This window comes from Actinotignum sp. UMB0459, assembly GCF_051905915.1.
Lineage (GTDB): Bacteria > Actinomycetota > Actinomycetes > Actinomycetales > Actinomycetaceae > Actinotignum > Actinotignum sanguinis.
Genome location: NZ_JBQAIK010000020.1, coordinates 1 through 104,277 on the forward strand (window position 1 = coordinate 1; position 104,277 = coordinate 104,277).

The window sequence follows — 104,277 nt, forward strand, 5'->3', positions numbered from 1 at the left end:
GTGAACAACCTTCTCAGACTCATCGGGCGCCGTCTGCTGGTGCTTCCGATCATGGTTCTGGGCGTTGCTTTCCTCGTCTTCTTCCTGATGTCCTTCTCTAAGATCGATCCGGCCTACTCGGCCCTCGGTGAAGGAGCATCGCAGGAAGCGCTGGAAGCATACCGCAACACCATGGGACTCAATGACCCCTGGCTCGCTCAGTTCTGGAACTTCCTCGTCAATTTCGTGCAGGGTGACCTCGGCACGTACGGCGCCAACCAAGCTTCGGTGGCCGAACGTGTGGGTGAGGCTTTCCCCATCACCATGCAATTGACCTTCCTCGGCCTTATTATCGCCGTCGTTCTCGCTTTCGTTTTCGGTGTCCTCGCCGCGCTCTACCGCGACAAGTGGCCCGACAAGATCATCCGTGTCTTCTCCATCGCCTTCATCGCGACGCCGTCCTTCTGGCTGGCCGTCCTCATGATCCTGGCGTTCTCCGTCAATATGCCTCTGCTTCCGGCATCCGGCGCACTCCCCGCCTTCGGTGAAGACCCGGCCGGTTGGCTGGCGCGTATGGCGCTGCCGGCAATCGCCCTGGGTGTCCCGGTGGCCGGTTCCCTCACCCGTGTTATTCGTACCTCGATGGTGGAGGAACTCGATAAGGACTACGTGCGTACCGCTATCGGTGCTGGTATTCCCAAGCGCGTGGTGGTCTCCCGCAACGTGCTGCGTAACGCTCTTATTTCCCCGGTAACCGTGCTCGGTCTGCGTATCGGCTACCTCATGGGTGGCGCTGTGGTTATTGAAGTTATCTTCAACCTGCGCGGCATGGGTATGGCCATCCTCGAAGGCGTCCAGCAGAACTACCCCCTCCTGGTGCAGGGCGTGGTTCTTGTGGTGGCCTTGGCCTTCATCGTCGTCAATATTGTGGTTGACATGCTTTACGTGCTCATCAACCCGCGTATCCGGGAGGTGTAAATCATGAGGCGTAAACTCACGGAAAAGATGGAACGCCCCGGTGTCCGGTTCAAGCGTTTCCGCAATATGACTCGCGGCGCCCAGCTGTGCGTCGTCGTTCTGGTGCTCATCGCCCTCGCGGCAATCTTCGCACCCCTTATTTCCCCGCACGACCCGCAGGCAATTGAAGTTGCCCGTCAGGCACCCAACGGTGATTTCCTCTTCGGTACTGACGAAAAGGGCCGTGACATTCTCTCCCGCATGATCTACGGTGCCCGCTACTCGCTGGTTATCGGCTTCGCCGCCACCGCCTTCGCGCTCTTCTTCGGTGCGATCTTCGGTGCGCTGGCCGCGGTCTCCCGCAAGTGGATCTCCGAAGTGATCATGCGCTGCATGGACATCATCATGTCCTTCCCCGGCATCGCGCTCGCCGCGGTGTTCGTCTCCGTGTTCGGCAATACTCTGCCCGTCATCATCATGGCGATCGGCTTCCTCTACATTCCGCAGATCACCCGCGTGGTGCGCGCGAATGTGATGAGCGAATACGGTGAAGACTACGTGCGCGCGGTTATCGTTTCCGGCGCGCGGGCCCCGTGGATTCTTATCAAGCACGTGGCGCGCAACTGTATCGCCCCGGTCATGGTGTTCACCACCGTGCTCGTGGCCGATGCGATTGTTTTCGAAGCCTCGCTGTCCTTCATCCAGGCCGGTATTGCTGAACCCACTCCTACCTGGGGTAATATCCTCGCCGACGCTCGCGGCGGCGTGCTCCTGGGCCGGTGGTGGCAGGCGCTCTTCCCGGGCCTGGCCATTATGATCACGGTGCTCTGCCTCAATATCCTCTCCGAAGGTCTGACCGACGCCATGGTGGCGGCCCCGAAGGCCGCGGCCGTTCCCGATAACGTGGATGTCAATGCCAAGCGCGAAGAGGATCGCCTCCTCGTGGATCCGGTGGCCGCTTACGCCGCCCAGCATGATGCGCTGGTCCAGCGCCTGGAGGAACTGCGCCAAGCAGAAGAACGCCGCACCGACCGCTTCGAACCCACCTCGCAGGAGGCTCCGGTTATCGAAGTGCGCGACCTGTGCATCAAGTTCCCGCGCCACGGCGATGTCAACGTGGTGGACCACGTGTCCTTCAACGTGCGCGCCGGTGAAACCATGGGCCTCGTGGGTGAATCCGGATGCGGTAAGTCCATTACCTCCCTGGCGATCATGGGTCTGCTCGATAAGTCCGCCGATATTAGCGGTGAGATTATGTTCAACGGGCAGAACCTCCTCGAACTCACCCCCAAGCAGCACAATGAGCTGCGCGGGCATGAGATCGCGATGATCTACCAGGACGCCCTGTCCTCCCTCAACCCCTCCATGCTCATCAAGGCACAGATGAAGCAGCTGACCAGCCGCGGGGGCACCCGCACCGCCGAAGAGCTTCTCGAGTTGGTGGACCTGGATCCCAAGCGGACCCTGGAGTCCTACCCGCACGAACTTTCCGGTGGCCAGCGCCAGCGCGTGCTTATCGCCATGGCGCTCACCCGCGACCCGAAGCTGGTGATCGCGGACGAACCGACCACCGCGCTTGACGTGACGGTGCAGGCCCAGGTGGTCGAGCTTCTCAACCGCCTGCGCAAGGAACTCGGCTTCGCGATGGTCTTCGTGTCCCACGATCTGGCACTCGTTGCCGAAGTGGCCCACTCGATCACCGTTATGTACGCCGGTCAGGTTGTGGAGCAGGCATCCACTAAGGAACTGCTCACCGACCCGCACCACGAATACACCCGCGGTCTGCTCGGTTCCGTGCTGTCTATCGAAGCGGGCGCCGGCCGGCTCCACCAGGTGCCCGGCACGGTTCCCTCGCCGCGCGACTTCCCCAAGGGCGATCGTTTCGCCCCGCGGTCCTCGCACCCGACGGTGGGCCTCGATACCCGCCCGATTATGAAACGTGTGGGCGAGACGTGGCACTTCTACGCCGCCCAGCCCGATGCTCCGGATCCGGCCACCACCAACCTGGTGCCCAAGGAATCGCTGCGCGCTGCCAGCGCCCCCGAATCCGCTACCGGCCCCGCAGATCACGCTGCTGGTGATGCCGCTGGCGTAGCCGGCCCGGATGCCCAGAAGTGACGAAGGAGGAAAGATCATGACTACTCTGGATACCGAAGCTCGTCACGCTGCCGGCGCGTCCGTCGCGGACCGGCCTACCCTTTCCGATGTGCCGATTATCGAGTTGCGCGACGTGGACGTCACCTTCCGCACCCGTACCGGTTCCATCTTCAATCCGAATAAGGTGCGCGCCGTGCGCGGCGTCAACCTTTCCCTGATGCCCGGCCAGACCATCGGTCTTGTTGGCGAATCCGGTTCCGGTAAGTCGACGACGGCGAACGTGATGTGCGGACTCCAGTCCCCCACCGGCGGCCAGGTATTTTTCAAGGGCGAAGAAGTCACGAAACGTACCGCTGCCCAGCGCCGCCACATCGGCCGCGTGGTCTCGGTGGTGTTCCAGGATCCGGCCACGGCGCTCAACTCGCGTATGACCGTGCGTGACCAGCTCCTCGACCCGATGACGGTCCACAAGATCGGCACCCGCGAGGAGCGCTACGGTCGCGTGGAAGACCTCATCGGCATGGTGGGTCTGCCCCAATCGGCGCTCGATGCGCTGCCCGGGCAGCTCTCCGGTGGACAGCGTCAGCGCGTGGCCATTGCCCGTGCGCTGGCTGTGGGCCCCGACGCGATTATCGCGGACGAACCCACCTCGGCCTTGGACGTGTCCGTGCGCGCCCAGATCCTCAACCTGCTCACTGATCTCAAGCGGGATCTGGGGCTGGCGATGGTTTTCATCACCCACGATATTCAGACGGTGCGCTACGTATCGGACAAGATCGCGGTGATGAATCACGGAGAGATCGTGGAATGGGGAGACGCCAAGGACGTGCTCCACAATCCGCAAAATGACTACACGAGAACCCTATTGGCAGCGGCGCCCTCGCTGCTTCACCCGAAATTGGAGGCATAGTCCCATGTCAGATCCTCGTTTCCGCGGCGTTATTCCCCCGACAGTCACGCCGCTGACCGAAGAACGCGAACTCGATAAGGAATCCTTCGCGCGTTCGCTCAACCGGATGCTCGACGCCGGAGTGCACGGCCTGTTCGTGCTCGGCTCCACCTCCGAAGTGGTGTTCAGCACCGATGCGCGGCGTCGTGAAATCCTCGAAACCGCGGTGGAAGTTGCTAACGGGCGTGTCCCGGTGCTCGCCGGCATTATCGATATGCAAACCGAGCGCATGATCGAACACGCGCGCGATGCCCAGGCCATCGGGGTGGACGGCATCGTCGCAACCGCGCCCTTCTACGCGCTGGGCGGGGAAGCGGAAATCGAAGCGAACTTCCGTTACATCCGCGACGCCGTGGACCTGCCGCTTTTCGCCTACGACATCCCGGTGTGCGTGCACAAGAAGCTCTCCATTGATCTGCTGATGCGGTTGGGGCGCGAAGGCGTGCTGACCGGCGTCAAGGATTCTTCTGGCGACGACGTTAACTTCCGCTTCCTGCTGGAGGAGAACAAGGCCGCCGGTAACCCGCTCAATATCCTCACGGGTCACGAAGTGGTTGTGGATGGCGCCTACATGGGCGGGGCGGACGGATCCGTTCCGGGCCTGGCCAATGTGGCACCGCGTCCCTACGTGGAGCAGTGGGATGCCGCGCAGGCCGGGGATTGGAAGCGCGTTGCTGAATTGCAGAACGAGCTCGCCCACCTCATGCGCATCGTCATGGTGACCAAGGGTGTGCAGGGCTTCGCGGCTGGCGTGGGCGCCTTCAAGGCGGCCATGAAGGAACTGGGGGTTATCGCCTCCAACCAGATGCCGCGGCCCGTCAAGGCCCTCGAAGGTGAGAACGTCGAAGCTATTCGCGGCGTGCTCGCCAGCTGCGGGCTGCTCTAAGGAGCACTCATGAAGGTAGCACCGTTCCAGCCCGGCTCCGAGTTCTCGCTGCTCGGGCTGGATATCGGGGGAACCAAAATCGCGGGGGCGGTGGTGACCTTTGCGGCCACCGCCCCGGGCGGTGATGCCCCGCGCATCTCCCTCGAGGCCAGTATTCCAACCGAAGCGCGGCGCGGTGGGGCTCGCGTACTGGCGGATATCGCGGATTTCGCGGAACGCCAGATCGCGGCAGCCAGCGCCGCCGGAACGCCGGTGCGCGGAATCGCCATTGCCAGCGCCGGGGTGGTGGACGTGGAGACCGGGTGCATTACCTCCGCCACGGACACCATGCCCGGTTGGGGCGGTCAGCCCCTCGGCCCGCATCTTGCCGAACGCTGCGGCCTGCCGGTGCGCGTCCTCAATGACGTGCACGGCCACGCCCTCGGGGAAGCAACCTACGGGGCGGGTGCCGGCGCGCATACCGCCCTCGTTATCGCTGTGGGAACCGGGCTGGGTGGCGCGGCCGTTATTGACGGGCGTATCCTTTTCGGTTCGCACGGGGTGGCCGGCCACTTCGGCCATATTCACCATCCCTACGCCGCCGGACTGGTGTGCTCCTGCGGGCGCGACGGCCACGTGGAATCGGTGGCCTCGGGGAGCGGGGCGGCCCGCCTCTATGCCAAACGCCAGGCCGAAGCGCACGTGGAGGGGGCGAGTTACGCCGCCGCGGCAGCGGCTTCCCTCACCGGGATTGCCGATGTTCCCGAAAGTGCCTACGTGCGGGCCCCGGGCGCGCAGCGCCCCGTCGTCGTGCGGGGAGGCCGAGAACTGAAAGCCCTCGTGGACGCGGGCGATATGTTCGCGCGCGAGGTATTCACCGACGGTGCTTTCGCGCTCGGGCAGACCCTGGGCGGGCTGGCCAATTCCTTCGACCCGGACGTTATTATCCTGTCCGGCTCGCTCATTCACGTGGGTGAGTTCTGGATGGACGCGCTGCGGGAAGGCTACCGGCGCGATGCCATGGTGGGCACCGTTGCCACCCCGATTGTGGAGGGTAGCCTGGGATCGCAGGCCCCGCTGATCGGCGCGGCTGTCCATTTCCTGCACACCGAGGTTTAGCGCCGGTTCGCGCATCAATTCGCGCATCAATTCGCGCATCAATTCGCGCACTGGGCGCGCTGGCACACCGGCGCGTACCGTTAGCCAATCCGGCCCGCGCCGCGGCACCGCATAACTACAACTCTGCATTTCTCGTTATAACTTAGGAGTTACCGTGCATCCGATGATCGAATCTCTCCGCGGGCACCTTGTCGTGTCCTGCCAGGCGTACGTGGGCGAACCGCTACGCCACCCCGAAACGATGGCGCAGATGGCCCTCGCCGCCGAGCGCGGGGGAGCGGCGGCGATTCGCTGCCAGGGCCTGGCGGATATTTCCGCGATTAAAGGCCAGGTGGAAGTGCCTGTCATCGGCCTGTGGAAAGAGGGCCACGAAGGCGTTTTCATCACTCCGACCCTGCGTCACGCCCGCGCCTGCATCAGCGCCGGCGCCGATATTGTGGCGCTCGATGCCACGTCCCGCCCGCGTCCGGATGGTTTGAGCTTCGCGGAAACCGTGGCTGCTCTTCTCGACGACGGCGCCCTTGTCATGGCGGACTGCGGCTCGATTGATGATGCCCGGGCCGCGGCGAAGGCCGGCTGCCACATCCTCGGAACCACCCTGGCGGGCTACTCCGGGGACCGCCCGAAGACCGACGGCCCGGATATTGAACTGCTTGCCCAGATGGTCGCAGAATTCCCGGAGATCCCGGTGGTTTGCGAAGGGCGTATCCACACTCCGGAGCAGGCACGCGCTGTTATGGAAGCCGGTGCCTGGGCGGCCGTCGTCGGAACTGCTATTACGCACCCGACCACGATCACCACGTGGTTCCGCGACGCCGTCGAAAACACAAACTAACAGCGGGTTCCCGCGCGTAACCGAAGCGCGGGTTTCCGCAAGCACTGACCACTGCCGCGTTTCATGTGAAACGCGCCCGGGAAAGGACGAACTCATGCATATCGGAATTTTCGCCACCGCGGACGAAGCCTCCCGCGAGGGCGCACGCATTATCCAGGATCTTTTCGCGCACAACGCGAGCGCGACTCTCGGGGTGGCCACCGGTTCCACGCCGGATCTCCTCTACGCGGCGCTGCGCGAAGCACACGCGGCCGGCGAATTTGACCTTTCTGGCGCCAAGGCTTTCGCGCTGGACGAATACGTGGGCCTGGATCCGGAGCACCCGGAGTCTTACCGCAATGTGCTGCGCCGCAACCTGGTGGGAGAGGATAAGACCGGCCTGACCGAAGAGGGGCTCAATACCCCCGACGCGCAGAACCCGGATCCGCAGGCCGCGGCCGCCGAATACGATGCCAAGATCGGCGCGGCCGGCGTGGACTTGCAGATCCTCGGTATCGGTGCGGACGGGCATATCGGCTTCAATGAGCCGGGTGGTTCGCTGGTGTCGCGCACCCACGTGGAGGCACTGGCCCCGCAAACGATTAAGGATAATGCACGGTTCTTCGACGGCGACGAAGCAGCCGTTCCCACCCGCTGCATCACCCAGGGTCTGGGCACCATTATGGAGGCGAAGAAGCTGGTGCTCTTCGCCTTCGGTGCGAATAAGGCGGACGCGGTGCGCGAGCTGTGCGAAGGCCCGATCAGCGCCTTTTGGCCCGCCACGATTATTCAGATGCACCCGGATGTCACCGTGCTCCTGGACGAGGCCGCGGCCGCGCAGCTCAAGCTCACGGACCTGTACCGCGCGCGTTGGGAGATGATCTAAGTGTTTTATCTGGGGCGCGTTCTCAACGGGTACGGCCGCGAGGTTGGGTACGGTATTGAGACCGACGACGCCGGTACGCTGGCCCGGGTTCTCACCGCTGAGGAGGCCGCCGCGGTAACCGCGGGGCTGGCTGCGGAGCGGGACTCGCGCGGAATCGAAGCTCGGGCCGCGGAGGCTTTCGGGCTGGGCGCGGATAACCCGCGGGTGCGCCGGGCGCATGTCATTACTCCCGGCCTCGTGGATATTCACTGCCACGGCGGCGGTGGTTTCGCGTTCCCGGATAACTACGCGGACGAGGAAATCGCTACCGCGATCCGCACCCACCAGCGCGGGGGAACCACGGCGATGTTCGCTTCCCTGGTTTCGCTGGCGGATCCGCTGCCGCAGATTGAGGCCCTTGTGCCTTTCTGCGAACGCGGGGAGTTGGCCGGTATTCACCTGGAGGGCCCGTATATTTCGCGGGAAAAGTGCGGGGCGCAAAACCCTGAGGTGATCCGCCCGGTGGATGAGGCGGAGCTGCGTTCCTGGCTGGAAGCCGGGCGCGGGTGGATTAAGACGATGACCGTCGCTCCGGAAGCGGAGGGCGCTCAGCGGGCCGCCGAGCTGCTGCTCGAATACGGTGGCAAGCCGTCCTGGGGGCATTCCCACGGGGATGGCGCGATCACCCGGGCGGAAATTGCGCGCACCCTGGAAGTGGCGCGACGGCACGGGTACGTGCCCTTGGCTGCTTGCGGTGAAGCTGGCGGGGGCGCCGTCGGGCAGGAAGCTGCGCAAACGGTAACCCACCTCTTCAATGCCATGACGGCTTTCACGCACCGGGCGCCCGGGCCTATCCGCGAGTACATTCAGGCAGCGCGGCGCGGTTTCATCAGCGCCGAAGTGATTGCCGACGGCTACCACGTGCATCCCGACCTTGTCGAAGATGTGGTGGCCTACCTCGATGAGCCGGAGCTCGGGGCTGCGGGCGGGTTCGGAAGTTCGCACGGTTCCGGAAGTTCGCACGGTGCCGGAAGTTCGCACGGTGCCGGAAGCTTGTCGGGCTCCGCGGGCGCAGGTGCCGGTGTTGGCGCGGGCCAGCTGGGTATTCCCGGTGCCTTCTTCGTTACCGATTCTTTGGCCGCGGCCGGGATGCCTCCCGGGAAATACACCCTGGGCGGGCTCGCGGTAGAAGTGCGCGACGGCGCCTGCTACCTGGAAGGTACCAATACTCTGGCCGGAGGTGCTTCGGTGCTGGCCGATCAGGTGGCCCTCTTTGCGGGGCGCGGGAAGCTGACGCTCCCGCAGTTGGTGCGGGCCACGGTGGCCGGGCCTGTCTACGCCGGTGGCGCCTGGGATGCTCCCGGTGTCACGGTGGAGTTCACCCCGGGCAAGCCGGTCAATCTTGTCGCCTGGAATGAGGCGATGACCCCGCTGGCGGTTGTCCGCGAGGGAGTGGAGATTTCCCACTCCTAGCCATTGGGTTTCTCCGGAAACTCTTCGCGGGCACGGCAGTACCACAAGCCGGGAAGCGTTCACTGCCTCCCTCGGGCAGGATCGGGCGTGTCGATCCTGCCCCTCTCCACGGGGCGCGGGCTCAGGCCCGCGCCCCGCTTTCTTTGCTCGCTGGAGCCTAGAAACAAAGTGGTACTGGAGCTACAACCAACGCCCGGTTTTCGGTCGTGGAGTACCACTTTGTTCTTTCCACTGCCGTGGAGGTGCTGCACTGGTCCTTTGCACCGGTCCTCTGCACCTACACTCCGCGCGGGTCCTCCGCGCGGCCCCTTCGCGCAGGCCCACCGCGCCGGTGTGGGGGAGAGAGGGTGACTTTTTCCGGGGTGTACTTCGCATGTATGACAGATGCAGTACAGCTCTGAAAACACCTAGTGCCCCGGCAGGGACTCGTATGATTATTGAAGCCCGTGAGGCCCGTGAGGCCCGTGAGGTCCATGGGAGTTATGCGAGCCGCCAGCGCACCACCCGGAATCAAAATGCAACACCAACTACATTAAGAAATTGTTTTGCTGTCGTGGGGTTGCATCCTGTGGGGTTTGCTGTCGTGGGGTTGCATCCTGTGGGGTCTGCTGTCAGGGAGTTGCATTTCGTGGACGGGCAGAGGGTGCAGAAAGGGGCACGTAAGCAGATCTCGGAAAGGCACGGAAAAGGGGCACGGACAATACAGTCCGTGCCCCTTTGCCATCTTGAGAGCACTTGGGTGCCGCGCGGCGAGGTCGCACCGGCTGGCTCCGCTTAGCTGAGCTGGAGCATGACCTTGGAAGACCCCGTGGACCGGTCATCCGCGGTAGCGAAAGCAGCCGCGGCGTCGTCGATCTTAAATTCGTGCGTGAGCACGGGCGAAACGTCTAGTCCGCGCGCCATCGCGTCAATCGCGGCGTCCATGGACTCCGGATTGAAACGATACGAACCCTTGTAAGTGATTTCGCGAGTAACTAGCTGCCCAAGCACCACGGAAACTTCACCGGCGGGCAGGTTGCCCACCTGAACCATGGTGCCCCCGCGAACGGTCGCCATGAGGCAATCGCCGATAGCAACGGCGGCACCGGAGGCTTCGATGGTAACGTCCACGTCGGCGGGGAGGGTTTCGCCGGTGGCGCGGTTGACGGTGCTGGTGGCGCCCATCGCGCTGGCAACGCGCAGGGATTCCGCGGCGACGTCGGAGGCGATGACCTCACGCGCGCCGGCGAATTTCACGGCGGCCACGGCCAGTGCCCCAATCGGGCCCACCCCATTCACGAGCACGCGCTTGCCGGAAAGATCTCCGGCTAAGCTCACGGCATGCATCGCTACCGCGAGCGGTTCGGCGACGGCGCCTTCCTTGGTCGAAACGTTCTCCGGCAAGATACGCAGCTGATCGGGGCGCACCACCCGGTAGGTGGAAAAACCGCCCTGCTCGTGCGGGAAGAAAGCGGCGGAGCCAAAGTAGCGGACTTCCGGCCAGAGATTATCTTTGCCACGGGTGCTTTCCGGAATATCATGCTCACCCACCAGGGTCGGCGGGTAGATTGCCACTCGCTGGCCGGCCTCAACGCCGGCAACGCCCTCGCCTACCTGGTCCACAACCCCGGCAACTTCGTGGCCAAGGATCAGAGGCTCGCGCATAATCGCAGTCCCGGAGGCGCCGTTCTTCCAGTAGGACAGATCAGAGCCGCAAATGCCGCCCCATTCCATGCGCACCCGTACTTCGCCAGCGCCGGCAACCGGATCGGGAACGTCAGTGATGTGAATCTGCTTGGGGGTATCCGTACGAACTTGTACAGCTTTCATTAGAATGCATCCTCCTTGATGGTGAGGTCGCGCCCGGTGATTTCGGGCATGAGCCACGCGGTGATATGGGTGACTCCGGTGTAAACAAACATGAGAATTGCGCAGGCAATCCAGGAGCCGCCGAAGAGTTGCACCAGGCCGGCGGCAATGAGCGGGCCGAAACCGGCGGTGACCATATTCGGGATTTCCTTGGCAAGTGCCAGTTGCTCGTAGCGGTGGGCGGAGCCGAAGCATTCCGCCATGGTGATGTTTTCCAGGGAGAACATGGCCAGCACGGTGATGTTGTGCAGCACGATGTACCCGATGAAGAAGAGCATGGTGGGGGTTCCGTAATGGTCCACCATCTGCCCGTCCACCAGTTCCGGAGCATTGAGTTCGCCGAGGAACTGCGGGGAGACCATGAGCAAGAAGCACGGAATGATAAGGAGGATTCCGAGGCCGGTGACCAGGCGGTAGGTGCGCTCGCGGCCGATGCGATCACCGATCCAACCGATAATCGGCACGGTGATGAATCCGGCCAGCGAGGAGTACACCACCACGGCGGAGGCCACATCCTTGGCCACCAGAATCTGGGCGGTCAGGAACGTGATGAGGTAGGTCTGCACCATGCCGGAGTTGCCGGACTGGCCGAAGCGCAGGGCGAAGGCCGCCATGAAGGCTTTGAAAGACTTCGGGGTCTTGGCCAGTTCATCCACGGCTGCTTCACGCTGGGCGGCTGCGGCTGCGCGGGCTTCGGCCGCGGCGGCAGTGGCGGCTTGCTTGCGTTCGGCGCGCGAAGGGAGCGGCTGGTCGTAGGTGGCCACGAGTGCGGCGTCGTCCAAAATTTCTCCGCTGGTTGCAGCCTCGAAAACGGGCGATTCCTTGAGGTGAAGCCGGATAAATACGGCCAGGCCCATGAGCACAACCGAGGCGATGAAGGGGATACGCCAGCCCCACGCGACCACGGTATCCGTGCCCATGGTGGCGAGCATGATCGCCCAGATCGCGCCGGCGCCCAGGGTGCCGGTATTGGTGCCGAGGGCAACCAGCGAGGAAATAATGCCGCGGCGTTCCCGCGGGGCGTATTCGGCCAGCATCACGGAGGCACCGGCGATTTCCGCGCCGGCTCCGAAGCCTTGGATGAGCCGCAGGATCACCAGCATGATCGGTGCCCAAATGCCCACAACCTGGTAGGTGGGGAGGAATCCAATGAGGGTGGTGGCCACGCCCATCATGGCGATGGTGATAAAGAGGACTTTGGTACGGCCGATGCGATCACCGAGTCGTCCGAAGTACCAGGCGCCGAGCGGGCGGGCTACGTAGCCCACGCCGTAAATGGCCATGGCCCCGAGGATGGCCATGGACTGGTGGCCGGCGGGGAAGAAAATGTCTTTAAAGACGAGCGCGGCGGCCAGGGAGTACAGCTGGAAGTCCATGAATTCGAGAGCTGTTCCGAGCCAACCGGAGACCGCGGCTTTGACGAGGTCGGAGGTTGAGCGCGTGGGCACCGGGGCGGTTACTGTTCCCGGCGGGTGTTGTTTGGACATGACGGGTGCCTTCCACATCTTTCACTTCGTTGTGTTAACTGATAAGAAGCTGCTTTCCGTCGGGCTAAGCCAGGCGGGGTAAGCGAGCTCCGTTGGCTTCAGTATGCGGGCCGGAATACGCCGAAATCACGCGCGAGAGGCGGCGATATTTCGATATGTCATATGCGGTTTTCGAATAGTGATACGCGGGTGGGGTGTCATCGAGGTGCGGGCGGTGGCTTCGGTGGTACTGCGACGCGGGGCTGCAGCCGCTGCATATCGCGGAAAAGTGCGGGTATCGGGGTGGGTGCGGGTGCGGTGGAACGACGACGCCGCCCCGGTGGCGCGCCCCCGCGCGCCCCCGGGGGAGCCGACTCGCCGCGCGGGGAACTTGTTGAAAGGCATGTACATTGTCGGAGACCGCGTTGGTGCCACACAGTCGTGGAGGGTTTTATGCGCATCGACCGACTTGAATGGTTGGAGTCTTTCGTTGCTGTTGCGAAATTATCGTCTTTTTCGCGGGCGGCTCGTTTGCTCCACAGCAGTCAGTCGCGGGTCTCGCTCCACGTTGCGAATTTGGAGCGCGCAACGGGCCATACCCTGGTGGATCGTAGCCACGTGCCCTGTACTCTCACTGCAAAAGGGGAAACTTTCCTGCCGCGGGCCGAAGAAATCCTGGTGAAATTGCGCGATGCGGTGGAGGAACTCCATACCGAATCGGGGCGCCTGGTTGGCTCGGTGACCCTGGGGGTGATTCCCTCGGTGTCGGCGGTGCTCTGCCCCGGTTTGCTGGCGCAATTGCAATTGGAAGAACCCGGTATCTCGGTTAATTTGCTGGAGCGTACGTCCGCGGAATTATTGGACAAGGTGACCTCTGGAAGCACGCAGCTCGCCATCGTTTCGCAATTTAGCTCCCTTCCCTCTATCCCGGAGTCGCAGCGGTTGTGGTGGGAGCCCTATGTTGCGGTGGTTCGTCAGAATTCGCCGGATTTTCAGGGTGTTGAGGTTGTGAACCCCGGCGATCTTGCGGAGATCACTCTGGGATTGACCGGGGCGCCGGGCCTGACTATCGATCCGGAAATGCGCGTTGCTTTTGATGTGTGGCAGCTGGAGCCGCGCATCGCGGAATTCCGTACCGAACAGCCGCAGACTCTCCTTAATATGTGCAAGGCCGGGCTCCTCACCCCGGTTATTAATCTGTTGGCTTTCCGGAGTTGTGATCACGAGGGGCTGCGCGCTATTCCCATTGCGGGAGATTACGGGCGGGAGGTCGCCGTGGTGGCGAATACCGCGGTGCCGGTGACTCCCATTGGGCAGTATCTACGCGATCTCATTCTGGCTATTCCGCTACCCGCGGGGGTGCATTCCCTGCAGCCGCAGCGGGGTGACGCTGGAGATACCAGCTAAGGCCGAACCCGGGAAAATCCTGGAAGCTTTGCGCAAAAAATGGCAGCAGAGCTGGAAATCCGCGCTGGCTCCTGGCAAAATTGAGTATGTCGCACAGGGCGACTGTGTCAGAGTGGACACTCTGAAGTCACAGCATTTGTATATGGGCCCGGGCATTCCGGGCGCGGGGGCATCGCGGCCTGTTAACGGCTTCGTCCGCACCGTATCTGCTGGAACTTCGGGTGCCCATCACGGCACTCTTCACTCGGATCGTCCGGCACGTACCTGCCGGTGAAGGGACCAGTAATGGCATCTGTTACATTTGAGAACGCATCGCGTATCTACCCGGGGTCGGATACCCCGGCGGTAAATCAACTCAACCTCGAAATTGCTGACGGGGAATTCCTTGTTCTTGTTGGCCCGTCCGGCTGCGGTAAATCAACGTCGCTGCGCATGCTGGCCGGTCTGGAAGATATTAATGACGGGCGTATCTACATTGGGGACCGCGATGTGACCAATGTTTCGCCTAAGGACCGCGATATCGCGATGGTGTTCCAGAATTACGCTCTCTACCCGCATATGTCGGTGGCGGAAAATATGGGCTTCGCGCTGAAGATTGCGCGCACCCCGAAGGAAGAAATTGATAAGCGCGTCAAGGAAGCCGCCCAGATTCTTGACTTGACCGAGTACCTGGATCGCAAGCCGAAGGCGCTTTCCGGTGGGCAGCGCCAGCGCGTGGCGATGGGCCGCGCGATTGTGCGGAACCCGCAGGTCTTCCTCATGGACGAACCGCTCTCCAATCTGGACGCGAAGCTCCGCGTGCAAACTCGTACCCAGATCGCTACCTTGCAGCGCCGGCTGGGCACCACCACGGTGTACGTCACTCACGACCAAACCGAAGCGCTGACCATGGGCGACCGCATCGCCGTCCTGAACTTCGGGGTCTTGCAGCAGGTGGGCAGCCCGGATGAGCTGTACAACCGGCCGCAAAACGCTTTCGTGGCGGGCTTCATTGGCTCGCCGGCCATGAACCTCGGCACCTTTAATATTGAGGGCGACGCCGCAGTTCTCGGCCAAGCGCGCATCCGCCTCCCCCGCGCGGTGATCGACGCGATCACCCCGGATGATAAGGGGAAGGTAATCCTGGGCGTGCGCCCCGAGTCCTTCACGGAGCTGACGCGTGAGCCCGGGGAAAGCTCGGTGCCGATCGTGGTGGATATGGTGGAGAACCTGGGGTCGGATAACTACGTCTACGGTGAGATCGCCGGGGTGGAGAAGTCCGGCTTCGGATCGGGCGATGGCTCCTCCCAGGTTGTTGTGCGTATCCCACCCTTCAAGGCCCCCGCGGTGGGTGACACCGTGTACGCCACCCCGAATCTGGATGCTATTCATGTCTTCCATGCCGGGGATGGCACCCGCATTAACTAGGTGATGCTAGGCCGCCAGGGCAGTGGCCTGATCGTTAGACGGCTTTAGTAGAAGTGAGAACTTCTCACTGATGTCGAATAGAAAATGGCGGGTTTCCACGAAAATCATTCGTGAAAACCCGCCATTATAGGTTGTGGAAAAGTCCTAGGGGTTTAGCTGCCGGTTTTGGCTACGGGTTATTCTGGTGGGCCGTGGGGACCCAGTGTTAGCCTGATTGAGGTTGTTGCGATGAAACGGTCGTATGTAGATGGCATCAAGTGGGGGATATTGGGGCTGGCTTCCGTGTCGGCTATTCTCTATCTACTAAGTCTGCTTGTACTATGCAATGAGAGTGGAACTGTCGTGGCCGCGATTATGCTGTCCGGTGCGGCTGGCATTGGCTCATCCCTTTATCTCTATCAGATACTCAAGCGGGATTTGAGTAGTGGAGTTGCGGGAGTACTGTCGTTTCTGAATTGCGCTGCTATGACCGGCGGGGCATTATTTCTATTGTTGTCATTGATGGGTGACTAAGAAATTCTAGAGTGCGTCCTTGTGCACCCTGTTTTCCCGATGGGGTGCACAAGGATTTTCGATATTAGTAGCTCGGGTTTTCTCTTTTGGTGATTTTTCTTCTTCGCTCTACATAAGCTGAGTGAAATTGTAATTACCCGGTTCTCGCACAGGCCGTGGCGAAAATCACGCGCTTTCAGCTGCGATTATGCGTAATCGCCGTCCCGAACTGCCGCGATGGAACTTTTCCGCAGTTCAACACGGGTGATACGGGCCGCCCGCTCGGAGGCGCCCGGGTGTTTCTATCCCGGGATTCTGCATACTTTCAGCGTAGTATGCACTCGATGAGACCTACTGCTCAAAACTTTTCAGGCGCGGTGCCTAAACTTGCCAGCATGACGGAAAGTGCCACTCCCGCTGCCTACCCCGGTGCGGGCGTCGTTCGCGCGCTGGCGGAACGGCCCCGCATTCTTGTTGTCTGTACCGGGAATATTTGCCGATCTCCCATGGGGGAAATCGTGCTGCGCCAGCGGTTGCGCGATGCCGGTATCGATATCGCGGTGGCTTCCGCGGGGGTCTCCAACGAGGAGGCGGGCAACCCGATTTACCCGCCCGCCCAACGAACCCTCACCGAACACGGTTATGGCCTGCCTGAACGCCACCGGGCTCACCGTGTTACCGCCGAGGAGCTGGAAAACGCCGGCCTGATTCTTGCTATGACCACCGGGCACGCGCGGGCGGTGCGAAGGCTGTGTCGTTCCCTTTCTCTATCTCTGACCAATATTCACCTGTGGACCGAGTTCGCGCTGCCGGAGGTGGGGATTGCTCCGGAGGGTGTTTTCGGGCATGGTGGGGTTCTTTCCGACGACGCCGGGCGTGCCTCGGGCCGCCAGCACTCTTCCGATTTTTATTATTCATCCGGCGAGTTCGATGTTCCCGATCCGTGGGGCGGCTCGGCGCGCGAATTCGAAGCGACGCTCGCCTGCGTGGAAGCCGGGTCTGAGCACCTCGTGGAGCTGCTGCGCAGTAATCTCCGCGCATCGCGGTGACCGGGCGCGTTTTCGCGGATGGCGGCGTGCCGATGGCTGATGTCGTGCCGATGAACGGTGGCACTCCGACGAACGGCCGTAAACGTATATTTATGCGGTCGCGGAGGTGGAGGCGGGTATTGCTCGGGCTGCTCGGGCTGCTCCTCATCGCCCTGGCTCTGCTGGCAGTGCGCCACATTCTAGCTGCCACGTACTATTCGCCCGCGGCCGTGGCCAGCCGGTATATGGGCGCGCTCGAAGAAGGCCGCGCTCGCGCTGCTCTCGACCTCACCGATCCCGGCGCGCTTTCCGGTTCCCTCGCCCTGCTGAGCGACGAAGTTTATCGCGCCGTCCCGGGCCGGCCCGCCGATTTCCAGGTGCGCGACACGAGTCAGACCGCGACCGGAATGCGAGTAGACGGCGTCGTCACGTATCACGGCACCCAAGAGCCCCTGAGCATTACTTTGGTGCGGCGCGGCACCACCCCGATCCTGAGCGCGCGCTGGCACGTGAGCGCGGGCGCCCTCGGCCAGCTGCGCGTGGATCGTGAGACCGAGCTGTCTCCCGGCCATGCCACCCCCACGCCTCCTGCGCTCACCAGCATTAACGACGTGCCGGTCGCCCTCGCGCCCCGTGAGGTTGCTCCGGCTTTCCCCGGCGATTATGCCGTCGCAGCACCCGGCGATTCGCGCTACGTGACCTTCGGGGCCGGCGCGACCGCCACGGTGCGGCCGGGCCAGACCGCGACCGCTGCGCTCGCGGCCCAGGCCACTCCGGCCGCGGGTGAACGTGCGGTGGAACTGGTGGAACGCCTCGTGGAGGGGTGCGTGCGCGGTGATGGTACGACGACGCCGCCAGCTGGCTGCCCGGCAGCTTTCCGCAAGGATCGTGCTTTCGGGGACACCCGCAAGGAGAAGCTGAGCTGGAAAGACAAGCCGCAGGTGAGCGCGACCGTAGAGGGGCGGGGAGGAACCGTAAGTGTGCGGGGAGGCACCTTGGAGCGCAGTTATGAGTGGCGGCTCGTTGCCCCGCTGAGCTGGGAAAAGCGTTCGGACACCGCGCGGGTTTTCGAGCGGGAGCACACCTTGCGCTTCCGGGTAGAAAACGGGGATGTGGTGCTGGAAAGTGAAAGCCTGCGCTAGCGCGGGTTACCATGGAAAGCACGGATTGGGCCGTGCACTGCGGGAATGTGGGGATCACGCCGGCGACTAATTGCGCGAGAGAAGAGGAAGGACGTATGAGCACCAACGTTGTGGCTGAGATTTGGCGGGAAGGTAACCTTCCGGCGGGGCGGCCTATCGACCATGCCCGGCGGGTATGCACCGGTGCCCTGTGGGGCCTGGGTGCGGGTGTGGTGCTCGGCCTCATCACCTTCCCGAATGCCTTGGTCGGTTCGCGTGCTCTCTACCTGATTCCCGCTTTCGCGGTGGTGGCTTTCCTACTGGCGCTGCCGTGGCTGATCCGCGATAAAACACCGGTCGCGCCCGGGGTGGATGTGGTTGCGCGAGTGTTGGGAACCGATGAAAGTCGGCGGATGCGCACGGTTGGCAATAGCCGGCGCAAGCAGGCGCTCATGGTGCCGGTGGTGGTTCGCCCCGTGGATAAATCCGCGGATTTCCGAACCGTTATTGCGGTGCATGGCGCTGAGCAAGCGGGCTTCGCCGAGAGCAAGCCCGGAACGTTGCTTCCGCTGCGCCAAACGGAAAAGGGCTACGGCGGGCTCGCCAATGTGGAAGCAGCCAGCCCGGAGCAGGAAGCTCTCATGAGGGCCTTGGAGCAGCGCCCGAAACTGCTGCCCAATACCGCGCCGGTGCTGCCTTTCAAACCGCAGTCTCTTGACCGCGTCACCAGTGGGGACCAGCTGGAATGGTGGGGCGGAATGATCGCCGGCGCGCTGTTGGCCGCCGTCATGATGGGCATCGTCAGCTTGCTCTAAGCTCCAAGAAGTACGACGACGTGTCCCGCGCCGCCAAGGCAGGGTGTTTTTCCGGGGTGTACTTCGCATGTGTGACAAATGAAGTACAGCTCTGACAACACATAGCACCCCCGCTGGGGCTCGTATGAAAGTCTGCGACTTGTGTGAAACCTGAGGCTCATGCGGGTCTTACCCCGCTTGCCGCACTTAGCTGGCCAGCAGTTTCTGGATGCGTTTGACGGAAACCTTTTCCTTCGTGCCCAGCTGCTGGGCGAAAAGCGAGACACGCAGTTCTTCCAGGAGCCAGCGTGCGTGGTTGAGCACCCGAGCGCGGCCAGGATCGAAAGCTGCGTAACTGGCTTCTTCGCGGGCACTTTCCACCGCGTCTGTCGCGGTCTGTACCTGCCAGGCGAGTGAATCATCGGCTGCCGGATTCACGGCAGCCTTCTCGATGCGCAGCTTCGCGGCCAGGAGATAGCGTGGCAGATCCCAGAAGCGTGCTGCCGGCGTGGCCCGCACAAAATCGGTGGGCATAAGCGCATCCAGATGAGCGCGCTCGTCGCTCATCGTGGCAAGTAGTGCCACCGAGCGATTATCCCGCACCAGCTGCTCCACCTGCGCCCACGCAGCCGCAGCCTTGCCCGCGCCCTGCGCAATCAGGAACACTTCGTCCTCAAACTCGTCACGAGCCCAAGCCTGCAATTCTTCAAATTCACGCCCGGAACGCAACTCCTCCGGACTGGCATCATTGGCCGCACCCCAACGGTCGGCAAGATTCCGTGCCGCAGCCCACTGCAGATCCGCCACCAGCGCCGCCGTGGAAGGCGCCGGACTACCCGCCAGCTGCAAAGCCAGTTCTCCATCCCAGCGCGAGGTGATACGGCCCTCGGGCAGCGCCAGCGCATCCGCGAGCAAACGAATCACACCACCGCGATGCACCCGGACTTGTTCGCCCGGTTCCGCCACCACATCCAGCACAACCTTCCCGGCGCGGTTAGCGAGCGCCGGATAGGCGCGGACCGTCCCGGCCGGTCCCTCGGTTTCGATAACCGCGGGGATGATCCCCTGCTCCACCGCGGGCCAGCCGCTCAGAGCGTCCCCGGTCGCGAGCGTATCTGCGGGAGCGGAACCAGTACCCGCACCCGCGGCCGGCGCACCCACGGCCGACGCGCTCGCGGTGTGCTTCGCGCCGTGTTTCGCGGAGCCCGCCCCGCGCAGTCGCGCCCGCGCTTCATCGAGGGCCTGAGCCACCGCCCCGGCCACCACGTTTTCCACCGCCGCCTTGGTTTGCGGGGCAAGACTGCGCTGCACATACTCAAGCGATGTCGATTCCTCAAGTACCGCGCCCCGCTCCGAACGCACCCGGAAATTCACAGTCAGATGCGCGGGGAGATTCACCTCCTGCCAGGCGGCGTCGTCGATCTCAATACCGCGCACGCGGGCTGTGGCCGCCCGGAAAGCCTCCGCGAAAGAAACCGGTTCCGGCCCGTGCACGGCCTCCTCCCAACCGGGCAGTACGGCGCGGATATCGCGCGCAACATCCGGGGCGGGTACCAGGTTGCGGCGCACGCGTTTGGGTAGCGCGCGAATCGTGGCAACCACCAGTTCGTCGAGCATCCCGGGCACCAGCCAGTCGAAGCCCTCCGGGCGCAGTCGCGGCAGCAGCGCGATGGGTACGTCCACGGTGATGCCATCGTTGAACGAGCCCGGCGCGAAGGTGTAGGTGATGGGCAGGGTGATATCGCCCTGGTGCCACTCGGTGGGGAAATTCTCTTCACCGGCGCCACCGCCCGCGCTGCCCAGCAGGAAATCCTGGGTGAAATCGAGCAGATCGGGGCGCGCGTGCCGTTCCTTCTTCCACCAGGAATCAAAATGCCGCCCGGAGACCACGCTCTCCGGAATACGCTCCTCGTAAAACGCGGCCAGCGCATCATTATCAGCCACCAGACCGTGGCGGCGGAGCTTGTCTTCAGTGCGGCTGGCTTCCTCAAGGGCCGCGCGGTTGCGCGCCAGGAACTCGTGATGGCTGCGCCACTCGCCTTCCACCAGGCCGTGGCGGATAAACATCTCGCGAGCCAGCTCGCGCGCCGCATCCGAACCGGAAGTGGCCAGCAACACCGGCCGATCCGCCACGAGGGTCACTCCGTAGAGCGTTACCTTCTCGTGGACCATCGCCGCACCGTGCTTGGCGGACCAATACGGTTCCGAATAGGAACGCCGCACCAGCTTCTTCGCCAGCGGCTCAATCCACTCGGGCTGTATCGCGGCCACGGTGCGAGCGAAAAGCCGAGAAGTTTCCACCAGCTCGGCGGCCATGACCCACTCGGGGGTACGCCGGTGCAGGCCCGAACCGGGCCAGATCACGAAATGTGTGCCGCGCGCGCCCAGATAATCGCGGCTGCGCGGGGAATAATTGCCGATATTGGAAAGCAAGCCCACCAGCAGCGAACGATGAATCGCCCCGGATTCCGGGGTATCCGAGCCGCGCCCGAGCTCGCGGCACGCGTGGGCGACCGCCCCGGAATTCGGCGCTCCGCCCAGCGCGGGCGCGCCTGCCTGCTCCGCGGCGCGGATCTGCTTCGAGCTGGGCAGCGCGAGGCGGCGGATGCTCAAGTCCAGCGGCCGAGCCATCTGCTCCAGCTGCGCCACCACGTCCGCCCACTCCCGATAGCGCAGGTAGTTGAGGAATTCCGCGCGGCACATGCGCCGGAATGCCGAACCGGACAGCTCGCGCGCCTGGGTGCGCAAATAGCGCCACAGCGTCAGGTAGGCGAGAAAATCCGACGAGCCGGCCGTGAAGCGCGCGTGGAATTGATCGGCCTGGGCACGTTTCTCGGTGGGGCGCTCGCGCACATCCTGCACCGACAGCGCCGCCACCAGCACGAGCACTTCGGAAGCGCAACCGTTGCGCTGCGCCTCGATCAGCATGCGGCCCAGTCGCGGGTCGATAGGCAGGCGCGCGAGCTGACGCCCGATGGCGGTCAGGCGCGGGGTGTGGCGATTTTCGCTGCCAAATGCGCTCGCAGCCCCAAACGCACCGTAGCTAATCGCCCCGATTTCCTCGAGAAGCTGGGTGCCGGCTCGCACCGCCCGCGCTTCCGGCGGGTCAATAAAGGGAAAATCGTCGACGGCGCCCAGCCCGAGCGCGAGCATCTGCAAAATAACCGCAGCTAGGGAGGTGCGCTGAATTTCGGGCTGGGTGAATTCGGGCCGCGCCAGGAAATCATCCTCGGAATAGAGACGGATCGCCACCCCGTCCGTCACGCGCCCGCACCGCCCCGAGCGCTGATTGGCGCTGGCCTGTGAAATCGGCTCGATAGGCAGGCGCTGCACCTTCGTCTTATTCGAGTAGCGCGAGATACGGGCGGTGCCCGGGTCAATCACGTACTTGATTCCAGGCACGGTCAGGGAAGTCTCCGCAATATTCGTGGCGAGAATAATGCGCCGGTAGGGCCCGGGCTGGAAAATTCGGTGCTGTTCCGCCGCGGAGAGGCGCGAAAACAGCGGCAGTACTTCCACGGCGCCCGGCGCGCTGGACCTGCCCCCGGGGCTCACATACCTGGTCCCGAGTTCATCATCGAGAGCCTTCGCGGTATCCCGAATCTCGCCCTCCCCGGAGAGGAAGACCAGAATATCTCCCTCGCCTTCCGCCATGAGTTCCTCGGCGGCCGCCACGATTCCACTCACCTGATCGAGTGCCGCGGCCCGGCCCGGGGTGCGCGGCGCGGCCACGCGCTGCGCACCGGCGTCGTCGTGCTGCTCCTCGTGTTCCGCGTCCTGTTCCTCATCGAGGGGGCGATACCGGATCTCCACCGGATAGGTGCGCCCGGACACCTCGATGATCGGCGCGGTGTCGCCGGGGCGGCCGCCCGCGCGGTGTTCACCAAAATGCGCGGCGAAACGTTCGGTGTCAATGGTGGCGGAGGTGATAATGACTTTGAGGTCGGGGCGCGCGGGCAGCAGGCGGGCGAGGTAGCCGAGGATGAAGTCGATATTGAGGGAGCGTTCGTGCGCTTCGTCGATGATGAGGGTGTCGTAGCGCAGCAGGTGCGGATCGGATTGGATTTCCGCGAGGAGGATGCCGTCCGTCATGAGTTTGACGAGGGTGGTGGGGCCCACTTCTTCGGTGAAACGAACCTGATAGCCGACGGCGCCGCCAACTTTTTGCCCCAGTTCGGCCGCGATGCGTTCGGCAACCGAGCGGGCCGCGATGCGCCGCGGTTGGGTGTGCCCGATGAGCCCGGTGATGCCCCGGCCCAGCTCCAAGCAGATTTTCGGCAACTGGGTAGTTTTCCCGGAGCCGGTTTCCCCGGCAATAATGACCACCTGATTCGCGGCGATGGCTTCGCGGATTTCCGCGCGCCGGGCGGAAACGGGCAGAGTTTCCGGGTAGGTAATCCGCGGAACGGCCGCCTTGCGGGCTTCTAGCTGTGCCGGGGTGTAGGGCCGCGGGCCGCGCGGACCACGGGGATTGTGGGTGCCACGGCTGCCACGGTTGTTACGCGGGCCGCGCCGGCCGCGCTTACCGGAGTGTGTTGCGGATTCCTGAGACTTATCCATATCGTGCCTCATTATTCCACGCCTCCCTGGAGCTTCCTATCGGTCAGAGTGACATTGGCGTACGTAGCGTGCTTCCGCTGCCTGCAATGGAAGCACAGTGGTCCGGTATCGCATATGGCCCTACACAGTGGTACTCCCTGACAGGAAATCGGGTGGTGGTTGTAGCTCGGGTACCACTTTGTGTGTCGGATTGGGCCCTTGTCTACTACTCAACGTGGACAAGTGTGGAGAACTCGGGTCAGGGTGCTCACATATAGCAACATGTCGCCACCGGGGCCCGCAGAAAGCAACGTCTTGACAATTTTGCTAACAGGATGCGACACCTCGACACGGGCCACCTGCAGGATGCAACGCCCCGAGCCTGGGCTGCGCAGAATGCAACGCTAGCGCATGTTTTGGAAAAGTTAATGTAGTTGCTGTTGCTTTTTGTGGCGCGGGTAGTAACCAGCTGGGGCCCGGGCGGTGTGCCCGGGCCCCAACGGCGTCGTCGTGCTTGAAACGCGTGTCGCGTTTGAACGCGCGGTGCTTGAAGGCGCTGCGCTTGCAGGTGCCGTACCTCAGCCGCGCCTACACGTCAGAACGCGAGAAACGCCACCCGCCCAACGCGAGCAGCACCACCGCCAGCGCGCACCACAGCCCCAGGCCAAGTGCCGGGCTGGAAACCGTGAACGAGGCGACGTCCGCGCCGGCATTGAGGCCGGGCGGGCTGAGGGCCGCGGTCAGGAGCATCGGCGGCAGGTAGGGGATCACAAAGGTGCGCACGAACTCGGAGGGAATGAGCGCGAGCACCGGGGAGAGCATCATCACCGCGAGGATGAGCACGATGGTGCCGGCGGAACTGCGCAGCAGATAGCCGATTCCCAGGGCCATCCACGCGGAGGTGACCATGGCGATGATGAAATTGAGGAAAAGCCACCAGGCGTCGCCGCTGAAGCCGATGGTGAGGCCGAAGAGGGTGCCAACCACGGCACCTAGCACCAGGAGCAGAAGGGTGGTGGCCAGCGCCACCAGGCTGAGCGCGAGAGTGCGGGCGGCCACGTTGCGCCAGCGGCGCGGGTCGGCGCTCACGGTGGAGCGCATGGTGTTCGCGGCGTATTCGGAACACACCGTAACGGCACCGAAAGCCACCATAATGATCTGGAAAATGCTGCTCGCGCTGATGAGCACGTACGCGGCGAGCGAATGCTCCGCTCCCATGGCGGTGGCGTAGGCATTGAGTTCGAGCTCGCTGGAACCCCAGGCGGTCAGTGCGGTGATTGCCAGGGAGAAGAGGGTGCCGATGATGAGCGTCCAGCGCAGCGAGGGCAGCGTGAGGATCTTGCGCAGTTCAGAGCGCAGCGAGCGGCCCAGAGTGACGCGGTAGTTCGGCGCGGCGAATTGGCTGATGCGCGGGGGAAGCTGGGCTAGCTGCGGCGCGGCGGGGCCGGGTACGGCGGGGCCGGAAGCAGGAACAAAAGCGTTACTCATCGGTGGCCTCCCGGGAGGTTCGTGGCGGGGCGGCCCGCGCCGTATTCAACGTCGTGGCCGGTTAGGTCCATGAAAATATCTTCCAGCGAGCGGTGGATGGTAGTCAGTTCGTCTAGCTGCACCCCCGCCTCGAAGGCGATTTTGCCGATGTCCGCGCGTGAACCGCCCGGGATCGCGAAACGGGCAACCGGGGCGGCCGGCGCAACGGGCACAGCTTGCGCGACCGGCGCACCCGGCCCACCCGGCGCAGGCGCGACTTCGCTAGCATCCTGGAAGTCCAGCCCGGCTGCCCGCAGCGCGCCCTCCAAGCCGGCCCGGTTGGGGGAGGCCACCAGCACCGTGGTATTTGCCGCGGCCTCGGTGAAGCTTTCGATGGGCCCGAAAGCAATCATGCGCCCGCGCCCGATGACCAGCAGGTCATCGGCGGTTTGCTGCATTTCGCTCATGAGATGCGAGGACACCAGAATGGTGCGGCCCTGCTGCGCGAGCGTGCGCATGAGCAGACGCACCCAGCGCACCCCGTCCGGGTCCAGCCCGTTAACGGGTTCGTCAAAGAGCAGCACTTCCGGATCGCCCAGCAGCGCCGCGGCAATGCCGAGCCGCTGGCCCATCCCCAGGGAGAAGCCCTTGAGTTTGCGCTTGGCCACGCTCCCGATTCCGGTTAGCTCGATGACTTCGTCCACGCGCCGGGCGGGAATCCCGTGGGTGGCAGCCAGAATTTGCAGATGGCTGCGCGCGCTGCGCGAACCGTGGAATGCCTTGCCGTCCAGCAGTGCACCCACCGTGGTGAGCGGGGAGGTGAGCTGCTCATAGGGAAGCCCGGCAATAAGGGCACGCCCGGAGGTGGGGCGATCCAGCCCCATAATGCAGCGCATCGTGGTGGATTTGCCCGATCCGTTCGGGCCGAGGAACCCGGTGATTCTCCCGGGCTGGAGCTGGAAACTCAGGTTATCGACCGCGGTGGTCGCGCCGTAGCGTTTTGTCAGGGCTTCAACTGTTATCACAGGCAGTCCTTTCGTGCTGGGTTGGTTAGTACGCGGCCGTGCCGGCACCCGCGCTCATTCTACCGGCGCGCGACCGCCCCTCCTACTCCCCGGTGGTGCTCATCTCATGGACGCATCGCTGCCCCGTGTCGTGCCGCCCCGTATTCGCGCAGTCCTAGAATGTGCCTATGCCGCAATCCTCACGCACCACCACCCGCATCCGCGCCCTCGACGGCATCCGCGCGCTCGCAATTATCGCGGTGGTGCTCTATCACATGCGCCCGGCGGTACTGACCGGCGGATTCATCGGCGTCACGGTGTTTTTCGTGCTTTCCGGTTTCCTCATCACCCGCAGCGTATTGCGCGAGCTGAGCCGTGAACGCCGCTTCTCCTACCTGCGTTACCTGCGCCGTCGCCTCCTGCGCCTGTGGCCTCCGGTTCTCGTCACCATTGCGGGTAGCGCGCTCCTCAGCTACATGTGTGCGCCCAGCCTGCTCCCGAAAGTCCAGGCTGATGCCCTTCCCGCGGCGCTGTTCGCGAGTAACTGGGTCTATATTTTCCGCGAGGTCCCCTATTTCGCGGCCTCCGGCCTGCCTTCTCCGCTCACCCACCTGTGGTACCTGGGGGTCCTTGCCCAGTTCTACCTGCTCTGGCCCTTCATCTTGCTGGCCTTGCGCCGGGTGCGGTATTCGACGGTGCGGATCGTGGCGGGCCTGGCCCTCGCCTCCGCGCTGCTCATGGCGCTGCTTTTCTTCGCGGGCCCGGATTCCACCCGCGCCTACTACGGCCTGGATACTCGCGCCGCCGAACTCCTTATCGGCGCGCTCGCGGCTCTCGTTTCGCCGTATGTTGCGTCCCTGTGGCCGCGCGCGGATAGCACGACGCCGCCGCAGCCTCCCGCACGTTCCGCCACCGCCGCTTTCGCGTTGCGGGTTAGCACCGGCGCCGCCCTCCTGGCTTTGCTGGCGCTGGCCGTATGGGCCGATGGTGAATCTGCCCTCACGTACGCGGGTGGTTTAACAACGACGGCGCTCCTGACCGCCCTTATTGTCCTCACCGTGCACAACCCGCGGCTGGGCCTGAGCCGGGTGTTGGCCAGTGCGCCTTTTGCCTATGTGGGGTCGCGGTCCTTCTCCCTCTACCTGGTTCACTATCCGCTGTTGCTTTTCATGAATCCGGCTACCCGCACAGCGGAGATTTCCGGGGTGGCCAAGATCGGGCAGCTGCTGGTGGTGGGGCTGGTGGCGGAGCTGTTTTATCGGTGTGTGGAGCAGCCGAGCGCGCGCCTGGCGCGGACCGGCTGGCGTGCCGGTGTGCGCACCTGGTGGACTGGCCTGCACAGTTGGCGCAGTGACATACGCACGTGGCGTACCGACCCGCGCAACTGGCGCAACCTCGCGGGTAACCACCGGTTGAGCGATACGATCTTCGCGGCGGTGAGCGCGGTGGCTCTCCTGCTCGTGACTCTGCTGGCTTGCGCGCCGATTCCCTGGCAGCGCCTCGCGGATTCTCGCGCGGTGGCCTTGCGCCCGGAACTAGCTGCACCCGCACCTAGTGTGCCCGGCGTGCTTAGTGCCCCCAGCGCACCCGGCGCACCCGGCGTGCCCGGCGAAGCACCGAATCCGCCCGCGCCGGCCAACGCGCCGGCCAATACTCCGGGATCCAACCCGACTTCTACTCCGGTGCCCAGCCCGGGCTCTCTCCAGCCCATCGCCACGAAGGTCCCGGCCAATCTGGATGCCTCCGCGTGGAGCAAGGACCCGGCCACCGGCATCTGCGGAGCGAATGCCGTGATGATCGGGGATTCGGTCACCTTGGGCGCAACCGATGCCCTCAAGGAGGTTCTTCCCAATTCGGTGGTGGACGGCAAGGTCAGCCGGCAATTCTCTGCCGGCGCGGAGGTGTTCGCCCAGCGCCAGGCCCTAGGGGAGAAACCGCGGGTACTTATCTATGCTCTCGGCTCGAACGGAGCTATCGGCGGGGAAGCGGATATCCAAAAGCTTGTGGATGCAGCTCAGGGGCTTCCCGTGTATTTCGTGACGAACCGCAGCCCGTTGCCGGCCCAGAACCCTAATAACGAGCTGCTCAAGGCATACGCTGCCTCCCACCCGAATGTGGGCATTATTGATTGGTGGGCGGCTACCGAAGGCCACGAAGAATTCCTGCGCGACGATGGTATCCATCTCACACCCACCGGGCAGCAGCACTTCGCTACCCTTATCCAGCAGGCCCTGTGCGGGGCCTAAAAGGCCAGCCGGAAAGGTAGGCGCGGTGCGCGTTCTCAATTCTCTTCTTGGGTTACTCCTTGCCGCTGTCGCGGTCTTCACGGTGCAACCGGCCTGGTTCGGCCCGCTGGCCCGGCTGGCCACGGTAGTGCCCGGGGCTCAGATCATGTCCAGCCGCGGGGCGCTGGCGCTCGGGATGCTCATTGCCGCGCTCGCGGTAGGGCTGCTCGGCGCGGTCCGCCGCTATGTCGGGGGTGGGCGCGTGGCGGTGAGCTGCGCCGTCGTGCTGCTCCTCGTGGCCCTCGCGCACGCCGGAACGCTGAGCGGGCGCGGGCTGGATCGGGAGGTGTTAGGTGCGCCTGCGCCCGGCGAGCTAACCGTGCTCCAGTACAACACCGAGGGCGGGCGCGTGGACTGGGATCAGCTGGCCGATACTATCGTGCGGGTGGGTGCGGATGCGGTCTCGCTGATTGAAACTTCGGGTGACGCCGGTGCGGAGATTCAGGAGAAACTGGCCGCGCGCGGGGCGGAATACCAGCTTTTCGACGGTGGTGTATCCCGCTACAGCGCCGATTGGCGCTCGTCGGTGCTGCTGGTTTCCGCCGCGCGCGGGGAGTATGAAGCGGTGGACTTGAGCGAAACTTACGGTGATGACCTGGCGCGGGCGGTGGCGGCTGCGCCGCGCGGCGGGGCACGCCCGGATGCTCCGATGTTCGTGGCCGGGCACCCCACGGCTCCGGTACCTGCGTATATGGATCTGTGGCGCGCGGAGGCGCGGGCGTTATACCGGGTGTGCGAGGCCGTGCCGGATGCGGTTGTTGCGGGTGATTTTAATTCGACGGCGGACCACCAGGCTGCCCTCAGCCCTGGCTCGACCTGCCGTGACCTGGGGGCCGATGCCGGAATCGGCGCGGTGGGGACCTGGCCCACCACGGTGCCCGCGCTGCTGGCTTCTCCAATTGATCGGGTCATGAGCTCGGGCGGCTACCGCGGGGTGGCCGGGGAGATCATCGACCCGGATAACGCCAGCGACCACCGCGGTGTCATCGTGCGGCTCAAGCCGGTTGCGGATTCTGCTCCTGCTACTGATCCCACGCCGGCAACGGAATCCGATTCTTAGGGACTGGCTGAGGCGGGGTCCGCAAGCAAGGGCTTTCGGGTAAACTCCATCGCAGGGAGCTCCGGGAAGGTCAATGTCGCGAAACATCGATACACCCCCGGGGCTATTGCTTTTGTGTTCAGCGTCTTTGCTCCACACAAACTTTTAGACAGGCTCGTCAAACGCGGGTGGTTCACTCCGCGAGGGCTTGGAGTGCGATGGCGCGGTTGTTGCGCACCACGGAGCGCACCTGAATCTCTTCCCACTCCCGGATGCCGCGCTGGAGTGCTTCGCGTGCCTCGGGCGTGCATGCCACCCCGAACTCGTCAATAACGAAAAGAAGAACTTCTTCCAAGCAGGGGCGGAACCTGCGCCCACCTACTGGGAAGTGCACATCAGCAATCCGGGGAGTGCGCAGCGCATTCTTGAGGCGCCGGAGCGAGCGCCGGGAATGCTTGCCACCTAGGAGCAAGGCATGAGTCCATTCATCGCGATGGGAATGCACTTGGACATGCGCACAGGGGATATTCGAGCGTGGCGAGCGAATATAATCCCACCGCACCAGGGGCTCTTTTCCAACCTTTCCATGAATCACTGAGAAGGTTGACTCATTGACAGCTAGAAGCCCGGTCTTCGAATTGAGGAAAACCTCGTAATCGAAGCGGACAATCAGGAAACGATCAACGCGAATATCTCCCGACAAGCTTTTTAGCGGGAGACCTCCCTTTGTGACCGTCTGATTTAGCAGCGAAAATCCGGGGTCAATCAGCTCCCCAAGCAACTGTAAATGTGCCGCAAACTCGTTAGCGAGCTCATCCAATCGTGCGTTCACCACGGTAGTACTCCTCGAAGCGATCCAGGATTTCCATTTCGAAGTAGGCGTTAGTTTCTTTTGGTCCGAGCTGGTAGTCATCAGCGCGCTGGTCGAATTCTTCCCGGGTCATTCTGACCTCACGCAAGATTTCTTCTTTGCGCTCGAGAATCTCTTCTAGCGAGTTGTAAACACGGTCTGGAAAGCACAGCCGATCCTCAGCAATATCCATTTGTCTGACTCCTTCAATCGCCTCACGGCGAAGTAGTTACGTGTGCTTCTCCGTCATTCTTGCATGGTATGCAAGCGCGAAAAAGACCCATCCACAACCTGTGGAAAAACGGGGAGTAATTCTGCGGATAACTCCGGATCCGTTGCTGTCATATCCCTTCACCATCTACCCCCAATCCCACTCCGTGAAAAGTTCCGTCACCTAGAATGGGAGACGTGGATTTGGATACGCTCTCGGAATGGTCTCCGGTTGTTTTTGACCTCTTAGATATTTTCGGGGTGTTCGTGGCGGCCATCCTCGGCGGCATGGTGGCCCGTGAAAAGTCCTTCGATATCGTGGGCTTCGTGATCGTGGCGATCATTAGCGCCCTGGGCGGCGGTATGCTGCGTGATGTTCTTATCCAGCAGGCGCCCCTCCTCAAAGAACCACCGGTGGCGCTCACCAATCCGTACTACCTCAGCTGCGCCCTCCTCGGGGCGCTGGTGGCTTATCTGCTGCGCCTGCGCGGGAAATGGGTGCGCCGCTTTATGACGGTGATGGACGCCGCCGTGATGGGGGCCTGGACCGCTACCGGCGTGATCAAAACTCTCAACGCCGGGCTGGGCGTGATGCCGGCCGTCATGATGGGCATGATTACCGCGGTGGGGGGCGGGCTCATCCGCGATATCTCCGTGGGTCGCACCCCGGTGATCTTCGGCGGTAACACCCTCTACGCCACAGCGTCGCTCATCGCGGCTTTCCCCGCGGTGGTGCTCTGGTACAACCACGCACCCATGTTGGCCATGGCGGTATCCACGCTGCTTGCTTCCCTGTTGGTGATCCTGGCTCGCGTTTTCGAGTGGTCGCTGCCCGTCAATCGGGACTATTCCGTGAACGACACTCTCCAGCACGTTAGTTCTTCGCTGAGCCGGCGGATGCGTAGGTTGCGGGATGAAGAGCACCGTCGGTTGGCGCGCGCGGAACGCCAGGAACGTGCGGTACGACGGCGCAATCAATCCCGCCAGTCGCTTCGCGCCCGAGCGCTCAGCAAGAAGAGCCAAGCGAACTCTTCCGGATCAGGCAGCTCCGGGGAGTCCGGGGCGAGCGGTTCGGGGAAACCTTCGAGCGGTGGCCAGTCCTCGGGGCGCTAGTAAATCGCGACCGGGCCGCAGGGGCCGGGGATCACATCGATATTCGCGTCGAAAATCGCGGAAAGGCGCTCCGGGGTCATAATATCTGCCGGGGTGCCCGCATCCATAACGATGCCCTCCCGCATCGCAATAATGCGATCCGAGTAGCGCGCCGCGAAATTAATATCGTGGATCACCAGCACGATAGTGCGATGCAGCTCGTCGGCGGCCTGGCGCAGGTGGCGCATCATCTGCACCGAATGTGAAATATCCAGGTTATTGAGGGGTTCGTCCAGCAGCACGCAATCGGTTTCCTGGGTGAGCACCATCGCCACGTAGGCGCGCTGGCGCTGCCCACCGGAGAGCTCATCTAGGTAGCGCCCTTCCAGCTCGGTCAGCCCCAGGAAATCAATATAGCGGGAGATAATCTCCTCGTCCTCGGCAGTCAGGCGTCCATTCGAATACGGGAACCGCCCGAAGCCGACCAGCTGGCGCACCGTCAAACGCGTCACGAAGTGATTTTCCTGGCGTAGAATAGCGAGAATCTTGGCAAGATCGGCGGATTTCGTCGTCGTTACATCAAGCCCCGCCACCGCAATCGCGCCCGCGTCCATACGCATGAGCCGCCCGATCATCGTGAGCAGCGTGGACTTACCCGCACCGTTCGGGCCCACCAGTGCCGTGACCCCGCCGTGCGGAATATCCAAGGTCACCGGGCCGATCCGGACCTCCGAACTGTAGTCGCGCCGGGTGCCTTCCATACGGATCATCGGATCGGCGCAGCTCAGATCAGCCGCGCGCAGATGCGGGGAAACCACCGGCGGCACCGGCGCGGGAACCTCAAGATGTGTGCCTGCTGTGTTCTTGCGGTGGCGCATTACAACCGCCCCTTTCTCAGTACAACGACGAGGAACGTCAGGCCGCCCACCAGCTCAATAATGATGGAGACCACGCCTTCCGCCGAGAAAATATTTTTCATCACGAAGAAACCGCCCATGAGCACCGCGTAACCGATCACGGCGGCCATGGGGAAAAGGAAACGGTGATCGTAGGTATCCGCCGCCTGGTAGGTCAGGGTGGCAACCAGGAAACCGAAGAACGTCATCGGCCCCACGAGCGCCGTGGATACCGAGATAAGTACCGCGATGAGGGTGAGGGAAATAAGGAGCATTCGCAGGTGATTGACTCCCAGCGACACCGCCACATCCCGCCCCAGCGCAATCGCGTTGAGGGAGCGAGAAATGAGGAGGAGCGCCACTCCCGCGCCCAGCGCCAGCGGCAGCGCCGCCACGAACACATCCGAGCGGGCATTCGCGATAGTGCCGAACATGCGCGCGGAGAGCACATCGAATTCGGACGGGGTGAGCATGCGTTGCATAAAAGCGGAAAGCGAACCCAGCCCGGTGCCGATAATAATGCCGATAAGTAGCATAATATGCAGACTGCCGAGTTTGCCGCGCAGCAGCCACCCGTACAGCGCCAGCGCGCAGGCCACCATAATCGCCACCTGGATGAGGAAAGCGCGCACCCCGGTGAACGCCACGAACCCGGCCACCCCGAAGAAGAAAATCGTGGAGGTGTGAATCACCGAATACAGCGACTCAAAGCCCATAATCGACGGTGTAAGAATCCGGTTGGTGGTCACCGTCTGGAACGCGAGGGTGGCTAGCGACTGGCAGAACGCCACCAACAGAATGGAAAACACCGCCTCGGCGCGCATCCGGGTAATAATCCAGAAGCCCTCGCTGCCCACCGCCACCGGAATATTCCACACGAAATAGAGCGCGGTGCAGGCGAGCCCGAGGAGCGCCACGCCGATGAGCAGCAGCCAGTAGCGCCGCCGCGCGCGCGGGGTTGCGAAAGCACCGGCGTGGCGGGGCGCTTGGCCAGGAACGTAAGATTTTTCGGGAGATTGTGGTACGACGACGCTCATGAGAGCCTCCGGCGCTGACGCAGGATAAGGAAGATGAACACGGCCGCTCCCAGGGTGCCGAGGATGAGGGATACCGGGATTTCAAAGGGAGCGATGAGGGTGCGGGACACCAGGTCGCATACCGTGAGGATCCCGGCTCCGAAAACGCAGACCCAGGGGAGGTTGGAACGCAGATCGTCCCCGCGCAGCAGCGAAATAATATTGGGGACGATGAGCCCGAGGAAGGGAATCCGGCCAATCACCACGGTGACCACGCCGGTGGTCAGCGCGATCACCCCGGTGCCGAGCAGCACGATGAGGTTGTAGTTCACGCCCAGCCCGGTGGCCACATCCTCACCCAGGCCCGCCACGGTGAGACGGTCAGCCAGGATGAAAATGAGGACGGTGGCAATTAAAACAATCCACAGCGGCTCGTAGCGTCCGGCTACCACATTTGCGAAACTACCCTGGAACCAGACCCCCAGGGTTTGCAGGGTGTCAGTTTTGAGGGCGAAGAAGGTGGAAATCGCGGAGACCACCGCGCCGAGCATAATTCCCACAATCGGCACAATTACCGAGGAACGCAGCGTCACCCGGCGAAGGAACAAGAAGAAAATAATAGTGCCGATAAAAGCGAAAAGGATGGCGGCCAGCATCTGCTCGATGAGCGAGGTGTGCGGAACCAGGAACATGACGACGAGCAGCCCGAGGCCGGCCCATTCGGTAGTGCCCGTGGTGGTGGGTTCCACGAATTTATTTTGGGTCAGCAACTGCATGACCAGCCCGCACATCGCCATTGCGGCGCCGGCCAGCACCAGGGAGGCGGTGCGGGGAATACGGGTGGCGAAGTACATGAATTCGCCGCCTTCGTGTTCGGAGATATTGTAGGTACCCGTGGTCATAGACAGGTAGACGAGGCCCGCCAGAATAATGACACCGAGGGTAAGCGGCAGCGCGCGCAGCAGCCTGCTCCCGGTAAATCTGCGTGAGGAAAGAGAACTATGCGGTGGTGTTGTCATGAGCGTACATGCTGCGGGGGCCGGGTCCCCGGCCCCCGCAGGTAGGTTATCTAGCCTGAGCTACTTGGCGGCCTTGAAGGCCTTGGCCAGGTCGTTGAGGAATTCGATGTAGGTTTGCGGACCCTCATTGACGTAGGTATCCGCGGGCATGGTCAGGATCTGCTTCTTCTGGACCGCCGGCACATTGGCCATGGCGGGCGAGTTGGTCACCAGGTCAGCACCGTGAGCTTCGTTGCCTTCACCCACGCCGGCATCGCGGTCCATAATGAGGATCCATTCGGGATTGGCCTGTGCCAGGGCTTCGTCGGAAACTTCGTCACCCTTGTGGTTCGCGGTTCCTTCACCCAGATCGAAGGCCGGGGTGAGGTTGAGGAGCGGGTAGAGCGGGCCGAGGGTGCGGCCCACGCCCGGGGCGAGGTACCCCATCTTGCCACCGTTGGTGTTGATGGAAAGCACCTTCTGGCCGGCCGGGTAGGCATCGCGCGCGGCAGCAATCGCGGCATCCAGATCCGCGTTGAGCTTGGCGGCTTCCTTTTCCTTGCCGAAGATCTTGCCCAGATCCTCAACGTCCTTCTTCATGCCGTCCATAAGGAGTTCGCCGGACTTATTGGCGTCCGCATCCTTTTCTTCCTTGGGCAGCTTGATATTCATGTCAATAATCGCGGCGTTCGGAGCGGCGGCCTTGATCTTGTCATAGTGCTGGGCGAAGCGCTGGCCCACGATCACGAGATCGGGGTTAGCTGCGGTAATCGCCTCAAAATTCGGTTCGCGGTGGTTGCCGATATTGACCACAGAGTCATCCTTGACGTACGGGTCGTCCTTGGGCATAACATCCTTGGGCGCCGCGAGCAGCTTGACGCCCCACTCGTGCAGAGTCTCGAACGTGCGGTTATCCAGGGAAACCACGCGCTCCGGGTTCACCGGAACTTCCTGGGTGCCATGCGAATCCGTGATCGAAACGGTACCCGCGGCCTGTGAGGTGGCCTCAGCGGCGGGTTCCGAAGCGGCGGCCGAAGGTGAGGGGCTATCCTTGGCGGAGTTATTGGAGCAAGCGCCCAGAGCGAGGGTGCCGGCAGCCACAAGCGCGAAAAAGCCGCGAACTGTCTTCTTCATCGTTTACCTTTGCGTAGAGTAAAAATACGTTAGGGAAGGAAGTCCTAACCCGTAGATGAGTGTACTTATACGGGACACCTTAATTCAAGGGCATGTATAAAAAGCGGTATTTTCCCAGGTGAGCCCAGTGTGTATACCTTAACTAATGGTGCGTATTTTAGCGACGCCGTCACGAAGTCGGGGTTTCGGGGTGGAAGCGGTGCGGGCGCGATAGGACCTCTGACTGGCGGCGGTGCGGGCGCGATAGGGCCTCTGGCGAGCATTCGCAATCACGGCAGGCCGCGCCAAAGTAGAAGCACCTCGGCAGCAAGATGTGGAACGGATCTTGCCACCGAGGTGCAGTCGCTGTGGTGTGTAGCCACCGGCGTACGGGGATATTTATGCACGTCAAAGCGCTCCCCGCGCCGCGGTACTCCTTAACGTTACGCTACCGAAAGTTACCGCGGCACGAATGGCGCTCCGGGATATCTCACATCATGTGGATATCTCAACAAAGGTGCTTAGTCCCAGCGTTCTTCTGGGCGGGCGGGATCCTGCCACACGGTGTGGAAAACACCCTCGGTATCGAGGCGGTGATAAGTATGCGCCCCGAAGTAATCACGCTGGGCTTGAATAAGATTGGCCGGGAGGCGTTCGGCGCGCACGCCGTCGTAATAGGCGAGCGAGGAAGCGAACGCCGGGATCGGCACCCCGCGCTGCGCGGCGAACACCACAATGCGGCGCCAGGCCTCCACCGCCCCGGAAATCTCGGAGCTGAAATAGGGGTCGGCCAGGAGCAGCGGCAAATCGGGCTGGCGAGTATATGCCTCGGTAATACGGTCGAGGAAAGCCGCGCGAATAATGCACCCTGCCCTCCAAATCCGCGCCATGGCGCCCAGGTCAATACCCCAGGAATTCTCCAGGGAGCCCTTGCGGATAAGCTCGAAACCTTGGGAGTAGGCCACCATCTTCGACGCGTAGAGAGCCAGGCGGATATCTTCGATAAAGCGCTCGCGGTCCTCCACCGCTACCTCGGTGGTGTGCCCGGGCAGGTTGCGGCCGGCGGCACGTTCCGCGCTATCCCCGGAGAGGCTGCGCGCGAAGGTCGCTTCGGCGATGCCGGTGGCGGGCACCCCGAAAGCTGCGGCGTTTTGCACCGTCCACGCCCCGGTGCCCTTCTGGGCGGCGGCATCCTGGATTACGTCCACGAGCGCGCCCCCGGTGGTGGCATCGCGCTGGCGGAGCACCTCGGCGGTGATCTCAATGAGATAGGAATCCAGCTCGGTGGAATTCCAGCGCTCGAAAACGTCGCCAATTTCCGCGGCGCTCATGCCCAGGGCGGTGCGCATGAGGTCATAAGCTTCCGCGATGAGCTGCATATCCGCGTATTCGATGCCGTTATGCACCATTTTTACGAAGTGACCGGCGCCGTTGGGGCCCACGTAGGTGCAGCACGGTTCGCCGTTCTTCCGCGCGGCAATGGCCTCAAACATGGGGCCGAGGCGATCGTAGGATTCGCGGGTGCCACCGGGCATAATCGAGGGGCCCTTGAGCGCGCCCTCTTCACCGCCGGAGACCCCGGTGCCCACAAAATGCAGCCCGCGTGCGGAAATTTCCGCTTCGCGGCGCATGGTATCGGTGAAAAGCGAATTTCCGCAGTCCACGATAATATCGCCCGGCTCCATGAGATCGGCAAGCTCGTCAATAACCGCATCGGTGGGCTGACCGGCCTTGACCATAATAATGGCGACCCGGGGGCGGGCCAGCGAGGCCACGAAATCAGCCATGGATTCGCTCGGGTAGAACTCCCCTTCGCTGCCGTGTTCCGCCATCACCCGCTCGGTTTTCGCGGCGGTGCGATTGTGGATAGCAACTTTGTAGCCGCGGCTGGCGAGGTTGCGGGCCAGGTTCGAGCCCATCACCGCCATTCCGGTTACTCCGATATCTGCAACGCCAACGGGCGGGGTGGGAATAGACATGCGGCTCCTTCTTCTGAGACTTCTACGAACACCTGATTGAGGTTTCTAACGTGTCTATTCTAGAGTCCCGCGCGGGAGCGATGGATAGGTGTTCCGTTCGCTTCCCGGCGAGTGCGTGAAAAATGACAGCCGCATGAGAATATTGCCATCTTCCCCTGAAAAACTGCCGTTTATGCGCATAGTTGTTAGGGTGGCGGTATGAAAAGAACACGTTTCGCGGCCCTGCTTGCCGCCACCGCCACCGCCTTCACCCTGAGTGCCTGTTCCCATGACAACGCCACGACCGCGGATGCCACTACCTCGCCGGCCAGCGCCGCGTCCCAGCCCACCGCCGCGGCATCGAGCTCCGCTGCTGAGAGCGGGAAGAACGACGACGCCGCCGCTGCCGCGGCGGGAGCCTGCGGGGCAGCTCATCTGGCTGCCACGTTCGAGGCTGGCAGCGCTGCCGGCACGCATGTTCTCACCCTTACGAATAGCTCACAGACGGCCTGCACCCTGCATCCCGATGTGGAGATTGAGCTGAAAGATGCCGCCGGCGATGGCGTCTCCGAGAATCTGAAGCTGAGCTCCCAGGCCGGCAGTATCGCCCCGGGATCCAGCGTGAGCTGGACGGTGGCCCTGGCCGATGCCGGGAGCGTGCCGGGATGTGCGCCGGTCAAGCCCGCGACCCATCTTGAGGTTGATATCGAGGATGGCGGGGAGGATATTGATATTCCCGTCAATCTCACGGGCTGTCAGGATGATGATATCGACCTGCTCAGCGAAGTCCGCTAGCGGGGAATCAACCGGGGCGGGTGGCTCAGCCACCCGCCCCGCGTCGTCGTCGTACTTAATATTTAGTTACCCAGGGCGGCCGCAACCACGGCGCGTGCCTCCTCCTGAACCTGGGCCAGGTGCTCGGGGCCGCGGAAGGATTCCGCGTAAATCTTGTAGACATCCTCCGTGCCGGAAGGCCGGGCCGCGAACCAGGCGTTTTCCGTGGTGACCTTGAGGCCGCCAATCGCCGCGTGGTTCCCGGGGGCCTCCACCAGCTTCGCGGTAATCGGTTCGCCGGCCAGCTCCGTGGCCGTGACGTCCGCCGGGGAAAGCTTGCCGAGCTTGGCCTTTTCTTCCTTCGTGGCGGGGGCATCGATGCGGGCATAAGCCGAGGAACCGTAGCGTTCCACCTGCTCATTGTGGAGCTGGGAGGGCGACTTGCCGGTCACCGCGGTGATTTCCGCCGCGAGTAGGTCGAGCACAAGCCCGTCCTTATCCGTGGTCCACACCGAACCATCCTTGCGGAGGAAAGAAGCACCGGCGGATTCTTCCCCGCCGAAGCCGATTTCCCCGCTCACCAGGCCGGGCACGAACCACTTGAAGCCCACCGGGACCTCCACGAGGGTGCGGCCAATTCCGGCCACCACCCGGTCGATAAGCGAGGAGGACACCAGGGTTTTCCCGACGTTCACCTGCTCGGACCACTGCGGGCGGTGGGTGAAGAGGTATTCAATGGCCACCGCGAGATAGTGGTTGGGGTTCATGAGGCCGGCATCCGGGGTGACGATACCGTGCCGGTCGGAATCGGCGTCGTTCCCGGTGGCCAGATCGTAAGGGGCGCGGCCGTTCGCATCCGGCTCCATGCGGTGAAGCAGACCCGCCATCGCGTAGGGCGAGGAGCAGTCCATGCGGATCTTGCCGTCCCAGTCCAAGGTCATAAAGGGCCAGGCCGGATCAACGTGAGGGTTGACCACGGTCAGGTTAATGCCGTAGCGATCCGCGATTTCCTGCCAGTATTCAGCACTTGCCCCGCCCATCGGGTCCGCGCCGATGCGCACGCCCGCCGTGCGAATCGCCTCGAAATCGATGATGGTATCGAGGGCCGTCACGTAGGCGTCGCGGAAATCGTAGGTGCCGACCTTTGTGACCGCGTCCGCGTAGGGCACGCGGGCAATGTTCTTCCACCCCGCGGCGATGAGCTCATTGGCTCGCGCCGCGATCCACTTGGTGGCATCGGTATCCGCAGGGCCGCCATTGGGCGGGTTGTACTTGAAACCACCATCGCGCGGCGGGTTGTGGGACGGCGTAATAACGATGCCGTCGGCCAGACCCGGGCCATCCAAGCGCAGCGCGTGCGGGGCGCCATTGGCCTCCAAGATCGCCAGCGAGACCGCCGGGGTGGGAGTCCACGAACCGCGAGCATCCACCCGCACATCAGCACCGTTGGCTACCAGCACCTCGATAGCGGTTTTTTCCGCCGGGAGGGACAGTCCGTGGGTATCACGGCCCACGAAAATGGGGCCGTTGTATCCCTGGGCATTCCGGTAGTCCACGATCGCCTGCGTGGTTGCCGCGATATGGGCTTCGTTAAAGGCACCATCGAAAGCTGAGCCGCGATGGCCGGAAGTACCGAAAACCACCTGCTGGAGGGGGTTATTCGGATCGGGTTCGATATCGTAATATGCCGCCACCAGCTCATCAACATTGATGAGATCTTCGGGGCGGGCCGGGGTTCCTGCGCGTTCGTTCATACATTGAGTATCCCACGAATTGCGCTCCAATCGCGGGACTTGTTCCGCGGGTGGAACTTCCCTCAGTGACCGGCGCGCGCGGCTAGGGGAACTTCCTCGCCGGGGGCCACCGGGCCGGGCGCGGTAGAGCGTTCCCCGCGGGTGGCCGGCCCGCCGAAAGGTGAGCCGCCTAGCGCCTCCCGGCCGTGCGGGCTGAGCCATCCGGAAGTATCCGGGCCCAGCGGCACGATTTGATTGGGGTTCACGTCCAGGTGGACTTCGTAATAGTGCGAGGTGATGTGCTCGAAATCCACGGTGTCCCCGAAACCGGGGGTCTGGAAAAGATCGCGCGCGTAGGCCCAGAGCACCGGCATCTCGGTCAGCTTCTTTTCATTGCATTTAAAATGCCCGTGGTAGACGGCGTCGAAACGCACCAGGGTAGTAAAGAGGCGCACGTCCGTTTCGGTGATGTGGTCGCCCATGAGGTAGCGGCGGTGCTCAAGCAGCTCGGAAATATTGCGCAGTGCGGTGAAAAGGCGCAGGTAGGCGCGATTATAGGAATCCTGGCTGCCGGCAAAACCGCAGCGGTACACGCCATTATTAATTTCGGTGTAGATATAGCGCATGAGGGCGTCCATGGGTTCGCGCAGTTCCGCGGGGTAGAGGTCCGGGGCGCCCTCGCGGTGGAAATCGCGCCACTCGGTAGAAAAATCGAGCGTCATTTGCGCAAAGTCATTTGTGGCGACGGCGCCGCTAGCAAGATCCACCAGGGCTGGAACCGTAATTCCCAATGAGAAATTCGGGTCGCGGGCCAGGTAGGCATCCCGCAGGAAATGAATACCGAGTACCGGATCCACGCCGCCTTCATCACGGTCAAAAATCCAGGACCGCTCATCGTGGGTGGGGCCGGGGATGCCCAGTGATATAACATTTTCGAGCCCGAGCAGGCGGCGCACGATCATCGTGCGATTCGCCCACGGGCAGGCGCGCGCCGCGATGAGGCGGTAACGCCCGGGTTCTACCGGAAATTCGGCACTATCGCGGCTCACGCGCGTGGTGATGTAACGAGCGTCGCGGCTGTAGCCTTCGCCGCGGCGGGTAAATGTTGCTCCGATGATCATATTCGCCTCCCTGTGCATCGGCGATTGGTGATGAGTGATCGCCGATTGGTGATCGTTGAAGAATATATCAGATTGGGTGGGTGGGGGCTAGGCCTCGCGGGCTGCCGTGGCGATGTGGGCTCGCCTTCCTAGAATCCTGGTAAATATCGTTGACGCGTGGAATTTTGGTAAGTACTGTTGACAACGTGGAAATAATGGGTAGTGCGTACCGGCACGGCATTGCGGGCGAGGATATCCTGCATGCCGTGCGTAATGCGATAAAAGCGCATTACATGGATGGTTATGTGCTGGTCATTGGGCCAAGTAGATCCGGGCAACTGCTCGAACTGTGTATTAGCGACGATGATCGCATTTTCCACGCTATGAAAGCCCGTAAAAAGTTCCTGCGGTTGAAAGGTGATTTGTCGTGAAACGCTCGATTGAAGAGATGCTTGATGAAGTGGAAAACGCGAACGGTGGCGAGGGGCCAGACCCCATTGCGACTGTCGATGACCCTTATCTCGCACAAATTGCTGTGGCGCAGATAGAGCTACACGCCGCTGATAATCGGCTAGATGCTGCGGTTGCTCGGGCTCGCGCAGCCGGTAAAACGTGGCAAGCCATTGGCGACGTTTTGGGTATGACACGCCAGGGCGCTAACCAGAAGTTCGCAGCAGCATGATCCCGAAGGTGTCGTGGGTGCCGGGGATAAACTCCGCTAACTCCTTGCGCGCTCCTTAGCTTTATCCCAGCGCTAGGCCGGCGAAGAACGCCGCGATGCCCAGGAGGAAATTTCCGAGCATGAGGCCGATGCATGCCCAATAACGGCGCTTCTCGAAGAGGCTGAGGGCATCGGTCATCGCCGTCGAAAAAGTAGTGAAACCACCCAAAAAACCGGTGGTGACGTAAAGACTGTACGGCCCGAGCCAGGTAGCGAGCGCCCCGCCGCCGGTCACCAGCCCGAAGAAGAAGCAACCAATCACATTGACCGTGAAAATCCCGGCCGGCCACGTTGGCTTGAGCCACGCGGTGAGGGACGAATCGAGAATCCCGCGGCATAGGGCACCCAGCCCGCCGGCCACACCAAGAAGTAGTAGCGTCACGCCGCATCACCGCCCGCATTGCCACTGGTGTTACCGCCGCTATTGCCGCCTGCGCGCCGGGGCATCGCGTGCCGCTGCACCGCGTTCCGGGGCGGCGCGGGGAAGCGCCGGCCCAGAGCGCGCCCGCAGGTCATCCCGGCAAAAGCTAGCAGGAAACCGCCGAAAAGTGTGCCTCCCGCCGTCAGCCCTGCCAGGCGCGCTAGTTCTTCGGGCGCCCCGCTGAGAACCTCGCCGGTGGCCAAGTTGGCGCTAAGCGCCACGAAACTCGAATAGGTGGTGAAGCCACCGCAGAAACCGGTGCCGAGCAGGAGACGCAGCCGGGCGCCGTACCGGTGCGCGCCAGTGGTGAAGAAACCAGTGGTGAAGAAACCGGTGATGAACCCGAGGAGGAGAGCCCCCGCAAGATTGACGATAATCGGAGCTGCCACGCTCGGGACGAGCGCGCGGGCAACCGTGCCGGCCCCACCCCCGAGGAAAACAAGGAGAAGTCCGGATGCGTCCCGATAGAGCGGGCGCGCGCTAGGCGTAGAAATAGACCTGGGTGTAGCCGTGTTATTTTCCTTTCTCACGCGCGGGTGCTTCGCCGGGGAGCACGGTCACGTAACCGCCTTTATCGCTGGCAATATGCCAGGTTCCCCCGAAGTGTGCGCTGGTCCAATCGAGCACCTGCTGAGCATCCCCGTGGCCGGATTGGGGCGCGAAAACCACCGCGTTTGCGCCGGCATTCCCGCGGGTTCCCTCCCAGTACACGGTGTTATTCGGCACCAGGTAGGCCAGCATATAAATATCGGTGACCACGTGGGAACCATCTGGAACCGCGGCCAGGGCTTCCCGCGCGCCGGCGCGCTCCTCCGCGGCCGCTCCGCCATAACGCCCCTGGAGCCACCAGCCCACCGCGTTCGCGCGCGTGCCCACCAGGGTGGCGATCACGCTGGCGACCAGGGCGAACACGATCAAACCGCGCTTGAGGTGGCCGCCGCGCGTGCTGTATCCGCTGCGCCGGCCGTTCTTGCCGTGCTCCGTGTTCTTAGCGTGCTCCGCGAGTTCCCTCAGCTTCGCGGAGCGCCCTAGCCGCCCCAGCCCGTCCAGTAGCGCGATGGTGGCAATCGGCATGAGCACGGCTGAATAATGCCAGCCCAGCCCCCAGTAGTGTTCCACATTTCCCGTGAAACGCCAGGCCAAGGTGGGGAGCATGAGGAGAATCCACGGGCTGGCCAGGCCCACCACCCCGGCAGTGCCCAACAGCACCGCCAGGGTCACCAGTTTCGTGTGCGCGCCGGTGAAAAGCCCGGCATCACCCGCGAGGCGATCCGTATAATCCCAGGCGCCGTCCGGATTGAAAGCCGGCAGGAGCACCCATATAGAAAGCACGAACCAAAGCGCACCCCATACCGCCAGACCCGCAGCCCAGCGCCCCGCCGGGCTTGCCCAAACCGCTCGCGCTCGCGCTGTCCGAGTCTGCGCCGCCGTGGCGGCGCCGTCGTCGTTCCGCACCGCCGCGCAGCGGCCCGCGTGCCCGTGCGCGAAAAACTCCGCCAGCAGCGCGGCCGCACCGAAGGCCACCAGGGTGAGGCCGAGGTCTTCTTTGACGAAAACAAGCATGCCGAGCGGAACCACCGCGCGGCGGTAGCGGCCCTCCACCCAGGCCGTCAGCCCGAAAGCAAGCAGCGGCACCGCGAAAGCGATTTCGTGGAATTGCGCGGCCACCGCGGCCGAAAGCCCCCAGGACACCGCATAGATCAGGCCAAACGCTACTCCTGCCCCGGATCCGCAGCGCGCCCGCGCCAGGCGGGTGAGCGGAATCGCGGACACCGCAAAAAGCGCATTTTGCATAATGAGCAGGGTGGCGCCGCTGGGCCACAGCGCAAAAATCGGGCCGAGCACTATCAGGATGGGATGGAAATGATCGCCCCACAGGTTGAAGCCGGGACCTTTAATATCCACGATGGGGGTTTCGAGGTGCGCGTAACGCTGGGCGAGCTGCGTGAAAATACCCAGGTCCCAGGAGGACGTCTGGAACGAAGCCCACTGGTGCAGCGAAAAAGCGGTAAAAAGAATAAAACTGGCGAGCGCCACCAGGTAGGGAACCGGGTCGGTGCGCAGCGGGCGATACCAGGTCGCGGTGCGAATCGCCGGCACCCGGCGAACCACCCGCATGCGGCGAGCCATCATCATCCGTTCCTCACCTTCCGTCGGTACCGTCGCGCGCCACCACAACATAGCCGGCCTCCCCCGTGACAATATGCCACTGCCCGCCTACTTTCGCGGTAATCCAGGCCACCACCTGGGCGCCATCCCCGTGGTTGAGCCGGTTGGAGAACACCACCGTGTCAATATACGCGCCCGCGTAACTATGCTCCCAATACACGGTATTACCTGGGACAACGTAGGCCATCATGACCACGTCGGCGAGGATGTGTCGCCCGGTGCCGGTGGCTGCCACCGCGGCGCGGGCACCCGCGCGCTGCTCGGCGGTTTGGGTGGCACCGTAATCGGAAAAATACACGTACTGCTGGGTATTGGAGCGCCCCGTCACCCAGGAGCCGAAGCCATTGGAGGCGGTGCCGAGCACGCTGGAGGCCAATGCGAGGGCGAGGGCCGCCGCGGCCAGGCGGGGGCGGAGGGCGAGTACACCGAGGGCCTCGCGCTGCGCGGTAGCTGTGGATTCCTGCGCCTGCGGCGGTGGTACGACGCCGCCGCGCGCACCCGCCCGCGCGAGCCCATCGGTCAGCGCGACGGCAATCATCGGCGCGAGCACCGCCGAATAATGCCACAAAATAGTCCAGTAGTAGGGGTTGTCTCCCACGAAACGCCAGGCGAGGGTGGGGAGCAGCAGGGCCGCCCACGGGCTGCGCAGTCCCACGATTCCCAGGGCAGCCACGATATAGCAGAGCGTGCCCCAGCGATTGGGCTCGAGGAGCATGCCCGCCAGGTCAAGACCTTCGCGGACCCGCCCGGCATAATCCCACTGCCCGGAATTATTGAAAGCCGGGAGGATAACCTGGGTGGCGGCCAGGAACCACGCGGTGCCCCAGGCCGCCAGGAAAGCGCCGATGCCAGCCAGCTCGCGCCAGTCGTGCGCGCCAGCGCTGTTGCGTTTCCCGGCGCTGCCGGGGTCGGTGCGGTCACCCCCGCGCGCCCCGCGCCAGCTGAGCAGCGCGACCAGCACCCCGAAGCACGCCACCGTGAGGCCGAGATCTTCTTTCACAAAAACCAGCAGCGCCATAAGTACGGCCGCCCGGACGGTGTGCCTCTCCAGCCAGGCGGTTAGCCCGAAAGCAAGCAGCGGCACCGCGAAAGCGATTTCGTGGAATTGCACCACCAAGGCGGAGGTGAGTCCCCAGCTGGCAGCATAGGCAACCCCGATGATGGTGCCCGGCACCGCACCCACCCGCGCGCGGGCGAAGCGCGCGATGGGATACACCGAGATCCCGAAGAGCACCGCTTGGAGGGTGAGTAGGCTCATCCCGGAAGGCCAGACCCGGAACAGTGGCCCGGTGAGCAGCAAAATCGGGTGGAAATGATCGCCCCACAGGTTGAAGCCCGGCCCTTTAATATCCACGGTGGGCGGGAAGAGCCCACGTGCATACTGGTCGGCCAGCTGGGTGAAAATGCCCTGATCCCAGGAAGGGGAGGAGAAGTTCACCCAGGTATACCAGGAAAAGAACATATATACGGCGAAAGCCCCGGCGGCCAGCAGCAGCGCCGTCGTATCACAGTGGCTGCGCACCCCCGCGAGTGCCGCTCTGCCGCGCATTAGATAATGTCCTTCTTCTGGAGGTGGCGCAGCGCGAACCACCCGATAGGCACCCGCGCCCAGAAAGTGAGCAGCCGGTAGAGAATCGCGGTGGAGAAAGCCACCGAATACGGCAGGCCCGCAATGGTGAGCCCGCCGGTGAGTGCCGCTTCCACCGGGCCAATACCACCCGGGGAAGGCACCAGTGATCCCACCGAATTAGAGACCAGGTAGGTGATTGCCAGCGTGACCACCGGGAGGGTTTCCCCGAAAGCTGCCAGGGAGAAACCGAAGGCCGCCACGAAACTCACCGTCATGAGGAGGGATCCGCCGAAACCGGCGAGAATTCGGGAGGGGTGGGTGGCGAGCCACACCACGCGCGGCCACACCTGCTCGATGGTGGGGCGCACCAGTTCAATAACTTTGCGGCGCAGCGGGCGAATAAAGTAAACCGCCGCGCCCAGGGCCGCCACCGCCGCCACAATGAGCATGACGGAGGTGCTCGGGATAGAAAGATTCCCGAAGTCGCCGGTGAGCAGCCCGAGGGCCAGAAGCAAGAGCACCGTGGTAATAAACTGCGCGATCTGCACGAGGGATACGGTTGCCACCGCCACCGGGGTGGCAACCTGATTGCGCTGCAGGTAGCGCAAATTGAGGGCGAGCGGCCCGATCCCGGCCGGCATAACCAAGCCCAGCACCGAGGCGGCGATCTGCACCTCGCTGGTTTCCCACAGCGGCAGCCGCTCGGCCGTATATGCCTTCAGGCACAGCGCCGCGCCCACGTAGGTCGCGAAACTGGCGATAAACGCGGCGAGCATCCACCACGGGTTAGCGCTGCGAATCGTTTCTTGGAGCTCGGTGAAATTAATGGAGCCGAGCAGAATGAAGATGGCAAGCACCCCGATGACGATGGTAATAATCGTCTTCGCGGAGAATTTGCGCAGCTGAATGGTTTGGGTGGCCGTGCCAATATCCTGCGGGAGCGCCTCCAGCAGCACCTCGCGCAGGCGCTGCACGCCTTTTTTATCTTCGAGCTCGGCCAGGGTTTGCGCCGGCATGATGGTGCGTTGCACGGTCGGGGCCACCGAGGAAAGCCGGTCGCGGGAAATGCAGCGCAGCGCGGAGGCGACGGCGCGTTCCGGGCCCACCGCTACCGCCTGGAGGAGGTAGAGCTGCGCTAAGTCAATATGCCGGGAAAGCTCATTGGAAGAAAAACTGCCGTTGCGCCAGTGGGTGATGACCACGTCGTCTCCACGCACCGCGACCACCCCGGCGCGGATATCGTGGTGGGTGAGCCCGCGGGCGTGCGCGCGTTCGAGCGTGGACCACATGGCGTCCAGCGCCGCATCGGAGATTTCTTCCGGCGCCAGATCCGTGAGGGGAACGGCCTCGATATCAGCAAAAGCGACGACGGCGGACGCGCCAGCCGCCGCGTAATGGGCATCGCGCCGCGGGGCCACCCCGGCGTGAACAGCGAGCGCTTCCATAAGGAGGGTGCGTTCGGCGGTTTCCTCCACGTTATCCCCGGTCCGCTGGGTGACCTGGGTGAGGGTGGCCCGCTGCCAGGCGCTGGCGAGGCGCCCGAGGACCGCGCGATCCGAGTCAATAAGCGCGGCGATGTAATGGGCGTCGTCGGCCAAGGTAACTACGTAGTGGCGGGAATTGACGTCTCCGATAAGCGGGTGGACATCGTGGCGGGCCCGGGTAATGAGGGCGCGCACGTTAATATCGTCGTCCGGTTCGCCCAGCGGGTAGCTGCCCGCAGCGTTCGCGGGAAGCGGGCCCTCGTGTTCCGCGGTGGCCGCGGCGGTGAAAGCAGCATCGGCCTGCCCGATGTGCCCGGTGAGCGCCTCGCGGAGCTCCTTGAGAATCGCGGTATCCACATATCCGAGCGGCCCGGTCACGGGAACGGACCACGCGTGCATATCGGCGTCGTCGCCCGCATCTACGCGGATAATGCTGCGCGCGTCCAGGCCGGCGCGGCGAATAAGAGTAACGACGGCGGCGCCGGTGGCGCGGTCGGGCGAATCCCCGAAGGCATAGAGCGCGAAATAGCCGCAGGACATCCCTACGAATACGGTGGTCAGCGCGCCGGTGAGTGTTTGGGCGCCCTGGAGCACGGAGAGCACCAGCACGATTCCCAGTGCCCACCAGCCGGTGCGTACCAGCCGGCCCTGGCGTTCGGAAGCCGCCACTACCAGGATGGTGGCGATAATCGAAACGTAGGGGAGCATGCCCACGGCGGCCTGTTCTTGGATGGTGTCTGAGAGGTCGATGGTGATTTGCGAGGTGGGCATAAAGCGCTCGAAAAGCCACAGGGAGCCGTAGCAGATGGCGAGCGCGCCGGCCATGGCCACCAGCGCGGTTACGAGGGTGCGCCAGCGCCGGTAGCGGATGATATCGAAGAAGAGTAGGAGGGGGAGGAAAAGCGAAACGAGGCCCTCAAGCACGTTAATGGGCATGGAAAAAATGGTGCGGAGGGTATCCGGGGCCGCGTTCGCGACATCGTGCGTAACGGCCACGGTAGTGGTGTAGCCGAAGCGGGAGATAAGCAGCATCCCGGCGATGGCCAGGGTGAAAAGGATGCCGCGCAGCAGGTTGGCCGGGCGGCGGGTCCAGCGTGCGATTTCGTCCACGAGGAGCACGCGGTGCACGGCGGGGTCGGCGGGTACGTTCGCCGCAGCCGGGGCGGACTGTACCTCCGCCGGCTGAACCGGGCTCGTATCCTCGTTGTGGCGCACTAGCCCAGTCTAATTGATGGGTAGGGCTTTCTCCTGTGACCCGGCCCGGCTACTCAGCCCGGCGCAGCCGCAGCGAATTGAGCACCACGATAACCGAGCTGGCGGCCATGGCCGCGGCGGCTAATCCCGGCAGGATAATCCCGGCCACCGCCGCCGGAATAGCGATGAGGTTGTAGCCGAAAGCCCAGGCTAGATTCTGGCGTATCACCCGCAAGGTGGCGGCGGAGATGCGCAGCGCCGCCCCTACGTTGCGCAGATCGGAGTTCACAATGGTGATATCGGAGGCGGCCTTGGCCACGTCCGTGCCCGAGCCCATCGCGATGGAGAGATCCGCGGCGGCGAGAGCTGCGGCGTCGTTCACCCCATCCCCGACCATTGCCACCCGGGCGCCGGCTGCGCGTGCCGCTTCCACCACCCGGACTTTGTCCGCGGGGAGGACTTCGGCGTGCACGGTGCCGATTCCGGCGGCGCGGGCCACCGCCCGCGTGGTGGCCGCGTTATCCCCGGAGGCCAGAATCGGGGTGAGGCCCAGGTTCTTGAGCTCGGCAACGGCCGCGGCGGAGGTGGGGCGCAGCTGGTCGCGCACCGTGATAAGGGCGAGGGCTTCACTCCCGCGGGCAGCATCGCAGCGCGCCAGCATGACCAGGGATGCCCCGCCGCTGGCGGCTTCCTCCAGCGTGCTCTCCCAGTCGGCCACATCCACCCCGGCTTCGCGCAGCGCGCGCGGGGAGGCCGCGTAGTAGCGCTGCCCGCCGATGGTGGCACGCACGCCCTGCCCGGCCAGATTCTCAAAATCGGTAGCGGGCCTCAGTTCCAAGCCCTCCGCGCGGGCCCCGGCCACAATCGCGCGGGCGAGGGGATGCTCGGAATAGTTTTCCACGCTTGCGGCCAGGGCCAGTGCTTCTGTGCGGGTGGCGACGGCGCCACGGCCACCCGCACCTGCCGGTGGAAGAACAACCCGGTCCACGGCCATAGTTCCGGTGGTGAGGGTACCGGTTTTGTCCAGAATAATGGTGTCCACGCTATGCGCGTTTTCCAGGGTTTCCGGGCCGTGGATGAGGATGCCGCGCTGGCTGGCCCGCCCGGAACCGACCATGAGCGCGGTGGGGGTAGCCAGGCCCAGGGCGCAGGGGCAGGCCACCACCAGTACGGTAATCGCCGTCATAATCGCCAGGTCAAGAGGATTACCGAGAGCGAGGCGCACCCCGAACGTCACGAGCGCAATAAGGATAACCGCGGGCACAAAAACCGCTGAGACGCGGTCCGCCAGCGCCTGCACGGGGGCTTTCCCGGATTGGGCCCGGGTGAGGAGGCGGCCCATCTGCGCCAGGGTGGTATCGCGGCCCACCCGGGTGGCTCGCACCCGGATCGCGCCCGCGGTGGTGAGGGTTGCTCCCGTCACCTCATCGCCCGGCCCCACGTCAATCGGGGTGGATTCGCCGGTGAGGAGGCTGGCGTTTACCGCGGTGGTCCCGGAGACCACCACCCCGTCGGTAGCAATTTTCGTACCGGGGGCCACGAGGAATTCGTCTCCGACGGCCAGTTCGCTGGCAGGGATGATTTCATCAACGTCCGCTCCGGTGGCGGTGCGTACCCGGCGTGCGTCGTCGGCACCTAAAGCGAGGAGGGATCGCAGCGCATCTCCCGCGCTGCGGCGCGAGCGGGTTTCGAGCCAACGCCCCAGCAGCAAGAAGGTGACGATCATGGCCGCGGTTTCGAAATACACGTGGGATCCGTGCGCGGCGCCGGTGGCGAGTGCGTGGATTCCGGTCATGGACATGCGGTAGTCCGCCCCGCCGGCTCCGCCCCACAGCAAGGCCCAGGTGGACCACCCCAGTGAGGCCAGGGTTCCCAGCGAAATAAGGGTGTCCATGGTGGTGGAGCCGTGGCGCAGCGCGGCGGCGGCCGAACGGTGGAAGGGCCAGCCGCACCACAGTGCGATCGGGAGGGTGAGCGCGCCGATCACCCACTGCCAGTACGGGAATTGCAGAGCCGGGATCATGGAGAGCCCTACCACGGGGATGGAGAGGGCTAGCGAGATCCAAAAACGCCGCCGCAGCGCAGCGATACGGGCGCTCGTTCGGGCCTCGGCTGCTTCCCGGACTTCGGTGGCGGCGCGGGCGGATTCGGCAGATGTGTTCGGGTGTGCGGTGGTCGGATGCGCGGCGGCGGCCGGATCGGTATCGCGCGTGCGGGCGCTTGCGTTCGCGTCCTCGCTGCGCACGGCCCTTGGGGTGAGTTCCGTGCGGGAAATGAGCCGGGCTTCGTAGCCGGCTGCGCTGACCTGGGCGAGGAAATCGGTGGTGTCGAGCTGGGCCCCGGCCTCACTGAGTTCTAGGTGGGCTTCGTCGGTGGCCAGATTGACGGTGGCACGCACCCCGGGCAGTTTATTGAGTTTCTTTTCCACTCGCGCCACGCAGGACGCGCAGGTCATCCCGGAAATCGCTAGGTTCACTTCGGCAACGGGAGTGGCCGCGAGGTTTTCGGCCGCGGTGCTTGCGGTGTTCTGCGCGGTGGGGGACGACGGCGCAGCTGCGGTCAGCGGGGGCTCGGACATAGAAAATCTCCTTATGCGGGCACACGTGAGTGGGCTGCCGCGGGTGGTGGTTCGCGGCAGCGGGTGCTTATCAAGGCAGCGGGTGCCTAAGAATATGTGTGAGTGGGTGGTGTTTAACGAATAATCTCGGTCACGGTGTAGTCGCCAGCTTCGGCTACCGCGGCTGTGAGGTCAGCGTCGGAAAAATCGTGCGGGGTGTATACGAGCACCGAGGAGGTGCCTTCCGGGTTCAGAGTAACGAGCACGCTGTTAACATCCGGGAGCGCATCGAGTTCTGCACTCACGTGCTTGACGCAGTTTTCGCAGGTCATCCCGGTGACTTTCAGTTCGATAGTGCGATCAAATTCTTCTGTTGCCATGGTGCGCCTCCTTCTTCAGCCCCGCGGTGGGGTGCACCCGGTTTAACACGAATCTACGCGGTGCTATTCCCAGGTCTCTGAACCTGGAGCGATAAGGGGAATTCCAAGTGCTTGCGCAGAGTTAGCAAGTTGGCGGTCATATGTAACTATTGCTTTTAAGTCATCGCTCAACAGTAGTGCGGTTGCAAGGTGGATAGCATCTAGACTCCGTAAAACTACAGGTTCTAATGTGCCGGCCACATCACAAATCTGAGAGCTAATACGGATGAGGGTTAAGGCTTGGAGAATCATTCGAGCTTTTGTGCGTTTCTCCGCACCCAAACGCCCGGCAGCGCGCATCAATTCGACTCTTGTTAGATCTGAAGTGTAGCAATGCTGGGTGTTATTTCGTATCCAGCTCCTGAAAGCGGGGCTTTCCGGTTCTTCATGCAGTATTTTTACCAGCGCGGAGGTGTCCAAATAGAAAGCCATTAGTAGCGTTCTTCCTCACGCATCTGTTCCAAAATTTTGCTTGCAGATATTCCAGTAGGTTCAGGCGAGGGTTCAAGTACTGCCTCCCACGGGACCGTAGCTTCTCTTATCAGACCGCTATCGCGGAGACGTTGTATCGCCGATTCTTGCCACGGCACGATTTGGGCAACCGGCCGGCGTCGATCAGTAACTGTAACGACGTCCCCCTCGGCTACTTGGCGTAGTACCTGAGAAGCGTTTTGCCCGAGTTCTCGCAATCCCACAATGCTCATGTACTACATTGTAGAACATGTGTTGTTGTTGGGGAAGGGTGCGAATTTGTAATCGCGGCGATGATTTTTAATTGACGATATGGGGCTGCGGACTGTTTATTGGACATTATTGCTTAAAACCGCTTGACGCTGTTCCATAATTGTTAAACCATCGAACGCCACTCTCAAGGGATCCTGTCACCGCTTACCGGTTTCCCGGGCCTCGGCGACGGATAACAAGCTTACAAGCCCACCACCCAAAACACAAACCACACCAACGAGACACCCACCACACCCCACCCAAACACCCCAAAAACCAAAGAAAACCGCACAGAAAATCAGGCAAAAATCCCTAACTACGCCGCTATCCCGCCATTGGCCTATTCGTCCACCGTCTACAGAAGTGGCGGCGCTACCACCACCGGTAACGCCGCCACTACCTAGCCCACCGCGCGTGCGAGAGCCGTTCTTTACATCGCTATTTACTCCGTAACACGGATAACCGCGAGGTTTTTCTTGCCCTTGCGCAGCACCACGACGCCCCCGGGAAGAACATCGTCGGCGCTGAGAACGTCAGCCTCTCCAACTTTGCGATTGTTGATATTCAGGCCGCCGGATTTCGCGGTACGCCGCGCGGCGCCCAGGCCCCGTTCCTGGCCCGTGGCCACGAAGAGCTCCGGAATCGGAGTTCCCACGGGCGCCGTCGCCTGCGGCAGCTCCGCTACGGCGTCGCGCAAGGTATCGGCATCCAAAGCTGCCAAACCGTCGCCACCGAAAAGCGCGCGCGAAGCATTGTCCACCCGTTCGGCAATATCTGCGCCGTGCACCCAGGCCGTCACGTCCTGAGCAAGCACGCGTTGTGCCCGCCGTTCCTGGGGACGCTCCGCCACCGCGGTAGCCAGCTCCTCGATTTCTTCCCGAGTCCGGAAAGTAAAGACCTTGAGCATATGCACCACGTCTTCGTCGGCGGTATTGAGCCAGAACTGGAAGAACTTGTAGGGGCTAAGCATCTCGGGGTTGAGCCATACGGCTCCGCCTTCGGATTTCCCAAACTTTGTGCCATCCGACTTGGTGATCAACGGATTCGTGAGCACGTGCACCGATTCGCCCGTCACTTTGCGGATGAGGTCCATGCCTCCCACGAGATTGCCCCACTGGTCGTTCCCGCCCACCTCCAAGGTGCAACCGTAACGGGTGAACAGCTCAAGGTAATCATTGGCCTGGAGAACCTGGTAGGAAAACTCGGCGTAGGAAATACCTTCATCCGATTCCAGGCGCCGCGCCACAATGTCCTTGGAGAGCATCGTCCCAAGCCGGAAATGTTTACCCAGGTCACGCAGGAAATCAATCGCGGAAAGCTGCCCGGTCCAATCGAGGTTATTGACGAGCCGAGCCGGGTTATCACCCTCGAAATCCAGCAGACCGCGCAGCTGCCCGGCCAGAGATTCCACCCACTGAGCAACGGTGTCACGTGGATTAAGCGTGCGTTCTGTTGAGGGGCGCGGATCCCCGATGAGCCCGGTCGCCCCACCCACGAGTACTAGTGGATGGTGTCCGGCCAGCTGGAGGTGCCGCATCAGCTTCACCGCGACAAGGTGACCGTGGTGCAGCGAAGCCGCCGTCGGATCAAAACCGCAATAGAAGGTGACCGGACCGGAGTTCAGCGCGCTACGCAGCGCGTCAATATCCGTATGCTGGGCGATCAGCCCCCGCCATTCCAGTTCCTCAAGAACGTCCTTCACGTCTCGTGTCCTTCCGTTGTACTTCGCGCGCCACGGGCCTTTCCGTAACGTCACGTCCGGACGTTATCACGCCCGGTTTATTCCTGCCACTATCTCTTTTTACGACGACGCCGCACCGGTCGCGCTGCGGGCAAAGCCCTCCGCGCGCCCGATGGATTCCCGCGCAGTGGCCAACTGCTCCGCAACACGCTCCGGTGCGGTTCCCCCCACCCCGCGCCGGGCCCCCACAGAGGCAGCCACCGTGAGCACATCCCGAACATCCGCGGTGAGCCGCGCGTCGATGGAGCGCAGCTCGTCGTCGTTCATATCCCATAATTCGATGCTGCGCTCTTCACAGAAGGCGACCGCGCGACCCGAAATTTCATGCGCGTCCCTGAAAGGTACCCCGCCGCGCACCAACCACTCGGCGATATCGGTGGCAAGGGAGAATCCCTGGGGTGCCAGCTCGGCCATGCGCTCGTAGTTAAGCACCATGGTCTCTACCATGCCCGCCACTGCCGGGAGGAGGAGGTCAAGGGTATCGATGGCGTCGAAAACCGGTTCTTTATCCTCTTGTAGATCTCGGTTATAGGCGAGCGGGAGCCCCTTGAGGGTAGCTAGTAATCCGGCCAGATCACCGATGAGGCGCCCGCTCTTGCCGCGGGTCAATTCGGCTACGTCCGGGTTCTTTTTCTGCGGCATAATCGAGGATCCGGTCGCGTAGGCATCATCAAGAGTGACGAAGCGGAATTCGCGGGTATTCCACAGGATAATTTCTTCGGAAAGCCGCGAGAGATCCACCCCGATCTGGGCGCAGATATAGCTAAATTCGGCAACCAGGTCCCGTGCTGCGGTGGCATCAATGGAATTGTGTTCGGGGGCGTTAAAGCCTAGTTCTCTCGCGATTGCCGCAGCGTCCAGCCCCAGGGTATTCCCCGCCAGCGCCCCGGCACCGTAGGGCGAATACGCGGCCCGTTTATCCCAATCCTGCCAGCGCCCGATATCACGCAATAGCGGCCAGACATGGGCGAGCAGATGGTGGGCTACCAGCACCGGCTGGGCATGCTGGAGGTGGGTACGCCCGGGCATAACCGCATCGCCGGCGCGTTCGGCCTGCGAAACGAGCGCCCGCACCACCGTCAGCAGTTTTTCGCTCAGGTACCGCGCCGCGTCGCGCAGGTACATGCGGATAAGCGTGGCGATTTGATCATTGCGCGAGCGTCCAGCCCGAAGCTTCCCTCCCAGCTCGGCCCCGGCTTCGGCCAGCAGGGCACGTTCCAGCGCGGTATGCACATCTTCATCATCGGGGGAAGGCGTGAGTTCCCCACTGGCCACCCGCTGCCCGAGCGTATCCAGCGCGGCCAGCATCGCGGCGAGCTCGGAATCGTCCAAGAGTCCTGCCCCGGCCAACGCCCGGGCGTGGGCGTGGCTCCCGGCCAGATCGTAGGGTGCCAGGCGCCAGTCAATATGAGTCGAGCGTGAAAGTTCGGTCAGGGCGTCAGCGCTGGAACCGCTGAAGCGCCCACCCCAGAGGGCAAGATGTTCAGTCATTGCACTATTCTAAACACCCTCACTTTCGGGCGGGAAGTTCCGCAACTCCCCCGCGGGAAATTGGGTGCCCTCTCACCGATATTCCACTATTCTTCCGCGGGAAGTGCCACGTCAAATCCCTGCGCGCCGATGGCGGCCAATAACCGCCCGCGCCGCGCCACCGAACCGCTCAGCCGGGTAGGCACGTAATCGGTGAAGGGGCCGACCGGCTTTCCGTAGCGGATATCCACCCAAGGCGCGATGGCGGCGTCGTACTCGCGCAGCGATTCCACCGCGGATTCCGGTTCCTGGTAACGGTCAGTGAAAACGCGCAGCCCAGCATCCATGCGGGGCTTGAGCGCCGGGATGCGTTCCGGATCGGGATAGCCCATGATGAGGCCAATAACCGGGAACGTGAGTTCGGGCAATTCGAGCACCTGGCAGATGCGTTCGGCGTCGTTCAAAATAGAACCGAGGTACGTGGTACCCAAGCCGTGGCTTTCCGCGGCCACCACGGTGTTCTGCGCCGCGATCATGCAATCCGCAACCGCGGCGTTAAAGGCGTCATAGCTGCGGGCCCCGGCACCCTCACCGCCCTGCTCCTGGCACACGCGCCAGGCACGGCGCGTATCCGCCACGAAAATCCACAGTTCAGGTGCCTGCGCCACGTAGGCCTGGGTGCAGACTTCTGCGATGGCCTGGCGACGGGCCGGATCCTGCACTCGAATAATGCTTGCGTATTGCATGCCCTGCGAGGTGGCGGCGTGCAGCGCGGCCTTGACCAGGGTGGCGGTAAGTTCCTCCCCGAGCGGCCGGCCATCAAAATCACGAATGGTGCGGTGGTTGAGCTGAGTGCGCAGCGTGGCAGCCGCGGCAGTATCCGCGAGGCGCATATCTTCTTAAGTCTTGTGTGAAGTATCCATACGGGTATTCTCCCACGCTTGGGCCACAGCGCAAGATTCGTCACAGCTGGCATTGCCGGGGAATGCTGCTATGCTGGCACCCGTACCGGGACTGCTGTCTCTGCTCGCTCGCCTCAGTGCGGGCTCTTTTTGTGCATGCGGCCGGGTGTTCGGCTACCTGCCGTCCCCGCCGCTCACCTTTGTACACCACAGCATCGCAGAGTTACCGGAGCTAGGTTGCGCTCGTCTCACGGCTATATCTATGCCGCCAGCGTGCGCGTTGTTGTGAAGGATGGAATGGAAAATACGCGTTATTTCACGATTCCGGGTTCGGACCGAACGTATGACCGCAATAAGCTCCTTGTGGTGCTCATCGTTGCGCTTGTCATGTCGCTTATCCAGGTCAGCTCGGTTAATAATCTGCTTCCTATTATCGAAACGGGCCTGAATGCCGGGCGCGGTGATATTCAGTGGGTGCTCTCCGGATATTCCCTAGCTTTCGGGCTGCTCCTGGTTCCCGCGGGGCGCCTGGGCGATATCTTCGGACGCTCCTCGCTGTGGATGATCGGGATGGCGGTGTTTACGCTCGGTTCGCTACTGTGCGGGGTGGCCAGCGACGCGTTTATCCTCAATATCGCGCGCGCCCTCCAGGGCATCGGGTCGGGGATTTTCTCGCCCCAGGTCACCGGCATGATCATGCAGTATTTCGACGGTCACGCCCGCGCTAAAGCCTTCGCCTATATGGGCCTGGCCGTTTCCGCCTCGGTCGCCGTGGGGCCGCTACTCTCGGGGAGCCTCGTGCAGATCTTCGGGCCCGTGGGGTGGCGGTGGTCCTTTATTCTCAACGTTCCGCTCGGTTTGCTTGGTTTGGGGCTGGGTATTTTCTTGCTGCCCTTCCTCAAAGAACGGCGCGCTATTGGCGACGACGCCGCTAAAATCGATGCCGCCTACCGGGCAGAAATGGAACGTCGGGGCCAACCGGTCGGCCGCCGGCGCGGGCATCGCCTCGACCTTGACCCGGTGGGGATGACCCTGCTGGCTCTCGCGGTGCTCTGCCTCATGCTGCCCTTCATGTCCCACTTCGCCTGGCGCTGGGCACTGCTGGGCGGCGGGGCCCTCCTCGGGCTGGCCTGGGTGCTCTGGGAGCATTCTTATGCGAAACGGGGACGGATTCCCATGGTCAATCTGCGCCTCTTCCGCATCGAATCCTTCAGTTTCTGCACCTCCATTACCGCCATCCAGTTCCTGGGAACAACATCTGTTTTCGTGGTGCTGGCGATGTATCTCCAGCAGGGCATGGGATTCAATGCTTTGCAGGCCGGGCTCCTCGGCTTGCCCAACGCGATTGCCTCGGCCTACGCCTCGGTGTGGGCAGGGCGCTACGCGGTGGCGTGGGGTCGGCATATCCAGGCGGGCGCTTTCGCGCTCGCGCTGGTATCGCTCGCTTCGAGTATTCCGCTGGCCGCCGGAATTGCCTATTCGGGGTGGAGTCCGTGGTGGCTTTCCCTCCCCATCTGCGTTTTCGGCTTCGGTATTGGCGTGATTGGTTCGGCCAATCAGACCCAGGCAATGATTGACGTTCCGCCCGCCCACGGCGGTACCGCGGGCGGGGTGCAGCAAACCAGTCAGCGCATTACCACCGCTATCGGCAATGCGATGGTGACCGCGATTCTCTTTGCCTTCGTCAACGAGGGAACCCCGCGCGGGGCCGGTGCCTGGTTCACGGGTTACGCGGCTTCCATGGGGACGATCTGCTTTATCGTGGCACTTGCTCTCACTGTCTCGATTATTTTCATGCGCCGGCCTGCCTCGCCCGCGATGCTGCACGCCCGCGAAGCGAAGTAACGCATCATCAAGCACCGAAGTAAAAACGGGGGCCGAGGTCGTGACGACCTCGGCCCCCGTTCTAGATACAGCCGCGCGGGCGCACCGCGCTAGTTCAGTCGCGCGGGCGGGATAGCCACCCCGCGCCCGAAGGCAACATCGCGGGCGGCGGCAAGTTTCGCGGGCAGCCCGGTCAATTCGATGAAGCCCTTCGCGTGTGACTGGTCGAAGGAGTCACCGGCATCATAGGTAGCCAGGTTGAAATCGTAAAGCGACGCCTCCGAGCGCCGCCCGGTCACGGTAGCGCGCCCACCATGCATAACCATACGAATATCACCGGAGACATAGCGCTGGGTATCTTCGATATAAGCGTCAAGGGAGCGCTTGAGTGGTGAGAACCACTGGCCTTCGTATACGATATCCGCCCAGCGGTCCGCGACGGTGCGCTTGAAGCGCGCCTGCTCGCGATCCATCGTCACGTTCTCGAGTTCCTTATGCGCGGTGAGCAGCGCCATGGCACCCGGTGCCTCGTAAATCTCGCGGGACTTAATGCCAACATAGCGGTCTTCCACTACGTCGATCCGGCCAATCCCCTGCTTTCCGGCTCGCTTATTGAGTTGTTCAATAGCTTGCAACGGAGTGACGGCTTCGCCGTCGATCTTGACCGGAATACCACCCTCAAAGGTGATGATCACTTCATCGGGCAGCGGCGGATAGGTCGGATCATCCGTGTAGGTATACACATCCTTCGTGGGTGCATTCCACAGATCTTCGAGATACCCGGTTTCAATGGCCCGCCCCCACACATTCTGGTCAATGGAGAAGGGATTATGGTGAGTCGTTTCAATGGGCAAATTATGCTTATTGGCGTAATCAATAGCGAATTCGCGGGTGAGCGCGAGATCTCGCACCGGGGAGAGGCACGCCAGATCCGGCCCCAATTGGGTAATACCGTTTTCGAAACGAACCTGGTCATTACCTTTTCCGGTACATCCGTGCGCCACCGTGTTCGCCCCGAATTGCCGAGCCGCAGCCACCAGGTGCTTGACGATAACCGGGCGAGAAATAGCGGAAATAAGCGGGTAGGCGTCCATGTAGAGCGCTCCGGCTTTGAGGGCCGGCATGCAGTATTCACTGGCGAATTCATCGCGGGCATCGGCGATATAGGCCTCCACGGCCCCGCAATCGAGGGCGCGCTGGCGAATGGTCTCCAGATCCTCGCCGCCCTGGCCTACGTCCACGGCAACGGTGATCACTTCAGCTCCGGTTCGCTCCCCGATCCAGCCGATCGCCACCGAGGTGTCCAGTCCGCCCGAATAGGCGAGAACTACCCGCTCCTTCGCCATTATTACTCCTTTTTCTCCCCCATTGAGAGGAGGTGTTGCCTGATCTCTACCGCGCGTTCTTCGCTGCGGGCAATGACCAGCACGGTGTCGTCTCCGGCAACGCACCCGAGCACGCCGTCCAAGCGCGCCCGATCGATCCCGGCGGCGAGTAGCTGCGCGGCCCCGGGCGGGGTGCGCAGCACGATCTGGTTGAGGGCGCATTCGGCGCTGAGCAGTATTTCACGAGCCCACCGCGCCAGGCGCTCCCCGGTATCCATCGTCTGGTCAGCGATGCGATATGCCATCGATCCGTCCACCCGGATCTTCACGGCCCCCAAATCGTCTAAATCACGGGAGAGCGTGGCCTGGGTGACATCCACCCCGGCACGTATGAGATACTCCCGTAATTCATTTTGGGAACCGATGAGATGAGCTTCCAGAATCGAGGCGATAAGCCCTTGGCGGGCGGTGCGACTCGAAGGAATTCCGGCGGTCACAATGATCCTTTCGCATCACCGGGAACACGAACCGACGGCCCGCGCCCCCTTGCATTATAATCATACGCGCTGATGCAATTTTTTGCATTACACGCGGCGGGTGCCGGCCCGAGTCAGGCAGACACCCGCATTAATGATGCCACGGCGCGCGCAAAGTCTCGGTAGCGTTCCATTTCCGTGCGGAAAGGTGCAAGTACGGTATCGCGCACCTCCGTGTCGATAGCGCCGCGCGCCCGGGTGGTCACCTGGCGTTCAACGCGTTGCGCTCCGTGCGTGCGTGCAGCCCGCGTGCTCATACTTACGACGACGCCGCATACGGCGCCGGCCACCACGCACATCAGGCTGGCCCGGCGCAGCCCCAGCGGGAGGGCTACTCCCCCAGCTTCGGTGATGATCCCAGCGCCGATTCCCAGGGCGCCCAGCACCAGAGCGGCAAAAGCCAGCCACTGGAGGGCAGCTGCGACGCCCCACCAGCGCGGACGGTGCCAAGCCTGGCTTTCCCGCGCGATAATCCGCGCGACGCTATCGGCAAGCCGCGCGGCTTGCCGGGAAGTTTCATCGCGCACCGCCCCACGCCAGGAACGCGGGAGGAATCGGGCGGCCTGCGCAATGAATTCGCCCAGCGCTACCCTAGTTTTTTCCACGGTTCCGGAGCTCGCCACTGCGCCAGAGCCATCTGCCACATATGACGTGGCCCCCGCATCGGACATAACACCCGAATGAGACGAATGAGACGTAACTCCCGCTACCGAACTACGCATGAGATCCGCGCCGGTTCCCTTCCCACCGCCAGGAAGGGCTCGCCTCCCCCATCCGCGCAGCAGCGGCCAAGCAGTCGCGCGCCGGGCGGCCCTGCGGTAGTTGTCCGCGGCGCCCCGGGCGGCCGAATTCAGGCCGCCGGCCCGAGCCAGCCCGGTAACAAGGTCATCCACCCCGGCAATATCGGTGAGGTCACGCGGATATCCGCCTTGATCAACGAGGTTCTCCGTGAGCGCCGCGCCCACGGTCCGCACATCCGCGGCGAGTTTTTCCGCCGCGGCTCTCTTCCCCGCGGCGATTTCCACGAGCGCTCCGCGAATTTCTTCGACTCCCACCCCGGTGAGTGCAGAGGCCGCCACGATATCCGCACTCACGCCTTCGGCGGCGAGAATACGCCCCAGATCAGCCACAATAGCTTCTTCATCAGCAGCGCTGAGGCGATCAATCTGATTGATAACGATGAGGAGAGAAGAATGATATTCACCCATTGCTGCCAGGAAATCTTCGTGAACCACAGCATCGGCGTATTTTTGCGGGTCGAGCACCCAGATAACCACATCGGCCCGCGCGATAATGCGCTCGGCCTGGGCGCGGTGAGTATCCGCCGTCGAATCAATATCCGGCAGGTCCACGAGCACCAGATTGGCGGTGGTATCGGGAGCTAGCTGCAGCAGCACTTTACGTTCGCGCACCCCGAGCCAATCGAGAACGTCAGAGGCGTGGCGCCCCGAGACCCCCAGGGGTGTGCGGGTAGCCGGCCGAGTGGCGGCCACCCCGGCCACCTCCTGCCCCACAATGGCATTGAGCAGGGATGACTTGCCCGAACCGGTGGCTCCTGCCAGAGCCACCACGGTGCGTTCGGTTCCTACCAGGCCGCGCTGGCGCGCCCGGGCTAGCACATCGCGGGCCTGGCCGCGCACTGCCCCATCAAGGTAGTCGCCGCCCAGGTCGAGGGCCTGCTCCAGGTTCTTTAATCCAGTGGGAAGATCCATCCGCGCCTCCCTTCCGCGCTGCGCATCGCTTCATCCAGCTCACTCAGAGCACCCTTACTGATTCCCAAACGCGCGATTTCCTCTCGGTAGGGTGCGGCGGTGTCCGCGAAGAACTCCGCGGTGCGCCCGAGGAGATCCTCGGTGGCGGTAGCGGCCATGCGGCGAACAGCGTCGTCGCCGAAAATAGCTTCCAAAACGCGCTGCGCCACCACGGCCGTTCCCCCGGCGATAGCTACTTCCCCGCCGGTGAGGCCGGCGGAGTGGGCAAAGACAACGAGCATGAGCGCGACGCCCACCGCATTAATACCGAGCGAAACAAAGCGTGCGGTGAACTGCTTGCCGCGCCCCTGCTCACCGAGCATATCCGTGAGAGCACGGCGCCAATCGCGAACCAGGGCTCCGGCAGCGTCCCGGCGAGCCGCGCTATCGCGCTGGGAGCCCGTTTCCCCACTCCGAGACTCAACCGCGAGGACTATTCCCGCACCGGCTGCGCTGCGCTCCAATTCGGTGGTGAGGCAAGCGGCCAGACTGGCATCCGCGGTGAGGAGCATATCGGTGAGGGAATCTTCGATGGCCTCCCCCACGGAGTCCTCGCTCGCATTCCCGCCAGCGGTTCGCCGCCAGCTCAGCCGGTCACGCCACCGCGTGACGCCTGCTTGCAGCGCGCGTGCCCACTGCCCGCTGCCGAGCATCTCATGCCAGCGGCGCAGCACTTCCCCGCGCAACACGGTGCCATCCGCGATGCCGGATTCTATACTGGCACGTGCTTCTTCCAGCGCGGCATTGACGGCTGCTTCTAAACGTTCGACTTCCTCGATCTGTTCCAGATAGGAATCGCGAGCCTGGGCGCAGGTATCGGCCAGGCTACCGAGCGCCCCGGTCAGAGTTTGGCGCGCTACCGAGGCGCGCGAACGTTCATCGCGGGAGAGCCCGGCGAGCCATTCGCGCAGCGGAGCCACGTCGGCCTCCGGAATGCCCGGCGCTCCCGGGTACTCGGTTATGACAAAGAGCGGAGCGCTTCCCAAGCCGCGTTCCTCAAGCCTGCGGATCAGATCGGGCCGAATCGCCGCGGCATCCCCAACCGGCACCCTGTTGAGAACAACCGCAATGACGATATTGCGCTCAGCTGCTTCATCAAGAAGGGCCCAGGGAATCGCATCCGAATAGCGCGCGGCAGTAGTAACGAAAACCCACACGTCGGCCCCTTGGAGAAGCTGGCCGGCCAGCCTGCGGTTGCCTCCCTCGACCGAGTCAATATCCGGAGAATCCACGAGGGCCAGTCCCCGCGGGACACGAGGTGATTCCACCAAGCGGATTTCGCCGCTCGCCTCCGCTGCACTGGCGCCGGCATCGGAACGTTCGTGCGCAAGCGCTGCGCCGGCGCCGCTCAGGCGCGCCAGCCCGGGGAAAATACGGTCGCCGGAAAACCACGCTTCCTCCCCGGGAGCATGGGCGAGCACCGGGATCCTGGTAGTGGGGCGCAGTGCGGAAGACGGCGTGACAGAGGCACCCACGAGGGCGTTCACCAGGGCAGATTTACCCGAACCCGTAGACCCGCCCACCACGGCCACCAGCGGCGCGTCCAGGGAGCGCAGGCGCGGGAGCACGTAGTCATCAAGCTGGTGGATGCCGTCGGTGCGGGCATCGCGCCCGTCTACCGCACCCGGAGTGGGCAGCGGGAATCTCAGGTTGCCTAGCGCCTGGCGTACCCGCTCGAGGGAAGACAGGCGACTCACGGCATAATCACCCGCGGGTAGCGATCTTCTTCCGGCGGAGTCCAGGTATCCGGATCGGCGGGGACCTGGGTGCCCGAGCGCACATCACGGACCTGCTCGCCTTCCGCCGTCGTAAACCATACGAAAGGAATGCCGCGCTTATCGGCCGCCTTGATCTGCTTACCGAACTTCGTGGCATTATGCGACACGTCCGCGGGAATACCGCGCGAACGCAACCGCGCCGCGATGGTGGAGGCGTGGTGCCGTTCCGATTCGTCATTGACCGCCACGTACACGGCCGTGGGAACCTTGCGGCTGGCGCGGAGCAGATCTTGGTGCAGGAAACGCGCGAGCAGGCGCGAGACCCCGATGGACAGGCCCACGCCCGGATAGCTGCGGTTACCGGCCGTCGCCAGGTTATCGTAGCGCCCGCCCGAGCATACCGAACCGAGGTCTTCGTGCCCTTCCACCGTCGATTCGAAAACGGAACCGGTGTAGTAGTCCAGGCCGCGCGCAATAGACAGATCCGCGCTGACCGAACCGGGTATGAGAGAATTCGCTTCGGTTACGAGTGTTGCTAGTTCTTCCAGCCCTTCGTCCAAAAGCGACGACGACGCACCGAGCGCGCGGACTTTGTCAACGAAAGAGGCATCTTCGGTTGTGATGCCCGCCAAACTCAAGGCGAGTTGCGCCTGCTGTGCGCTTGCCCCCACGTGTTCGGAGAGCAGCTCGGTCACCACCCCGGGGCCGACTTTGTCGAGCTTATCCAGGATTCGCAGGGTTTCCTCGGTATTCTCCAGCCCGATCGCTTCGTAGAAGCCCTGGGCGAGTTTACGGTTCGAGGCGCGCACCCGCACCCGCGGGATGGGAAGCTTGCTCAGCGCATCGACCATGACGAGGGGCAGCTCAATATCGTGGTGGAAGGCGAGGGTATCCTGGCCGACCACATCAACATCGGCCTGGTAAAACTCCCGGAAGCGCCCGTCCTGGGGGCGTTCGCCGCGCCAGACCTTTTGGATTTGGTAGCGCTTGAAGGGGAAATCAAGTTTTCCGGCGTTCTCCAGCACGTAGCGGGCCAGCGGCACGGTGAGATCGAAGTGCAGACCGAGGCCGGAATCCTGGCCTTCCTCCCCCTGGAGGCGGCGCAGCACATAGACTTCTTTGGAAGTTTCGCCTTTGCGCAGCAGCTGATCCATAGGTTCGACGGCGCGAGTTTCCACTCCTGAAAAACCGTGGAGTTCAAAGGTGGAGCGCAGGGTGTCAAGAACTTTCTGTTCCACAATACGGGCTTGCGGGAGCCATTCGGGGAAACCGGAGATCGGCGCAATTTTCATAGGTACTATTCTTTCACTTCATCGCGATATAAGCGCGCAGGTACGGCGAGGCTTTGAGTTCGCGCGCCAGGGTGGAGGGTTTGCCGTGGCCGGGGAAGAAAATCGTGGAGCCTTCCACATTGGCCACGATGGTGCGCAAGGAAGCGCGCATCTGCGCATCGTTCCCGCCCTCGAGGTCGGTGCGGCCCACGCCGTCCCGGAAGAGCACGTCTCCGGTGATCATGAAATTCTCCCCAAAGCCCCAATCGGGAAGCTGCGGGGTTTCCGGATCGGCGTCGAAACGCCCCGAGAAAAGAAAAACTGTCGAGCCTTCGGTATGCCCGGGGGCAGCAATGGCGCGCAGGTGCACGCCGGGAACCAGTTCCGTTCCCTCCGTGTATATGGCTTCGGGAAGGGGCACGATCTTCTCTGGTTTCACCCAGGAACGCCCCCCGGTGGCGGCCAGAACAAGCGGGGCGTAAAAAGCATGAGCGATCGGATTATCCAGCCGGTACACATCTGGCTCAGCGATAAAGCACGGCACGCTCGAGCCGGCCACCACCCCGGCATCCCAGACGTGATCCCCGTGCCCATGCGTAGCCAGTACGGCACCCAGGCGCAAATTACGGGCTGACAAGGCGCGTTCTACCCACGCGGCACTGCCAGCTCCCGCATCAACAACCAGGGCTACCCGATGCGTAGGGTCGGCCATGATATAACAATTCGCCTCCAGGGCAGTATTGGAATACCGCAAGAAAATCATGCATTAACCGTATCCTTTCTCCCGATTTTTTCCTACTGGCACCCGGAATCCCTTTCTCCGTGGCACAATTGTGGTATACCGTAAGAATTAAAGTTGTCCCGCGGCGTGTACCTCACGCCTCTTTCTCCACAAGGAGTAACAATGTCCACAGCTCATCCCGCTCAGCCCGCTCCCGCGCCGCTGGATCCGGCCGCCGTCGCCAAAGCCCGTCCTTTCGGACGCGTGGACGACGAAGGGAAGGTGTGGCTTAAGGATGGGGATACCGAACGGGTCGTTGGCCATTACGCGGCTTCCGGCACCGAAGATGATGCCCTGGAATTCTACATTCGCCGCTATATTGACCTGGATACCCAGGTAAGCCTGGCAGAAACGCGCGCCCACCACGTATCCCCCGAAGAAAGCCGCAAGTCAATCGCGTCCCTGCGCAAGGAACTGGCTGAACCGGCCGCCGTGGGCGATATCGCGGCGCTGCGCACTCGCTTGGATAAGCTCGAAGAAGTCGTGGCGGTGCGCGCCAAGGAATACGCGGCCCAGCGCGCCGCTGCCAAGGAAGCTGCCCTCCAGGAGCGCACTCAGATTGTGGAACGCGCTGAGGAACTCGCCAACGCAAATCCGCACACTATTCACTGGCAGAATACCCGCGCTGAGCTCAATGATCTTTTCGAGAGTTGGAAACGGGCCCAGCGCCAGGGGGCACGCATCGATCGCCCCACCGAAGAAGCGCTGTGGCGGCGTTTTGCGACCGCCCGCTCCACCTTTGATCGGGCCCGGCGCAACCACTATAAGGAACTGGATGTGCGCCGCAGCCAGGTGAAGGCCACCAAGGAAAAGCTCATCGCGGAGGCCGCCGCGCTCTCTTCCTCAACCGATTGGCGGGAAACCGGGGATCGCTACCGCGAACTCATGGATGAATGGAAGCGGGCCGGGCGGGCCGGGCGCCGCGATGACGATAAGCTCTGGGAGCGTTTCATGGCCGCTCGCCAACCTTTCTACGATGCTCGGGATGCGCATTTCAGCCAGGTGGATAGCCAGTACGCGGAAAATTTGGCCGCGAAGCTCGAATTGGTAGCGGAGGCCGAAGCCCTGTTGCCCATCACCGATGTGGATGAAGCCCGCGAAAAGCTCCGTGAGATCGGGGAGCGTTGGGATGCGATCGGTTTCGTGGCGCGCGGTGATATTGCCCGGACCGAGGGCCGGATGCGGGAAATTGAGGAGAAGGTTCGCGCGGCGGAAAACGACCGCTGGAACCGTACCGATCCGGAAAAGCAGCAGCGTTCATCCGGGATGGCCGCCCAGCTCGAAGCGCTTATCGCGGAACTCGATGAGGAGATTGCCCAGGCACGCCAGGCCGGCGATGAAAAGAAGCTCACCGAGCTGAACGAAGCACGGGCCGCCCGCGTGGCCTGGCTTGAGCAGGTAAATAAGGATCTGTAACTTCACCTACCTGTGGATAAACGCAAGCCGCTCTCCCCGCCTGGGGAAAGCGGCTTGCGTTATTTTCTTTGCCATCGCACACTCTCGATATGTATGTGGATGCGGTGCAGCGCCTGGATGTTAACGCTGGTTTGCTGGTGGAATATGCGCCCGGGCTGGTGTGCGCGGCTGATTGCGCCACCCATTCGGTGCTGCGGGCTTCTCTTCTTGCGCCGGTGCTGGGGCGGGATACCATCGCCATCACTCTGAGCGCCTTGTGGGTGTATACCGGCTATTGGCCAGCGGACCGGCTGGTGCGGATCTGTAGCGTGCGAGCGAAGTCGCGGGGTGTGCGCAAGCCAGCGCCCGCGGAGCGCCAATCGATAGCCGGATTATACTTGACCACACTACCGCGCACAATCACGGATATTTTTCGCCAGGAGGAGCTGGACGTGGCGATTTCCTGCGCTTTGGAGGTAGCACGGCGGCGCCTTCTAGAAGCTCATGAGTGGGAAGCTGCGGCGCAAACCCTAACCGGGCAGCACCTCGCCGCAGCGCGTGCGGCTGTGCATGCTATTGCCCAGCGCTAAGCACGGGAGCGACCAGGAGCTTCCGGCGTTCAGCTCCGTGCCGTAACCGCGGCGAATCCGCGCTATGCACGCGGAGATTCCACCCGGCGCTGATTAGCGGGCTTGGAATTAGTCACCCGGTACGCATCGTACACGCCTTCAATCTTGCGTAGATCTGCCAGCACCCGAGCTAGGTGATGCGGATCGGCCATCTCAAAGGTGAAGGTGTTACGCACCATGCGTTCTTTCGTGGTCATCATATTGCCGGCCAGAAGATTCACCCCGTTATCCAGGAGCGCTCGGGAAATATCGGAGAGTAAGCCCTGCCGGTCGAGTGCGTCCACCTGGACCTGGATAACGTACACCGCTTCGGAATCATCAGCCCAGTGCACCTCGAGGAATCGTTCCGGTTGCTTTTGCAACTGCTCCACATTCGGGCAATCCGCGCGGTGGATGGACACACCCGAGCCGCGAGTCACGAAACCAACGATGGAATCGGGGGGAACCGGGGTGCAGCAGCGGGCTAGCTTGACCATAACATCCCCGGCTTCCATGCCTTGGACCACCACAGCGTTATCGGTGCTGGCCGTGCTCCGCCGCCGTGAAATACGGTTCGGAGTCACTGCCTCCGCGAGAGTTTCCTCCACCCCGGCCTGCCCGCCCTGGGAGGTAATGAGGTTACGCACCACCGTTTCGGGGGAGATATCCCCTTCCCCAATACCCGCGTACAGGTCATCGACGGAACTGCGTCCGGCCTCCCGCGCTACTTCCGCGAGTGTGTCATGGCTCATGAGGCGCTGGACGGGTTGGTTACGTTTACGGATGGCGCGGGCAAGCTTATCCTTGCCCTCTTCTACCGCTTCATCCCGGCGACTCTTCTTGAACCACACCCGGATCTTGGCGCGGGCACGCGGACTTGCCACGAAATCAAGCCAGCCGAGGGAAGGTCCGGCATCCGGGCTTTTCGCGGTAATAATCTCAACCGTATCCCCGGATTCCAGCTTGTGATCGAGGGTGACGAGACGATCATTCACCCGCGCCCCCACCGTACGATGCCCTACTTCCGTGTGGACAGCATAGGCGAAATCGACCGGGGTGGCTCCGGTGGGGAGCTCCATAACTTCCCCGGCCGGAGTGAACACGTACACCTTATTACCGGAGATCTCATAGGAGAGCGACTCGAGGAATTCTGCCGGGTCCGCGGTTTCCCGCTGCCAATCAACTAGCTGGCGTAGCCAGTTGAGCTGGGTTGTTTCTTCGTCGACTTTCGCGGTCCCGCCCCCGCGCTTGGTGGCATTCGGGTTTTCCTTATACCGCCAGTGCGCTGCCACTCCGTATTCCGCGCGCCTATGCATATCGTAGGTACGGATCTGAATTTCAAGAGAGCGGTTATCCGGGCCGATAACCGTGGTGTGAATCGACTGGTAGAGGTTGAATTTAGGGGTGGTGATATAGTCCTTGATCCGCCCCTGAATGGGCGTGAAAATAGTATTGGCAACACCCAGCACCGCGTAGCAGTCCGGGATAGTTTCCACGAGTACCCGCACTCCCACGAGGTCATAAATATCTTCGAAGTCCTTACCCCGCAAAATCATCTTCTGGTAGATGGAGTAATAGTGCTTAGGGCGACCGGTAATCGTGCATTTAATATGGGAACTCTTGAGCTCCCGCTCCAAAATGGCCTTGATTTTCGCGATATACGCTTCGCGTTCCGGGGTGCGTTCTTGCACCAGGGATTCAATTTCGGCGTAGACCTCCGGGTACATGGTTTTAAAAGAGAGGTCCTCGAGTTCCCATTTAATGGAATTCATGCCGAGGCGGTGCGCGAGGGGCGTGTAGATCTCCAGGGTTTCATGTGCCTTGGATCGTGCCTTTTCCTGCGGCATGAAACGCCAGGTGCGGGCATTATGGAGCCGGTCGGCAAGTTTAATGAGAAGCACGCGGATGTCTTTGGACATCGCGATCACCATTTTGCGCACCGTTTCCGCCTGCGCTGCTTCTCCGTATTCGACCTTATCGAGCTTCGTGACTCCGTCCACGAGCAGTTCCACGGTGGAGCCGAAATTATCCCGGACCTGCTCGAGGGTATATCCGGTATCTTCCACGGTGTCGTGGAGGAGAGCACCCACGAGGGTATCCTCGTCCATTCCGAGTTCGGCGAGGATGGTTGCCACCGCGACCGGATGCGTAATATACGGCTCTCCCGAGCGCCGCTTCTGGCCACGGTGGCATTCCTCCGCCACGTTATACGCCCGGATAATGCGTTCCTTATCAACATTACCCAGGGCGCGCATAAGGGGTTCCAGGGCATCAGGAACCTGGCTGGCCGTGCGTCCGGTCAACCACGATAGCCGCGATAGTACCCGCGGACCCTGCGATTCCGACATGCCCCACTCCCCTCTTGCGTTAATCGAAGGTTAGCACCGCTTCGACCTGCCTACCGGCCAGACGCTCCCGACCGCCCATACCCGCCAGCTCAATGAGCATGCACAGGCCGGCCACAATCCCGCCCGAGCTTTCCACCAGCTCACAGGCTGCATTCGCGGTTCCACCGGTGGCGAGAACGTCATCGATGATAAGAACGCGCTGTCCATCTTCAATACTAAAGGGCTGAACCTCCATGCGGGCCGAACCGTATTCCAGTTCATAATCAACCCCGATAACCGGCCCGGGCAACCGCCCGGCTTTGCGGATGGTGACCATTCCCAGCCCCATGGCGTACGCCAGCGGCGCGGACAAAATAAATCCGCGTGATTCCAGCCCGGCAACGGCGTCGATCTTACCTTCGTAATGGCGGGCCAGCTCATCAATAAAGAGGTGGAATGCTTCACCGTCTGCTATCAGCGGGGTGATATCACGAAAGATAACCCCGGGCGCCGGGAAGTTTTCACGTTCTCGCACCCGACTGGCCGCTAGTTCCACGAGTTGCGAAGAAAACGCAGTGCTCACTTCTTGCTCCTCTTCTTGCGGCGCGGCTGCGCGGTATTACCAAGATGGTGGCCAGGTTCGAGCACCGCGGAGACGACGTCCTCTTCCGCAACACCGGCCTCAACACGCTCGGCGCGCGCAGCAGCCACTTCCGCGTTATGGGACTTGATGCGCGGATCGGCATTCGTCAGGGTGACGGCGAGCGGCGCCGCCAAGAAAATGGACGAGTACGCCGAGAGCAGCAGACCGACGAAGAGCACCAGCGCAAGATCGCGCAAGGTACCCGCGCCCATAAGGTACACCCCGATGAACAGAATGGATGCCACCGGCATAATCGAGGTGACCGAGGTGTTGATGGAGCGGATGAGAGTCTGGTTGACGGCGTGGTTCGTGGACTCCCCGAAGGTCACACGGTGCTGACGCAGCACGTGCTCGGTATTTTCACGGACCTTATCGAAAACCACCACGGTGTCGTACAGGGAGTAGCCGAGGATCGTCAGCAGACCAATCACGGTGGACGGCGTGAATTCGAATCCAAAGAGACAGTAAATACCCACCGTCACCACAAGGTCGTGGAAGAGCGCAACGATTGCGCCCAGGGCATTGCGCCAGGATCGCATATAAGCCCACAGCGCGAGGAGCACCAGCACGATAAAGACCACGAAACCCTGGAGGGCCTTCGTGGAAATATCCTGGCCCCACACCGGGCCGATATAGGTGGAGGTGACATCCTGAACGGAGGTTCCGTATGCTTCAGCCAATTCTGTGCGGATCGCTTCTGTTTCCGCATTGCCCACGCCGGTACCATCAGCATTCGCCGAGGTTTGGATGCGCAGGGAGTTCTCACCTACCTGGGCTACGCGAGCGGCTGCATCCCCGCCGTGGCGGGCCATGATATCCGAGGCGAGGCGCTGATCGGTGGTTTGTGCCCCCGAGACCGTGAACTGGGATCCACCGGTGAACTCAATACCCATATTGAGCCCGCGGGTGAAGAGCGCGATAAACGAGGCGATAACGCAAATAATCGCGATGGTGTACCAGGTCTTGCGCCGCTGCACAATTTTGAAGCTGCGCCGCCCAGAGTAGAGATCATTACCTAAGCTGTACATCGACATTAGGCGTTCTCCTTTCCCTCGCTGCTCGCGGGGAGAGCGGCCCGACGCTCGCGGGTGCGACGCTCAGCAAGCGAGCCTTCCCCGGGAACCTTACGGCCGCGGTACGCCGGGGTATGCGCCAAATGCTTGGCGGACATACCCGATGCCGGGTGCCCCCCGCCGAAGAACTTAGTGCGCACCAGCAGCGTCATAAGCGGATAGGTAAACATAAAGACGACAACGAGGTCGAGGATCGTGGTGAGCCCCAAAGTGAAGGCGAAACCGCGCACCGAACCCACTGCAATGAAGTAGAGAACCCCGGCGGCAATAAGGTTGACGGAATCAGAGGCGATAATCGTGCGGGTTGCGCGCTTCCATCCGCGCTGCACCGCGGTACGTACCGCGTGCCCGTCACGAATCTCATCCCGAATACGTTCGAAGAACACAATGAAGGAATCGACCGTGATACCGATAGAAATAACCAGACCGACGACGCCGGCCATTGACAAGCGGTAACCCATCACCCAGGACAGTAAACAAATAACCCCGTATGACAAGCCCGTGGCAAGCACCACCGAGCCGATAGCCACAATAGCGAGGGCGTGGTACTGCCAAATCAGGTAAAGAACAATAAGCACAAGACCGATCAGCCCGGCCACCAGGCCCGCGCGCAGCGATTCAGAACCGAGGGTGGCCGAAATTTGCTGTTCGGATTGCACCTCAAATTCCAGGGGTAGCGAACCGAATTGCAGCTGGTTGGCCAGCACCCGCGACGTCGTCGCGTTAATGCCGGAACCGTTAATAACGGCCTGCCCGCCTGAAATCTGGGTTTGCGGAACCGCGGAGGAAATAACGCGCCCGTCTAGAACGATAGCGAATTGGTTTTGTGGACTCTTCAGGCCCACCAGCCGCCCGGTCACTTCAGAGAACTTCTGCGCGCCCTCGTTATCGAATTCCAACTGTACAATCCACTGGCCCTGCTGCTGATCGAAACCTGACGTGGCCCGGGTCAGGTTCGTTCCGGCAATCTCGGCCGGGCCGAGCACGTACTTAAACGGCGTGACCTCGCCCGTTTTAGAATCCTTGCTTTGCCCGCAGGCCACCAGCGCGGTATCCGGGTTTTCTTCCGGGGCGGTAGCCGGGTTCTCTGCGGTGCAATCCAAGGTCAGCGCATCGTAGGTGACCCGCTCGGTTTTCGCCCAAGCTGGATCCGAGGCGTTGCTCGGCTGGCTGGGCGGAGTGGTGGAGAGCTTGCCGTCTCCATCTGCGTCGGCAGCCTTCATGGCCGCTTCTTCCAGCGCGGTGCCGGTCAGGGGTGCGGCATTCTCCCCCTCGCCCTTCATAGTTCCCGGATTCGCCATGGCGAGCACCGGGCGCATCCGCAACACCGCGGAATTACGCACGAGGTCGAGGGTTTCCTGACTGGGATGCCCGGGCAGACCCACCACAATATTGGAGCCACCCTGAGAGGTAATTTCCGCTTCCGCCACACCCGAAGCGTCCACGCGCTGGCGAATAATTTCAATCGCCTGGTTGACATCTTCGGCAGTGATCTCGGAATTATCCGTGGTCTTCGGGGTGAGAATAAGCTCCGTGCCCCCTTCGAGGTCAAGAGCAAAATTCGGGGTCCACCGGGATTCCGATCCGGAGCCCGTTGCCGACCCCACCCCCAGGGAGACAAAGAGCGCGATCGCCAAGATCGCAAGGGTAATGATCCGGCGCCAGGATAACCGGACGCCGGAATTTTTAGATTGAGACATAGTGTTTACTTCCAGGCCGAGCCCGACTCATCTTTCTTTTCACCAAAAGCCGAGTCCGTGCTCCGAGGAGTCACGTGACCGGTCACTTCCGGGGCCGCCGCACTAGCGGAAGCAGCAGTTCCCGCGGCACTATCCGCATCGCTCGCGCCGGCTCCGGATAGCTCCGAAGCGCTTAGGCGAGCGGCTTCCGCAGCATCTTCCGCCGCCGCTTCTTCTTCAGTGACCGGCGCGAAGGGAATGGAGGCCTGCTCCCGAATAGCCAGGCGCGACCACACAGTTTCATCCCCGGAGGGACTTTCGAGCGTCACCGCATCCCCGTCAATAGCAACAATGCGCCCGTAAAAACCCGCGGTGGTCATGACATCTGTGCCGACCACCAGAATGCTATTGCGGTGTTCTTCAGCACGTGCCCGGGCCTTCTTATTGGACTGGGACATGAACAGAACCATCCCCACCAGGATGGCGCCCATGATGACGAATTCCACGCGAAAGCTCCTTGGAAAAGACAATAATTACCGTGCCAGTTTACCGTGCATAACTGAAAACACCTGCCGCCGTGACGAAACTAATCTGTAGGCGGAGTTAAACCCAGATGCGTCCAGGCCCGCGGGGCCGCCATCCGCCCGCGCGGGGTGCGCACTAGATAGCCTTCGCGCACCAGGTAGGGTTCCACCACCGTCTCTACCGTTTCCGGTTCTTCTCCCACCGAAACTGCCAGGGTAGTCAGGCCCACCGGCCCACCGCCAAAGCGGGTGCACACCGCGTCGAGTACCGCACGGTCAAGCCGATCCAACCCGGCTGGATCCACCTGGAAAAGGTCGAGGGCGGCCCGCGCGGCCCTCAGGTCCAGCTCCCCGGTGCCGCGCACCTGCGCCCAGTCCTGGACGCGGCGCAACAGCCGGTTGGCAATACGCGGGGTGCCGCGCGAACGCCCGGCGATTTCCTGAGCGGCATCCTCGGTAATGCTATGGCCGAGCTTAACGGCATTACGCCGCACAATACGGGCCAGGTCGCGCTGTTCGTAATATTCCAGGTGCGCCGTAAAGCCGAAGCGATCACGCAAGGGAGCGGGCAGCAAGCCGGCGCGCGTCGTCGCCCCTACCACCGTGAAGAAAGGCAACGGCAACGGGATCGAGGTGGCGCCCGGTCCCTTCCCCACCATCACGTCCACCCGAAAATCTTCCATGGCCAGGTAGAGCATTTCTTCGGCGTTGCGAGCCAGGCGGTGGATTTCATCGATGAAGAGGACGTCGTTTTCCTGCACGGAGGAAAGAATCGCAGCCAGGTCTCCCGAATGCTGGATCGCCGGACCGGAGGTCAGGCGCAGCGCCCCGCCCACTTCCGCCGCAATAATCATGGCGAGGGTAGTTTTCCCCAAACCCGGCGGCCCGGAAAGGAGCACGTGATCGGGAGTGCGCCCGCGCTGCACCGCTGCCTGCAGCACGAGGGAAAGCTGGTCACGCACGGTGTCCTGGCCCACGAATTCGGAGAGCTGGCGCGGGCGCAGGGCCGCTTCGGCGGCACGCTCCGTTTCGTTGGCTTCCGGGGAGACCAGGCCGGCGTCGAAGGACATATCTTCGCTCATCGGCGGGCCCCTAGTATTTGGAGACTTGCGCGCAGCAGCTGGGCCACGGTGCCCTGCGGTACTTGCGCGCGCGCTTCTTCATACGCGGCGACGGCGTCGCTTTCTTTCCACCCCAGTCCCACCAGACCGGCAACCACGGCATCGGGATCCGCCCCGGCGGTGGCCGTCTCACCCGCCGCCACCGGCGCCGGACCAAGCTTATTGCCCAGCTCCAAAATAATGCGCTGGGCGCTCTTCTTGCCAATACCGGGAACCCTGGTGAGGGCAGCTTCGTCCTTGGATTGCACGGCGGCGCGCAGAGCATTCGGGGTGTGGACAGAGAGAAGAGCGAGCGCAACTTTGGCGCCGATACCGGACACCGTTTGCATGATGTCGTAAACGTCGCGCTCGTCCGCTTCGCTAAAACCGTAGAGGGAGGGAAGATCATCGCGGCTGGCAACCAGCGAGGTATAGAGAAAAGCTTCCGTGCCTTCGCGAAGGCGCGCGAGAGTATCCGGCGTCGCAAAAACTTTGACGCCCCACCCGCCGACCTCCACCACCGCGAAAGTGGTGGTAACACGGCTCACAGTTCCGCGAATACTTGCAATCACTCAGGGCTCCTTCCTCATGACTCTAGCCGGTAGCGGAGCGGCGCGGGGAGACCGCGCCGGCGCGCCGACTCATGCGTTCAGCTCCCGCCCACATGCGCTGCGCGGCGGTTAAATCCGCTCCTTCGGCACGTGGGAGGGCGCCGGCCCCGCCGTGCTGACCATTATCCACCGTGGCATCCAGGGCGTGGGCGCCCCCGCGCCACGCGTGGGTGATGGCAATGGCGAGGGCGTCCGCGGCATCCTTGGGACGCGGCAGCTCGGCCAGACCTAAAATCCGCTGAACCATGTTTTGCACCTGGAGTTTCCCGGCGCGCCCCGAACCTGTGACCGCTGCCTTCACTTCGGAGGGCGAGTGCAAGCCGAGGGGAAGCTGGGCGCGGGCAGCAGCCAGCATAGCGATACCGGCCACCTGCGCGGTTGAGGTCACCGAGCGCACATTTTCCTGCGCGAAAACGCGTTCCACCGCCACGACCTCGGGAGAAAACTCCGCGATCACCGCGTCGATTTCATCCGCGATAAGGAGAAGACGCCGATGCGGGGCCAGGTCCACCGGAGAGCGCGCCACGCGCATATCCACCAAACGCACCCGCCGCGTCACATCGGCGTCAATGGTCCCCAGCCCGCAGCGCGTAAGTCCCGGGTCAATACCCAGAATGCGCACTACTCACCCTCGAGCTCAGCGAGGATCTCATCGGCGATATCCGCGTTGGTGTAGACCTCTTGAATATCATCGACATCGTCGAGCGCATCGGTGAGTTTGAGGAGCTTTTCCGCGCCGGCGCGATCCAGGGGAACATTGGTAGATGGAACAAAGCGTGATTCTGCGGAATTGTAGTCAATTCCGGCTTCCTGAAGCGCGGTGCGCACAGCTACCACATCGCTAGAAGCACAGTAAATGGTGAACGTTTCGCCGTCGTCCTCAATTTCTTCGGCGCCGGCGTCAAGAACCGCCATGAGAACGTCATCCTCGGAGTTCTCCCCTTTAACCGCTTCCACCACACCGCGACGGTTGAAGAGATAGGAAACCGAACCCGGATCCGCCAGGGTCCCCCCATTGCGCGTGAGTGCGGTACGCACATCCGAGGCGGCACGATTGCGGTTATCGGTCAGGCATTCGATGAGGATAGCCACCCCACCCGGGCCGTAACCTTCATATGTAATGGCTTCATACTGGATGGAATCATCAGTTTCACCCGAGCCACGCTTAACCGCGCGATCAATATTATCGGCCGGCACCGAGTTCTGCTTGGCTTTGCGGATCGCGTCAAAGAGCGTGGGATTGCCCGCGGGATCTCCACCACCGGTTGCCGCTGCCACTTCGATATTCTTGACCAGACGCGCGAAAAGCTTGCCGCGCTTGGCGTCATTAGCGGCTTTCTTATGCTTGGTGGTTGCCCACTTGGAGTGTCCTGACACGTGTCCTCCCGAGTAGATAAAAACTTCCGGAGCCATTGTACGCGGTTCGAGGCCCGGGAACTATTACCTGGGCCGCAGCGCGCCTAAGCTGTACCGTTCAGGGAGGTTAGTTCTCCCAAAGCTCCCGGCAAATCCCATCCCATCCAGCGTGCACCTGGGCCGCCAGCTCCGCGAGACCCGCCGGATACACCCGTTCCCTCGGGGAACCAGCGAGTTGCGCGCCGGCACGCCAGTCGATAACGTCGAGGAGTTCTTCTTCCGCCGCGGTCCAGGCCCGCCCGCTTCCGGTCACCGCCGCGCGGGCGCGCACCGCGTCCAGCCGTACCGCGAAAAATTCTTCGTCTTGACTGAGGGTGGTACGGGCAAAACGAAAAGTTGCGTGCCGGCGCAGAACCGGCCCGATAAGTTCCGTTTCAGTTACGACGACGCCGGTCTCCTCCCGAAATTCCCGCACTGCCGCCTGCTGGGGGCTTTCCGTATCTTCCAGTCCCCCACCGGGCGTGAACCACCACCGGTGGGAAGGATCGTCCCGGTCATGGCCGCGGATGAGGAGGACGCGGCCGGCTTCATCCAGGGCGATAATGCGGGCAGCACGCCGGGGAGTGGTGGTCATCGGGAACTCTTACTCATCGTCAATATCGATGGTTTGCGGGACCGGGGCGTGCCCGGCGATGGGAAAAATGGAGAGAATCCGGGAATTGCGTACCCGGCGAGCCTGGTCCACATGCGAATTATGGAAGGAGCGTGTCATGCGCACATCGAGGCGGGCACGTTCGAGGCGCCGGTAAAATTCACGGGCGGCTGCATCGGTGATATCGTTCGGGTCCAGCTCATCCACGGTGAGTCGCAGGGCGCGGGAAAGCTCGGATTCCACCGCGCGCCGTTCCCGCGCTGCCACGGCCGGATCGGGAAGATCATCGCGCATATCACCGGGTAAGGCTTCCAATCCGTCCGCCACCACCGGAAGCATGGAGGCGGAGAGCACCCGCTGGGCACTATCGGTGAGGATAAGAGCCCCGGCCATATCCAATTCCCCGGACATAGCCATATCGTAGGCGGTGCGGGCGCGGGCGGCGAGCGCCTGTTCCACCGCGCGGCGCGATTTCAGGAGGGTGGTATGGAGGCGATCAAGGCGACGGGCCGCCACCACGGCGCTCAGACCGAGAAGGAGAAGCACCACGCCGGCGACGAGGGCAAGCCACCACCATATATTCACTGCTCTACCTCCATCTGGGCGGTGCGGACCGCTGTTTCATAGACGGCAAAGACTTGGGAGGCAACCGTGGACCAGTCGTAACGCTGGGCTTCGGCCTGGCCGGCCTGCGCCACCCGAGCCCGGCGTTGCGGATCACGCAAAGCCGCCACGGCCACCCGGGCCAGATCCTCCGGGTCTTCATTGGCGAAGTGGTCCCCGAACGTTCCCCCGCCCAGCACCGCGCGAAAAGCGGGAATATCCGAGGCGAGCACAAAACCACCCGCGCTCATTGCTTCGATAAGAATAATTCCGAAGGATTCACCCCCGGTATTGGGGGCTACGTAGAGGTCCACACTGGCGAGCATGGCGGCTTTATCGGGATCGCTGACGGGACCGAGGAACGTCACCCGTGCGGCCGCCTCCCCGAAGAGTTGCCGTGCCGCTTCCTCATCACCTTTCCCGGCCACGAAGAAGCGCGCCTGCGGGTAGTCGCGCAGGATGAGCGGGGCGGCAGCGGCCAGCACCGGCAGACCCTTGCGAGGCTCATCAAGACGACCGAGGAATCCGAAAGTGGGAGAGTCGGGCGTGCCGGTGAAGCGGGCATCACGCGGTACTTCGAAATCGGCGGTATATACGCCATTGGGAATAATAAAAGCGTCTCCGCCTAAATACTGCACCGTGGTACGGCGTGCTTCTTGGGAAACCGCGATACGCGCCTGGATCTTTTCCAGGATGGGGCGCAGCACCGGAGAAAAGAGGTCGAAGGCCCGGGAACGATCCATGGCGGTGTGGTGGGTGGAGACGACCGGGCATTCCGCACTCATGAGGGCAAGCATAGAAACGGAAGGAACGAAAGGTTCGTGCACGTGGAGAACATCGAAATTCCCTTCCCGCAGCCAGCGGCGTACCGCCCGATTGACTCGCGGACCGAAGGAGAGGCGCGCTACCGAACCGTTATAGGGAATCGCCACGGAGGCTCCCACCGGTACCACGTAATCGGGCAGCGCCTCGTTTTCTTCACTCGGGGCGATCACCGAAACACTGTGTCCGCGAGCGATGAGCTCCTCGGCTAGATCCCGGATGTGGAATCCCACTCCCCCGGGCACGTCCCACGAATAAGGGCAGGCAATCCCGATGTTCACGGCGTTCCTTCCTTCGCGTCGTACTCTGCTTGGCGGCACGCAAGTTCCCGGGCGGCTTTCTCACGGTTAGTGCGGTAGCGTTCACCGTCCAAATCGGCGACAAAAACAGGCTGGAGCATATGCCAGTCCTCAGGGTGCTCAGCCAGCACGCCTTCAAAAGCTGTGATCCATTCCTGGGTGATTCGCTCGATTTCTGCGTGGCGTTCGCGCGGGGAAGCCGCGGCGTCCACTCGCGCGCGGATGGGTGCGCCGCTGCGCAGCACCATCCGCCATCGGGTGGGCACTTCCCGGGTACGTTCCCTTTTCACGTAGTAGGAGAAAATAGGAACGACGGCGCAGCCGGTATCTATGGCAAGGATCGCCGGTCCGGCAGCGGCGAGCATACTCTCCCCAAAGAATTCCACTTCCACGCCAGACGCGGTGAGATCACGATCAGCCAGAACCGGGGCGAGAATGGGGGCCTGGCGGGTATCCTCCGCGAGACGGTGAATCGCCCCACCGCCTTTGACCACGGGATAGATAACCATCCCAATATTTTCACGCAGGCGCACGAAGCGCTCGAAAACCTCGGCGGGTTCTAATTTTTCTACCAGGGTGTGCACAGGTGCGAGGAAATAGCGCGACCACGCCCCGGCCATATCCCAATTGCCCATGTGCATGAGCGCCCCGATGAGGGCATGGCCGCGGGCAAATTCCGCGCGAGCGGAATCGAGACCGTCCTCGATGACCCGCGCCGCTAAGTCGTCGGCTTCCCAATTTCCCAGCCGCAGGGCTTCGTAATAGTAGCGCATATAGGAACGCATGGCGGCGCGATTGAGCCGGCGGGCAGCCCTGCCGCGCACATCTGGGCGTATCCGCGCGAGGTTGCGGCGCAATTGCTGGGTTCCGCGCAGCGGCAGAGCTCCGGCGACCGTCCCGACCGCGGCAAAGAGACCGCGGCCCACCGGTTCGGGGAGCCGGGCCACCGCCCCGGTGGCACGGAAAAGAAGATTGCCGAGATTCACTGGCCGCTCCCCTGGCCGACCCGCTCACCAGCACCGTGCTCCGCGCGGGACTGCCGGTAGACCGTTACCATGCGCTGGGCCACCGTGATCCACCCGGCTACCGCGAGATAACCGAGAGCCACCAGCAGCACCCATGCACTGGCCCCGTAGCCGGTAATCAGCGCCCCGAGCAGCACGATAACCAGCCGGTCCGCGCGTTCACTGATCCCCACATTCGCGGTGAATCCCACCGCTTCGGCGCGGGCGCGCGCGTAGGAGGTGCACAGCGCGGCCGGGAGGGCCGCCAGGCAGGCCAGAGCCAGCCAGTCGGTGAGCCCGGCCGTCGCCCCGATGTTCCAGCGCGTGATCCACAGGAGAATCCCGCAGAATATCGCGGAATCTGCCAGGCGGTCCAGGGTGGAGTCCAGGAAGGCACCCCAGCGGGACGCGGTTCCGGTGAGCCTCGCAATTTGACCGTCAAGACTGTCGAAAATCACGGTGATACCGATAATCCAGGAGGCCCACACGGGGTGCCCGAGGGGATAGAGGATGAGCGCGCAGGCCACCACCGCCACGGTTCCGGTGATCGTCACCGCGTCGGCGCTGATCCCCGCGCGCACGCACAGGCGCGCAATGGGACCGAAAATTGCCTGGGCCAGAGGCTGCCCGCTCCGGGAGAGCATTAGAACTTCTCCGCTTCCGGCTCATTAGCGCGCCGTCGTACCACATCCACGATATGCGCGATCGCTTCGTCAATAGCAACCCCGTTATGCTGCTCGCCGTCGCGGAAACGGAAGGACACGGCGCCGGCATCGACGTCGTCCCCACCGGCAATGAGGGTGAAGGGAATCTTTTCCTTCGCGGCGTTCCGAATCTTCTTGCCGAAGCGATCATCGGACGTATCAACTTCGGCGCGAATATGCTGTTCACGCAGGCGCCGGGCGATATCTTCGCAGTAGTCGTTGAAGGTTTCGGCCACCGGCACCAGGCGCACCTGCACGGGAGCGAGCCAGGCGGGGAAAGCCCCGGCGTAGTGCTCAACCAACACACCCAGGAATCGTTCGATGGAGCCGAAGAGGGCCCGGTGGATCATGACCGGGCGCTGGCGCGAGCCGTCCGGCGCGGTGTATTCCAGGCCGAAACGCTCCGGGAGGTTGAAGTCAAGCTGGATGGTAGACATCTGCCAGGTGCGGCCGATGGCATCGCGGGCCTGCACCGAAATCTTGGGGCCGTAGAAGGCCGCCCCTTCCGGATCGGGCACTAGTTCGAGGCCGGAGGATAGCGCCACTTCTTCCAGGGTGCGGGTAGCTTCTTCCCAGAGGTCGTCATCCCCGATGAACTTCTTGGGGTCCTTCGTGGATAGCTCCAGGTAGAAATCGTTGAGACCGTAGTCCTTGAGGAGGGACAGCACGAAGGTGAGCAGGGAAGAAAGTTCCTCGCGCATCTGCTCGCGGGTGGTGTAAATATGGGCATCGTCCTGGGTGAAACCGCGGGCGCGGGTGAGACCGTGGATAACGCCGGACTTTTCGTAGCGGTACACCGTTCCGAATTCGAAGAGCCGCAGCGGCAGATCGCGGTAGGAACGCCCCCGCGCCTTATAAATAAGGGAGTGCATGGGGCAGTTCATCGGCTTGAGGTAGTAATCCTGATCCTCATCCACCCGCATGGCCGGGAACATTCCATCCTTGTACCAGGACAGATGCCCGGAGGTCTGGAAGAGCTGGCCTTTGGTGATATGCGGAGTATTGACGAAATCGTAACCGGCTTCGATATGGCGCTGGCGGGAGTAATTTTCCATTTCCATGCGGATAATACCGCCCTTGGGATGGAAGACCGGGAGCCCGGAGCCAATTTCATCGGGGAAGGAGAACAGGTCGAGTTCGGTGCCCAGCCTGCGGTGGTCGCGGCGCTGCGCTTCCGCAATACGGGTCTGGTAGGCATCCAGTTCTTCTTTGCTCGGCCAGGCGGTGCCGTAGATACGCTGGAGATGATCGTTATTCTGATCCCCCTTCCAGTAGGCGGCCGAAGCGCGGGTGAGCGCAAAACCATTGCCGATAAACTTGGTGGAAGGCAGGTGGGGCCCGCGGCATAGATCGGTCCACACCACATCGCCGTGGCGATTGACATTGTCGTACATGGTGAGCCCGCCATGGCCCACTTCTACGTTCGCCCCGTCCGCATCGTGACCCTTGGTGGTGATGAGCTCGAGTTTGTAGGGCTGGGAGGCTTCTTCCTGGCGCGCCTCTTCTTCGGTGACTTCGCGGCGCACGAAACGCTGATTTTCCTTGACGATGCGCTTCATGCGCTTTTCGAGTTCTTTCAGCATCTCCGGAGTAACCGGGTCAATATTGCCGAAATCGTAGTAGAAGCCATCCTCAATAAAAGGACCGATACCCAGATTGGCATCCGGGTAGATCTGCTGGACAGCCTGGGCCAGCACGTGGGTGGCGGAATGGCGGAGAATATTGAGCCCGTCCGGGGAATCAATGCGCACCGGTTCCACTTCGGCGCCGTCCAGCGTGGTCAAATCCGTGGCCAAATCCTTGAGTTCCCCGTTTACTTTCAGGGCGATAATCGCGCGATCCGCGGCGAAATAGGCGGTTCCCGGGCACGGTTCGTCAAGGGTGACGAGGGTGCCGTCCACGGATAGACGTGCGGGCATAGTTTTCTCCTTAGTTCTATTTTTCACGGCATCCAGACCGGGGATGCCCGCCCACCAGGATACCTGTTTCACTCCGGCCACGCCCGCGGCGCATCACCACCGGGGCCCGGAAGGGGATACAGCTCACGCATACCGCGGGTATAGTGCTGGGACGCTCACGCACCCGTTATAAACACAACGGAGGGGACACACCCCACATATCAGTGGGATGGTCCCCTTCGCTCAGAGTCACAAATGTGAGCGTCAGTATGACGCAGGTGACTTAGTTTTCGACCGCGGAGGCCTTCATGAACCAGCCCTGCAGCTCCAGGTTGCGAGCGACCCCGATGAGTAGGTCACCGCTGAGCGGATCGGCTTCGTCCACCTTGGACAGGTCATTCTGGATACGCCGGGACGCTCCGTAGAGCTTTTCTGCCATCACGGTATAAACATCGTCCACATTGAAGGGACCGGTACCCGCATCATCGAGACCGCTTTCCTTGGCCACGGTCACGGCCCGGCCATCCGGGAAACCACCGATGGTTGCAATACGTTCGGCAACCTCATCAAGGTCAGTGCGGGTGACGGATACGACTTCATCAAGAGCGAGGTGCAGAGCACGGAAACGCGCACCCTGAATATTCCAGTGGTACTGCTTAGCCTGCAGGGAGAGGTCAATAAGATCGGTCAGCGTGCGCTGAAGAGCATCGATAACAACTTTTTCGGCCATTGATCCATCCTTTCGTTTACGTATATAGGTCTACCCGCTCTATTGCGGAAAATATAGTCAGGAAGACCTAACGCACGGTCGCGCGCGGCACTTTTTTCACCCGCTTTTTCCGCACGACGACGCCATTTTCCCGCGTGGTTGCGCGCTTTTACGCTCATGGCATGATTGCTTCCAGCTCGAGGCGGCCACCCGGGACTTTGGTCATTTACTTCCCTGTCTATTCTGTTACCCGGCCCTGGAGCGATCACCCGCTCGACATGGACAAGCGTGGATGATATGAGCGGTGGCGCCCATAAAAAGCAACCTGACGACAACGGGCCCCACAGCATGCAACTCCACGACATCAAAACAATTTCTTAACGTAGTTGCCGTTGCGCTTTGATTTCGGTTGGATCCCGCGGCTTCCCTCGAGAACCTCATGGGCCTCACAAGCTTCAATAGTCACACCGGCATCTGCAGGGGTGGTATGTGTTTTCAGAGCTGTACTGCGTTTGTCGTACATGCGAAGTACATCCCGGAAAAACATACCTTCCTCGCCGGCGCGGTACTCCAGATCTGCGGGGCAACCGAGCGGTCCGGCGAGGCAGAATGTAAGTTCGGGACATCACCCCTCACAGAGTGTGCGTAAGGGACACGAAATCGCCCTGAAACGGTGCTCTCCCGCACACTTTGTTTCCAGGACACAGTTCACGGCAGTTCCGGGCAGGATCCAAGAACGGTACGCCGTCATTAGCAACCATTTTGTCTAGATAACCCGGTGAATAAATATGGTGGGCGATACTGGGATCGAACCAGTGACCTCTTCCGTGTCAGGGAAGCGCGCTCCCGCTGCGCCAATCGCCCGAGCGGATGACGGGGCTCGAACCCGCGACCTCAACCTTGGCAAGGTTGCGCTCTACCAACTGAGCTACATCCGCACTGTTTCACAGCGAGCCACTAGCTTACCCAACCGTGAGAGCCGGGTCAAAATGGCGCTGCAAGGAAATAGTGGTGGGCGATACTGGGATCGAACCAGTGACCTCTTCCGTGTCAGGGAAGCGCGCTCCCGCTGCGCCAATCGCCCCGCGAGGTGGGTACGGGATTCGAACCCGTGTACACGGCTTTGCAGGCCGTTGCCTCGCCTCTCGGCCAACCCACCGTCCGGATACGTGAGAGGAGTATGGGCACGTGTGCCGCTTTGCCTTTCTTCACATCCGAGCGGATGACGGGGCTCGAACCCGCGACCTCAACCTTGGCAAGGTTGCGCTCTACCAACTGAGCTACATCCGCGCGGCCACTCAACAATCACTAACCAAACCTGCCGGCCAGGCTATACCGTGGCGGGAACCGCCGCGGCGACGTCGATGACATCGAAAAACTATAGCGACATTCCGCGCACCCGGTCAAACCGGGACAGTGAGGTGCACACCACGTTAGTTAAATTTGAGTTTCTCCGCCCACCCCCTATAAGCTTGCGTGATGCACGGGCCGTTACGGTCGCCCGGGCGATTAGCTCAGTGGTAGAGCGCTTCGTTCACACCGAAGAGGTCACTGGTTCGAACCCAGTATCGCCCACCGTTTCGCTAGATTTTCAGTAGATTCCCACTTTCGTATGAGATACTCAGGTATGAGAATTTGGCCTGGACACCCGTATCCGCTGGGCGCTACTTTCGACGGCACCGGCACGAATTTCGCGATCTACTCCTCCGTGGCTGAGAAAATCGAACTCTGCCTACTTGACGATAACAACAAGGAAACCCGCGTGGAACTGCGGGAAGTTGATGCCAATGTCTGGCATTGTTACCTCACCTCAATTCGGCCCGGGCAGCGTTACGGATACCGCGTGCACGGCCCCTACGATCCGGCCCAGGGCCTGCGTTGCGATCCTTCCAAGTTCCTCCTGGATCCCTACGCCAAAGCTATCGAAGGCAATATCACGAATGCCCAGGAAGTCTTTTCCTACGACTTCAACGACCCTTCGCAACCGTGCACCTTGGATTCGCTAGGCCACGTGCCGGTCTCCGTGGTCATCAGTCCCTATTTCGATTGGGGTTATGACCGCCCCCCCAAGCATGAATATAACGAGACCATTATTTATGAAACGCACGTGAAGGGCTTTACCCAGCGCCACCCGGACGTTCCCGAAGAATTACGCGGTACCTACCAGGGCCTCACCCACCCACCCGTTCTTGATTACTTCACTTCCCTGGGGGTGACAGCTATTGAGCTCATGCCGGTGCACCAATTTATCAATGACACCTCGCTCCAGGATCGAGGGCTGAGCAATTACTGGGGTTATAACACCATCGGCTTCTTTGCGCCCCATGATGGCTACGCCACCCGCTCGCGCGGGGAGCAGGTCGATGAGTTTAAGGCCATGGTCAAAGCTTTTCACGAAGCCGATATTGAGGTCATCCTTGACGTGGTCTACAACCACACCGCGGAAGGGAACCACATGGGCCCCACCCTATCTTTCAAAGGTATCGATAACCGGTCCTACTACCGCCTAGTTCCCGATGACCCACGGCACTATTTCGATACCACCGGGACCGGGAACTCCCTGAATATGACCTCCCCGCACACCCTCCAACTGATTATGGATTCACTGCGGTACTGGGTGACGGAGATGCACGTGGATGGTTTCCGTTTCGATTTAGCCTCCACTCTGGCCCGGGAACTTCACGCAGTGGATAAGCTCTCCTCCTTCTTTGACATCATCCAGCAGGATCCCATCATTTCCCAGGTCAAACTCATTGCCGAACCCTGGGATGTGGGCGAAGGTGGCTACCAGGTGGGTGGATTCCCCCCGCTGTGGACAGAATGGAACGGCAAATACCGTGATACCGTGCGTGATTTCTGGCGCGGGGAACCCGCTGCCCTTCCGGAATTCGCCTCGCGCCTGACGGGCAGCGCAGACCTGTATGAATCCTCCGGGCGTCGCCCCTTTGCCTCCATTAATTTCGTGACCGCGCACGATGGTTTCACCATGCGCGATCTAGTTTCCTATAACGAGAAACACAATGAAGCCAACGGTGAGAACAACGCGGATGGAGAATCTAATAATCGCTCCTGGAATTGCGGGGAAGAAGGCCCCACGGACAATCCCGATATTCTCGATCTGCGCGAACGCCAAATTCGTAATTTCATCTCCACCCTGCTACTTTCTCAAGGCGTGCCAATGATTTCCCACGGTGATGAAATTGGGCGCACCCAGGGCGGTAATAACAACACCTACTGCCAGGACAATGAGATTGCCTGGATGGATTGGGATCTCGATGACCGCCAGATGGATATTTTGCAATTCACGCGGGCAGCGATTGCTTTCCGCAAGAACCACCCGGTCTTCCGGCGCCGGCGTTTCGTTTCCGGTTTCAATCCTGTATGCGAAGGTTGCCTGCCGGAAATCGAATGGTTCCGCCCCGATTCCAGCCAGATGGAAGATTCCGATTGGGATTCCGGTTTCGCGCGTGCCCTGATGGTTTTCCTCAACGGCGCTGGCATCCGCGAACCTGATGAGCGCGGCAACCCAATTATTGATGATGATGTCCTCCTCATGTTCAATGCGGGCGACGACGAAGTTGAGTTCGCTATCCCCGGCGGCGAATACGCCCGCGAATGGACAGAGGTGGTTAATACCGCGGCGGAGGTGAATCCCCAGCTGATTTTCGCTTCCGGGGATACCACCAGTCTGATCGGGCGTTCGATGCGCGTTTTCGTGCATGAGCCCTCCGAGGAAGATATCGATGATGCCCTGGCCGGTGCTCAGAAAACTACGCCGACCGTGCGCTAAGCTCGAAAGTATGACCGCAATCACTGATACCTCCAGTATTCCAGCTCTACGTTCCCACGTGCCCGGCGCTGGGCAGCGCCAACCCGTGTCCACGTATCGACTGCAACTCGGTCCCCATTTCACCTTCGCGGATGCCACCGCCCTGCTCCCCTACCTCGTGCAGCTCGGGACTACCGATGTGTACTGCTCCCCCATCCTCCAGGCAGCCCCGGGATCCACGCACGGCTATGACGTAGTTGATCACACCCGGATTTCCGAGCCAATGGGTGGGCAGGACGGTTTTGAGGCTTTTGCGAATGCGGCGCACGCTGCTGGCCTCGGCATCATCGTTGATGTGGTTCCCAACCATATGGCGATGCCCACCCCGCTCTACCTCAATCGGGCCATGTGGTCCCTGCTGCGCGATGGGCCCGAGTCGCCCTACGCTTCCTGGTTCGATATTGACGTGGAGTCCAGCGACGATGGGATCCTCATCCCGGTGCTCGGCGAACGCGTGGGTACGGCGCTGGCCCGGGAGGCAATTGCGCTCGATCACGTCGTCGTACCAGGTTATGAGGACGACGGCGAAGTTCCGGTACTGCGCTACTATGACCACATTTTCCCGGTCCGGAAAGGCACCGAATTTCTACCGCTGGCAGAACTGCTGCAACGCCAGTACTATCGGCTCGCCTATTGGCGAGTAGCTGAAGAAGAACTCAATTACCGCCGATTTTTTGATGTGGATACCCTCGCGGGGATTCGGGTAGAGGATCCTGAGGTATTTCACGCCTCCCACGCGCTGCTGCTGGAGCTCTTCCACGCCGGTTTTATTGATGCATTCCGTATCGATCATCCCGATGGGCTCGCCGATCCGCGCCAGTATATGGAGCGCCTGTACGAGGCAACCGGCGGGGCGTGGATCGTAGCGGAGAAAATCCTGGAGGGTAACGAAAAGTTGCCTTCGGATTGGAAGTGCGCGGGGTGTACCGGGTATGAGGCTTCGTGGCGTATCGGGGCGCTACTGACCGACCCTGAGGGGGTGCGTGCCCTCACCGCGAATTTCGTGCACCTATCCCATACCACCCAGCCGTATCCGGTTCTGGAGCGCGAGGCGAAAAGCCAGATTATGCATTCCTCCCTCCAGGCGGAAGTGGAGCGGATGGCGCGGCTCATGGCGGAAGTATGCCGCGATGATCTGCGCTTGCGGGACCATTCCCAGCGCTCTTTGTATGATGCGGTGTCCGCGCTCGTCATCTGCATGGATAGGTATCGGGCCTACGTGGTTCCCGGGGAGAAAGCGCATGCCAGCGCTGAAACTGCGCTGCTCGAGGCCGCCGAACGGGCCCGGGGCCTGCTCTCCGAAGATCGGTGCGAAACCCTGGACGTTGTTGTTGATATTTTGCTCGGGCGGGAAATCGGTTCGGCAACGAAACGCCATGACGCTTCCCGTAATGAAGCGATTATCCGATTCCAGCAGGTATGCGGCGCGGTCATGGCCAAAGGTGTGGAAGACACCGCTTTTTATCGGTATACCGCGCTTACCTCGGCAACCGAGGTGGGATCCGATCCGCTGCGTGCATCGCTCACCCCCGATGAACTCCACACCTGGACCCGGCAGATGATGGCCGATTGGCCCGTGATGATGACCACGCTCACCACCCATGATACGAAACGCGGGGAAGATACTCGCGCCGCTATTGCCACCTTGGCCGATTACCCCACCGAATGGCTGGAACTCCTGGAACGGCTGCGCGAACGGCACGCTGCCTCCCGCCCCGCGGAACTCGATGGCCAGATCGAGAACCTCATGTGGCAAACAATTATGGGAACCTGGACGGATAACGGGCCTATCGAAGCTGATCGCCTCATTGATTACCTACGCAAGGCCGCCCGCGAACAAAAATCGTGGACCACGTGGACCGAACCGGATGAAGCACTGGAAACCGGGCTTTTTGCCTATGCGCGCTCGGTTATTTCCACCCCGGAATCGGTGGCGGAGCTCACGGCTTGGTGGGAACATACCCGCCCGACACGCCGCGCGCGTATCCTCGCCGCGAAGGTTCTGGCCCTCACGCTGATCGGGGTGCCCGATACCTACCAGGGAGAGGAAATCACCCGCAATCTGCTGGTGGATCCCGATAACCGCCGCCCGGTGAATTACCGGCGGCTTGCCAGCATGCTCGAGCAGCTGGATAGCGCGGGTGCGCTCCCCGCGCAGGCAAGCGTGGATGAAGAGAAAATGTGGGTGACCTCGCGCCTCCTGCGCCTGCGCCGGGACCGCCCGGATACTTTTGTTTCGCTGCGTTCGGGCTACGAGCCGCTGGCTGCCACCACCGGAAATATTTTTGCTTTTACCCGCACCCTGGATGGGGAGCCAGATGTGATCGTGGTGGTCTCGCGCCTCGCGCACCGCCAGGAGGTGGCCGGCGGCTGGGGCGATGCGCATATCGTGCTCCCGCCCGGGCGGTGGCGCAGCGTTCTGGAGGAAGGTGAGATTGAAGGGCCCCAGCTCCTTGTTCGCGATGCCTGCGCGAATCTGCCGGTGGCAGTGTACGTTCGTGCTGATGCCTGCGGATCCGACGGCGCGAATGCGGCAGGCCGCGCTCAAGCGAGCACTGAATCACCTACTGGAGCGAAGGCCGGAGGGAACGCCGGGGGCAACGCAGGGTGCGACGCAGGAGGGAGCACCGAGTAATGGAACCGCTGAGCGTGTGGGCACCGGGACGCGCGAGCGTTGATGCCCTCGTGGACGGGGAGCGCCTCCCCTTCCGACCGGTTACAGCCGCTGATATTGCGGCAGCTCGCTCTGGGCGCGACGGTGCTGCTCTAGCTAGCGGACCGGGATGGTGGATCCTCGATACTCCCCTCCCGGCCGGAACCCGCTACCGCATCAGTCTGGACGGAGGAATGGGGCTGCCTGATCCGCGCACCCGGCGCCAACCCGAAGGGGTCATGGGCCCCTCCGAAATTGTTGATCTCGACGCTTTCGAATTTTCACCTTTCCCCGGTATTGATCCGCTCGGCAAAGTGTTTTACGAACTGCATATCGGCGCCTTCACCCCGGAAGGCACGTTCGATGCTGCGGCGCAGAAATTCGGATACCTGCGCGACCTCGGAGTGGATATCGTCGAAGTCATGCCGATTTGCCCGGTGCCCGGCACCCGCAATTGGGGCTATGACGGCGTGGATATCTATGCGGTCACCGAAAACTATGGCGGCCCGGCGGGTTTCGCACGTTTCGTCGAGGCCGCGCACCGCACCGGACTGGCGGTGTGCCTGGACGTGGTCTACAACCATTTCGGACCGGACGGGAATTTCCTGGCGGAGTTCGGCCCCTACACCACGGATCGCTATTCTTCCACGTGGGGCCCGGGTGTAAACGTGGACGGCCCGGATTCCGGCCCGGTGCGGCGTTATTTTATCGACAATATGCTCCAGTGGGCCCGTGACTACCACGTGGATATTTTTAGGCTTGACGCCGTCCACGCGATCCGGGACAGTTCCGATCACCACATCCTCGCGGAATTATCCGACGCCGCCGCGGCTTTCGCCGCGGAGAGCGGGCGGCGTATCGCACTCGTGGCGGAATCGGACCTCAATGATGTGGCGATGCTGCGCCCCACCCGTGCGGGTGGCAAGGGCATGGATATGCAATGGGCTGATGATATTCACCATGCCCTGCACACCTATACAACCGGGGAGAATTTCGCCTATTACGGGGATTTTGCGTTACCCGGAGCCCTGGAGAAGGCCATGCGGCACGTTTTCGTGCACGACGGTAATTTCTCTACGTTCCGGAAGCGGAACTGGGGTTCTCCGGTGCCCGATACGCTTGATTCGCGCCGTTTCCTCGTCTATACCGAAAATCACGACCAGGTGGGTAACCGCGCACTGGGAGACCGCCGCTCCCATACTCTGAGCGCGGAACGCGCCCTCGTTGCCGACGCGCTCATGCTGCTCTCCCCCTTCACACCCCTCCTTTTTATGGGCCAGGAGTGGAGTGCTTCCGCGCCTTTCCAGTTCTTCACCGATCACACTCCGGAGCTGGGAGAACGTGTGGACGCGGGGCGGATTGCGGAATTTCGCGACTGGGATTGGGGTGAACATGCCGGTAAAATTCCCCCGCCCCAAGCGCTTTCCACTTTCACCCGGTCGCACCTGAACTGGGCAGAATTAGAAGAACCTTCCCACGCTCGTTATCTCGAAGTGACCCGCGAGCTACTGCGGCTGCGGCGTGAGCACCCAGATTTTGCTTCCCCGCAGCGAGAAGATTCAGAGATTGTACGCTTGGGCACTGCGGGTTATTACCGGCGCGGAGCCAGCTTCGTGGTTTTCCATGTAGGGGCAGCGACCTCCCCGCTCCCCGGCGAAACACCGACCCGCACACCGGCCACGGAAACCGCGCTTCCTACCCGGGTGCATCTACCACCCGAGGCAGGGCAGCTGCATACGCTCCTCACCTGGGGCAGCGTTACCGTGGCCGAATCCTACGTTGATTTTTCCGGTCCTGGCTTCGCGGTTCTCAGCCCCCACAGTACCTAGTCCCGAAACGCGACTCGCGCTAAGGAAGCTTTGCCTACCTGCTGCGCCCCAGACGTTCGCGCGCGGCACGCACCGTGCGCGCGACGGCGCGCTTCGCGTGCAGGGCGAACTTGAGTGCCCGGTAGTAGCGCGGGCGCAGCGGAACATCCCAGGCCCCGGCCACCTCGGTGAAATCCGCGGCAAACTTTTGTTTGTATCCGGTCACGCCTTCCAGTTGCGGGGCGCGCTCCGAATGCACCCCCATAAGATCATAAGATTTCCGCCCGGTTTCCCGCAGCCACGTCATCGTATGCATATCCATGAACATAGAAGCGTGGCGCTGGCGGGCCTCCGCGTTGGTCGCCCCGTAATAGGCCTCCCCAAGATCATCGGTGGCGAGCACAATCTGCCAAGCTAGTGCCCGGCCCTCCGCGCGCGCCACGAATAACCGGGCGTGATCCGGGCCCAGAGATTCCAGCATCGTCACGTACTGGCTCATAGGTGCCGCCCCGAAATCATCACGGGTAGCTGTTTCGGTGAGGATGGCGTACAGCTCCGGGAAAACCTCCCGGGCCCGCTCCGTTTCGTCACAAAATTCCAGGCCTTCTGCCTCGGCTTTACGTGCCTGACGACGCCCCGACTTGGAGAAACTCGCCCGGATCTCCGCATCCGGGCGTGCGACGTCGACCACAACGGTGCGATCATAGGTAACCGTCTGCAGTAATTCGTGCAGATCCGGAGCCCGGTGCCAGGCGTGAATCCTCATAAAAGCGAGACCGCGATCAGCACGCCGCACCAGCTGCGCCAGCGCGGTCCGAAACTCCAGTTCTTCGCCGGCCGTGGGCCGTTCCCCCAACCAGACCGGGCCCTTTTTCGCCCACAGGTAAGTAAAACCGCGCCCTTCCATCCGGGTGAGAGAAATAAGAGCACGCGGCGCACCTGCGCTATCACGCCACAGGAAACGCCCGAAAGGTGCGTGGCCGGGCAGAGCATCCTCGTAGCGGTCCCAAGCGGGTAACTGCTCAAGGGGCAAGCCGTGGCCGGCAGCCAGGTCCAGGTAGGTGGTGTCATCGATCCGCGACAGCGAGAGTGTAGACATGCCGCCATCCTACCCGCGCGGCGCGCCTGGCTAAAACCCGTGCACCGGCGCATTACGGTAACTAGCGTGTCTCAGATTCATGCACCCGAGGACTTTCTCACCGCGCTTGATAGCCTGCGCGGGCACGAGTTTCGTCCCGAGCTGCACATCGTGCAGATACCGCCTCCCAAGCGCATCGCCCCGTGGGCCGTTGCGCTTCAAGCTGAGATTAACGATTCGACAGCGATGGAACCGGATAACTACCGCGGCGGAGCCCGCTTCGTCGTGCTGCACGACCCGGCCGGCCAGGAAGCCTGGCACGGAACTTTCCGGATCGTATGCCATATGGGGGCGCCGATGGATGCGGCAATGGCCGGCGATCCGCTCCTCGGCGAAGTAGCCTGGGCGTGGCTTGCCGATACTTTGGATGCGCACGGCGCTGACTACCACCACCTGGTCGGTACCGTGACTCGCATGTACAATGAAACCTTCGGCGGGCTGGAACTCTCCTCCTCCCTGACCGAAGTGGAATTACGAGCCTCCTGGACGCCGAACAGCCCCGATCTTTATCATCACGTGCGCGCCTGGACGGATTTTATTGCGCTGGCCTGCGGCCTAGCTCCGGAAGGAACGACGGCGCTGCCAGCTCGCTAGGTGCGATCCCGCTAGGAGGTGGCACTCCTGCGCGTGGCAACCCCGCGCCTGCGCAGGCCCGCTAGTATTAACCGCGGCCCCTAGTCTGATGCAGTTGTGAGGTTATGACGTCTTCTTCTATTCGCTGGAGCGAAGATCCCACCCTGGTCCATGTGGATACCCCGCGCGAAGGTATCCCGCCGCTCACCACCGGTCCCGCCTATCGCCCCGCACTCGCACGGTTGCGGCGCGGCAGCGGCCCCGTGGCGGTGGATGTGGAGCGTGCCATGGGAATCCGTTATTCAGCCCGGGCCTACCTAATTCAACTGCGCCGCGAGGGCTCGGGAACACTGCTATGCGATCCGGTAGGAAATGAGGAGTACTACCCGGAGCTGGCCGCGATTCTTGGCGATGCCGTGTGGATTTTGCACGCTGCCGATCAGGACTTGCCCTCCCTGGCAGACCTGGGTTTACGCCCGGGACCGGGCAAACTTTTTGATACCGAAGTAGCCGCGTTGCTCTTGGGCGATGAACGTATTTCCCTCCAGGCCCAACTCGCGGAAAATTTAGGATTGCTCCTCGCCAAAGAACATTCGCAAGCGGATTGGTCAGAGCGCCCGCTCGCCGATGAGCTGCGTTCTTATGCCGCGCTCGACGTGGAATTGCTCGCTCCCCTGCGCCACGTGCAACTCGAGCGCCTGGAGCGGGCCGGGCGCCTGGAGTGGGCGGCCCAAGAATTTGAAGAGATCCGCACCCGGCCTCCTAAAGCCGCTCCCGCAGAACCGTGGCGGCGCGCCACCCATCGCCAAGATTTTTCTTCCCGGCGCGATCTCGCCTTGGTGCGGGCCCTGTGGCAGGCCCGGGATCGCATCGCGCAAACCACCGATACCGCCCCGGATCTGGTACTTTCCCGCGCCGATATCGCGGCCCTGGCACGGCGCCGCCCGCGCTCCCTGGCCGATGTGCGTACCGCGCGGCCACTGCGCAGCGGGGGCAAACAGTATTTGGCGCCGGCACTGTGGCAGGCGGTGGCCCAGGCCTGGGCACTGCCGAGCTCTGAACTTCCCGAACCCGCCCCGGCCCGCCCCTCCCGGCGCGCCGAACGTGGAATCCCGCATCTACTTGACCACGTGCGCAGCGCGGTTCAGGAACGCGCAGCGGAGCTGGGAATCCGCCACGATGTACTTCTCAAACCGGCCGTGCAGCGTGAGCTGGCGCGCCTTTTGCGCCGCAGGGTGGCGCGCACCGGCCCCGCCATTGGTGATGCGCTGGCCGAGCTGGGGGCGCGCCCCTGGCAGGTGGAAAATACCGCGGCCTGGATTGCCGCAGCGGTGCGCTCTTAGCGCAGCGCTGTCACCACTTCGAAGTGGTGGGTATTGGGGAAGAGGTCGACGGCGCGCATGGATTCCACGCTTCGCCCGGACTCCACCATCGCGGCCACATCACGGGCCAACGCTGCCGGATCGCAGGAAACCAGAACTATCCGGCGGGCTCGGCTCGCTGGGGGGGGGGGGGGGGGGGCGGGGGGCGCCCCCCCCCCCGGGGGGGGGGGGGGGGGTTAAAAACCCCCCCCCCCCCGGCCCCGGTATTTGTCTCACCCATCGCGCCGTGAGGTGCTTCTCGGCGCGAGGTGTTGTGCTGAGCGAGACGGGATTTGTTTAGCGCCGCACGCCAGGCGTGTCGATGCCGTCGCCGTCCCAGTCGCCGATGATGAGCTTATCGCCGGGCTTGCCGTAGGCAACGCTCATCACGGTATTGCCCTGCGCGTCGGCGGTGTAGATGATGTTGCCGCGGCGCACCCCAACGGTGTCTACGCCGTCACCATCCCAATCACCCACGATAACCTCATCGCCTACGCGGCCGAAGCTAAAGACCGCGTCTGCGTTTCCGGATTCCAGGGAGTTCTTCACGAAGAACTGGTTGCCGCGCACGGCCGCGAAGGTCGCGATGCCGTCGCCGTCCCAGTCACCGGAGATGAGGGTATCGCTGGCCTTGCCGTAAGCGATGACGCTATCGGCATTGCCGCTGGTCAGCGAGTTCTTCACGAACACCTTGTTGCCGCGGATGACCGCGAAGGTGGTCTTGCCGTCGCCATCCCAGTCGCCTACCGCGACCTTATCGCCGGCCTTACCGTAGGAGAATACGGTATCGGCATTGCCGCCGCCCAGGGAATTCTTCACGAAGAACTGGTTACCGCGGCGTACGGCAACGGACTTGCGGCCGTCACCGGTCCAATCGCCCACGAGGACTTCGTCGCTGCTGCGCCCATAGGAGAAGACGAGGTCAGCAACTGTGGATGTCCACGAGTTCGAAAGGTAGTTGGCATTGCCGTTTGATTCGGGAATCGCGGGCTCGCTCGGGTCCGGTGTCGGCTCCGGAGTGGGAGTCGGTGCCGGAGTCGGATCGGGTGTCGGCTGCGGCGCGGGGCTCGGATCGGGAGTACCCGGCGTCGGATCTTCGGTACCCGGCGTCGGATCTTCGGTACCTGGCGTCGGCTCGGGTTCGGGGCTCGGCTCCACGCAGGTATCGGAAACCTCGGTCATCTTGTACACCGCGATTTCCGCGGCGGAGGCCAGCGAGTTCGGCCGGGTCCCGTAGGTGCCGGTAATGCGCAGGCGCAAGAACTGGGCGTCCTTAGTATCCACGAAGAAGGTTGCCGGCTCCGGCGAATTCTCGAAGGTACCTTCAGCAATCTTCACCGCGCTCGCGGCATCCTTACCGGCCCACAGTTCTGCGGAGCGGATGCGGCCGTTATCGCCACCGGCGCTGCGCGGGTGCACATCCACCCGGCCGATATTTTCAGCCTGGGGCAGTGCCAGATCAATATCCAAGGGCAGCGTGATCGTGGAGCTCCACGGGCTGTGCCAGATGGTAGTGAGGTCGCCATCGAAGAGGTTATCGGTGCCGTTATCCTCGCGGGCAGTTTCCGCCGCCACGTCATTAGCGAGCTTCACGCCCGGCACGTAGACCGGCCGTGATTCGCATTCGCGGTTGATGAGGGTGACCTCAGCGAAGCCATTGACCGCTACCTTGTCACCGGAGGTAATACGGAACGGAATGGTTTGATCACCCGAACCGGCCAGCACCTTGGCGCCGATGGTTACCGGCACCTGGACGATGCGGGTTTCCCCGGCCTTGAGGGTGCCCAGCTCCACAGCTTCAGCTTCCCAGCCAGCGGGCAGCTCACCGGGGGTGGCCACCACGCCAGCAAGATCCTCGCTACCCATATTCGTCACCGACAGCGGAATCGAGGACTTGCCACGGTATACCTTGGCCTTCTCCGCAGGTACCGCGGAAACAGGCAGCGAGTTCAGCCAATCCAGGGTGAAGTGGGCATAGAGCATGTCGTTGTTATCGCCCTCGTAGAAGATGCCATACCGGCCATCATCCATAGCCCACATCGTGGAGTACGACATAGCACCCTGCTTGAACTGCTTACCCACTGACCACGTGCGTCCGTCGTCGTACGAAATACGCACGAGGCCGTTCGAACGCGAGGTCGCGGACGACGAGGAGTAAAGCAAAATCTTCGCCTGCGCGCTGCCTTCTGGCGCGTTCGGGAACGCACGGATAATCGAGGCGTTATTGCGCGGGTCGGGCAGTTGCCATTCGACCTGCATCGGGGTGTAGGTCTGGCCGCCGTCCTTCGAGAAGGCGATCTTGCGGGCCATAATGCCGTCCGAGGACCGCGAGTTGAGCATGACGGTGCCGTCGGAAAGCTCCACGACCTTGTTTTCGTCCATGTTCCCGTAGACCGGTTGGCCGGGGGTCCAGGTGGCGCCGTTGTCATCCGAGTAGACGGAGACGGCGGCGTAGCCCTTGCCGTTCGGCATGGTCATCGTGAACTGCTGGATGAGGCGGCCCTTGTGCGGGCCGTACTTGAGCTGGATACCAGCGCCAGAGGCCGCGAAGCGGGAGCGAATATTCTCATCGAAGGTGATGTCCTTGGTGATGAGGCGCGGCTTCGACCAGGTCTCGCCGTTGTCATCCGAGTAGACGACCTGGGCGTGCAGGGCCCGCCGATTATCCGGATCGGTGCCCGGCTGGGAATCCTGGAAACGCACATCGTAGGAGAACACCGAGAAGAGGAAGATACGCCCGGTTTCTTCGTTCACCACGAAGGAGGGATCCGAATAGCCGTATTTATCGGGGCTCTGCATCGTGCCCTTGCCCTGCAGGACCTCGCGCGGCTCGGACCACGACTTGCCGTTGTCCTTCGACACCCGCAACGTGATGTGGTTGGGATTAGGAGAATCGGCGCAGGAACCGGGGCGGCCATCATAAGCTGCGAGGATCCAGCCGTTATTGGCCTGCGCGAGCGCCGGGATGCGGTAGCAGTAACCGTCCTTATCGCCGGCCTTAGCAAGGCGAATCGTTTCCATATCCTTGCGTTCGGTCGGGATAGTGGCCGGATCCGGTTCCTTTTGGACTTCTTCATTGAGAACCTTGATGGCGGGTAGCTCGGCGCGGATATTATCCTGGAGCACCCGCGTGCCATCGCGATCCTCGGTAGCGCGGAACACCACGTAAGGTGTGAAGCTGCCACGCTTGGCATCTTCCGCGGTCACCTTGTAAGTGAGCGAGGAACAACCTTGGGTGGCGCCAGCCTTCAGATCGCCCCAACGACAGTTGGGCTTTTCCGTAGTAAGGAACTTAGACAGGTTGGACTGGTAGGGGAAAGCAGTAATCGTGCGATCCGAGAGATTCGTATAGGTGACCTTGAAGTTTAGTTCTTGGCCGATACGCACTGTATCACCGGACTTGTCGGTGCGTTCAAACGTAATCGACATGTAGCGCTGAGCTTCGGGAACCTCACCTTCGCGATTAACGAGTTGGGTCAACGTCATAGCATTAACTCCGACCTTGCCCTGTGCGTTAATAACGAAGTTAACGGCGATTGCTTCAGTGGTCGCAGGCGCGTAATCGGCGATAGTTACAGGAATGTTGACGAGACGAGTCTCTCCCGGTGCTAGCGCTCCGATTTGTACCGGTTCGGCAGACCAGCCGCGCGGAAGCTTACCTGGTGTGAGAATGGGATCGGGGATCTCCGCGTCGCCCTTGTTCGTCACGCGCATCTTGAGAGTTGCTTCCCCGCGGTTAACAACCGTGGGTTCCGGGGTGCTCGTGATCGGGAGGGAATCCAGCCAATCCAGCCCGAAATGGGCGTAGAGCATATCGTTATTATCGCCCTCGAAGAAGATACCGTACTTGCCGTTATCCAGTGCCCACATCGTGGAGTAGGCCATGGCACCCTTCTTGAACTGCTTACCTACCGACCAAGTTTTTCCGTCGTCGTACGAAATACGAATAAGGCCGTTAGAACGCGAACGTGCGGATGAGGAGGAATAGAGCAGAATCTTCGCTTGATCGCTTCCCTACTTCGGCATCCGGGAATGCGCGGATAATGGACGCGTTGTTGCGCGGATCGGGCAGCTGCCACTCCACCTGCATCGGAGTGTAGGTTTCGCCTCCGTCGTGCGAGTAAGCGACCTTGCGGGCAAGAGTCCCATCGGAGGAACGCGAGTTGAGCATAACGGTACCGTCAGACAACTCCACGACCTTATTCTCATCCATATTTCCGTATACAGGCTTACCTGGCTTCCAAGTTTCGCCGTTGTCATCGGAGTATACGGACACCGCCGCGTAACCGCGTCCCGGTACCGTCATGGTGAACTGCTGAATGAGACGATCCTTATGGGGACCGTACTTGAGCTGAATGCCCGCACCGGACGCAGCGAAACGGGAACTAATAGCCGGATCGAAAGTGATGTCTTTGGTGATAATGCGAGGCTCTGACCAACTCTCACCATTGTTGTCGGAGTAGGACACTTGGGCGTGCAAGACATTGCGTGCCTTAGGATCAGTGCCAGGCTTGGAATCCTGGAAACGTACATCGTAGGAGAACACCGAGAAGAGGAAAATACGTCCGGTTTTCTCATTAACCACGAAGGACGGGTCAGAGTAGCCGTATTTATCGGGGCTATTGAGATGGCCCTTGCCCTTCAAAATTTCCTTAGGTTCAGTCCAGGACTTACCCTCGTCCTTGGAAATACGTAGTGTGATGTGGTTGGGGTTCGGGGAGTCCATGCAGGAATCCGGGCGGCCGTCATAAGCCGCTAGGATCCAGCCGTTATTCGCCTGGGCGAGGGCCGGAATGCGGTAGCAGTAATTTGGCTTATCCCCGGCTCGTGCCAGAGGCACGGTTTGCATATCCTTGCGATCAGTGGGAATAGTGGCAGGATCCGGTTCTTTCGGTGCCTGCTCGTTAATAAGAGTTACCGGCTTGAGTTCTTTCCGGATGCCATCCTGGAGTACTTTTTTGCCGGCAGTGTCAGCTGTAGCTCGGAATTCTACGTAGGGAGTGAAGCTACCGGTCTCCGCATCTTCGGCTGTCACTGTATAGCTAATGCTGGTGCAGCCTTGAGTTTGGCCGGGGCGCAAATTTCCCCAACGGCAGTTTGGCCGACCGGTAGTGAGGAAACCGGATAGATTCGAAGCATATGGGAACGCGGTGAAGGTTTTATCCTTTGTGAGATTGGTGTAGGTCACCGCGAAGGTCATCTTTTGACCGATTTTAAGGGTGTCTCCGTTGTTATCGGTGCGCTCAAAAGTAACCGACATGTACTCGGGTGCAGAAGTTTCTGAAGCACTCGGTTTTTCCGCTCCCGAAGCTGCGGTGCTCTCGGCGGATCTATCGGTATTTTCGGTGGACGTTTCGCTGTTTTCGGGCGTGCTCTCCGCGGCGAGAGCAGTTGACGTGCCTGATTCTAATTCGTCAGCAGTGAGGGCCGGCGGCTGCGCAGTCTCGAGGACTTCCGCTGCCTGAGGCTCGGGCTGCGGGGGTGTTTCCCCCGGGCTGGCCCACGCTGTCAACGGCGTGACCGTGAGGGCAACCGTGGCTGATAATGCCACGAATGCACTCCACCCACGCCGGGCGCGAGGAGTTGACATTGTGCTGTTACCTTTCTGGCAGACATCATCGTCTCGTCTGACGCTTTTGTCAGACAACAACGAAAATAGCACAGTAACTCCACGCTTGGAAAGTATTGTCAGACAATAATGTCTAGTGAAACATCGTTTCGGGGTGCCTTGCGGCCGCGGTGGGTCCATTTCTCCGCGCTTCGGTACGACGGCGCAGCGCAGTCGGCACGTAGCTCCGCAAAGAAGTTCAATGCCCCGGTAAGAATATCTGACATGGCCAGATAGCGCTCCACCGGGGCTCCGCTACAAGCCTATCGGGATGGGAATGCCGAAACAATGATTCCGGCTCACGCCATTACGGGTTTTATCTCCGGGGTTTGCCCCGCGACAGCAACGAAAAGTCGGCCTTATTGAGCTTTTCGACCTCAATGAGTTTGCTTCCTTGACTTTCCTGGCGAGACACCCCCTGACAGAAAACTCGTTCCGTCCGGGCTGCCACGCACCGCGACCACGGGGTAGGCAGAGGTATCAAAATGGGCGTCTCGGACTGTGCGGTCAGCAAAGTGGGCGTAAGGAACATGAAATCGGGTGAAAACGGTGCTCTCACGCCCACTTTGTTCGTGATGAAGGCGCGTCGCTAAGTTGGAGGGGAAGCATAGTGCAAATTCCGGACCGTCAGGGTCGCGTAGTGCAAACTCAGAGCAGAAATCTGGCCAAAATGGTGCGTAGATTTGCATCCTGTTGTGGTGGGGCTACCGGCCGTAAACAGAGCTCCAGCCCACTCTCGACCAAAGTCGGGGCGGGCTGAACTATTGGCTTCAGTCAAATCGTTCCAGCTGTCGGATTCCAGCAAATGCGAGAAGTGCGTGGATATTCGGGCAAGGCGCTCACCCGAGCGCCCCGTTCGTACGGGTACCAGAATCACGTGACTACTGTGCTATCGCCTCACAACACCCCGGAAACCCGCGATGTCGGATCCGCATTATCGGCAAAGGAGGCAGCCCGCTGCGCCCGCGCGGCAATATCAGCAGCGCGCTCAGCACGTTTCGCCTCGCGCTGCTGGGCGGCGTCCCCGGCGCTGAGTTTCTCCGGCGGAGCCTCCGGATCCTCGGAATCCCCGAGCGCGCTTTCGGTGCTTCCTTCGGAAGCCGCGGCATGCTGAGCGGCCTCGTGGCGGTCAATAATCATATTGAGGGGCCGGTAGTGGTCAATGACCGCCCCGCGATACGCGAAAATATCGCCATCTTCGGCGGCCTGGATAATACGTTTATGCGCCTGAGCGGTTTCGAGGAGAAGTTCATCGACGTCGTCGTTTAAATCGCGCAGCGCAATAGAGTGCACCACCCACAGCGCCGTCACCATCTCTAGCGCCACCTCGTTATCAAGCGCGGACGTCATCGCAATGTGGAACTCAATATCTTCGTGCTGGAAATTTTCCCCGCGCAGCGCTTTTTCGGTCATCCGCGCCACGATCTCGTGCAGGTTATCGTGATGGGTGCCCGACAGTGCCCGCACCACGCCTTCCGCCATCCCCAGATCCAGATATTCGCGCAGCTGAGCAACGCTTTCCACCGCGCCCGTGCCCGCTCCGGCGCGCGCGGAGGAGCGCAGCAACAAGGACTCCACCAGCGGGGAAAGGGACATATTCGCCACCTGGGTGCCCTTCCCGCGCTGCGAGGTGACGATATCCAGCGCGGCCAGCTTCGACAGCGCCTCGCGCACCGAGGAGCGTGACACTCCAAGTTCCCGGCACAGCTCTGCTTCGGTGGGAAGCTTCGCGCCGGGTTGCAGGCGTTCTTCAATAATTCGCTGTTTCAAAGCGTCCATGACCAAATCGGCGCGATCCGAGCCGGAACGGGTGTGGCCGCCGGTGGCCCGCATAGCGCCCTGCGTGGCATGTGACTGCGCGTCGTCGGGCATCATGACACCTAAGGTATCGGAAAATGGGTGTTTTCAAAAGATGTGCGTGTGAATATTGAATTGTGTCACGTTACGCCCGTTTTCGTGCGCTTTCGTTATGTGCGGGGTGGCACGACGACGCCGCCACCGGCGCCCGGATCCCCTCCCGCTTTCCAGGTTCATCACAAATTGGTCACAGTTTGCTCACAAGGCAACGGCCGGCCTTGCACAAAGTTGTCAGACAATCTAAAGTCATAGGTACGCGACGCTAAAGATGGTTGTCGCACGCGAAAAAATAGCGGAAATTCGGCAGTGAATTTCCGGAAGAACTCAAAGGAGAGGACACTTCAATGACACGCATGAAGTGGGGCGCCAAGGCCACGGCCGTGCTGGCCGCTGGTGTGCTGGCGCTGTCCGGCTGCGGTGGCGGTGGATCTGACACCGGCAAGAGCGGTGGAGATGCACCCGAGAAGGCCGCAGTTCCCTCGGGACAGCCGGCAAAGGGTGGCACCATTCGCGCGGCGGCCGCCTACGAATCCAATAACTACCATCCCTCGTCCACCTCGTCCGCGCTGGCAACCGGCGCGAATATGCACGTGGTGGAGGGCCTGTACGAACTGGATTACCACGATTACAAGCCCTACCGCGCCTTGGCCAAGGAAGATGCTCCCACCAAGGTGACCGATACCCAGTACGAAGTTTCGCTGCGTGATGGCGCGAAGTTCTCGGATGGTACCCCGGTAACCACAGACGACGTGGTCAAGTCCTTCGAGCGGTCCACCGCTGAGGGCAATATCTACCTGCCGATGCTCAGCTTCATTGACAACGTGCAGAAGAAGGATGACAAGACTGTCACCATCAACCTCAAGCATCCCTTCTCGCTGGTTAAGGAGCGCCTGGCTCTCGTCAAGATCGTTCCCGCCTCGATGAGCGATGATGAGCTCACCTCGAAGCCCGTGGGTACCGGCCCGTGGAAGTACGATGAGATCACCAGCGCCCACATCAAGTTCTCCCCGAATGAGAACTACAACGGCCAGTTCCCGGCCACCGCGGAAGCGATGCAGTGGGAGATCCTCAAGGACGACACCGCTCGTACCACCGCCTTCCAGCAGGGCACCGTAGACGTGATCGAAGCGGCCCCGGCCGATGCCGAAGCTCTGATCAAGGGCGCCGGCGGTGTGATTGACGCGGTGCAGGGCTTCAACCTGCCCTTCCTGCTCTTCAACACCAAGAAGGCTCCGCTCGATAACAACAAGGTGCGCCAGGCGTTCTTCTACGCCATCGACACCGATAAGCTCATCTCCAACGCCCTCTCGGGCAATGCGAAGGCCGCCAAGTCCTTCCTCCCGGAGAGCCACCCGAACTTCCACGAAGCTTCCACGGTCTACACCTACAACCCGGAGAAGGCCAAGGAACTGCTCAAGGAAGCCGGTGTTGAGAACCTCGACATCAAGCTGCTGACCACCGATCACCCGTGGATCACCGCGCTGGCTCCCCAGATCAAGAACGATCTGGCGGCCGTCGGTATCAACGCGACCATCGAATCCCAGGCTTCCTCGGCGCTCTACGCCAATAACTTGGACGTGGACAACCCGACCTTCGATGTCACCCTCGCCCCCGGCGACCCCTCGGTCTTCGGTCAGGATCCCGACCTCCTGCTCAGCTGGTGGTACGGCGATAACACCTGGACCAAGAAGCGCACCCAGTGGGGTGGCTCCGAGAAGTTCAAGGAACTGCACCAGTACATGGACAAGGCCGTCACCCTTGAGGGCGACGCCCAGCAGCAGGAATGGAACAAGGCTTTCGATCTGGTATCCGAAGAAGTTCCGCTCTACCCGCTCTTCCATCGTCAGATGCTGACCGCGTACTACCCGGACAAGGTCACCAACTTCTCCCCGATCTCGACGACCGGCCTTGATTTCATCAACGCTGGCTCCGCGGCTGGAAAGTAAATAATCGCGTGACTCAGCGCTGACGACACGCGCGGCGCTGGTTCAAAGAACACACGGTAATGCGAGGGCCGGGGGTGGTGTAAGCCCCACCCCCGGCCCGAGCTTTGCCCATATACTCCCTCAAATAGTCAACGCGGGGCACCGCAGCCCCGAGGAGATATCGCA

General features: G+C 62.2%; 79 protein-coding genes, 6 tRNA genes and 1 pseudogene. 29 read left to right on the top strand and 57 right to left on the bottom strand.

From position 1 onward, the window contains the following. The 8 genes from ACTFPK_RS08035 to ACTFPK_RS08070 all read left to right on the top strand — a co-directional run. The coding region (locus tag ACTFPK_RS08035) for an ABC transporter permease (protein WP_439911407.1) at window positions 1-957 on the top strand (957 nt) is incomplete at its 5' end. A 3-nt stretch (window positions 958-960) separates the two neighbouring features. Next, window positions 961-3,054 (top strand): dipeptide/oligopeptide/nickel ABC transporter permease/ATP-binding protein, encoded by a 2,094-nt coding sequence (locus ACTFPK_RS08040; RefSeq protein WP_375713885.1) that lies wholly within the window; start codon window positions 961-963, stop codon window positions 3,052-3,054. 16 nt (window positions 3,055-3,070) lie between these two features. Continuing rightward, window positions 3,071-3,943, top strand: coding sequence for an ABC transporter ATP-binding protein (locus ACTFPK_RS08045; RefSeq protein WP_241227695.1), 873 nt, complete (start codon window positions 3,071-3,073; stop codon window positions 3,941-3,943). 4 nt (window positions 3,944-3,947) lie between these two features. Beyond that, complete coding sequence (locus tag ACTFPK_RS08050) at window positions 3,948-4,868, top strand: dihydrodipicolinate synthase family protein (protein WP_126135894.1); 921 nt, start codon at window positions 3,948-3,950, stop codon at window positions 4,866-4,868. 9 nt (window positions 4,869-4,877) lie between these two features. Next, window positions 4,878-5,966, top strand: a complete 1,089-nt coding sequence (locus ACTFPK_RS08055) for an ROK family protein (protein ID WP_126135895.1) — start codon at window positions 4,878-4,880, stop codon at window positions 5,964-5,966. A 154-nt stretch (window positions 5,967-6,120) separates the two neighbouring features. Further along, window positions 6,121-6,801, top strand: a complete 681-nt coding sequence (locus ACTFPK_RS08060) for an N-acetylmannosamine-6-phosphate 2-epimerase (protein ID WP_126135896.1) — start codon at window positions 6,121-6,123, stop codon at window positions 6,799-6,801. Between the two features lie 94 nt (window positions 6,802-6,895). Continuing rightward, complete coding sequence (locus ACTFPK_RS08065) at window positions 6,896-7,666, top strand: glucosamine-6-phosphate deaminase (protein ID WP_126135897.1); 771 nt, start codon at window positions 6,896-6,898, stop codon at window positions 7,664-7,666. Further along, a complete protein-coding gene (locus ACTFPK_RS08070; protein WP_279058252.1) occupies window positions 7,667-9,118 on the top strand; it encodes an N-acetylglucosamine-6-phosphate deacetylase in 1,452 nt (483 codons plus the stop codon). 774 nt (window positions 9,119-9,892) lie between these two features. Here ACTFPK_RS08070 and ACTFPK_RS08075 read toward each other — a convergent pair. Together ACTFPK_RS08075 and ACTFPK_RS08080 are read right to left on the bottom strand one after the other, a co-directional pair. Then, on the bottom strand, window positions 9,893-10,927 hold the full coding sequence (locus ACTFPK_RS08075; protein WP_274778404.1) for an L-idonate 5-dehydrogenase: 1,035 nt from the start codon (window positions 10,925-10,927) through the stop codon (window positions 9,893-9,895). Then, entirely contained in the window at window positions 10,927-12,453 is a 1,527-nt protein-coding gene (locus ACTFPK_RS08080; RefSeq protein ID WP_279058250.1) for an MFS transporter, read from the bottom strand. Before ACTFPK_RS08080 ends, ACTFPK_RS08075 begins: the two co-directional genes overlap by 1 nt. 432 nt (window positions 12,454-12,885) lie before the next feature. Between ACTFPK_RS08080 and ACTFPK_RS08085 the strand changes: the two genes are divergently transcribed. The 5 genes from ACTFPK_RS08085 to ACTFPK_RS08105 all read left to right on the top strand — a co-directional run bounded on the left by ACTFPK_RS08085 (window position 12,886) and on the right by ACTFPK_RS08105 (window position 18,702). Continuing rightward, entirely contained in the window at window positions 12,886-13,839 is a 954-nt protein-coding gene (locus ACTFPK_RS08085) for a LysR family transcriptional regulator (protein WP_274732989.1), read from the top strand. Window positions 13,840-14,124: 285 nt separating this feature from the next. Beyond that, window positions 14,125-15,246: an ABC transporter ATP-binding protein gene (locus ACTFPK_RS08090; protein ID WP_279058247.1), complete on the top strand. Its 1,122-nt coding sequence runs from the start codon at window positions 14,125-14,127 to the stop codon at window positions 15,244-15,246. A gap of 887 nt (window positions 15,247-16,133) precedes the next feature. Further along, on the top strand, window positions 16,134-16,787 hold the full coding sequence (locus ACTFPK_RS08095; RefSeq protein ID WP_274732986.1) for a low molecular weight protein-tyrosine-phosphatase: 654 nt from the start codon (window positions 16,134-16,136) through the stop codon (window positions 16,785-16,787). A gap of 92 nt (window positions 16,788-16,879) precedes the next feature. Then, the gene (locus ACTFPK_RS08100; protein ID WP_274736515.1) at window positions 16,880-17,908 is read left to right on the top strand and encodes a hypothetical protein; all 1,029 of its coding nucleotides are present in this window, start codon (window positions 16,880-16,882) and stop codon (window positions 17,906-17,908) included. 95 nt (window positions 17,909-18,003) lie between these two features. After that, window positions 18,004-18,702 (top strand): hypothetical protein, encoded by a 699-nt coding sequence (locus tag ACTFPK_RS08105; RefSeq protein ID WP_274732982.1) that lies wholly within the window; start codon window positions 18,004-18,006, stop codon window positions 18,700-18,702. Window positions 18,703-18,888: 186 nt separating this feature from the next. Here ACTFPK_RS08105 and hrpA read toward each other — a convergent pair whose 3' ends face one another. The 3 genes from hrpA to ACTFPK_RS08120 all read right to left on the bottom strand — a co-directional run bounded on the left by hrpA (window position 18,889) and on the right by ACTFPK_RS08120 (window position 25,712). Further along, entirely contained in the window at window positions 18,889-23,241 is a 4,353-nt protein-coding gene (hrpA, locus tag ACTFPK_RS08110) for an ATP-dependent RNA helicase HrpA (protein ID WP_284898988.1), read from the bottom strand. 567 nt (window positions 23,242-23,808) lie between these two features. Then, window positions 23,809-24,708, bottom strand: coding sequence for a hypothetical protein (locus tag ACTFPK_RS08115; RefSeq protein WP_274778409.1), 900 nt, complete (start codon window positions 24,706-24,708; stop codon window positions 23,809-23,811). Then, a complete protein-coding gene (locus tag ACTFPK_RS08120) occupies window positions 24,705-25,712 on the bottom strand; it encodes an ABC transporter ATP-binding protein (protein ID WP_274778410.1) in 1,008 nt (335 codons plus the stop codon). The genes ACTFPK_RS08115 and ACTFPK_RS08120 overlap by 4 nt, the downstream gene beginning before the upstream one ends. Window positions 25,713-25,879: 167 nt before the next feature. On the opposite strand from ACTFPK_RS08120, the gene ACTFPK_RS08125 reads away from it, so the two are divergent. Then, on the top strand, window positions 25,880-27,937 hold the full coding sequence (locus tag ACTFPK_RS08125) for an acyltransferase family protein (RefSeq protein WP_439911408.1): 2,058 nt from the start codon (window positions 25,880-25,882) through the stop codon (window positions 27,935-27,937). Between the two features lie 25 nt (window positions 27,938-27,962). Then, complete coding sequence (locus tag ACTFPK_RS08130) at window positions 27,963-29,036, top strand: endonuclease/exonuclease/phosphatase family protein (RefSeq protein ID WP_274732975.1); 1,074 nt, start codon at window positions 27,963-27,965, stop codon at window positions 29,034-29,036. Window positions 29,037-29,208: 172 nt separating this feature from the next. Here ACTFPK_RS08130 and ACTFPK_RS08135 read toward each other — a convergent pair whose 3' ends face one another. After that, window positions 29,209-29,850 (bottom strand): hypothetical protein, encoded by a 642-nt coding sequence (locus ACTFPK_RS08135; RefSeq protein WP_274778411.1) that lies wholly within the window; start codon window positions 29,848-29,850, stop codon window positions 29,209-29,211. Beyond that, window positions 29,828-30,058 carry a hypothetical protein gene (locus ACTFPK_RS08140; RefSeq protein ID WP_274732971.1) on the bottom strand — a complete coding sequence of 77 codons (231 nt, stop codon included), beginning with the start codon at window positions 30,056-30,058 and terminating at the stop codon, window positions 29,828-29,830. The genes ACTFPK_RS08135 and ACTFPK_RS08140 overlap by 23 nt, the downstream gene beginning before the upstream one ends. 206 nt (window positions 30,059-30,264) lie before the next feature. Here ACTFPK_RS08140 and ACTFPK_RS08145 point away from each other — a divergent pair, with 206 nt between their 5' ends. Further along, entirely contained in the window at window positions 30,265-31,188 is a 924-nt protein-coding gene (locus ACTFPK_RS08145; protein WP_274732970.1) for a trimeric intracellular cation channel family protein, read from the top strand. On the opposite strand, the gene ACTFPK_RS08150 is transcribed toward ACTFPK_RS08145, so the two are convergent. From ACTFPK_RS08150 to gndA, 5 genes are all read right to left on the bottom strand, one after another. Then, window positions 31,185-31,937 (bottom strand): iron ABC transporter ATP-binding protein, encoded by a 753-nt coding sequence (locus ACTFPK_RS08150; RefSeq protein ID WP_274733010.1) that lies wholly within the window; start codon window positions 31,935-31,937, stop codon window positions 31,185-31,187. The two genes, ACTFPK_RS08145 and ACTFPK_RS08150, sit on opposite strands and share 4 nt — an antisense overlap. A gap of 107 nt (window positions 31,938-32,044) precedes the next feature. After that, window positions 32,045-33,100 (bottom strand): iron chelate uptake ABC transporter family permease subunit, encoded by a 1,056-nt coding sequence (locus ACTFPK_RS08155; RefSeq protein ID WP_274732969.1) that lies wholly within the window; start codon window positions 33,098-33,100, stop codon window positions 32,045-32,047. Next, the gene (locus ACTFPK_RS08160) at window positions 33,097-34,098 is read right to left on the bottom strand and encodes an ABC transporter permease (protein ID WP_274732967.1); all 1,002 of its coding nucleotides are present in this window, start codon (window positions 34,096-34,098) and stop codon (window positions 33,097-33,099) included. The genes ACTFPK_RS08155 and ACTFPK_RS08160 overlap by 4 nt, the downstream gene beginning before the upstream one ends. A gap of 60 nt (window positions 34,099-34,158) precedes the next feature. Beyond that, a complete protein-coding gene (locus ACTFPK_RS08165; RefSeq protein WP_274732965.1) occupies window positions 34,159-35,211 on the bottom strand; it encodes a siderophore ABC transporter substrate-binding protein in 1,053 nt (350 codons plus the stop codon). Window positions 35,212-35,711: 500 nt separating this feature from the next. Continuing rightward, window positions 35,712-37,169, bottom strand: a complete 1,458-nt coding sequence (gndA, locus tag ACTFPK_RS08170; protein WP_274778414.1) for an NADP-dependent phosphogluconate dehydrogenase — start codon at window positions 37,167-37,169, stop codon at window positions 35,712-35,714. A 198-nt stretch (window positions 37,170-37,367) separates the two neighbouring features. Between gndA and ACTFPK_RS08175 the strand changes: the two genes are divergently transcribed. Then, window positions 37,368-37,943, top strand: a complete 576-nt coding sequence (locus tag ACTFPK_RS08175) for a DUF4232 domain-containing protein (protein ID WP_274732962.1) — start codon at window positions 37,368-37,370, stop codon at window positions 37,941-37,943. Between the two features lie 62 nt (window positions 37,944-38,005). Here the strand turns inward: ACTFPK_RS08175 and pgm are convergent, their stop codons facing one another. Both pgm and ACTFPK_RS08185 read right to left on the bottom strand, forming a co-directional pair. Continuing rightward, the gene (gene pgm, locus ACTFPK_RS08180) at window positions 38,006-39,676 is read right to left on the bottom strand and encodes a phosphoglucomutase (alpha-D-glucose-1,6-bisphosphate-dependent) (RefSeq protein WP_126135848.1); all 1,671 of its coding nucleotides are present in this window, start codon (window positions 39,674-39,676) and stop codon (window positions 38,006-38,008) included. 62 nt (window positions 39,677-39,738) lie between these two features. Next, window positions 39,739-40,776, bottom strand: coding sequence for a glutathione S-transferase family protein (locus ACTFPK_RS08185; protein ID WP_439911409.1), 1,038 nt, complete (start codon window positions 40,774-40,776; stop codon window positions 39,739-39,741). 149 nt (window positions 40,777-40,925) lie between these two features. Between ACTFPK_RS08185 and ACTFPK_RS08190 the strand changes: the two genes are divergently transcribed. Both ACTFPK_RS08190 and ACTFPK_RS08195 read left to right on the top strand, forming a co-directional pair. Beyond that, window positions 40,926-41,186: a hypothetical protein gene (locus tag ACTFPK_RS08190; RefSeq protein ID WP_439911410.1), complete on the top strand. Its 261-nt coding sequence runs from the start codon at window positions 40,926-40,928 to the stop codon at window positions 41,184-41,186. Next, on the top strand, window positions 41,183-41,437 hold the full coding sequence (locus ACTFPK_RS08195; RefSeq protein ID WP_284898727.1) for a hypothetical protein: 255 nt from the start codon (window positions 41,183-41,185) through the stop codon (window positions 41,435-41,437). Before ACTFPK_RS08190 ends, ACTFPK_RS08195 begins: the two co-directional genes overlap by 4 nt. 61 nt (window positions 41,438-41,498) lie before the next feature. Here the strand turns inward: ACTFPK_RS08195 and ACTFPK_RS08200 are convergent, their stop codons facing one another. From ACTFPK_RS08200 to ACTFPK_RS08255, 12 genes are all read right to left on the bottom strand, one after another. Next, window positions 41,499-41,858 carry a fluoride efflux transporter FluC gene (locus tag ACTFPK_RS08200; protein ID WP_284898729.1) on the bottom strand — a complete coding sequence of 120 codons (360 nt, stop codon included), beginning with the start codon at window positions 41,856-41,858 and terminating at the stop codon, window positions 41,499-41,501. After that, window positions 41,855-42,427 carry a fluoride efflux transporter FluC gene (locus ACTFPK_RS08205; protein WP_284898731.1) on the bottom strand — a complete coding sequence of 191 codons (573 nt, stop codon included), beginning with the start codon at window positions 42,425-42,427 and terminating at the stop codon, window positions 41,855-41,857. Before ACTFPK_RS08205 ends, ACTFPK_RS08200 begins: the two co-directional genes overlap by 4 nt. Beyond that, window positions 42,411-44,078: a DUF2079 domain-containing protein gene (locus ACTFPK_RS08210; RefSeq protein ID WP_439911411.1), complete on the bottom strand. Its 1,668-nt coding sequence runs from the start codon at window positions 44,076-44,078 to the stop codon at window positions 42,411-42,413. The genes ACTFPK_RS08205 and ACTFPK_RS08210 overlap by 17 nt, the downstream gene beginning before the upstream one ends. Beyond that, window positions 44,041-45,615 (bottom strand): DUF2079 domain-containing protein, encoded by a 1,575-nt coding sequence (locus ACTFPK_RS08215; RefSeq protein WP_439911412.1) that lies wholly within the window; start codon window positions 45,613-45,615, stop codon window positions 44,041-44,043. Before ACTFPK_RS08215 ends, ACTFPK_RS08210 begins: the two co-directional genes overlap by 38 nt. After that, complete coding sequence (locus tag ACTFPK_RS08220) at window positions 45,615-48,335, bottom strand: lysylphosphatidylglycerol synthase transmembrane domain-containing protein (protein WP_439911413.1); 2,721 nt, start codon at window positions 48,333-48,335, stop codon at window positions 45,615-45,617. Before ACTFPK_RS08220 ends, ACTFPK_RS08215 begins: the two co-directional genes overlap by 1 nt. Window positions 48,336-48,384: 49 nt before the next feature. Next, window positions 48,385-50,892, bottom strand: a complete 2,508-nt coding sequence (locus ACTFPK_RS08225) for a heavy metal translocating P-type ATPase (protein ID WP_439911414.1) — start codon at window positions 50,890-50,892, stop codon at window positions 48,385-48,387. A 113-nt stretch (window positions 50,893-51,005) separates the two neighbouring features. Further along, window positions 51,006-51,251: a heavy-metal-associated domain-containing protein gene (locus ACTFPK_RS08230; protein WP_126135841.1), complete on the bottom strand. Its 246-nt coding sequence runs from the start codon at window positions 51,249-51,251 to the stop codon at window positions 51,006-51,008. A 63-nt stretch (window positions 51,252-51,314) separates the two neighbouring features. Beyond that, window positions 51,315-51,722 carry a type II toxin-antitoxin system VapC family toxin gene (locus ACTFPK_RS08235; protein WP_274732943.1) on the bottom strand — a complete coding sequence of 136 codons (408 nt, stop codon included), beginning with the start codon at window positions 51,720-51,722 and terminating at the stop codon, window positions 51,315-51,317. Continuing rightward, a complete protein-coding gene (locus tag ACTFPK_RS08240) occupies window positions 51,722-51,994 on the bottom strand; it encodes a type II toxin-antitoxin system Phd/YefM family antitoxin (protein ID WP_274732941.1) in 273 nt (90 codons plus the stop codon). The genes ACTFPK_RS08235 and ACTFPK_RS08240 overlap by 1 nt, the downstream gene beginning before the upstream one ends. A 461-nt stretch (window positions 51,995-52,455) precedes the next feature. Continuing rightward, window positions 52,456-53,715 carry a tyrosine--tRNA ligase gene (gene tyrS, locus ACTFPK_RS08245; RefSeq protein ID WP_126134844.1) on the bottom strand — a complete coding sequence of 420 codons (1,260 nt, stop codon included), beginning with the start codon at window positions 53,713-53,715 and terminating at the stop codon, window positions 52,456-52,458. 99 nt (window positions 53,716-53,814) lie between these two features. Continuing rightward, window positions 53,815-55,245 carry an argininosuccinate lyase gene (argH, locus tag ACTFPK_RS08250; RefSeq protein WP_274733585.1) on the bottom strand — a complete coding sequence of 477 codons (1,431 nt, stop codon included), beginning with the start codon at window positions 55,243-55,245 and terminating at the stop codon, window positions 53,815-53,817. Between the two features lie 86 nt (window positions 55,246-55,331). Then, entirely contained in the window at window positions 55,332-56,117 is a 786-nt protein-coding gene (locus tag ACTFPK_RS08255; RefSeq protein ID WP_439911415.1) for a nitroreductase family protein, read from the bottom strand. A gap of 306 nt (window positions 56,118-56,423) precedes the next feature. Between ACTFPK_RS08255 and ACTFPK_RS08260 the strand changes: the two genes are divergently transcribed. Next, a complete protein-coding gene (locus tag ACTFPK_RS08260) occupies window positions 56,424-57,971 on the top strand; it encodes an MFS transporter (RefSeq protein WP_274733588.1) in 1,548 nt (515 codons plus the stop codon). Between the two features lie 89 nt (window positions 57,972-58,060). On the opposite strand, the gene ACTFPK_RS08265 is transcribed toward ACTFPK_RS08260, so the two are convergent. The 6 genes and pseudogenes from ACTFPK_RS08265 to ACTFPK_RS08290 all read right to left on the bottom strand — a co-directional run bounded on the left by ACTFPK_RS08265 (window position 58,061) and on the right by ACTFPK_RS08290 (window position 65,314). Then, window positions 58,061-59,296, bottom strand: coding sequence for an argininosuccinate synthase (locus ACTFPK_RS08265; RefSeq protein ID WP_274733589.1), 1,236 nt, complete (start codon window positions 59,294-59,296; stop codon window positions 58,061-58,063). Window positions 59,297-59,298: 2 nt separating this feature from the next. Then, a complete protein-coding gene (locus ACTFPK_RS08270) occupies window positions 59,299-59,772 on the bottom strand; it encodes an arginine repressor (protein ID WP_126134839.1) in 474 nt (157 codons plus the stop codon). 1,220 nt (window positions 59,773-60,992) lie between these two features. Next, window positions 60,993-61,523: pseudogene (locus ACTFPK_RS08275) on the bottom strand (dynamin family protein); the annotation flags it as partial. Continuing rightward, window positions 61,502-63,259 carry a dynamin family protein gene (locus ACTFPK_RS08280; protein WP_274733593.1) on the bottom strand — a complete coding sequence of 586 codons (1,758 nt, stop codon included), beginning with the start codon at window positions 63,257-63,259 and terminating at the stop codon, window positions 61,502-61,504. The pseudogene ACTFPK_RS08275 and the gene ACTFPK_RS08280, both read right to left, overlap by 22 nt. Further along, window positions 63,256-64,572: a histidine--tRNA ligase gene (gene hisS / locus ACTFPK_RS08285; protein ID WP_274778334.1), complete on the bottom strand. Its 1,317-nt coding sequence runs from the start codon at window positions 64,570-64,572 to the stop codon at window positions 63,256-63,258. The genes ACTFPK_RS08280 and hisS overlap by 4 nt, the downstream gene beginning before the upstream one ends. A gap of 13 nt (window positions 64,573-64,585) precedes the next feature. After that, a complete protein-coding gene (locus ACTFPK_RS08290; protein WP_274733596.1) occupies window positions 64,586-65,314 on the bottom strand; it encodes an MBL fold metallo-hydrolase in 729 nt (242 codons plus the stop codon). A 141-nt stretch (window positions 65,315-65,455) separates the two neighbouring features. On the opposite strand from ACTFPK_RS08290, the gene ACTFPK_RS08295 reads away from it, so the two are divergent. Together ACTFPK_RS08295 and ACTFPK_RS08300 are read left to right on the top strand one after the other, a co-directional pair. Beyond that, on the top strand, window positions 65,456-66,748 hold the full coding sequence (locus tag ACTFPK_RS08295; protein ID WP_126134834.1) for a DUF349 domain-containing protein: 1,293 nt from the start codon (window positions 65,456-65,458) through the stop codon (window positions 66,746-66,748). Window positions 66,749-66,837: 89 nt separating this feature from the next. Beyond that, window positions 66,838-67,317 (top strand): hypothetical protein, encoded by a 480-nt coding sequence (locus ACTFPK_RS08300; protein WP_439911416.1) that lies wholly within the window; start codon window positions 66,838-66,840, stop codon window positions 67,315-67,317. A 62-nt stretch (window positions 67,318-67,379) separates the two neighbouring features. Here the strand turns inward: ACTFPK_RS08300 and ACTFPK_RS08305 are convergent, their stop codons facing one another. From ACTFPK_RS08305 to ACTFPK_RS08405, 21 genes are all read right to left on the bottom strand, one after another. Further along, entirely contained in the window at window positions 67,380-69,683 is a 2,304-nt protein-coding gene (locus ACTFPK_RS08305) for a RelA/SpoT family protein (RefSeq protein WP_439911417.1), read from the bottom strand. A 19-nt stretch (window positions 69,684-69,702) separates the two neighbouring features. After that, a complete protein-coding gene (locus ACTFPK_RS08310; protein ID WP_439911418.1) occupies window positions 69,703-70,245 on the bottom strand; it encodes an adenine phosphoribosyltransferase in 543 nt (180 codons plus the stop codon). After that, window positions 70,242-71,339: a protein translocase subunit SecF gene (gene secF, locus ACTFPK_RS08315; protein ID WP_439911419.1), complete on the bottom strand. Its 1,098-nt coding sequence runs from the start codon at window positions 71,337-71,339 to the stop codon at window positions 70,242-70,244. The genes ACTFPK_RS08310 and secF overlap by 4 nt, the downstream gene beginning before the upstream one ends. After that, a complete protein-coding gene (gene secD, locus ACTFPK_RS08320; RefSeq protein ID WP_274735746.1) occupies window positions 71,339-73,078 on the bottom strand; it encodes a protein translocase subunit SecD in 1,740 nt (579 codons plus the stop codon). The genes secF and secD overlap by 1 nt, the downstream gene beginning before the upstream one ends. A gap of 5 nt (window positions 73,079-73,083) precedes the next feature. Continuing rightward, window positions 73,084-73,563 (bottom strand): preprotein translocase subunit YajC, encoded by a 480-nt coding sequence (locus ACTFPK_RS08325; protein WP_274735744.1) that lies wholly within the window; start codon window positions 73,561-73,563, stop codon window positions 73,084-73,086. An 80-nt stretch (window positions 73,564-73,643) separates the two neighbouring features. After that, window positions 73,644-74,663, bottom strand: a complete 1,020-nt coding sequence (ruvB, locus tag ACTFPK_RS08330) for a Holliday junction branch migration DNA helicase RuvB (protein ID WP_016442673.1) — start codon at window positions 74,661-74,663, stop codon at window positions 73,644-73,646. Beyond that, a complete protein-coding gene (gene ruvA / locus ACTFPK_RS08335; RefSeq protein WP_439911420.1) occupies window positions 74,660-75,253 on the bottom strand; it encodes a Holliday junction branch migration protein RuvA in 594 nt (197 codons plus the stop codon). The genes ruvB and ruvA overlap by 4 nt, the downstream gene beginning before the upstream one ends. Before the next feature lie 22 nt (window positions 75,254-75,275). Beyond that, window positions 75,276-75,914 carry a crossover junction endodeoxyribonuclease RuvC gene (ruvC, locus tag ACTFPK_RS08340; RefSeq protein WP_439911421.1) on the bottom strand — a complete coding sequence of 213 codons (639 nt, stop codon included), beginning with the start codon at window positions 75,912-75,914 and terminating at the stop codon, window positions 75,276-75,278. Next, window positions 75,914-76,669, bottom strand: a complete 756-nt coding sequence (locus ACTFPK_RS08345) for a YebC/PmpR family DNA-binding transcriptional regulator (RefSeq protein ID WP_016442670.1) — start codon at window positions 76,667-76,669, stop codon at window positions 75,914-75,916. Before ACTFPK_RS08345 ends, ruvC begins: the two co-directional genes overlap by 1 nt. Window positions 76,670-76,775: 106 nt before the next feature. Continuing rightward, complete coding sequence (locus ACTFPK_RS08350; protein WP_274735738.1) at window positions 76,776-77,282, bottom strand: NUDIX hydrolase; 507 nt, start codon at window positions 77,280-77,282, stop codon at window positions 76,776-76,778. Between the two features lie 9 nt (window positions 77,283-77,291). Continuing rightward, entirely contained in the window at window positions 77,292-77,885 is a 594-nt protein-coding gene (locus tag ACTFPK_RS08355) for a hypothetical protein (protein WP_016442668.1), read from the bottom strand. Continuing rightward, window positions 77,882-79,006, bottom strand: a complete 1,125-nt coding sequence (locus tag ACTFPK_RS08360; protein ID WP_016442667.1) for a glycosyltransferase family 4 protein — start codon at window positions 79,004-79,006, stop codon at window positions 77,882-77,884. Before ACTFPK_RS08360 ends, ACTFPK_RS08355 begins: the two co-directional genes overlap by 4 nt. Beyond that, window positions 79,003-80,010, bottom strand: coding sequence for a phosphatidylinositol mannoside acyltransferase (locus tag ACTFPK_RS08365; RefSeq protein ID WP_439911422.1), 1,008 nt, complete (start codon window positions 80,008-80,010; stop codon window positions 79,003-79,005). The genes ACTFPK_RS08360 and ACTFPK_RS08365 overlap by 4 nt, the downstream gene beginning before the upstream one ends. Next, window positions 80,007-80,672 (bottom strand): phosphatidylinositol phosphate synthase, encoded by a 666-nt coding sequence (gene pgsA, locus ACTFPK_RS08370; protein WP_439911423.1) that lies wholly within the window; start codon window positions 80,670-80,672, stop codon window positions 80,007-80,009. The genes ACTFPK_RS08365 and pgsA overlap by 4 nt, the downstream gene beginning before the upstream one ends. Then, the gene (gene thrS / locus ACTFPK_RS08375) at window positions 80,672-82,651 is read right to left on the bottom strand and encodes a threonine--tRNA ligase (protein ID WP_439911424.1); all 1,980 of its coding nucleotides are present in this window, start codon (window positions 82,649-82,651) and stop codon (window positions 80,672-80,674) included. The genes pgsA and thrS overlap by 1 nt, the downstream gene beginning before the upstream one ends. 262 nt (window positions 82,652-82,913) lie before the next feature. Then, window positions 82,914-83,360: a Dps family protein gene (locus ACTFPK_RS08380; protein ID WP_016442663.1), complete on the bottom strand. Its 447-nt coding sequence runs from the start codon at window positions 83,358-83,360 to the stop codon at window positions 82,914-82,916. A gap of 768 nt (window positions 83,361-84,128) precedes the next feature. Next, window positions 84,129-84,203: transfer RNA gene (locus ACTFPK_RS08385), tRNA-Val, on the bottom strand. A 1-nt stretch (window position 84,204) separates the two neighbouring features. After that, window positions 84,205-84,277, bottom strand: a tRNA-Gly gene (locus tag ACTFPK_RS08390). A 71-nt stretch (window positions 84,278-84,348) separates the two neighbouring features. After that, window positions 84,349-84,423 (bottom strand) — tRNA-Val (locus tag ACTFPK_RS08395). Between the two features lie 4 nt (window positions 84,424-84,427). After that, window positions 84,428-84,498: transfer RNA gene (locus ACTFPK_RS08400), tRNA-Cys, on the bottom strand. A gap of 58 nt (window positions 84,499-84,556) precedes the next feature. After that, window positions 84,557-84,629 (bottom strand) — tRNA-Gly (locus ACTFPK_RS08405). A 213-nt stretch (window positions 84,630-84,842) separates the two neighbouring features. On the opposite strand from ACTFPK_RS08405, the gene ACTFPK_RS08410 reads away from it, so the two are divergent. The 4 genes from ACTFPK_RS08410 to treZ all read left to right on the top strand — a co-directional run bounded on the left by ACTFPK_RS08410 (window position 84,843) and on the right by treZ (window position 91,650). Beyond that, window positions 84,843-84,914 (top strand) — tRNA-Val (locus ACTFPK_RS08410). Between the two features lie 52 nt (window positions 84,915-84,966). Further along, the gene (gene glgX, locus ACTFPK_RS08415) at window positions 84,967-87,129 is read left to right on the top strand and encodes a glycogen debranching protein GlgX (RefSeq protein WP_016442661.1); all 2,163 of its coding nucleotides are present in this window, start codon (window positions 84,967-84,969) and stop codon (window positions 87,127-87,129) included. A 10-nt stretch (window positions 87,130-87,139) separates the two neighbouring features. Continuing rightward, window positions 87,140-89,803 (top strand): malto-oligosyltrehalose synthase, encoded by a 2,664-nt coding sequence (gene treY / locus ACTFPK_RS08420; protein WP_439911425.1) that lies wholly within the window; start codon window positions 87,140-87,142, stop codon window positions 89,801-89,803. Continuing rightward, a complete protein-coding gene (gene treZ / locus ACTFPK_RS08425; RefSeq protein WP_439911426.1) occupies window positions 89,803-91,650 on the top strand; it encodes a malto-oligosyltrehalose trehalohydrolase in 1,848 nt (615 codons plus the stop codon). Before treY ends, treZ begins: the two co-directional genes overlap by 1 nt. Before the next feature lie 34 nt (window positions 91,651-91,684). Here treZ and ACTFPK_RS08430 read toward each other — a convergent pair whose 3' ends face one another. After that, window positions 91,685-92,728, bottom strand: coding sequence for a lipid II:glycine glycyltransferase FemX (locus ACTFPK_RS08430; RefSeq protein ID WP_439911427.1), 1,044 nt, complete (start codon window positions 92,726-92,728; stop codon window positions 91,685-91,687). Between the two features lie 66 nt (window positions 92,729-92,794). Between ACTFPK_RS08430 and ACTFPK_RS08435 the strand changes: the two genes are divergently transcribed. Together ACTFPK_RS08435 and ACTFPK_RS08440 are read left to right on the top strand one after the other, a co-directional pair. Beyond that, a complete protein-coding gene (locus ACTFPK_RS08435) occupies window positions 92,795-93,361 on the top strand; it encodes a DUF3000 domain-containing protein (RefSeq protein WP_439911428.1) in 567 nt (188 codons plus the stop codon). Window positions 93,362-93,465: 104 nt separating this feature from the next. Then, entirely contained in the window at window positions 93,466-94,683 is a 1,218-nt protein-coding gene (locus ACTFPK_RS08440; RefSeq protein WP_439911429.1) for an HRDC domain-containing protein, read from the top strand. 315 nt (window positions 94,684-94,998) lie between these two features. Here the strand turns inward: ACTFPK_RS08440 and ACTFPK_RS08445 are convergent, their stop codons facing one another. The 3 genes from ACTFPK_RS08445 to ACTFPK_RS08455 all read right to left on the bottom strand — a co-directional run bounded on the left by ACTFPK_RS08445 (window position 94,999) and on the right by ACTFPK_RS08455 (window position 102,184). Continuing rightward, window positions 94,999-98,586, bottom strand: a complete 3,588-nt coding sequence (locus ACTFPK_RS08445; RefSeq protein ID WP_439911430.1) for an exo-alpha-sialidase — start codon at window positions 98,584-98,586, stop codon at window positions 94,999-95,001. 70 nt (window positions 98,587-98,656) lie between these two features. After that, complete coding sequence (locus tag ACTFPK_RS08450; RefSeq protein WP_439911431.1) at window positions 98,657-100,252, bottom strand: sialidase family protein; 1,596 nt, start codon at window positions 100,250-100,252, stop codon at window positions 98,657-98,659. A gap of 954 nt (window positions 100,253-101,206) precedes the next feature. After that, window positions 101,207-102,184 carry a FadR/GntR family transcriptional regulator gene (locus tag ACTFPK_RS08455; RefSeq protein WP_284906634.1) on the bottom strand — a complete coding sequence of 326 codons (978 nt, stop codon included), beginning with the start codon at window positions 102,182-102,184 and terminating at the stop codon, window positions 101,207-101,209. 326 nt (window positions 102,185-102,510) lie between these two features. Between ACTFPK_RS08455 and ACTFPK_RS08460 the strand changes: the two genes are divergently transcribed. After that, the gene (locus ACTFPK_RS08460) at window positions 102,511-104,112 is read left to right on the top strand and encodes an ABC transporter substrate-binding protein (RefSeq protein WP_126135891.1); all 1,602 of its coding nucleotides are present in this window, start codon (window positions 102,511-102,513) and stop codon (window positions 104,110-104,112) included. Window positions 104,113-104,277: the final 165 nt, after the last annotated feature.

Coding starts and splice junctions, on each gene's coding strand:
- ACTFPK_RS08040 (WP_375713885.1), top strand. CDS start 961: ATGAGGCGTAAACTCACGGAAAAGATGGAACGCCCCGGTGTCCGGTTC.
- ACTFPK_RS08045 (WP_241227695.1), top strand. CDS start 3,071: ATGACTACTCTGGATACCGAAGCTCGTCACGCTGCCGGCGCGTCCGTC.
- ACTFPK_RS08050 (WP_126135894.1), top strand. CDS start 3,948: ATGTCAGATCCTCGTTTCCGCGGCGTTATTCCCCCGACAGTCACGCCG.
- ACTFPK_RS08055 (WP_126135895.1), top strand. CDS start 4,878: ATGAAGGTAGCACCGTTCCAGCCCGGCTCCGAGTTCTCGCTGCTCGGG.
- ACTFPK_RS08065 (WP_126135897.1), top strand. CDS start 6,896: ATGCATATCGGAATTTTCGCCACCGCGGACGAAGCCTCCCGCGAGGGC.
- ACTFPK_RS08075 (WP_274778404.1), bottom strand. CDS start 10,927: ATGAAAGCTGTACAAGTTCGTACGGATACCCCCAAGCAGATTCACATC.
- ACTFPK_RS08080 (WP_279058250.1), bottom strand. CDS start 12,453: ATGTCCAAACAACACCCGCCGGGAACAGTAACCGCCCCGGTGCCCACG.
- ACTFPK_RS08085 (WP_274732989.1), top strand. CDS start 12,886: ATGCGCATCGACCGACTTGAATGGTTGGAGTCTTTCGTTGCTGTTGCG.
- ACTFPK_RS08090 (WP_279058247.1), top strand. CDS start 14,125: ATGGCATCTGTTACATTTGAGAACGCATCGCGTATCTACCCGGGGTCG.
- ACTFPK_RS08095 (WP_274732986.1), top strand. CDS start 16,134: ATGACGGAAAGTGCCACTCCCGCTGCCTACCCCGGTGCGGGCGTCGTT.
- ACTFPK_RS08100 (WP_274736515.1), top strand. CDS start 16,880: ATGCGGTCGCGGAGGTGGAGGCGGGTATTGCTCGGGCTGCTCGGGCTG.
- ACTFPK_RS08105 (WP_274732982.1), top strand. CDS start 18,004: ATGAGCACCAACGTTGTGGCTGAGATTTGGCGGGAAGGTAACCTTCCG.
- hrpA (WP_284898988.1), bottom strand. CDS start 23,241: ATGGATAAGTCTCAGGAATCCGCAACACACTCCGGTAAGCGCGGCCGG.
- ACTFPK_RS08115 (WP_274778409.1), bottom strand. CDS start 24,708: ATGAGTAACGCTTTTGTTCCTGCTTCCGGCCCCGCCGTACCCGGCCCC.
- ACTFPK_RS08125 (WP_439911408.1), top strand. CDS start 25,880: ATGCCGCAATCCTCACGCACCACCACCCGCATCCGCGCCCTCGACGGC.
- ACTFPK_RS08140 (WP_274732971.1), bottom strand. CDS start 30,058: ATGGATATTGCTGAGGATCGGCTGTGCTTTCCAGACCGTGTTTACAAC.
- ACTFPK_RS08145 (WP_274732970.1), top strand. CDS start 30,265: ATGGGAGACGTGGATTTGGATACGCTCTCGGAATGGTCTCCGGTTGTT.
- ACTFPK_RS08150 (WP_274733010.1), bottom strand. CDS start 31,937: ATGATCCGTATGGAAGGCACCCGGCGCGACTACAGTTCGGAGGTCCGG.
- ACTFPK_RS08155 (WP_274732969.1), bottom strand. CDS start 33,100: ATGAGCGTCGTCGTACCACAATCTCCCGAAAAATCTTACGTTCCTGGC.
- ACTFPK_RS08160 (WP_274732967.1), bottom strand. CDS start 34,098: ATGACAACACCACCGCATAGTTCTCTTTCCTCACGCAGATTTACCGGG.
- ACTFPK_RS08165 (WP_274732965.1), bottom strand. CDS start 35,211: ATGAAGAAGACAGTTCGCGGCTTTTTCGCGCTTGTGGCTGCCGGCACC.
- gndA (WP_274778414.1), bottom strand. CDS start 37,169: ATGTCTATTCCCACCCCGCCCGTTGGCGTTGCAGATATCGGAGTAACC.
- ACTFPK_RS08175 (WP_274732962.1), top strand. CDS start 37,368: ATGAAAAGAACACGTTTCGCGGCCCTGCTTGCCGCCACCGCCACCGCC.
- pgm (WP_126135848.1), bottom strand. CDS start 39,676: ATGAACGAACGCGCAGGAACCCCGGCCCGCCCCGAAGATCTCATCAAT.
- ACTFPK_RS08185 (WP_439911409.1), bottom strand. CDS start 40,776: ATGATCATCGGAGCAACATTTACCCGCCGCGGCGAAGGCTACAGCCGC.
- ACTFPK_RS08210 (WP_439911411.1), bottom strand. CDS start 44,078: ATGTTGTGGTGGCGCGCGACGGTACCGACGGAAGGTGAGGAACGGATG.
- ACTFPK_RS08215 (WP_439911412.1), bottom strand. CDS start 45,615: ATGCGCGGCAGAGCGGCACTCGCGGGGGTGCGCAGCCACTGTGATACG.
- ACTFPK_RS08225 (WP_439911414.1), bottom strand. CDS start 50,892: ATGTCCGAGCCCCCGCTGACCGCAGCTGCGCCGTCGTCCCCCACCGCG.
- ACTFPK_RS08230 (WP_126135841.1), bottom strand. CDS start 51,251: ATGGCAACAGAAGAATTTGATCGCACTATCGAACTGAAAGTCACCGGG.
- ACTFPK_RS08235 (WP_274732943.1), bottom strand. CDS start 51,722: ATGGCTTTCTATTTGGACACCTCCGCGCTGGTAAAAATACTGCATGAA.
- ACTFPK_RS08240 (WP_274732941.1), bottom strand. CDS start 51,994: ATGAGCATTGTGGGATTGCGAGAACTCGGGCAAAACGCTTCTCAGGTA.
- argH (WP_274733585.1), bottom strand. CDS start 55,245: ATGACTGAACATCTTGCCCTCTGGGGTGGGCGCTTCAGCGGTTCCAGC.
- ACTFPK_RS08255 (WP_439911415.1), bottom strand. CDS start 56,117: ATGCGCCTCGCGGATACTGCCGCGGCTGCCACGCTGCGCACTCAGCTC.
- ACTFPK_RS08260 (WP_274733588.1), top strand. CDS start 56,424: ATGGAAAATACGCGTTATTTCACGATTCCGGGTTCGGACCGAACGTAT.
- ACTFPK_RS08265 (WP_274733589.1), bottom strand. CDS start 59,296: ATGGCGAAGGAGCGGGTAGTTCTCGCCTATTCGGGCGGACTGGACACC.
- hisS (WP_274778334.1), bottom strand. CDS start 64,572: ATGAAAATTGCGCCGATCTCCGGTTTCCCCGAATGGCTCCCGCAAGCC.
- ACTFPK_RS08290 (WP_274733596.1), bottom strand. CDS start 65,314: ATGATTTTCTTGCGGTATTCCAATACTGCCCTGGAGGCGAATTGTTAT.
- ACTFPK_RS08295 (WP_126134834.1), top strand. CDS start 65,456: ATGTCCACAGCTCATCCCGCTCAGCCCGCTCCCGCGCCGCTGGATCCG.
- ACTFPK_RS08300 (WP_439911416.1), top strand. CDS start 66,838: ATGTATGTGGATGCGGTGCAGCGCCTGGATGTTAACGCTGGTTTGCTG.
- ACTFPK_RS08305 (WP_439911417.1), bottom strand. CDS start 69,683: ATGTCGGAATCGCAGGGTCCGCGGGTACTATCGCGGCTATCGTGGTTG.
- secF (WP_439911419.1), bottom strand. CDS start 71,339: ATGTCGATGTACAGCTTAGGTAATGATCTCTACTCTGGGCGGCGCAGC.
- secD (WP_274735746.1), bottom strand. CDS start 73,078: ATGTCTCAATCTAAAAATTCCGGCGTCCGGTTATCCTGGCGCCGGATC.
- ruvB (WP_016442673.1), bottom strand. CDS start 74,663: ATGAGCGAAGATATGTCCTTCGACGCCGGCCTGGTCTCCCCGGAAGCC.
- ACTFPK_RS08350 (WP_274735738.1), bottom strand. CDS start 77,282: ATGACCACCACTCCCCGGCGTGCTGCCCGCATTATCGCCCTGGATGAA.
- pgsA (WP_439911423.1), bottom strand. CDS start 80,672: ATGCTCTCCCGGAGCGGGCAGCCTCTGGCCCAGGCAATTTTCGGTCCC.
- thrS (WP_439911424.1), bottom strand. CDS start 82,651: ATGCCCGCACGTCTATCCGTGGACGGCACCCTCGTCACCCTTGACGAA.
- ACTFPK_RS08380 (WP_016442663.1), bottom strand. CDS start 83,360: ATGGCCGAAAAAGTTGTTATCGATGCTCTTCAGCGCACGCTGACCGAT.
- glgX (WP_016442661.1), top strand. CDS start 84,967: ATGAGAATTTGGCCTGGACACCCGTATCCGCTGGGCGCTACTTTCGAC.
- treY (WP_439911425.1), top strand. CDS start 87,140: ATGACCGCAATCACTGATACCTCCAGTATTCCAGCTCTACGTTCCCAC.
- treZ (WP_439911426.1), top strand. CDS start 89,803: ATGGAACCGCTGAGCGTGTGGGCACCGGGACGCGCGAGCGTTGATGCC.
- ACTFPK_RS08430 (WP_439911427.1), bottom strand. CDS start 92,728: ATGTCTACACTCTCGCTGTCGCGGATCGATGACACCACCTACCTGGAC.
- ACTFPK_RS08440 (WP_439911429.1), top strand. CDS start 93,466: ATGACGTCTTCTTCTATTCGCTGGAGCGAAGATCCCACCCTGGTCCAT.
- ACTFPK_RS08445 (WP_439911430.1), bottom strand. CDS start 98,586: ATGGCCTACTCCACGATGTGGGCACTGGATAACGGCAAGTACGGTATC.
- ACTFPK_RS08455 (WP_284906634.1), bottom strand. CDS start 102,184: ATGATGCCCGACGACGCGCAGTCACATGCCACGCAGGGCGCTATGCGG.
- ACTFPK_RS08460 (WP_126135891.1), top strand. CDS start 102,511: ATGACACGCATGAAGTGGGGCGCCAAGGCCACGGCCGTGCTGGCCGCT.